Here is a 115,343-nt window from a genome sequence, read left to right on the forward strand (position 1 = left end):
GTGTAAAAGGTACCCGGGTTGTTTTGCTTGTGGATGGCAGGCCAATGATGATCGTTTGCATGACCTTCTCTGAGGTTGTTTGGGTGTTTAACGCACTCAAGTAGCCGAAGGCGATAGTGCAAATAAAGATCATCTTTTTTGCGCCTTTGGCGCGAAAAAAGATGAGCATTGATAATGAGAGTGATCAAGTGTCTTAAGGGCATTCGGTGGATGCCTTGGCGACAAGAGGCGATGAAGGACGTGATACGCTGCGATAAGTCATGGGGAGCTGCGAATAAGCTTTGATCCGTGAATTTCCGAATGGGGGAACCCACTCCGTATGGAGTACCCGAAAGGGAGCAAACCCGGGGAACTGAAACATCTAAGTACCCGGAGGAAAGGACATCAACCGAGACTCCGCTAGTAGTGGCGAGCGAACGCGGACCAGGCCAGTGGCTATATTTTAAGAACCGGAACCGTCTGGAAAGTCGGGCCTTAGTGGGTGACAGCCCCTTACGGGTAGAAAGAGATATAGTCCTTGAGTAGGGCGGGACACGTGAAATCCTGTCTGAACGTGGGGGGACCACCCTCCAAGCCTAAGTACTCCTTGTCGACCGATAGCGAACAAGTACCGTGAGGGAAAGGTGAAAAGCACCCCGACGAGGGGAGTGAAACAGACCCTGAAACCGGATGCCTACAAACAGTTGGAGGGCTTTGTGCCTGACAGCGTACCTTTTGTATAATGGGTCAGCGACTTAATTTAACGAGCAAGCTTAAGCCGATAGGTGTAGGCGCAGCGAAAGCGAGTCTGAACAGGGCGTTCAGTTCGTTGGATTAGACCCGAAACCGAGTGATCTAGCCATGGCCAGGTTGAAGGTGCGGTAACACGCACTGGAGGACCGAACCCACGCCTGTTGAAAAAGTCGGGGATGAGCTGTGGCTAGGGGTGAAAGGCCAATCAAACTCGGAAATAGCTGGTTCTCCGCGAAATCTATTTAGGTAGAGCGTCGGATGAATACTCTCGGGGGTAGAGCACTGGATGGGCTATGGGGGCTTACCGCCTTACTGATCCTAACCAAACTCCGAATACCGAGAAGTACTATCCGGCAGACACACAGTGGGTGCTAACGTCCATTGTGGAGAGGGAAACAACCCTGACCGCCAGTTAAGGTCCCTAAGTTATGGCTAAGTGGGAAAGGATGTAGGACTCCCAAAACAACCAGGATGTTGGCTTAGAAGCAGCCATCATTTAAAGAAAGCGTAACAGCTCACTGGTCTAAATAAGGGGTCCCGCGCCGAAAATGTACCGGGGCTCAAGCCATACACCGAAACTGCGGGTGCATCTTTGATGCGCGGTAGCGGAGCGTTCTGTAAGTCTGCGAAGGGATACCTGTGAGGGGTCCTGGAGATATCAGAAGTGCGAATGCTGACATGAGTAACGATAAAGCGGGTGAGAGACCCGCTCGCCGAAAGTCCAAGGGTTCCTGCGCAACGCTAATCGGCGCAGGGTTAGCCGGCCCCTAAGGCGAGGCCGAAAGGCGTAGTCGATGGGAATGCAGTTAATATTCTGCAGCTTGGTGGTAGTGACGGATGCAGTGTGTTGTATCTCCTTATTGGATTGGGGGTGCAGCGAATGTGTTCCAGGAAATAGCTCCACCTTATAAACCGTACCCGAAACCGACACAGGTGGACTGGTAGAGCATACCAAGGCGCTTGAGAGAACTATGCTGAAGGAACTCGGCAAAATGCTCCCGTAAGTTCGCGAGAAGGGAGACCTCAGTTCGGGCAACCGGATTGGGGTGGCACAGACCAGGGGGTGGCGACTGTTTATCAAAAACACAGGGCTCTGCGAAGCCGCAAGGCGACGTATAGGGTCTGACGCCTGCCCGGTGCTGGAAGGTTAAGAGGAGGTGTGCAAGCACCGAATTGAAGCCCCAGTAAACGGCGGCCGTAACTATAACGGTCCTAAGGTAGCGAAATTCCTTGTCGGGTAAGTTCCGACCTGCACGAATGGCGTAACGACTTCCCCGCTGTCTCCAGCATAGACTCAGTGAAATTGAATTCCCCGTGAAGATGCGGGGTTCCTGCGGTCAGACGGAAAGACCCCGTGCACCTTTACTACAGCTTCACACTGGTATTCGTCACGACATGTGTAGGATAGGTGGTAGACGTTGAAGCCTTGGCGCCAGCTGAGGTGGAGTCACCCTTGAAATACCACCCTTGTCGTCATGGATATCTAACCGCGGTACAACAATATCCGGGACCGTGTGTGGCGGGTAGTTTGACTGGGGCGGTCGCCTCCCAAATGGTAACGGAGGCGCGCGAAGGTGGGCTCAGAGCGGTCGGAAATCGCTCGTTGAGTGCAATGGCATAAGCCTGCCTGACTGCGAGACTGACAAGTCGAGCAGAGACGAAAGTCGGCCATAGTGATCCGGTGGTCCCTCGTGGAAGGGCCATCGCTCAACGGATAAAAGGTACGCCGGGGATAACAGGCTGATGATGCCCAAGAGTCCATATCGACGGCATTGTTTGGCACCTCGATGTCGACTCATCACATCCTGGGGCTGGAGCAGGTCCCAAGGGTTTGGCTGTTCGCCAATTAAAGTGGTACGTGAGTTGGGTTCAGAACGTCGCGAGACAGTTCGGTCCCTATCTGCCGTGGGTGTAGGAGAATTGAGAGGATCTGTCCCTAGTACGAGAGGACCGGGATGGACGTACCTCTGGTGGACCTGTTGTGGCGCCAGCCGCATTGCAGGGTAGCTATGTACGGAAGGGATAACCGCTGAAAGCATCTAAGCGGGAAACCCACCTCAAAACCAGTTCTCCCTGAAGAGCCGTGGAAGACCACCACGTCGATAGGAAGCGTGTGGAAGTGTGGCAACACATGAAGCTTAGCTTTACTAATAGCTCGTTCGGCTTGATCGCTCTCATTAATCAATGCTTATCTGAAATAGACCAGTTCACGACAAACTGCGCTTCGCCGGCCTGGTGGCCTCAGCGGGGAGCCCCCACCCGATCCCATCCCGAACTCGGCCGTGAAACTCCCCAGCGCCAATGGTACTGCATCTTAAGGTGTGGGAGAGTAGGTCGCCGCCAGGCCTGCTAAACGCAGTTTGAAACTCAACGATGAAACCCTTCGGGCAACGCCCAAACCAGCACCCAACAAAAAAACGCGAAGGTGCCGGCACCAGGAGCAGCCCCGCGACGCCCGCAGATCCGCCAGGATCAAGGACGCGCAAAACTAAAATCACCGGGCAAGCACAAGCCCGCGCCGGAAACCCAGGTTCCCGTGCACCAAAAAACAACGCGGGATGGAGCAGCCCGGTAGCTCGTCAGGCTCATAACCTGAAGGTCGCAGGTTCAAATCCTGCTCCCGCAACCAACAAAACAGCCGCCCAACAGGGCGGCTTTTTTGTTGGTTTGGGGTCGTCGATTTTGACCTGACGGGGCCCCCTCAAGGAGGACAAAGTCCGACGCAGAAGGGCAAAAAACTCCAAATCCTGCCAACAAAACCAACAAAACAGCCCGCATGGCAATCGCATGTGGGCTTTTTTCATGTTTGCACCCGACAAACTCCAGCGTAAAACGGGCTGACCGGTTCAAAGGCGGGTGGAGCAACCAACCCCGCCAGGAACCGGTCCCTGCGCCAATTGTGGCGCGCGCTACCCTAAGGCAACCGCCTCGTGCCGAAACGCAACATTAGAGGCTCCGAGAGTACCGGAGCATACGCCCTTCTGGACGTCCCGAGTCGCCCAGGGCGGATCTGATGGGCGCTTTTCAAGCTGTATGGGCGTGTCATCATCCGGCAATCGGTTGGTCCGGGCAGGCTCAAACCACCCGCGCCGGACCCGCTCCCTGCTTCAGACGACCTTGACGGACAGTGTGCCGACGGATTCGATGCTTGCTTCCATGGTATCGCCTGGCTTGACGGCATTTACACCCGACGGGGTCCCCGCCATGATCACATCTCCCGCCGCGAGTTCGAAATATTCGGAGAGATAGGAGATCATTTCCGGTACTTTCCAGATCATCTGGTTCAAATCACCTTCTTGCCGCAGGTCGCCATTGACCGTCAGTGCAATCCGACCCTGGTCTGGGTGACCGACATCGGACACCGGATGCAACGGGCCCACCGGCCCGGACCGCTCGAAGGCTTTGCCTATTTCCCATGGGCGTCCCATCTTCTTCATCTCGCCCTGAAGGTCTCGCCGTGTCATGTCCAGCGACACCCCGTAGCCCCAGACATGGTCAAGCGCATCGGACAGGGCGATGTTCGTGCCGCCGCTCTTCAGGCCGACGAGGAGTTCGACCTCGTGGTGCACGTCGGAGGTGTGAGGGGGGTAGGGAAATTCGCCCGAAGCATCGAGATTGTTGGGATTCTTCTGAAAAAAGAAAGGCGGTTCGCGGTTTGGATCGTGTCCCATTTCAACAGCATGCGCTGCAAAGTTCCTGCCGATGCAGTAAACACGGCGAACCGGAAAAGCCCCCCCGTCGCTCGTGGGAATGGTGTGCACCCTTGGTGTCTCGATAACATGCTCAGACATCGTTTTCCTCGCTTGCGGTCTGTTGTGTTTGGGCCCGCAGACTTGCGATACCGATTTGGGACCGCTCGCTTTATGACTTGGACCGAATGCGCAAAAAATAAACGTGTTGGCAACGCGTTTGGGTCAACCATTTCTCAGATTGGTTGGGTTCCCATCTCGCCCAAAACGACTTCCGGCATCATCCGTGAATACACCGAGCGCAGGTGCTGCTGCATCATCTGCATGGCCAGCTCGCCATTTCCGGCGGTGATCGCGCGCACGATCGCATCGTGTTCTATGAAGCTGGTATAGCCGGGCACGGGCTTGCGCGTATCGCGCGGTTGACCCCAGACAATTGAGCGGCGCACCGAGTTCAGAGTTTCGAAGAAATACAGGTAAAGCTGATTGCGCGTGCTGCGCGCGATGACGTGGTGCAACTTGTTGTCCCACGCTTCATAAGCGCGCCAGTCTTTTGCTTCGCGGCACTTCTCAGCGCAAATTTTCATTTGTTTACAATCAGATTTGCTCGCATTCATTGCCGCGAGCCGTGCGAGCTCGGGCTCGATATTGTAGCGGACCGTAACCACCTGTTCCGGCTTAATCTGGTCGCGAAGGTAGGTGACATCCTGAAGGTTCAAGACGGGCCTTGAGCCGACAAATGTGCCGCGTCCGACGTGCCGCCAGATCAGTCCCTGCGCCTCCAGATCGGCCAGCGCCTTGCGCAATTGGTTGCGCGTCGTGTCCAGACGTTTGCACAGCTCGCGCTCGGGCAGGATGCGGTCGTTCAACCGATATCCGGCGCTGTCGATCAAGTCACGCAGTCTTTGTGATAGTTCGGCTGTCTCGTTCATATCGCCACCCAATTTGCTGATTGGTTGATTGAATTAGAGCGAGAGTCATTCAACTCTTGTCAGCAAGGTTAGCAAGAGATCGCAGAAAATTGCGACACTCTGCTGCGAAAAAAACCAGTGTCGGGAGGAGACGATCGTGCGTCTAGCCACAGTGTCAGCCGGTGGGGAGAATATCTGTGCGGCCGTCCTGAATGACGACCGTCTTTTGAACCTGTCCAAGGCTGCGCACCACCTGACGGACCCTGCTGCGGAGGCATTGAAGGCGAATTCAATGCTCAATCTGATTGCAGGACCGCCGGAGACGCTCGATGTCGTACGCAGCCTCGTGGTCGACGCTGAAACCGGTGTCCTTGACGCGGCAATTCTGCCGGAAGGCGCGGAGCTGCTGGCACCGATCCCCAACATCCGCAAGAACGTTCTATGTGTCGGGCGCAACTATGCCGAACACATCACCGAAGGGGACCGGGCGCAAAAGCAACAGGTCGGGGTAACCGAGTACCCGGTTTTCTTCACCAAACCGCCGACGTCCATCGTCGGCCCCGGTGGTGATGTGCTGACCTTTCCGAGCGTTTCGAAGCAGACCGACTACGAAGTCGAGCTGGCCGTGATCATCGGCACGCCCGGGCGCAATATCGCCAAGGCGGACGCAATGAAACATGTCTTCGGCTACACCATTTTGAATGACATTTCCGCCCGGGACGTGCAGCGCCGCCATGGCGGGCAGAATTTCAAGGGAAAGGCCTTTGACGGGTCCTGCCCCATGGGTCCGTGGATCGTGACCGCGGACGCCATTGATGATCCGCATGCATTGCCGATTTCGCTGACCGTGAATGGTGAGATCCGGCAGAACGGCAACACCGCGGACATGATTTTCGATATCGAGACACTCATCGCCTCGTTGTCGGAAGGCATGACGCTGGAGCCAGGCGACATCATCGCCACCGGGACGCCGGCGGGGGTGGGATACGCCATGGACCCGCCGAGTTTTCTAAAGGATGGCGACACCGTCACTTGCAATATCTCAGGGATCGGCACGCTCACGAATCCGGTGCGCGCCGTATAAGCGATCTTCCGAAGACGCCGGTTGGACGAGGGGGATTGGAAAGAACGCGAAGGGAGGAATTAGCGTATGATGAACCGTAGAACATTCACATCGTTGCTGGCGGCGGTGCCCGTCGCCGGATTGGCTGCAAAGGGTGCCTTTGCACAAGGCCTGCGCGATATCACTTTTGTGCAGCCGAGCCCGTCTGCCATCAACTCGTTTCCGGTTTTTGTCGCCATCGGCGAAGGTTTCTTCGAAGACGAGGGCTTGAACGTGACTGTCGAAGCCATCAACGGTTCAGGCGCGGTGCTGCAGGCGTTGTCGGCAGGACAAGCGCATTTCGGCCGCCCGGGCCCCGGTCCGCTCATCGCGGCGCGCTCGCGCGGCGTGGATGCGGTGCACATCTATAACGTCGCCGCACGGAGCAACTTTGGCATCGCAGTCCAGGAAGGCTCCGACTATCAGTCTGTCGAGGACCTGCGCGGCAAGGTTATCGGGACCGGTACGGCAGACGGCGCGGAAGTCGGCTTTGCCCGCAACGTGCTGACAGGTGCCGGAATGGTCGAAGGCACTGACTTTGAGTTCCTCACCGTTGGTGACGGCGGTCCGGCAACCGCGGCGTTTCTGAACGGCGAGATTGACGCCTACTCTGCGTCTACCGCGGATACGGCCATTCTCAATCAGCGCGGCATGAAGGTGCGTGACATAACGCCCGCCGAGTTCGGCCGGTTCTTCGGCAACGGCATCGCCACAATGGCCGATACGATCGCAAACGACCGGGACCTTGTCGAAGCCTGGAGCCGTGCCTTTGCCAAGGGCCATGCCTTTGCGCTCGACGACGCCAATCGCGATGCCGTCCTTGCCCACCTTGCCGCAGGCAATCCGCAGGAAGGCGAAGACAAGGAGTTCCAGTCGGCACTGTTCGACGCGGTTCGTTCCAAGACGATCGCGGCCGGCGACACGCCGCATCTCGGCTGGTATCCGGAGGAAGTCTGGGGCGAGTGGCAGGACGCTCTTGTCGCCGGCGGAGAGATCTCCGGGCCTCTCGACGATCTGAATGCGATCTGGACCAATGAGTTCGCTGAACTCGGAAGTGCGGCCGTCGACAAATGAACGCCTCGTTGGCACATGAAAACTCCGGCGCTTCATCTGACGCGCCGGTTTACGAACTGACCAATGTCAGCAAGACCTACGCGCGCAACGCGGTGGTCGCGCTGGAGAACGTGGACCTCACCCTCCGTCACGGGAGCTTCACGTCGGTCATCGGATCAAGCGGCTGCGGGAAATCGACCCTGCTAAAGATCATGGCAGGGCTCATTCCGCCCACGAAAGGCCGCGTGATCCTTCAGGACAAGCCTGTTACAGGCCCGCGTCGGGACATCGGAATGATGTTCCAGCAGGCCACGCTCTTCCCCTGGAAGACTGCCGTCGAGAACATCGTGCTGCCGATCGAGATCCGTGACGGCAAGGCGGCCGCCAAGCAGGCGAGAGCAAAGGCGCATGATCTTCTCGACATTGTCGGGTTGAAAGGGTTCGAAAACGTTTATCCCAATGAACTGTCCGGCGGCATGGCGCAACGCGCGTCGATCTGCCGGATGCTGATTACCGAACCGGCGGTTCTGCTTTTGGACGAGCCGTTCAGTGCACTCGACGAGTTGTCGCGCGACATGATGAATATGGAATTGCAGAGAATTTGCCGTGAGCAGGACGCAACGGCCTTTCTTGTCACGCATTCCATCCAGGAAGCTGTGATACTGTCGGATGAGATTGTCGTGATGAAACCCCGCCCAGGCCGAATTGCGGAGATCGTCCACGTCGATCTGCCCCGGCCGCGCACGCTCGATATGATGACGACACCCAGATTTGGCGAAATCGTGGATCACATTCGCAGCATGTTGGACAAGGGAGAAAACATGTGACTGATGCGCCCACCAATCAACGGCTGGAGACCGGGGCAGCGGACGATACCGTCTGGACACAGGAAGTCGCCTTCATCGATTCCGTGCCCCGTTCGATCGCCATGACATTCGTGTTCGTGGTTTTCATCGGCACGTGGGATCTGGTGACGCGCCTGGGGCTCGTTTCGCCGATCATTCTGCCCACGCCGTGGGAGACATTCAGCGACATGATTTTTGTCGGGAGCAATCTCCTGAGCGGTGGCTACATGCTTGGGGCGCTTTGGATCACGGTCAAGGAAGTGATCTACGGCTTCGCGCTTGCCATCGCCATCGGCTTCTCGCTCGGCGTCCTCGTCGGCGAAACGGCGTTCGGGGAAAAGGCTGTCATGCCCTACCTGGTCGCGATCGACACCATGCCGAAAGTCGCCTTTGCGCCCCTGTTTGTTGCCTGGCTGGGCTTCGGCATCGAATCCAAGGTGGCTCTGGCAGCGTTTATCGCCACCTTCCCGATCGTGGTCGGGACGGCGGCGGGCCTGCACTCGGCAGACGAGAATGCCCGCATGCTCTTCAAGACCATGGGCGCAAGCCGGATGCAGACATTGATCAAGATGAAGCTTCCCACCGGGCTGCCGCAGATCTTCACGGGCCTCAAGATCGGCGCCGTCGGCGTCATGGCCGGTGCGATTACCGGCGAATTCCTGGGCGGCGGCAAGGGCTTTGGTGAACTGATCAGGGTCGCGGCCTCCCAGCTCAACACACCTCGGGTGTTCTCGCTGATCCTGTATCTGAGCCTCGTCGGGTTGGCGCTGTACCTTATCGTGCAATGGACGCAGCGCAGGATCGTCTTCTGGCAGAAGGAATCCGTAGGTGCACACGATCACTGACCCATCCACCATACCGGTGCAGCGCCTGCGCGATTTCGTTTCGGCGGCGCTGCAGTCGAAGGGCGTCCCGCGTGATGATGCCGTCAAGGTCGCCACGCTCATGGTGGAAGCGGACATCTTCGGCTATGGCACACACGGTGTTTTCCGCCTGCGGCAGTACCTGGCACGTTTGGACGGCGGCGGCTGCAACCCGACCCCGTCGGTGACCGTGGCACATGAAACGATTGCCACGGGCGTGATCGACGGGGACGACGGGCTCGGTCATCTTGCAATGTCCGCGGCGCGTGATCTTGCCATCGAAAAGGCACGTGCGGCCGGGATCGGCTGGGTTGGCGTCCGCCGCGGCAATCATGCCGGCCCCCTGGCGCTCTACGTGAGGCCACAGGCCGAAGCTGGTCTGCTTGGCATGGCGGCGGCAGTCGGAAGCGCAAACCACGTTCCTCCATACGGAGGAACCGACCTTCTTCTGGGGACCAACCCGATTGCGTTCTCCGCGCCCGCGGCCGGTGCCGATCCTTTCGTATTCGACATGGCCACCACCGTTGCAGCGATGGGAAAGATAAAAACGCTTCTGCAACAGGGCAAGGAGATGCCGGAAGGCTGGATGGTTGGACGGGACGGTAAACCGCTCACCGATCCGACCCGGAAATCAGAGGGCTTCCTCCTGCCGATTGGCGGCCCGAAGGGATTTGGTTTGTCGGTTGCTATCGGCCTTATGGCAGGTGTCCTCAATGGGGCAGCCTTCGGGTCAGACGTCGTCGACTTCACGAACGACACGACGTCTTCCACCAACACCGGGCTGTTTGTCATGGCACTTGACCCCGCAGCCTTCGGAATTGGGGACGGTTTTGCGAGTGCCTCCAGCCGGGTCTTTGACGAGATGCGGGCCTCGGAACCCCTGCCGGGTCATGACCCTGTGCGTTTGCCGGGTGATGGAAAGACGGCGTCGGCCGATGCACGCCGATCCAGCGGCCTTGCCCTGAACCCCGCTCTGCGGCGCGACCTGAATGTGCTTGCTGCTGATTGCGGACTAGAAGCACCGTTTCCGGATGAACCCGCAAAAGGCTGACAACGCGACTGGGTGAGGCCCGTCCGCGTGAGAAGCGATGCGAGGGGTGTTCCTCCGACAGCGGCAAGTTGAACGCGCACTCAGACCAGTGTGCCTCAGACGCCCTTATCGTCGGGTGCGTTCTGGAGCCAGCGCATCACCGAGCTTTGCTTGTTTTTCATGTGAACAATCAGGATTGCCGCAAGCTTCTTGCCATCGCGCGCTTCCAGCGCCCGAATAATTTCATTGTGTTCGTCCACGGCTTCGCCCCAGCGCTCGTCAGACATGTTGGCCGCATATCGTGCGCGCAGCATGCGTGCTGACAATGCCATGCTGGAGTTGGCCAGCGTCTCGTTTCTTGCCGCGGAAAGTATGCCGAGATGGATTTCCTGGTTGAATTTGAAATACGCGGCCAGGTCCCTGTCACGATAGCTTTGTATCATCGCGTCGTGAAGCGAGCGGATCCTGGCAATTTCCTCATCAGAAATCTTTTCGCAGGCCAGCTCCCCCGACAGGCCCTCAAGAACGGCGAGCACCGGAAAGACCTCTTCGACCTCTTCGATCGTGATCGCGGTGACCCACGCTCCGCGATTTGGTTCCAAGCGCACCAAACCCTCTGCGGCCAAGACCTTCAGCGCTTCGCGCAAGGGGGTCCGTGAGACACTGAACTGTTCGCAAAGGGCCTTTTCAGGGACTTTTTTGTCCGGGGCCATTTGGCCTTCAATGATCAAAGGACGCAGACGCTCCACCAATTCAAGATGAAGCGACCTTCGTTCGATTATCATGTTCGCGGATAGATCAGTCATTTGCAGCGTTTACACTCGTTTCAGTGCCAAGTCGAGAAGTTGGGCTACGTGCATCGGATTGCGATCGGTGTTGTCTGCGATCTGGTGGCGACAGGACGTGCCATCGGCCACGATAACGGCATCGCCGGACGCGGCGCGCGCAGCGGGAAGAACGTCCAGTTCGGCCATCTTTATCGACGTGTCATAGGTGTCCGCACCGTAGCCGAATGCGCCTGCCATGCCACAGCAGCTGCTCTCGATCTTGGTAACTTTGGTGTCCGGCAAGAGTGCCAGCGTTCGTTCGATTGCCGGCATGACCCCCATTGCCTTCTGGTGGCAATGCCCGTGCAAAGTGACCTCGGCCGCCGGAGATCGAAGGTGCGACGTGAACTGCGGATTGTCCTTTTGATCGGCAATGAACTCCTCGAGCATCAGTGCCAGCTTGGCGATCCTTGCGCTGTCTTCTCCGGGCAACAGAACCGGTATCTCGTCGCGAAGGGTCAAGAGGCAGCTTGGTTCCAGGCCGATGATGGGAACGCCACGTTCTGCATATGGCATAAGCGCATCGACAAGCCGTTTGGCCTCCTGCCGCGCCTGATCAACCAATCCGACCGACAGAAACGTACGGCCACAACACAACGGACGGCCATTGCCGGAAGGTTTTACCACATCAACCGAACTGCCCGTGGCGTTCAGAACCCGGACTGCCGCGCGCAGGTTTTCAGGCTCGAAATAGCGGTTGAAACTGTCGGCAAACAAGACCACGTCCGGTGCGGATGTCGCGCTGACCTCGGTGTCCTTGAACGGTTTGCCGTCCCATCTGGGCAAGGGGCGTTTCGCTGTGAAACCCGTCAATCGTTCGGTGGCTTTGGCCAATCCGGGCACCTTGTCCCGCAGGTTCATGAGAAAGGGCAACTTCGCTGCCCAGGGAGCGTATCTCGGCATGTAGCCAACAAGCCGATCATGAAGGCTCAGGCCATGCGTCTTGGTGCGGGCGGAAAGCACCTCGATCTTCATCCGCGCCATGTCCACACCTGTCGGACACTCGCGCTTGCAGCCCTTGCAGGACACGCAAAGCTTCATTGCATCTGCCATCTCGTCGGATGCCAGTGCGTCCGGCCCCAGCTGCCCGGAGATCGCAAGACGGAGGGTATTGGCGCGGCCGCGGGTCAGGTCCTTTTCCTTGCGCGTCACCCGAAATGATGGGCACATGACGCCCCCCTTCAGTTTGCGGCAGGCTCCATTGTTGTTGCACATTTCAACCGCGCCCTGAAATCCGCCGTCTTTCCCCGGCCACTCGGACCAATCCAGTTCGGTGGTCAGGGATGAGGTCCGGTAGTCCGGTCCATAGCGAAACAGCCTGCGGTCATCCATCTTCGGCGGATTGACGATTTTGCCGGGATTGAACACGCCGATCGGGTCGAAGCGGTTCTTCACCTCCTCAAAGGTCGCAACCATCCGAGAGCCAAACATCTTTTCATGAAATTCCGAGCGGACGATGCCGTCACCATGCTCACCTGAATGCGACCCCTTGTAGCGGGCGACAAGATCAAAGCACTCTTCGGCAATCGCGCGCATCGTGGCGACGTCATTGTCCAGCTTCAAATTCAGCACCGGGCGCACGTGCAGACACCCGACGGACGCATGTGCGTACCATGTACCTGTGGTGCCGTGACGTTCAAAAATCTCCGTGAGCCCGGCCGTGTAAGCGGCAAGGTCAGGCAGTTCGACCGCACAATCCTCGACAAACGATACGGGCTTCCCGGCGGTCTTCATGGACATCATTATGTTGAGGCCGGATTTGCGCAGTTCAGCGATCTGTCCCTGCAGGCCTGCATCCGTCACCGCGGTGACGCCGCCCCAGGCCTTGCCGGTCCCGGTCCAGGAGTACCCGAGGTCGCCCATCATCTGGTCGAGGTCTCTTAACTTTTGCTCCCCGTTGGTTCGCGTGAATTCCACCAGAAGCAAAGCCTCCGGCGTGCCGGTTACAAAATTCTCGATTGTCCTGGCAAAAAGCGGAATGTCGCGGGCCAGCGCGATCATCGTGTGATCGACCAACTCAACGCCCTCGGGATCAAGCGTCACCAGATGCTGTGCGGCATCCATTGCCTGATGGAAGGTCGGGAAGTGACACACACCCAGGGCCTTGCCGTCCTGAAGCGGGGAGAGCTTCAGCTCGATCGCGGTGGTGTAGGCAAGCGTGCCTTCCGAGCCGACAAGAAGATGCGCGAGGTTCTGGGTGTCGGGTCCGGAAGTCAGTGCGTCGATGTTATAGCCACCCACGCGGCGCATGACATTGGGGAACCGGGCAGCAATTTCCGCCGCTTCCCTCTGGCCGATCGCCGCAAGATCATGGGAAAGCGCCTGATAGACCGCATTCTGCTCGGCTAGACCCGTCCCGAACCTGTGTTTGCTGCCATCAGCCAGGATCGCGTCGATCGACAGGACATTGTCCCGCATCATGCCGTATCGGATGGATTTCCCGCCGCAGGAGTTGTTCCCCGCCATCCCGCCAATGGTCGCGCGCGACGCGGTAGAGACATCGACCGGGAACCAAAGCCCATGCGGTTTGAGCACCCGGTTCAGTTCATCGAGCACGATGCCCGGGCGCACGACACAACGCCTGTTGGCGATGTCGAGTTCGAGAATGTCGTTGAAATATTCGGTGTTGTCCAGAACCAGAGCTTCGTTGACGGTCTGCCCGCACTGGGACGTGCCGCTGCCGCGGGCCAGGATCGGGATGCCTTGATCGCGCGCGCAGTCAATCGCCGCCAGGATGTCGTTTTCGGATCTCGGCGCCAGCACGCCCACCGGCATCATCTGATAGATCGATGCGTCCGTCGCGTAGCGGCCGCGCGAGAACGGATCGAACATCAGATCGCCCGACACCCTTTTTGAAAGTTCACGCGCAATGTCGTTCAACGGCGGGATCCTCGGCTTGCCAACTCAGAAAATGAATTATGAATTAAAAATTGCATATTCACAACTTCAATGTCATTCTGTGGCGCACGTTCAAACGCAGGTCCCACAAGGTTCGATTTATGAGACAAGCTGGTCGTCATTTTCTGCAAATTCCCGGCCCCAGTTCGGTTCCGGACCGCATATTGCGCGCAATCTCCGGTCAGGTGATTGACCACAGGGGACCGGCGTTCGCCAAGGTCGGTGCGCAGGCCCTGGAAGGGATCAAGACCATCTTCAAGACCGAGCAGAACGTGGTGATCTATCCATCCTCGGGCACGGGCGGTTGGGAGGCGGCCCTGGTCAATGTCTTGTCGCCGGGCGACCGGGTGCTGATGTTCGAGACCGGGCATTTTGCGACATTGTGGAAAAAGATCGCCGAAAAACTCGATTTGAAGCCCGAGTTCATCGAAGGCGACTGGCGCGGCGGAGCCGACCCGGACCAGATCGAGGCCTATCTGGCTGAGGACACAAATCACGAGATCAAGGCCGTCTGCGTTGTTCACAACGAGACGTCGACCGGGTCCGTTTCGCCGATTGCCGCCATCCGCAAGGCCATCGACAATGCGGGACATCCGGCCTTGTTCATGGTGGATACGATCTCGGGTCTCGCGTCGCTCGACTATCAGCACGACGAATGGGGTGTTGATGTGACCGTTTCCGGATCGCAAAAGGGATTGATGTTGCCGCCGGGACTGTCGTTCAACGCGATAAGTGCAAAGGCCATGTCGGCGAACGGTTCGGCCATGCTGAAGCGGTCCTACTGGGACTGGGCGGATATGGTCGGTCCGAACAAGACGGGATATTTCCCGTACACGCCCGCCACGAACCTTCTCTACGGGCTGAATGTCGCCATTGAGATGCTGCACGAGGAAGGGTTGGAAAACGTCTTCGCCCGGCACGCGCGTCACGGGGCAGCTGCACGTACTGCCGTCCGCACCTGGGGACTGGAAGTTCTTTGCAACAAGCAGGGGCAGGAAAGCGGTGTGCTGACGGCTGTCATGGTCCCGGAAGGCCACAGCGCCGATGCGTTCAGAGCAACGACTTTGGAGCACTACGATATTTCTCTGGGCAACGGCCTGTCGAAGGTCGCCGACAAGGTGTTCCGCATTGGCCATCTCGGTGACTTCAACGATCTCATGCTGGTCGCAACACTGGCAGGCGTCGAAATGGGTCTGACAAAGGCCGGAATTCCCCACAATGCAGGGGGAGTCGGAGCTGCGATGGCGATGCTGGAGAACACGCAAATCGCGGCAGAGTGACGAAAACAGTCACATTTCCAAGGGAGGAAACACACATGACCATCAAGGCAATTCTCATTGCAACAGCCGCTGCGATTGGCGGAACAAGCGGTGCCTTTGCCGCCGACATCACCCTGAAGTTTGGCCATGTCGGCAATCCTGGTTCACTGTTCGAGGCAAGCGTCGACAATTTCGCAGAATGTGTGAATTCGTCGATGGGCGGCAAAGTCGAGGTGCAGACGTTCGGCTCTTCTCAGTTGGGCAAGGACAAGGAACTTCTGCAAAAGCTGAAGCTGGGTCAGGTCGACTTCGCGCTTCCCTCGTCCGTCATGTCTTCGGTCGATGACACGTTCGGCATTTTCGAGATGCCCTACATCATCCGCGACCGCGATCACATGCGCCGTGTCCAGGACGCGATGATGGACAAGTTTCAGGCAGCCGCGAACGGTGGCGGATATCACATTGTCGGCCTGGCCGAGAACGGCTTCCGCCACATCACCAACAACACGCGGCCGATCAATGAGCCGGGTGACCTTGAAGGCATCAAGCTTCGCACGCCCAATGGTGTGTGGCGTGTCAAGATGTTCACGGAATACGGTGCAAACCCGACGCCAATGGCGTTTTCGGACGTGTTCACCGCGTTGCAGACCGGCGTGATGGATGGCCAGGAAAATCCCTATGCACAGATCGCATCCGCAAAGTTCCAGGAGGTCCAGAAGTACCTGTCAATTACCGGGCATGTCTACACACCTGCCTATATCCTCGCGTCGCAGAAGGGTTTTGCGAAACTGCCGGAAGATGTGCAGGCCGGGCTGACCGAATGTGCGGCGTCCACGCAGGACTTCACCTACGAAAAGGCGGCCCAGCTGGAAACCGAATTGCTGGACGTCATCAAGGCCGCCGGTGTCGAGGTCAATGAGGCGAACAAGGATGCGTTCGTCGAGGCATCCGCGCCGATCTACAAGGCGTTCGCCGATGAGGTCGAAGGCGGGCAGGACATGATTGACCAGGTTCTGGGCCTGGCAAATACCAACTGACGCTTGTAACGGGCAGCGGGCAATCCGCTGCCCTTTCATTCTTGTGGCCATTAAGATCCGCGTGAGCCTCCCTTCGGCTCCTGCAAGAAGACAAGGCGCAACGTGAACCAGCTCTCGAACTCACTCCTACCTCGGATTGTCACGATCCTCGGCAAAGTGCTTGAATGGATCACGATCTCGCTGATGGTGCTTCTGACCATCGTGGTGATTTCTGCGGTGATTGCACGTCTCTCGGGCCAGAGTTTTTCGTGGTATGACGAAGTCGCCGCAATCATGCTCGCCTGGATAACCTACTACGGCTCGGCGCTCGCAGCGCTTCACCGCCGTCACATCGGGTTTGACACGGTGCTTCTGGCGATGCCGGTCAAGGCCCGTCTGGCGGCCCTGCTGGCGGCCGAGGCGATCGTGTTGATCTTCTTCGTGCTGATGGCGCGAGCCGGCCTTCAGGTTCTTGAAGTTCTCGAAGGCGATACGCTGATCTCGCTCACCTGGGTTCCCGTTCAATTCACCCAGTCGATTATCCCGATTGGCGCGATCCTGTTCATCCTGTGCCAGCTTCTCAGCCTGCCGAACTACTGGCAAGTCACCGCCGACGGCATTTCGCTGGAACACGCGGAGATCGAGGAAGAGGTCGAGGCCGAGATGATCAAGAACAAGGATCGTACCTGATGCTGATGGCGGCGATCTTCTGCGCCCTGCTGGCGATGATCTGCATCAATGTGCCAATTGCGGTTGCGCTGGCCATGTGCGGCGTGATCGGGCTCCTGGCGGTCGAGGGTACAGGCAGTCTGGTCACGATTGCCCTGGACATGTATGACGGATCCACCAAGTTTTCGTTGATCGCGATTCCGATGTTCGTGCTGGCCGGTGCCATCATGAACGCGGGCGGGATCACCGATCGGCTGATCAATTTCGTGTCCGCCATCATCGGCTTCATCCGTGGCGGCCTGGCGATGGTCAACATTGGCGTGTCGCTGTTCTTCGCGGAGATTTCGGGATCGGCAGTCGCGGACGTCGCTGCGATGGGCTCGATTCTGATCCCGCAAATGAAAAAGCGTGGCTACTCGAAGGAGTTCTCCGCCGCGGTCACGTCGTCTTCTGCCTCGCTGGCGATTATCATCCCGCCATCGATCCCCATGATCCTCTATGCAGCCTCGGCCAACACGTCGGTCGAGCAGTTGTTTGTGGCCGGCGTTGTGCCCGGCCTCCTGGGGGCCGCCGGGTTGATGGGCGTCGCTTATGCTTTCGCGAAGCGCTATGACTATCCGGTCGAAGAGGCCTTCAACCTGCCGCGCGTACGCGAGACGTTCAAGGACGCGCTGCCCGCTTTTGCGCTGCCGGTGATCATCCTGGGCGGGATATTCGGCGGGTTTGTCACCGCAACCGAAGCCGCAGGCTTGGCCGTGCTTGCCGCGCTTGTTGTCTCTGCCTGGTATCGCAACCTGAACCTGGCACATTTGCGCCGGGCGATGCTCGATGGTGGCATACAAACCGCCGTGGTCATGCTTCTGGTCGCCGCATCGGTTCTGATGGGCGGCTTTCTGACCCGTGCGCAGATCCCTCAGCAACTGGCGGAAGCGATCTTGTCCGTCACCGCTCAGCAATGGGCGATCTTGCTGATCCTGAACTTCTTTTTCCTGATCATCGGGTTCTTTCTGCATTCGGCGGCCGCGATCATACTGGTTGTCCCGATTGTGATCCCGCTGATCTCCGCCGCGGGCATCGACCCGGTACATTTTGGTCTTGTCGTGACACTGAACCTGGCGATCGGCCAGCAGACACCGCCGGTGGCATCCGTCCTGATCACGTCCTGTTCGGTCGCGCGGGCGAATATCTGGGCCGTGTCGAAAGTGAATATCTTCTTTGTCGCGGTCCTGTTGGCGGTGCTGATGCTCTGCACGTACGTGCCGGCGGTGCCGATGTTCCTTGTTGAGTACTTCTACCGATGACCGAAGAACTGACGCAGCACCTGGAAGACGGTGTCTTGTGGGTGGCATTCAACCGGCCGCAAGCGCGCAACGCGCTGACATTTGCAATGTATGAGGGGCTCGCAAATCTCTGCACGTCGCTGCCGACCGACGGATCGGTTCGGGCTGTCATCATTTCCGGCAATGGCGGAAAGGCATTCGCGGCCGGCACCGACATGAGCCAGTTCCGCGATTTCAGGACGGCGCAGGATGCGCTCGACTACGAAGCCCGTATCGCGCAGGCGCTGGACGACCTGGAGCGGTGTCCGGTACCGACGATCGCGGCGATCAATGGCGCTTGCACGGGTGGCGGGGCCGCGATTGCGGCGGCATGCGATCTGCGGCTCACCTCTGCCAGCCTCAAGTTCGGGTTTCCGATCGCACGCACCTTGGGAAACTGCCTTGCCAGCGACAACCTTGCCCGCCTGTCGGATCTGATGGGAGCCGGCCGCGTCCGCGAAATCATCTTCACCGCGCGGCTGATCCTGGCGGAAGAAGCCCAGGCGATTGGCCTGGTGAGCGAGGTTCTGCCGGATGAGGCGTCCCTTATGGCGCGGGCCGGGGAACTGGCGCAACTGGTCGGCACCATGGCGCCCCTGACCTTGCGCGCGACAAAAGAGGCGATGCGCCGGCGCCGTGCCGCGATTGCGGTGGAAGACGACGACCTGATCGCGATGTGCTACACCAGCGACGATTTCCACATCGGGATCAATGCATTCCTGAGCAAATCCAGACCGGAGTGGACCGGAAAATGACGGCCGCCGCGGGCCCCTTGACCGGAATGAAGGTCATCGAACTGGCGCACATAATGGCAGGTCCGGTGTGCGGCCTGATGCTGGCGGACATGGGCGCGGATGTCATCAAGGTGGAAAAGCCGCAAGGCGATGATTCCCGCCGGTTCGTTCCCCCCCAGATTGAAGGCGAATCCGCAGCCTACATGATGATGAACCGCAACAAGCGGGGAATAGCGCTGAACCTCAAGGACCCGTCGGCGCGAGACGTATTGCACAAGCTCCTGTCAGACGCGGATGTCGTGATAGAGAACTATCGCCTGGGCACGATGGAACGGCTGGGTCTTGGCTATGACGATCTGGCGGCAATCAACCCGCGCCTGATCTATTGCGAAATCTCCGGATTTGGCCGAACCGGCCCCTACGCGGAGCGCGGCGGTTTCGACTTGATTGCCCAGGGCATGGCCGGCCTGATGTCGATCACCGGCGAGGGGCCGGGGCGTCCGCCGGTCAAGGTGGCCGCACCGATCTCGGACATCAATGCCGGCATTCTGGCGGCCATGGGTGTGAGCGCGGCTTACGCACATGCGTTGAAGACCGGCCGGGGTCAAAAAGTTGACACGTCGCTGTTCGAGGCCGCGATCGTGCAAACATACTGGCAATCGGCAATCGCTTTTTCCACGGGTGAAAACCCGAAGCCGCTCGGCTCCGCGCATCCGCTCAATGCGCCTTATCAGGCGTTCGCGACCAGCGACGGCTGGATCAACGTCGGTGCAGCAAACCAGCGCAACTGGCTCCGTTTGCTGGATGTCATCGAGACGCCTGAGCTTGATGCCGACCCGCGGTTTTCATCGAACCTGGCGCGGATGCAGAACCTGCCGTCGCTTGTCGAAATCCTGAATGAAAAGCTGCAGCAGGACACGACCGCCAACTGGTTGGCCAAGATGGAAGCGGCAGCGCTTCCGGCCGGCCCGGTCCTGGGCATTCGGGAGATGCACGAGGACCCCCAGGCCGTCGCACGTGACATGATCGTGGAGACAAGACACGCCGTCGCGGGCGATGTCAAAACCATTGGACACCCGGTCAAGTTCAGCAAAACGCCCGCGAAGGTCGCCAAAGCCGCGCCGGTGTTGGGACAGCACAGCCGGGAGGTGTTGGAACAGCTGGGCTATGATCGGGAAACGGTCGCGCGCCTGATAGAAAGCGGTGCGGTCATCGCGGCGGTGTCCGCCAATCCGTCAAGGTGAAGATGCAGATCGGGGGATGGAGTGAAACTTGATTTGGATACAGCGCAGAAAATTGTATCGGCCGCACTGGACTGGCGGCGCGACCATGGGATGAAGCCGATAACGATCGCGGTTCTTGACAGCGGTGGCTTCCTGATTGCGCTGGCCCGCGAAGACGGCACCAGCAATCTGCGTCCGGACATTGCGCAGGGCAAGGCGCGGGGGGCGATCGGAATGGGGCTCGGCTCGCGTGCCCTGTTTGAGCGGGCACAGTCACAGCCCTATTTTATCCAAGCAATGAACACCATTGCCGAAGGATCGCTGGTGCCGGTTCCCGGCGGTGTTCTGATCAAAGCGGACGGCCAGGTGCTGGGAGCGGTCGGAATAACGGGTGACTCGTCCGACAATGACGAAACCTGCGCAATCGCGGCAATTGAGGCCGCCGGATTTACCGCAGACGGAGGCTAGTCGACGTCCAGGCCGGCGCAATCAGTTGGGCCGCTCCAACGCCAAGCCCTCCAGTCAGGATTGCTCTGCAAGCACATGTCTAGATGTGATCAAGTTCACCCAACCAACAAAACAACCCGGCCAAAAGGGCGGCCTTTGGCGTTTAAGACACCAAATCAAACCAGTGAAGTCACGTCCACGCAGCGCATGCCGGCAGCCCTTGCGGCTTCGATGCCCTGGGGGCTGTCTTCGAAGACGAGGCAGGATGAGGGGGCAGCTTTCAACCGGTTTGCGGCTTCCAGAAAGAGATCGGGGGCCGGTTTTGCCTTCGCAACGTCGTCGATCGTGACAACTGTTTCGAACAGAGGCAGGAGGCCGGAGGCCTGAAGCGTGGCATGCACGATTTCGTGCGAGCCTCCGGATGCGACCGCCATCGGCTTGTGGCCGAAGCTGGCGCGGGCGATCGCGGCGATCGTGGGAATTTCCTCGACAGAACCCACATGCGCCAGAATGAAGTGACGTAGATCCCTCACAGCGCGGACCCGGTCAAGGGTGATACCCTTTTCCGCTTCAAAGGCGTCCAGCAGCACGTGTTCCGACATGCCTGCCCGCTGATGGTACCAGTCCAGGTCCATTTCGTGGCCCGCCTTTGCGAAGGCGGATTGCCACGCGGCAGCGTAGAGATCCGGTGTTTTCAGAAGCGTGCCGTCGCAATCGAAAATCAGCGCGGTGGCCCCGCGAACGATCGTCTCGACGTTTCCATCCATCTCACGACCTGAAGCGAGATCAACGCGGCTATTGTCATGTTGCGGTTGCAGAATGTCCGCCATCAATTCAAACCGATGCTCGACTGGCGTTCGATCAGCCTGACGTCATAGTGCCTGACATCGGGGGGGCGATTGCCGTCCACGATCCAGGCCAGCATCGCTTGCGCGGAACTCTGGCCGAAGTGTTTCGTGTCGCATCTGATCGAACTCAGGCGCGGATAGACAAGCGAGCTTTCTTCAATGTCGTCGAAGCCAATCAGGCGGATGTCCTCGCCGACTTCCACCCCTGCTTCTGCAAATCCCGCAATCATTCCGAGCGCAACCAGATCGCTGAAACAGATCGCGGCCTCGATGCCGGGGTGTTTCGCGGCGATCTCAAGCGCCAGATCCCGTCCGAAGGCGCGGGAGGGCCGCCCGTGAAAGGTTCGTGGCGGCAAGCCCTGCGCCTGCATGAAACATCTGTAGCCCGACATGCGTTCCTCGGTGATGGGACGGTCCTCCAGACCGCCGACAAAGGCGATGTTCCGGCATCCAAGATCGAACAGGTGCCGTGTCGCCAATTCTCCTCCGGCGGAATAATTGTGCGAGGCAAAGGGAAAGATGTCGGTGCGATCGTCGATCTGGCGGAGCACCTGCATGGTGGGAATACCCGCACGTTCGATACGGGCGAAGGCATCTTCGTCGCCGCCATAGGCAGGTGAGATCACGAATGCGGACACGTCATGTTCGATCATGGACGCAATCACCTGGTCCTGGATCGCCGGGTCCTCGTCGGTGTTGGCGACAACCGTCGAGTAGCCCTTCCGGGCAAACTCCATCTGGGCGCTTGCGGCGAACTCGGTGAAGAACGGGTTGCGCAGATCATTGATGATCAGACCGATCAGACCGGAGGCAGCCCCCCTGAGGCCCGCGGCTGACCTGTTGTAGACATATCCGAGCTTCTTGATGGCGCTATCGACCGCTGTGCGCGTTGCCGGCTTGACGAGGGATGAGTTCTGCAGAACCAGCGAAACGGTAGATTTCGATACCCCGGCTTCCTGCGCGACATCCAGGATTGTCGGTCTTTTTTTCATGCGCGCCCCGGCCTCTCGTCCTTAGTCGATGCCGTGAAGCCTCAACAGGAGCTTCATGCGGTCGACCGCCTTGTCAGGCTTTGACAGCAAACGGGCCTGATCCGCAAGCCTGAAGACTTCCGCGTAGTGGGTAATCTCGCGCGAGGACTGGAAGCCGCCGGGCATGATGAAGTGGCTCTGGGCATCATTCAGCCAGGCGAGGAAAGCGATCCCGGCCTTGTAGAACTGTGTCGGCGCCTTGAAGATCTCGCGGCTGAGCGGGACCGTCGGTTCCAGCAGACGGTGATAGGTTTCATTGTCATTCCCGGCCAGGGCTTCCAGAGCCTGGCTCGCCGCCGGGGCGATCGCCGCGAATGCACCGAGCAGGGCATGGGAATAGCGCGTTCCGTCTCCCTCGATCAGTTCCGCATAGTTGAAATCATCACCGGTATAAAGATGCACGCCTTCCGGAAGACGGGCTCTGAGATCCTCTTCATAGGATTTTTCAAGCAGCGAAATCTTGATGCCGTCGACCTTGTCCTCGTGGGCGTTGATGATGTCCAGAACGGTCCGCATCGCCGTTGCCACGTCGCTCGAGCCCCAATAGCCCGTCAGCTTCGGATCGAACATGTCGCCGAGCCAGTGGAGCACGACGGGCGATGCGGCCTGGCGCAGCAGTGTCCCGTAGACGGTCTTGTAGTCATCGGCCGTTGCCCCGATTGCCGGCAGGGCCTGCGACGCCATCAGGATGACCTGTCCGCCGGCGGCCTCGATCGCCTCCATCTGCTCCGTATAGGCTGCAACGATGTCGTCCGTCGAGCGATAGTCCTCGCGTGGTTTCTGATCCGTGCCGGCACCGCAGGCGACCCGCGGCTTCATGGGGTGCGCTTTTGCGTCCCGCATCGTTCTTTCGATGAGTTCCTTCGCCGTCGGCCAGTCGACACCCATGCCGCGTTGTGCGGTGTCCATCGCCTCGGCAAGGCCAAGCCCCTGGTCCCAGAGCCAGTGCCGGAACCTGAGCGTGTTGTCCCAGTCGACGGCGGGCGATCCGATCCATGGATCGCGTTCGGCAAGAGGTGAGGAGACGACGTGGGCAGCCGCGAACGCAATCCGGGTCAGCGGCACGCCGGGAGCGCGCGGGACCAGCGGATCGCCCTTGAGCGCATAGTCTTCCAGACGGTTGTCGAGCGTGGGGAGGGTCAGCATCGGCTACTCCTGAAACGTTGATCGCCGCTGGTCAGGCCGCAGTGGGGATATCGAGAACGAGGATGCCGTCCAGCCCGCCGATCGCATTCGCAACCAGCTTTGCGCCGAGCGCCTTGTGATCGGGATGGGTCTGATAGCGCTCCAGCGCGTCCCAATCCTCGAAATCGACGACAAACCCGTGCATGTAGCCGCGCTCGATCTTTTCCGGGCTTTCGCTCCGGCCCGAGGTGATGTCGAGAATTCCGGACACCTGGTCGCGGATCGCGCGGAGCTCCTGAAAGAGGTCGCGAACCGTTTCTTCGCTCACACCCGGTTGAAACTTGATAAGGACGATATGTCTGATCATGAAAGGTCACCCGTGGTCCTGCTTGATCATGTCGGCTCCCTTTTCGCCGATCATGATGGCCGCAGCGTTGGTATTGGAGGAAACAACGGTGGGCATCACGGAGGCGTCGATGACGCGCAACCGGCCGATCCCGTTGAAGCGGAGTCTTGGATCGAGCACGGCCTTTTCGTCCGACCCCATCCGGCAGGTTCCCGCGGGGTGATGGGAAGTCTTGGAGTGCTCGCAGATGAAATTGAAGTAGTCGCCGTCGGTCCTGACGCCGGGGCCGGGCAGGCGTTCCGCCTTGATATATTTCTTCAGCGGTCCCTGGGCGAGGATCTCCTGGGTCAGTTTCAGGCCGCGGATGGACATTTCCCGGTCCTGCGGATCTTCCAGGTAGTTCGGATCGATCAGCGGCGCATCGCCCGGATTGTCGCTCTGAAGGCGCACGCTGCCGCGTGAACGGGGCCTGAGGTAACACGAATTCAGCGTGACGCCACCGTCCGGCATGGCCGCGACGCCGGATTCGATGCCGGTGCCGAGACCGAGATGAAACTGCAGGTCGGGTGACCTGGCTTCCGGGTCGGCATACCAGAACCCGCCGGTTTCAAACAGGCTGGAGGAGACGGGTCCGCGCCGGGTGAAGAGATATTGCAGACCGGCAATCGCGGACCAGTGCAGCTTGGCATACCGGTCATATGTGTGCGGACCGCTTACCTCACAGATGCAATAGAGATCGAGGTGGTCCTGGAGATTGGCGCCGACTTCGGGCTGATCGCAGACGACCTCGATGCCGAGGCTGTTCAGATGGTCGGCGGGTCCGATCCCGGACAGTTGCAGCAGCCTTGGTGATCCGATCGATCCTGAGGACAGGATCACCTCGCTGTCTGCCTTCAAGACCGTTCCGTCGATCAGTTCCACGCCGGTCGCAACCCCGTTGTCAACGACAATGCGGCGCACCTGGGTGTCCGTCCTGATGTGAAGGTTCGGGCGATTGCGGTTGGGCGCGAGATAGGCCATGGCCGCCGAGGACCGCCGCGCGTTCTTCTGGGTCAGCTGGTAATAGGCGGCGCCGTCCTGTCTCTCGCCGGTGACGTCCTCGTTGCGCGGGATGCCGAGCTCGGCGGCCGCTTCGAAATAGGCTTCGCAGATCGGCAGCGGCGCACAGGGCTTTGACACGCCCAGGGGTCCGCCCTTGCCGTGATAGCGGTTGTCGTAGGTGTCGTTGTCCTCGGCCTTCCTGTAATAAGGCAGGACATCCTCGTAGCCCCATCCCTCGCAACCCATCTGGCGCCACTCGTCATAATCGAGGGCGTTGCCGCGCGTATAGATCTGGGCGTTGATCGCGGACCCGCCCCCGATCACCTTGGCCTGGGTGTAGCGAAAGACCCGATCCTGCATATGCCGCTGCGGGACGGTGTGCCAGCCCCAGGATCCGATCCCCTTGGTCATTTTCGCAAAACCGGCAGGCACGTGGAAGAACGGGTGCCAGTCGCGGCCACCGGCCTCCAGCAGCAGAACGTTGACGTCCGGGTTCTCCGTCAGCCGCGCGGCCAGGACAGAGCCTGCGCTGCCACCGCCGATGATGATGAAATCGTAGCCCTTTTCCATGATGGTCTCTCAAAGGCGTGGAATGGAGAGCCCGCCATCCACATTGATGACGGAGCCCGTGGCAAAGGCCATCCGGCCTTCCACAAGCGGAAGAATGGCCGACGCGATGTCGGCGGGATAACCCCAGCGGGCCGAGGGGACGAGCCCGTCCTCGATGCGGGCCGTGTACGTGTCCTTGACGCCTGCGGTGAGCGCGGTCTCGATCACGCCGGGCCGGATCTCGAAGACACCGATATCATGCGGCGCCATGCGAACGGCGAAGAGTTGCGCCATCATCGAAGCGCCCGCCTTGGAGACGCAGTATTCCGCACGTTCGATGGAGATCATCTCGGCACTGACCGACGTGACGAAGGACATCGACCGGTAGCCGTCGGCCGGCCGGTCCAGCATGCGCCGGCCAATCTCCTGGGCAAGGAAGAACGCGCCTTTCAGATTGACGCCCATGACGAAGTCGAAGCTGTCCGGTGTGATGTCCAGCATGTCGCCGCGGACCTTCGCAGGCACGCCCGCGTTGGAGACGAATGTGGTGATCGGGCCCAGGTCGGCTTCCACGTTGCTGACGACGCTGCCATGCTTCCCGACATTCAGCAGGTCGTGGGAATAGAACGCCGCGTTCGATCCGAGCTGTTCCAGGGCGGCCCCGACTTCGCTGTCGCCGGCATCGCATTGGGCCAGCAGGGCCACCTTGTAGCCTGCTTCAACGAGTGTGGCGGAGATCGCGAGGCCGATGCCGCGCTGTCCGCCGGTGACAAGGGCGACCTTGCTCATGCTGCCAGCTCCTGCCGGATGGTTTCGGCGGTCCTGAGCGCAAGGGCGGCGACCGTGAGCGCAGGATTGACGGCCGCGGATGTCGGCAGTGCCGCAGCGTCGGTCACGAAGAGGTTCGGATGGTCCCAGGACCGGCAGTCCGGATCAAGGACACTGGTGTTCGGATCATCGCCCAGGTGCACCGTGCCGCATTGATGCGACGGCACGCGTCCGTCGAACAGGCGGGACAGCACAAGAGGATACCCCGCCTTGCGCAGCGTGGCCCTGGTACGTTTCACCAGTTCCTGGTGCGCCTTCATGTTGGACCGGCGCCAGATCAGCTGGATCTTGCCGTCTTTCAGAACAACCCGGCTTTCGGGATCAGGAAGGTCCTCGGAGATCAGGTAAAGATCGAGTGCGTGACCGGAGATCCACCTGGCGGCAAATCCGGGCAGCTGCGGGACCTGGATTTTCAGGATGTCGGGCGTCACCCGCCCGAGCAGTTGCACGTTGCCGAGCGGCTTGCCGCTGTCTCCGCCGGGCAGGTACCAGTCGTTGATGCCGAAAGTCTTCTGATAGACGGCATCGTTGCGGAACCGCGGATCAATGGCGATCATCGCCGTTGCGTTGTGGTTCATGAAACAGCGGCCGACACGATCGGAGCTGTTGGCAACACCGGACCTGAGCAACAGGGCGGCCGTCTGCACAGCACCGGCACAAACGGCGACGATTGCCGGTGTCAAAGAGGTTTCCTCACCGTCTTTCCGGTAGGTGACGGAGCTGATTTTTCCCGTTTCCGGATCGGCCTGAAGGCTCGTGACGTCCGCGCCGGTGACAAGCTCGACATTGTCGTGCGCAAGGGCTTCGGCAAGCCCGCAGGTTTCGGCGTCCATCTTGCCGCATCTGAGATCCGGATATCCGTCCCAGCCGGTTTTCCCGGCGGCGAGCCATTGCTCGATATCGACGCCGAGCGGCAGCGAAAACGGCCTGACCCCGGCTTTCACAAGTCTTTCGCGGGCGACCCGGATTGCGGTCTCGTCGGCGACGGGCGGAAACGGGTACGGTCCTGCGTGGTCCGGTTCCGTGGCGTCGCCGGAAACATCGCCGCGAACCTGATAGAGCTTCTCGGCGGCGTCGTACCACGGGGCAAGCTCTTCGTAGCGAAACGGCCAGGCCGGGGACACGCCCTCGTAGTGTTCCATTTCGTCGAAGTCTTGCGCGCGATAGCGGATCAGGACCGCACCGTAAAGCTTGGAGTTTCCTCCGACGTTGTAATAGTTTCCCGGTTCGAAGGGATTGTCTTTCTCGTCAAGCCAGGTCTCTGGCGAGCGGAAGGCGCTGTTGGTGTAGATGCGCCAGGGATCCCGCGCCGGTGCATCGTCGGGAATGCGGTCGCCGCGTTCCAGGATCGTGATCCTGGCACCGGACGGTGCAAGACCGGCGGCAAGGGTTGCTCCGCCCATGCCGCTGCCGACGATGACAATGTCCGGCGCGTCACTCATCCTGTCAGGCGATCCTGTTTTCGCTCTGCGGATCGAAGGCGACGGCCTTTTCCATGTTGAAGGCAAACGGGAAGGTTTCCCCGGCATTGACGGCGACGTCCGCACGGAACCGGCCGGTGACGTCCTTGCCGCCGATCTGACTGACCACGAACGTGTCCGAACCGGCGGGCTCGGTGACTTCCACCGGCGCGTCGACGATGTGAACCGCCTGCGAGTTCCTGTCGGCCCCGTCCCTGTCGGTGATGGCCTCCGGGCGGATGCCGAGAATGATGTCCCGTCCGACGTCCGAAGCGAGCCTGTCCGTGGCAAAGGGAATGGACGCCTTGCTACCATCCGCCAGCGAGACCTCGGCGGCCGGCTGACCGTTCTCCGAAATCACCTTGGCGGGGAACAGGTTCATGGACGGCGAGCCCATGAAACCGGCAACGAACATGTTGGCCGGATTGTCGTAGATTTCCTTGGGCGTTCCGAGTTGCTGCACGTACCCGCCGAACATCACCGCGATGCGCGTCGACAGTGTCAGCGCCTCGATCTGGTCGTGGGTCACGTAGACGATGGTTGTCCCCAGCTTCTGGTGCAGTTTCTTGATTTCCGTGCGCATGTCGACGCGCAGCTTTGCATCCAGGTTGGAAAGCGGTTCGTCGAACAGGAACACGTCCGGTTCACGCACAAGGGCGCGGCCCATCGCGACACGCTGGCGCTGGCCGCCGGACAGCTGGCCGGGCTTGCGGTCGAGCAGATGCTTGATCTGCAACAGATCAGAAACCTGCGCGATGCGTTTCTCGCGTTCGGATTTCTCGATGCCGTGCATCTCCATGCCGAAGGAGATATTGCCGCTCACCGTCATGTTCGGGTAGAGGGCGTAGGACTGGAACACCATCGCAATGTTGCGGTCGGCCGGTTTCACGCCGTTCATGCTCTTGTTGCGAATGGCAATTTCGCCGGACGTGATGTCCTCAAGACCCGCGATCATGTTCAGCAAGGTGGACTTGCCGCAGCCGGACGGCCCGACCAGGACAAGAAACTCGCCCTCTTCGATCGAGATGTCGGTTTCGTGCAGAACCTGCACGGCTCCGTAAGACTTGGTCGCCTGTTTGATGTCGAGAAAGCCCATTGTCTTATCCTTTAACTGAGCCGGCCATCAGGCCACGGACGAAGTACCGGCCCGCGACGATGTAGACGAAGAGAGTTGGCAGCGCGGCCATGATCGCGCCCGCGAAATGGACGTTGTATTCCTTCACCCCGGTGGAAGACTGCACCAGGTTGTTCAGCGCAACGGTCATCGGCTGGCTGTCGAAGTCGGAGAAAGACGCCCCGAACAGGAAGTCGTTCCAGATGTTGGTGAACTGCCAGATGATGCAGACCACCGCGATCGGTCCCGATGACGGCAGCAGGATGCGCCAGAAGATGCGGAAGAACCCGGCGCCGTCGATCTGTGCCGCCCGCACCAGTTCGGTCGGGAAGGCGGCGTAGTAGTTCCGGAAATAGAGTGTCGAAAAGCCGATACCGTAGACGAAGTGCACGAAGATCAGGCCCGGCACGGAGCCGGCGAGGCCCATCAGGCCCAGCATGCGCGCCATCGGGATAAGCACCATCTGGAACGGAATGAAACATCCGAAGAGCAGAAGGCCGAACAGGATGGTTGCACCGGGGAAGGTCCACTTGGTCAGGACGTAGCCGTTGAGCGCGCCGACGATGGTCGACAGGGCAACGGCCGGAACGACCATGATGATGGAGTTGAGGAAATAGGGCCGCAGGCCCGTTGCCTCGACGCCGACCTGGGCGCTCGACCAGGCGCTGAGCCAGGGCGCGACCGTCCATTCCTGCGGCAGCGCCATCATGCCGCCCGCCGTGATCTCGGACAGGGGTTTCAGCGAATTCACCACCATCACGTAGAGCGGCAGCAGGTAGTAGATGCAGAAGACCGCCAGCAGTGTGTAAAGAACGAAGCGGGCAAGGTTGAAGGAGCTTTTCGCGGAAGCAGAGGCCATCACTTCTTCTCCCTCAGTTCGGACCAAAGATAGGGCACGATGATCGCGGCGATCGTCATGAGCATGATCACGGCAGAGGCCGCACCGATCCCCATCTGGTTCCGGGTGAAAGTGTAGGAATACATGAAGGTTGCCGGCAGTTCAGTCGCGGTTCCGGGGCCGCCGCCAGTCAGGGCGATCACGAGGTCATAGGACTTGATCGCCATGTGGGCGAGCACCACGAAGGCTGACATGAAGGCCGGGCGCAGCTGCGGGATCACGATGCGGCGGTAAAGGGCGAAGGTGGACGCACCGTCGATCTGGGCCGCCTTCATCATCTCGCTGTCGATGCCGCGCAGGCCCGCGAGAAACATGGCCATGACGAAGCCGGATGTCTGCCAGACGGCGGCTATGACAATCGTATAGATCGCCATGTCGCTGTCCTTGATCCAGTTGAACTCGAACGTTGTCCAGCCCCAGCCGCGCACCACGGCCTCTACCCCGATTCCAGGGTCGAGGAACCATTTCCAGGCGACACCGGTGACGATGAAGCTGAGCGCCATCGGATAGAGATAGACCGTGCGGATAAAGCCTTCCGCGCGGATGCGCTGGTCGAGCAGGATGGCCAGCAGCAATCCGAGCGCGCAGCAGATGATGATGTAGAGGAGACCGAAAATGACCAGATTCTCGACGGCCGTGTCCCACGCCCTGATACGGAACAGGTTCTCGTAGTTCTTCCAGCCGACCCATCCGAAGGTCGGCAGGATCCGGCTGTCGGTAAAGGACAGGTAGAGCGTGAACAGGATGAAGCCGTAAACGAAGATCGCGACAATGGCGACGGTCGGGCTCAACACGATTTTAGGTAAAGCGTCACGCAGTCTGTCAACAACGGAACCGCGTGGGTTCGCCGCTTCAGAAATAGACATCTCAGGCCCCCGGTTGCAGGAAAGCGGTGCGGAGGCACCGCTTTCCGTAGGGTATTTACTTGTTGATTTGAACGGCGGTCACGAGTTCATCGACAGCGGTCGCGCTGTCATACTCGCCGTTGAAATGCGCCGTGATCACATCATACATGGCGTTCTTGACGGCAGCCGGGTTGGCGTGGCCGTGAGCCATGGAGCCGTAAAGATTGCCGCTGTCGGCAGCCTTTTTGAGATCGGCCATACCCTTCTTGCCGCAGGCGTCGAAGGCTTCGTTGGAAACGTCCGTACGGGCCGGGACGGATCCCTTGACCACGTTGAACGCGGACTGGAAGCTCGGCGACAGGATCGCGGTTGCGAGCGCAGCCTGCTCCTTGCCGACTTCGGACCCCTGGGCAAACATGGCGAACTGGTCGGCGTTGAAGGTGACCTGGTCCTGCGTGCCCGGGAAGCGGAAGCACAGGAAGTCCGCGTCAGGCTGCTTGCCGGCGTTGAGGAATTCACCCTTGGCCCAGTCGCCCATCATCTGGAAGGCTGCATCGCCGTTGATGACCATGGCGGTCGCCAGGTTCCAGTCGCGGCCGGAGAAGTTGTCGTCGACATAGGACCGGATCACGGCCATGCGGTCGAAGGTTTCCTTCATCGTGTCGGAGCCGAGGGTTTCCTCGTCAAGGTCGATGAACGCTTTCTTGTAGAAGTCCGGACCGCCGGTCGACATGGCCACGGCGTCAAAAACGGTCGCGTCCTGCCACGGCTGTCCGCCATGTGCGATCGCGGTCTTGCCGGAGGCTTTCACCTTCTCCAGGGCCGCCACGAACTCGTCCCAGGTGGTCGGAACCGCAATGCCGAGTTCATCAAGAACGGCCTTGTTCGCCCAGACCCAGTTGGTGGAGTGAACGTTCACCGGCGCAGACACCCACTTGCCGTCGTGCTTGGCAAACTGCTGCAGTGCTTCCGGAACGACATCATCCCAGCCTTCAAGGCCGGCCTGGATGTTCAGGTCGGCAAGCGCACCTTCGTTGGCCCAGTCCAGAATGTCGAAGCCGAGCATCTGCACCGCGGTGGGCGGGTTGCCGGATGTCACGCGGGCGCGCAGCACGGTCATGGCCTGCGAGCCGCCGCCGCCGGCGACCGGCATGTCCTGCCAGCCGATGCCCTGGCCTTCCAGGTCCTGCTTCAAAACGTTCAGCGCGGCGGCTTCACCACCGGATGTCCACCAGTGCAGAACTTCAACGTCTTCTGCCTTAACGGCCGTGCTTGCTGCCATAAGAGCGGCTGCCGCCGTCATCATCGTCAATTTACGCATGGATTTCCTCCCTTTACGTGCCTGTCGTCGTCTAGAGCGCCGAACATTCGCGCTCGCTCGTCACGCAACGCCTATTGTAACGTTGCAAACCCGGTGCATGTCAATCTTTTAATAGTTTCTCTTTGAGAATAAATTATTTGTTTTTTTACATGCGGTTAATTTGAAATCTGCGATTTTGCACTGCAGCATCTTTCTTTGTTGCAACGTTTTAAATTCCCTGATTAGACTTGTCGGGCCGTATGAGCTACAAGCCTCTGGTTGAGGGGAGCGGGCATGTCGCAGAAAAACGCTGGAACGTCGATGGAAGGGGCTGCCGAAGGGCACGCGCGCCCGACATTGCGTACGGTTGCAGCCGAAGCGGGCGTCGCCGTGACGACGGTTTCGCGCGCGCTCGCGGACGACCCCAGGATCGCCGAGACCACCCGAAAGCGGATCTCCGCGATCGCCGACAAGCTCGGCTATGTTCCCAACCGCGCCGCCCAGAGACTGCGCACCGGACGCACCAAGGTCATCAGTCTTCTGATCAATCCGAGGCACGAGTTCCTGAGCTTCACGTCCGAGTTTCTCGGCGGCATGTATGAAGGGCTCAGCGGGACCGGCTATTCCATCAACATCACGGCGGACAGTCTGGGCGATGACCGGCTTGAAACCATCCGCAACATCCGCCGGCACTCCCTGGCCGATGCGATCGTGTTTACCAGAACCGAGTGTTTCGACGACCGGGCGCGTTACCTGCTTGAACACGACTTTCCGTTCGTGACGCATGGGCGCACCGATTTCATGACGCCGCATCCCTTCGTCGATTTCGACAATGAAGCCTTCGTGCGCATGGCGATTGCGCGTCTCGTGGAGAAGGGACGCAAGCATATCTGCATCGTCATGCCGAACGAGAAATACACGTTCGGGCAGCATCTGCGCTTCGGTGCGCGGCAGGCCGCGACCGATCACGGCATGAAGCTGACGATTCCGACAGAGGTCGACCTGGACAGCGAGCCCGACGACATTGCGGCAACCCTGCGCATGTTGCACACGGGACCGGACGCGCCGGACGGTTATGTCTGCGTCGGTGAGGTCAGTGCCCTGATCACGCTCGCGTTTCTCAACGACATGGGATTGGCGGAGGGGCAGGATGTCGACGTTGTCGCCAAGCGGGCGTCGCCGATTTCCAACCACTTCCGGCCACGTATCGAAACGATCGACGAGGATCTGCGCGCGACGGGCCGGGCGATGGCCAAGGTTCTCCTTGACCGCATTTCCGGCGCGCCTGTCGAAGACCTGCAGGTTCTCCTGCAGCCCGAGGGACCTTTCTCGATTTCGAGATAAAGCCGTCATGCAGGCACCCACGGATCGCGCGATTTGCCGATTTTCATGGTGACCGTTTTTGCTTCCAGGAACTCGTCGAGACCGTATTTGCCGAGCTCACGTCCCTGTCCGCTTTCCTTGTAGCCGCCAAAGGGCAGCTCCGCGAAACCGTCCATCCAGGTGTTGGTCCAGACGGTCCCGGCGTTGGCACGGCGGGCGAATTCCAGGCAGGTATGCACGTTTTCGCTCCACACACCGGCAGACAGACCGTAGTCGGCATCGTTGACCAGGTCGATGGCTTCATCGAGCGTCCTGAAGGTCAGAACCGAGAGCACGGGGCCGAACACTTCCTCGCGCGCGATGGCCATGGAACCGGCCACATTGGTGACGACCGTCGGCTGATAGAACTGGCCGTTCAGCCCCGGAACTTCCAGGGCACTGCCGCCGAGCGGCACGTCGGCGCCAGCCGCCTTCGCGTCCTGAACATAGCTGTCGATCTTCTTCTGATGCTCGGGCGTGATGATCGCGCCGACCTTGGTCGACGGATCCAGCGGGTCGCCGAACGGAACCTTGCGGGACAGGGCGATTGTCCGCGCAACGAATTCGTCCGCGATGTCCTCGTGCACAATGATGCGGGAACCGGAATTGCAGCACTCGCCGGCATTGAAATAGACGCCGAACGCGACCGCGTCGGCGGCATTTTCCAGGTCGGCATCGGGAAAGATCACCTGCGGGTTCTTGCCGCCCAGTTCAAGGGATACCTTCTTCAAGGTTCCGCTTGCCGCCTTGACGATGGCCTTGCCGACGCCTGTCGAGCCGGTGAAGGTCACCATGTCGACGCGCCTGTCCTGGGTCATCGCCGTTCCAACCGGATCGCCAAAGCCCAGAACGATGTTCACCACACCGGCGGGAAGACCGGCTTCAAGCAGAAGCTCTCCCATGATCACCGTTGTCGCGGGTGTCATCTCGGAAGGCTTGATCACTGCCGTGCAGCCTGCCGCGAGCGCGAAGGGAAGCTTCTGGGAGACGATCAGGAAGGGGAAATTCCACGGCGTGATGATGGACACGACACCGATGGGTTCCTTCAGAACCAGGCCGAGAAAGTCGCTCCCGAGCGAGTTGTGGCTTTCCCCATGCATGGTGCGCGCGAGCGAGGCGGCGAAGCGCCAGATATCGGCGGCCCCCTCGATCTCCGCCTTTGCCTGGCTGATCGGCTTGCCGGATTCGAGCGTTTCCATGAGCGCGATCCGCTCCCGGTCCCGGTCGATCAGGTCCGCAACTTTCAGCAAAAGCGTGGCGCGGTCCTTGCCGCTCGTGCGTGACCAGCGGCCCTTGTCAAAGGCCAGCCTGGCGGCGGCGATTGCGGCGTCCGCGTCAGCCTTGCCGCCCTTGCTGGCGATCGTCACCACGGACCCGTGCGAAGGCGATGTCCTTTCGAAGGTCGCTGCATCCGCACTGACGCGCCAGGCACCGTCGATCAAGTGACGGGCGACGAAAGGCTCGGCTGGAATCTTAGCTTCACTAATGGAGATGACGTTGAGATCACTCATCATTGATTCCCAGGAAATTCCGGTTTGCGTTTTTCGCGGAAGGCGGCGACGCCTTCCGTTCGGTCTGCCGTCTGGCCGATCATGCCTGCGCCGAGCGCCTCGACCATGGCGCTGCGGTCTTCGCCGGCAGCCGCGTGGATCATGTATTTGGCAACTTCGATGGCACACGGGGACTTGCCCACGAGAGCCTCCGCCAGTTCAAAGGCCCTGGCGCGCGGGTCGTCGGCCAGCTCGGCGGCAAAGCCCAGGGCATGCGCGCGCTCGGCGGAGATCCTGCGGCCGAAGAGCGCCATCTCCTTCACGACCGGTTCGCCTAGAAGGCGGATGAGGCGTTGCGTGCCGGACCAGCCGGGTACAATGCCGACGGAGGCTTCGGGAAGCGCCAGGGTCGCGCTCGGGGCCATCACGCGGATGTCCGCGGTCGCGGCGAATTCCAGCCCGCCACCGAAGGCGTGGCCACCCATGGCGGCGACGGTCGGCTTGGAGAGGCGGGCGACGCGATCGAACAACCGGTGGCCCTCCCGCACCCAGTGCCGGGCGAAGTCCCAGGGGCCAAGTTCCGACCAGGCGATGATATCCGCGCCTGCGCAAAAGGCCTTGGCATCTTCGGCGCTGATGACGACTGCCCGAATGGCGGGATCTTTTTCGATGGCCGCGCAATGGGGCTCGATCGCCGCCAGCATATCGGTGGTGAAGGCGTTGAGCTTCGCCGGGTTGTCGAGCCGGAGTTCGGCGACCGGGCCGTCAGTGATGAGATGAAGCGCGCTCACAGGTGCAGCTCCATCGCTTCACGCCGCAAAAGCGCTTTCGGCATTTCCTTCAGATCATTGGCAAGCCGGACACGGCCCGCGGAGGCATCGACGATATCACGCTGCGCGTCGATGCCCGGCATGATTTCGGTTGCAAGCAGGCCGCTGTCGGTCAGCTGGATGACGCAGCGCTCGGTGACATAGAGGACTTCCTGTCCGAGTTCCCGTGCACGGCGGCCGGAGAAGGTAACGTGCTCGACCTCGTCCACCATCTTGGTGAACTTGCCCGGAGACTTTACGGTCAGCCCCTCGTCAGAGAGATCGAGGTCGGCGCCGGCTTCGAAAAGGCCCGAGAAGACGATCTTGCCGGCATTCGCGGTGATGTCGACGAACCCGCCGCAGCCGGCCGTCAGGTAGGGCTTCTTGCCGAGTTTCGAGACGTTGACGTTGCCTTCAAGGTCGATTTCAAGGAAGGACAGGAACGAGACGTCGAAACCGCCGCCCTGGAAATAGGTGAATTGCTGCGGCGACGGCATGTAGGCATCGGCGTTGGAGGCACAGCCGAAGGCGAAGCCCGTCAGCGGCATGCCGCCGGTGGCGCCTTGCTCGATCGCCCAGGTGACCGCCTGTTCCTGTCCGGCCTCCAGGAGGACGCGTGGCACCATGGCGGAAATCCCGAAACCGAGATTGGCGGTCTGCCCCCTGCTCAGTTCCATCGCGGCGCGCCGGGCAACGACTTTCTCGATACCGTGTTCTGCAAGCGAAAAACTCGACCAGGGGCGCATGATCTCGCCGGAGATCGCCGGGTCGTAGTCGGTTTCCGTTGTCTGACGCTGGTCCGGATCCACGACCACGAGATCGACGAGATGTCCCGGTACGCGAACGTCATGGGGCCGCAGGGAGCCGGACGCGGTCACGCGCTTTACCTGGGCAATGACGAGGCCGCCGTGGTTGCGCACGGCAATTGCCTGCTCCAGCCCGCCCAGATACGCGCCTTCATGTTCGTAGGTGAGGTTGCCGCGCTCGTCCGATGTGGTTGCCCGGATGATGGCAACATCGGGAACGATATTCGGAAAGTGCAGCCAGGTTTCGCCGCCGAGTTCAATCCGGGAAACGATCGGCTTTCCGGCGGCAGCGTCGTTCATGGCGCAGCCCTGGCGGATGGGATCGACAAATGTGTCCAGGCCGACCTTGGTCATCACGCCCGGGCGGCGTGCGGCGACGTCGCGGTGCATGTCGAACAGGATGCCGGAGGGAACGTTGTAGGCGGCGACGCGGTTGTCGACCAGCATCTGCCAGATGTCCGGCATCGGCAGCGAAGACGGGCCGGAGGGGTAGGAGCCCGCGATGATCGTCGACAGGAGCCCGTCCTTCGCAATGTGGTCGATCCCCTTGATCCCGTACATGTCACCGGCGGCAATCGGGTGGATTGTCGTCAGGTTCCTCGGGTGCCCTTCCTTGTCGAACCTCTCGCCGATGGCTTGAAGAATTTTGTCGGGGCACCCGAGGCCGGAGGAAGAGGAAACCGTGACGACAGCATCGTCCGCGATTTTCGCGACAGCTGCTTCGACGGTGACAATCTTGGAAGACATGGGTCAGAACCCTCCGTAGTCGACGCGTTCGGTCTTGCCGCTCTGCGCGGCCAGGCGAACGGCATGGGCAACGGCCAGGGACTTGATGCCGTCGACACCGTCGGCAGAGGGCGTGCCGTTTACGCGGACGGCATCGGTGAACAGGCTGAGAGCGCGGTGATAGAGGTTGTGGGTCTCGAACGGGACATCGCTTTCGCCGCCGGCGTCGACGAGCCTGATTTCACCGACCGGCTGCTGGGTCATGACGTTGCGGGCGAATATCGATCCTTCCGTCCCGTGAAACTCGATGCCGGTGCCGGCAAACCCGTGGGTAAAGCTTTCGTGGGTCTGCACCATGGTGCCGGACGGCATGGACCAGACAGACATGACGCTGTCCTCGACACCTTCGCCCATCCCGGAGGTTCCGGCTTTTGCCACCACATCAACCGGGTCTTCGGAAAGGTGAAAGCGGATGGTGTCGGCATCGTGGACAACGATATCGGGGATGACGCCGCCGCCGGCAGACGCATCGTTGATCCGCCAGCCGCGCAGGTGCTCCGGCAGGTTGACCGCGTGAAACACGCGGGCGCTCAAGACGCTGCCGATCCGTCCGGAAGAGATCAGGTCTCTTATGGCCAGATGCGAGCCGGCGTTGCGCAGGTGATGGTTGGTCGCAAAAACAACACCCTTTTCACGCGCCGCGCGAACCATCTCGACGGCATCTTCAAGCGTCATCGCCAGCGGTTTTTCGCACAGGACATGCTTGCCGGCGGCGATTGCCGCCATCGCCTGAGGATGGTGTTTTTCGTTCGTGGTGGAAATGTAGACGGCGTCCACGGTGTCGTCTGCCAGCTGGGCGTCCAGATCGGTGAAACTCTCCGGTATGGCATTTTCCTGAGCGAAGGCCGCGCCTCTTTCCGCATTCGAGCTCAGAACAGAGCAAACCTCGGCCCCGTCCTGAGTACGGATCGCATCGATCACATATCCGGATGCAATTCGGCTCGCACCGATCAGGGCCCAACGCATGCATACCTCCCGAGGATTTTTGGAACGTTCCAATTTGTTGATCGCATAAAACTTGGAACGTTCCAAGTTGTCAATAGAGGGAATGAGAAAAATCGCTGCTTTTGTTTTTCAAGCAGCCCGGGACTGTTGCATCACGCGCCGATCGGGTGTCCGGTCCGGCGCTTCAGATGGAGACGACGGCCTTGAGGGGAAGTTTCTGTGTCCGTGCGAGACCCTGCGCAGACCTGTCCGGCAGGAGCCCTCTGGAAACAACGATCGCGATCGCGTGTTCCCGAGTCTTCGCACCCAGCTTGCGCCGCGCGTTCCGGATATGAAATTCAACCGTGATGGGCGCAATTCCGAGGATTGCCGCAATCCTTTGTGGCCGTTCACCTACGGCAAGCTGTTGCAGGCACTGAATTTCGCGGTGCGTCAGGTGTTCCGGTTCAAAGTCATCCGTTTCAACGTCGGTCAATCTATGTCCTCCGCACCGCCGAATTTGCACATCTCATATTCGCTAACAGAGGGCTTCCCCAAAGGCATGACCAAATTTGGGTATGCCGTTGATTGCACCGGAGCTGGCGCTACATTCGTCTGGACCATTGAAAAAATTTTCATCGTCAATTTCTGAAGACGGGGGCGTGGACGCAGTTTGAGCGACTCAGGAAAAGGACCCGATCCGGCGCGGCTCGACGACATGATTGCGCACGCTTACAGCGCCATTCTCGATCAGGACAAGTTCGACGAGTTGATCCATCTGGCGGAGGGCAGCCTCTCGGATCCGAGCGCGCGCAAGGAACTTCTCCGCCGCAAGCGCGACATCGAAACGCATTTCGAGACGGCGGAACAGTTGCTGTCGAACCTGCCGAAACCGGTCCTGGAGGACGATCGCCCGGAATTGACCATCGGGACGGACCTGAAGGTCACGAAAGTCAACGACCTTGCAGAAACACTGCTGGGCGCAATGTCCGGTACATGGCTTGAAGACCTGCCGATCGATGACGACGGTCTGCAGCTTGTCCGTGACGCCGTGTCCGGAAAATTGAGCGACTGGCCCGTTGTCCGCATACCGACGCGGGGAACCGGCAAGCAGGTACTGCTGGCGCTGACAAAGACCGAGACAACGTCTTCCATCCCGGAGTGGCGCCTGTGCGGGGTTGAAAGCCTCTGGCGGCCTGGTGCAAGTCTTGCCATGCAGAGCCTTTACGGTCTGACACCGTCGGAGACCGATGTCCTGTCGCTTCTCGTCGGCGGGCACGCGCCGTCGGAAATTGCCGAGGCACGAAACAGGTCGGTCGAGACGGTGCGGCAGCAGATCAAGTCGATGATCATGAAGACGCGGTCGCGCGGGACCGGGGAACTGACCGATCTTGCCAAGGCGGTTGCGGCATCATCAAGCAGACGGTCCCCGGGCGCGCACAAAGCTGCGAACTCGACTCGGTTCCAACTGGAACTCGCGGACGGGCGCAAGCTGGACTATCTCGAACAGGGGGCGCCCGAGGGCAGGACCGTCCTGTTCCTGCACGGTTGTCTTTGCGGCAATCGCATGCCGAATGCCGCCGCCCGCCACTTTGCACAGTCCGGCATCCGCTTTCTGTCTCCGGCACGTCCCTGGCACGGGCAGAGCGACGGGCATGACATTTTGCTCCTGGACCCGAAGCGTTACGCCCGTGACCTGCGCCAGATGCTCGATCAGCTTGAGGTGGACAGGGTGTCGCTGGTCGCCTTTGACGTGGGCAGCATTTTCGCGCTTCTGTGTCTGCCCCAACTGCAGGACCGCGTGTCCGAGCTTCTTTGCGTTTCAGCGCAGCCACCGATGCGCTCTTTCCAGGATTTCGCCAGCGCGCCACCGCAACAGAAGCTATTCGCAATCCTGCCGCGCGTTTCCGTGTCCCTGCTGAGCTATATGGCGAAGATCGGCGACAAACGGCTCAAACGCGATGGCCCTGGCGGCTTTGCGCAAACGGTTTTCGGGGGCGCACCTGCAGATCTGGATGCCTGTCAGGACCCGCATCTTCTGGATCTTTTCTGGCAGGGCCACCTGTTCCATGTGGAAGCCGGGTCCGACAGCTTCATCAACGATTGCCGGTTCGTGGCCTCCGATTGGGAACGCAGTTTGCAGCCGGCAAATGTTCCCGTCCATTTCGTGCATGGAACCCAGAACCGGTCGATCCGTCCGGAGCGCATCCTGGCCTTTGCCGAGCGGCTGGAGGCGCGGGTGTCGCTGGTGGAAAACGCCGGGCACAGCCTGCCGTTCAGTCACTGGAAGGACTGGGTCAGGTTCCTGGACGCTACCGACTGACAGTGACCTAAGGGAATCGATAGCTGTCTTTGCAGCGGACCGCATGTTTTCCTAACGGCGTTAGCCGATCCAAGGACGATTGCGGATGCATGCGCTTTTTTCCAAACTGTTTTTTCTATGTTTTTTAATATCTTGCGCCCTGTCGCCTCTGACCGCGCAGGAGCTTTCGCCCGGACGCGCGATGTTCGTGTTCGACGGCTCGGGGTCGATGTGGGGACAGATCGACGGGCAGGCGAAGATCGTCACGGCGCGCGAGACGCTTGCCCGCGTGGCGACGCAATTGCCGCCGGACCTGGAAGTTGGTCTGGTCGCCTATGGCCATAACCGCAAGGGAGACTGCAACGACATCGAGACGCTTGTGCCGATTGGGCCCGCCGCGACCCAATCAGGCGCGCTGGTTTCGTCGGTGCAATCGCTCAACCCGAAAGGCAAGACCCCGCTTACAAGAGCCGTCAGGCGCGCAGCTGACGCACTGCGCTATCAGGAAGACAAGGCGACGGTGATCCTGATCACGGACGGTATCGAAACCTGTGAGGCTGATCCCTGTGCCGTTGCATCGGAGCTGGAAGCGCTGGGCATCGATTTCACCGCGCATGTGATCGGGTTCGGCCTCACCGCGGAAGAAAGCGGTCAGGTCGCCTGTCTTGCCGAAAACACCGGGGGACTGTTCCTGAATGCCGACGATGCGGCCAGTCTTGGCGAAGCGCTTCAGCAGACCGTTGCCCTGGCTCCGACCCCTGTTCCGGCCCCCGCTCCCGCCCCGGCGCCACCCGCGGCGTCACTTTCCAAGAACATCTCCGTTTCGGTCAGCCTGGAAGAAGGGGCGCAGGCACTGACCGACGCTGACGGTGTCCGGGTTTTCTGGAGTGCCGCACCTGAGAGCGGCGGCGAGGAAATCACGCTGCTGGCCCTGCCGCGTTTCAGCGCAAGACTGGAGCCGGGTTCCTATCTGCTGACAGCCCGGACGGACAGGGGCAGTTCGGCTTCCGAACGCATCACCGTTTCCGATACCGAGCTGACGGAAGTCAATCTTGTCCTGGGAGCCGGACAGCTCGACCTCGCTGCTATCATGGCAAACCAGGACATCAAGCTGTCAGACGTGGACTTCCGCTGGGACATTGAAAACCGGGTCACGGGCGAGACGTTTTCCGCCTATACGCAAAACCTCGTCGCGGTCGTTCCCAGCGGCCAGTACCGGGCAAACCTTGTCATCACGCGGCTCGACAAGATGTCGCCCGGCAGTGTCGACATCGACGTTCCGACCGGGAAAACGGTGCAGGCCGAGATCATTGCGGCGACCTCGAAAGTTCTGTTCCGCGCCTTCAACCGGGACGGCAGCGAGCTGACGACATTCGATGTCAGGTTCCAGATCTACGAAGGCGAAAGCACCGAAAACAACGACGAATTTCTCGCCATGCGGATCGGCGGCGATCCGATCCTGCTCTTGCCGGGCCGATATGCCATACGCGCGGAAGCCTGGGACAAGAGCAAGCGGGATCCCGTGGTCGAGGTGGTCGACATTGCGCCGGCAGCGGACCAGACGATCGATCTCGTGTTCCCATGAGCGCGCAGACTACATACTGGGATCCGTTCGAAGCACGCATTCAGCCGGCTGTCGAGGCACGGCTGGAACGCGCCAAGCCTCTCCTGCCTGCGTCGTTCAAGAAGCTGGAAGTGCCGCTCTTCCTGCTGTCGGTTCCAGGTTTCCTGCTTGCCATGTTCAGCGACAGCCTGAGGCCCCTCGGATTTGTCCTGGTTACGGTCGGAATGGCCGGTGGTTTTGCCATCGATCACCTGACGGGTGCATCAAAGGACAGGCTGAACCGTCTCCGCTCGGCCGCAGAGACGCTCGGGTTTCGGTTCCGGGCGAAGATCCCGGACATCCGCCTGCAGAAGATCCGGCAGCAGGTCCCCGAAGTGTTCAAGTTGCGGGTCGGCGGGTCAATCCCCCTCGTGGTCGAAAGCGAAATGTGGGGCGTGGCGGAGAACGGAACCCCCTTGTGGGTCGGCCTCGGAGCGCATTCCTCGACCGCGCTGTTCGGCGGGCCGAAGCAGAACACCGTGTCGCCGGGTGCGGGTGCCCAGGGCAATGTCCTGATGATGGTCGCCGCTTACCGGCTGGATCGCGACGCCTCGGTCCGGCTCGTGCTGATGCCTGAAAATCTGAGTGCTGTCGGACCGCTCGACAGGGATCTGAAAACCGAGAGCATCGCGTTCAACAACGCCTTTAACATCCGCGTGACCGAACGGAAAGACCAGGGCCGGCTCGACCGGCTCTCGGTCGAAACGCTGCAGGTCCTCACACCCGCCCTCCAAGCCAGGCTCCTGGACCTCGCGGACAGGTATGCGGCGCGGGTCATCATCGACAGGGACAGCGTCTACTTCGCCGGCTTCCGAAACCTGCAAAGCATGGACGATGCGACACTGCACGCCTTCGTCCAGGAGGCCGTCGGCGATTTTGCCGAAGCGTCCGTTTCCTTCAAACACTACGCGGAGTGAACTCGCCATGACGGTTGTGCTGATATTGATGCTTCTGGTGGCCGTTGTCGCCGGGACCTATGTGCTCTGCTACAACTCGCTGATGGCCGCGAGTTTCCGCGTGGACGAAGCCTGGTCGGGCATTACCGTCCAGCTCAAGCGGCGCCATGCGCTTGTGCCCAATCTGGTTCAGGCTGCGCGAACGGCCCTTGGCCACGAACAGGCAATTCTCGACAAGATCGTATCGGCGCGGAGCGCCGCCCTGGAAGCGATGGCCACCGACCGTCACGCCGACATCGCCCTGGCCGAAGCAGGATTGAGCCAGGCGCTCGGACAGCTGTTTGCCTATACCGAAGACAATCCGGAAATCACCGCAAACGAGAACCTCGCCCTTCTGCAAAAGCAGCTGGAGGAAACCGAGGATCAGGTGGCCGCCGCGCGCAGGATCTACAACGGAAACGTCCAGGCCTACAACACGCGGTCCGCCTCCATTCCGTGGAACTTCGTCGCGGGTCTCAACGGGCTCAAACCTTCGGAAATGTTCCGCCTGGATGACGCGGAGATGAAGCTTGTGTCGCAGGATCCTTCCGTCGAAGACCTGCAGCTCGCCGTTCCGCCCCAAAGCGAGAGGACGTGAACTGATGAAGCGGATTTTTCTTTGCGCCGCGTTCCTGCTGCTGGCTCTTTCTCCGGCGGCAGCGTCGCCGGAGACCTGTGTCGCCTCGGCTCCGAGCGGGAACTCGCTGCGGGTCTATGATGCGCCGTCGACGAATGGTCCGGTGCTCGGCGGCATCGGCGTCGGAACCTGTGGCATCAACGTGACGAACCAGTGCGAAGGCACGATGTGCGTCATTGCGTTTCCCGGTCTCAACGGCTGGGTCGACATGCGGCACATCTCCAACAGCCCGGTTCAGGCACCCGGTCTGATGACCTCGGCAGACGTTCTCGGGACCTATATTTACGGTGTCACCGGAGGCAGCGGCAAGGTAACGGCCGCCGGAGTGACGCAGCCGACGCCCGTTGACGCGACCGGGACGGTCCGGATCGAAAAATCCTCGCCAACCGCCGCCACTCTCGTCCTGCCGCGCGAAGTGACCGATGCGCCGATTCGCCTTTCGGGAAGCGGCGCGGGTCCCTGGACAGGCGGGTTCGGCAGCTGGGGCGGTATGCCGATGAATGTTTCGGTGCGTTTCGACGGACTGGGCAATGCGTCGGCGAGCCTCGTTCTGGTCGGGCAAAACCAGATTGCCTCCATGGAGATCAGCCTGAACCTCGCGGTTCAGACCCTGCCGTCCGGATCGCAGCCGGCAGCGTCTGCTCCGGCGCCCGGAAGCGGGCCGGTCCCCAATCCTCAGCCCCCTGTTGCCGGCGGCGGCAATCCATGCGTGGAGTTGGCACGCATTACCGCCATCATCAACCGGCAGGCGGGAACCCGGCAGGTGCAGGATCTTCGCGGCATTTATGTCATTGCGGGTGTGAAGAGCACCGATGCGACGGGAGATCCCGGCGCGTGCCGGAGAGCGCTCGACCTGATCGCACAGAATGAAGGTCTCTGGAAACTTGCCGAAAATGGCGGCGTCGGCAGTACCGCGGCCGCTCCCGGCGGAGCCGTTCCAGCGCCCCGGCCAAGCCCGAAGGAGACGCCGTCACCGTCCGGTTCCCAGTCCGCTCAAACGATCGCACCGCCGGCGGGTACAGCAGTCGGTGACCCGGGCATCGGCGCTGCAGGGCAGGGTGCCCTGCTCGTGGAGGCCTGCGTGATCCTGCAGCCTGCCGTCAGTCCCCTTTTGCGCGGGACGTCTCGCGAAACGCGGTCTGCAGCTTTGAAGATCCTGGCGGTCCAGGGCATCGTCAGCGTCGCGTCGGCGCAACCGAGGCAATGTGCCTTCGTCATGGCGGAGCTGATCGCCGCCGGACTGATTGCAAACGACAACCGGCCCTGGGCAATGCTGGCGCAGTCAGGCGGCGCGGCGCTTGTGCAACAAGGCGAGGACCCGGCGACGATGATTGCAGGCGGTGTCGAAATCGGCATCGATCAGAGCGATTTCATTCCGGAATTCAACCCGGAAGGGCAGGACGGTCGAACCGCCCCGCCCGGAGTTGCCGAGAGCACCGGCCCGGCTGCCGGCAATTCGTGCATTGAACTTGGAAACGCGATGATCGTCACGATCCGGCTGGGTTTTTCCGCCGATATCGACGGCTTCGCCGCCATCTTGAAGAAACACCGCGTCGAAACGCTGGATCCCAGCGGCGCCCGGATCTGCCGGAATGCACTGGCGGAGGCCAGGCAGGCCGGGCTTGTCCGATAACCCACTTGCCCGGAGCAGAGCGATGCCTCCCGTGTTTTCAAAGCTGCCCCTTGTTCTCGCCTGCCTGTTTCTTGCGGGCATGGACACAAGGACTGCTCCTGCTCAGACCGCCGCATCCGATCCGGCCGAAACCGCCGATCTGCCCGGTTTCGGTGTCTGGGGACCTGCCTACAGGCTTCGGAATGTCCCGGACGGCATGCGTCTTGTCGTGCGGGCGTCAGGAGATCGCGGGGCGGCAACCGTCGGCAGTCTCACAAGGTCGGCCAGCGAAATCCTCGTCCTGAACTGTTTCCCCGAGATCGTGCCGCTCGATTTTGAAGACGCAAGTCCCGAGGCCAAACGTGAAATGCTCGGGGGCGTTTGGTGCCGGATCGACCACTATGGCATGACCGGTTTCGTTCCCGGCATCTATCTCGACCCGATCCTCGGCCGCTAATTCCAACGAGTGGCGGGACAAGGAGGCCGCCCTGTGCGTCAGCCGCGTTCCGTCGGCCAGCTTGCGTGCAGGGCATCGATGACAAAGGCATGTGCGTGACGCTTCCCGGCGGCGTCCCGCAGATGCGGATGATCTGCCGGCAGCTCGGGGTGTTCGTGTGCCAGTATCCTGCTGTCTGCCGGTGGCCAAAGTTTCATCGCGGCCAGCGTTCCGGCGATCGCAAGACCGGCGTGTGCGAGCATTGTTGTCTGAAGGCCCGCGCTCGAACCCAGCCAGCCGGCGAGCGGATAGGCGATCAGCCAGCAGCCATGCGAAAGCGCGAACTGGGCGGCGAAGACCATCGGTCTGTCTTCGGCATGCGCCGAGTTTCGCAGCAATCGGCCCGAAGGCACCATGATTGCTGAACTTGCCGTTCCCATCACGAACCATACACCGAGCAGGAGCGGCCAAAGGTCCTGCGCTTGCAATCTTGTCGCGACAACTGCAAACGCGAGCAGAACGCAGGGCAGGACACATGCACCCGACAGCATCACACTTCGGTCGCTCACCGTCCGCAGCAGGCGGGGAAGGGCGAGCGCGGCCACCATCGAGCCGCCGCCATAGGCTGCCATGGCAAGGGCAAGATCCGTGTCGCTGCCGCCGAGCAGGCTCTTGACCACCACCACGGAATTCACGATCACGATAGCGCCCGCGGCGGCAACGGTGAGGTTGAGGGCGAGCAGGCCCTGCAGCCTCGGTGTCTGCAGATAGATGCGCATGCCCTGCGAGATCCGCTGCCAGGGCGAGACGCCGCTTGTGGCGGCAATGGCGGGAATCGTAACTGTTAGAACAAGACCCGCGGAGACCAGAAAGCCGACGACGGTGCCGCTGAAAAGCCAGTGATAACCGACAAGGCCGATCAGGACAGCCGCGACGACCGGGCTGAGAAGGTTCTCAAGATCATAGGCCATGCGCGACAGGGACAAGGCGTTGGTATAGTCCTGCTCGTCCTTGAGGATATCCGGGATCGTCGCCTGAAATGCCGGGGTGAAAGCGGCCGACGCGGACTGAAGGACAGCGATCAGGACGTAGATCTGCCAGACGGCATCCACGAAAGGCAGTGCAACAGCCGTTGCCGCGCGCACAAGGTCAAGGCCAACCAGCCATGCCCTGCGCGGAAAACGGGATGCGAACCCGGCGGCGAGCGGGGACAGGGTCACGTAGACGATCATCTTGATCGCCAGCGCTGTGCCCAGCACCGCACCTGCATTTGCTCCTGCGAGGTCATAGGCGAGAAGCGCGAGCGCGACCGTCATCAAGCCGGTGCCGAACAGGGCGATGACCTGGGCGGCGAAAAGATGGCGGTATGTGTGATTGGCCAGAACGGTGAACATCTTTGACGCGCGGTGCCGGTTCGAGCAGGTTCCGATTGATGGATAGCACGCATCGCCGCGCATCGCCAAACCGTGGAGCCTGACCCTCCTTTCGATCGATTGCCAAGATCGGTCAGGCGCGCGAACCAGCCTCGGCAGAGGTTATTGGAGCGCGACCCCGAAAGGGGCTTTCTCGCGTGCAGCGCGGTACCAGTCGACGATCTTGCGACGCTCGTCTTCTTCCATGTAGGAGACATTGGCCGGCGGCATGGCGTTGGTGACGCCCGATTGCAGATAGATTTCGCGCGCCGCCCGCACGATATCGGCATCCGTTTCAAGGACCACGCCCTTCGGCGCCCAGTGGATACCCTCGTAGACGGGCTCGCGTGCGTGGCACATGGCGCAGCGGCCCGGGACGATGGATCTGATCTCGTCAAATCCGGACGCGCTCGCGAATACCTGTTCGGTGGGTGTCAGGGGACGGGTCTCCGAAGCTTCGTAGCTGCCGTCCTTCCACATGGGCAACATGCTCAGGTGAATGATGAAGATGAACAGGATGGCAGTCGCGAGCCAGGTCCACATGGGAGCCTTTCCGCCGGCGTGCTTGGTGTTGAAGTAGTGTCGGATGGTGACGCCCATCAGAAAGACAAGCGCGGCGATCACCCAGTTGTATTCGGACGCGAATGCGAGCGGATAGTGGTTGCTCAGCATGAGGAAGACGACCGGCAGCGTCAGGTAGTTGTTGTGCATGGACCGCAGCTTGGCGATCTTGCCGTATTTGGCGTCCGGCGTGCGCCCGGCCTTCAGGTCGGCCACCACGATCTTCTGGTTAGGGATGATGATGAAGAACACGTTTGCGGTCATGATCGTCGCCGTGAAAGCGCCGAGATGCAGCAGGGTGGCGCGGCCGGTGAAGATCTGGTCATAGCCCCAGCCCATCGCCACCAACAGAATGAAGAGCAGGATCATCAGGACGGTCGGGTGGTCCCCAAGCGGCGACTTGCACAGAAAATCATAGACGAGCCAGCCGATCGAAAGCGATGCGGCGGAGATCAGGATCCCCTGCCACAGGGCGAGATCCGCCTTTTCAGGGTCGATCAGATAGAGTTCGCCGCCGACCCAGTAGACGATCATCAGGAGGGCCGCACCCGACAGCCAGGTGGCGTAGCTCTCCCATTTGAACCAGGTGAGATGCTCCGGCATGTGTTCCGGCGCGACGAGATACTTCTGGATGTGGTAGAAGCCGCCGCCATGGACCTGCCATTCCTCGCCGAAGGCACCCACGGGCAGGTGTGGCGACTTGCGCAGGCCCAGGTCCAGGGCAATGAAATAGAAGGACGAGCCGATCCAGGCGATGGCTGTCACGACGTGCAGCCACCTGACGGCGAATGCGAGCCATTCCCAGATGATGGCGATATCCAGCATGGTGTCCCTCCAGCCCTATGCAGGCACCCTAGTGCGGTGAATTTGAAGTTCGCATCATTGCTGCAGCAGTCTCCGAAGCGAACTTAAAATTCGTAAACCGCACTAGGAATATAAACTTGCTCGTCACCTTCTTGAATCTGAAGTTCGTTCGAAGCCCGCTGCAAATGAGTCGAACTTCAGATTCGGGTGACGACGTTACGGGCCGACTTGTGAGTCCGTAACCTACTCTACCTTGATATTTTCTGGTATCTCGACATAATTCCGATCAGTTTCAAAAAAAACGGATAAATAGGGGCGTGGCCTACCTGGAGAATATTCGCACTTTCCTGCGTGTCTACGAGCTTGGCAACATGTCCGCCGCCGCGCGCGATCTCAGGATATCCTCCGCCGTTGCGTCCTCCCGGGTTTCGCAGCTCGAAGATCATCTGAATGTCCGGCTGTTCCAGCGCACGACCCGCGCGCTCAGTCCCACGGAACACGGCAACCTGTTCTACCGCGGCGCCACCAAGATCGTCGAAGCGGTCGAGGAAGCCGAGGCGGAAATCAGCAACGTGACGCGCTCGCCCCGGGGCACGCTCTTCATCGCGGCCCCGATCGGCATGGGGCAGCGGCTGATTGCACCGTCCATCCCCGCCTTCAAGGCGGCCAATCCGCTGATCGACATCCGCCTGCGGCTGTCGGACCGGAAAGTGGACCTGACCGGAGAAGGCCTCGATGCGGCCTTTTTCCTTGGCGTGCCGGAGGATTCGACGCTGAAAATCCGGAAGATCGCGGACTGCGCGCGGGTCCTGTGCGCATCACCGGACTACATTGCCCGCAAAGGTGCGCCTGAAAGTCATGAGGACCTTGCGTCCGGCGCGCATGACTGTCTCAACATGCGATATCCGGGAGCCCCGGAATTCCAGTGGCCGCTTCAGACCGGCGGCGGGCTGAAGAAGGTCGCCGTCAGGGGACCGTTCGAGTCCGACCATGGCGATGTCCTGACCGAATGGGCCCTGGCCGGCCATGGCATCATATTGAAACCCGTCTTCGAGATCGCCGACCATCTGTCATCAGGAAAACTGGTTCCGGTCCTGGAAACCGAACCGCCGTTGCCGGTGCAGATGGCTTGCCTGTTTACGCATCGCAAGCGGCAGGACCCGAAGGTCCGGCTCTTTCTCGACTTCATGGTTGCCCGTATCCATGCGGCGCTGGACGGGAAGGCTGCGCAGGGTTTTGCGCAAGGGTGAACGGGTTTGACCGGCACGAGCGCGGCTTAACAATCCGGTAAGCAAATACAGCCTTTTGAGTGGTGTTTCCTATTTCTTCTATTAGAAATTGAAGGCCGCGAGTCCCGTTGGACTTCTCATTGCGTTACACAAGTCATTTGAGGCTGAACGTGAACAATGTTCTGAAATTTCTGTCTTTCTTTGCGATTTTGGCGGCTTCGAGCGCGACTGCAAAAGCCTGCATGACCTATGCACAAAGGGACATCAACGATGTTCGCCTTGCAGATGCCGTCGTGGTCGGGGAGATCCGGAAATACGAAATCGTGGAGAGTGTCGAAGCACGCAAAAGGCGGGCGGAGATGCGGGCGCGCAATCCGGAACTCTGGAAAGACATCAGCGAAGACGCCGGCTACCTGTCCGACTATGCCCGTTTTGAAATTGCCGTGACAGACGTGCTCAAGGGCGAGGCTTCCGGCGTTGTCACGGTGACATGGGACAATTCGACATTCGGCGAGCCGAAGACTATCGCGACGGGCACGTATCTGGTTGCCTTGCGCCGGGCGGACAGCCCGCGGCCGCCACTCCGAGGGCCGAGCGCGACCATACTTGCCCAGCCCGAACCCGGCCTGATGACCGTGTTGCAGGCTCCGTGCTCGGGGGCATTCATCTTTGCCGCCAAGCCTGACACCATCCAGACGATCCGGGACATTCTTCTGAACGGCGACAACTGATCGCGTGGAGAAGATCGCCGACGCTGTTGCAAGGTGCGGCGGGTCGGAAGCTCTTTCAAGAATTTCCGGAAAGCCTTCACCTCTTTTTTGCGCTAGACATGCCTGATCAGCAGGAGGTGTGTCTTGAATCGCTATGCGCGCAATCTTCGGGGCTATGGCCCTTTTCCGCCCGATCCCAAATGGCCGGGAGACGCCAGGGTCGCCGTTCAGTTCGTCCTGAACTATGAGGAAGGCGGCGAGAACAACGTGCTGCACGGTGATGCCGCCTCCGAGGCGTTCCTGTCCGACATACCCGGAGCGGCGCAGTGGACCGGTCAGCGGCACTGGAACATGGAGTCCATTTATGAATATGGCGCGCGGGCCGGGTTCTGGCGCCTGCACCGCCTGTTCACCCGTGCCGGAATTCCGCTCACGATCTACGGCGTGGCGTCCGCGCTGGCGCGCAATCCGGAACAGGTCGAGGCGATGAAGGAAGCCGGTTGGGAAATCGCCAGTCACGGCCTGAAGTGGGTCGAGCACAAGGACATGCCGGATCAGGAGGAACGCGCCGCGATCGCCGAGGCCATCCGGCTGCACACGGAAGTGGTGGGGGACCGCCCGCGTGGCTGGTATACGGGGCGCTGTTCGGAGAACACCGTGCGGCTTGTCGCGGAAGAGGGCGGCTTCGACTACATCTCCGATACCTATGACGACGATCTGCCTTACTGGCTGGAAATTGGCGGGCGCGAGCAGCTGATCATTCCCTATACGCTCGAGGCCAACGACATGCGGTTTGCCGTGTCGCCCGGCTGGAGCGACGGCGAGGACTTCTTCAACTATCTGAAAAACGCGTTTGACGCGCTTTACGAGGAAGGCGGGACCGACACGCCGAAGATGATGTCGATCGGTCTGCACTGCCGCCTGGTGGGACGACCGGGGAAGATCATGGCGCTCCGGAAATTCATCGACCATATCCAGTCGCACGAAGGTGTCTGGTGCCCGCGCCGGATCGAGATTGCCGAGCACTGGGCCAGACATCACCCGCCGCAAGGCGGCCTGCAGCCAAGCCGCATGACACGAAGCGAATTCGCTGACCGGTTCGGCGGCATTTTCGAGCACTCCCCCTGGATCGCGGAGCGCGCGTTCGATCTGGAACTCGGACCGGCGCATGACTGCGCCGCCGGTGTTCACAACGCGCTCTGCCGCATGTTCCGTTCCGCCAGCAGGGAAGAACGTCTCGGCGTCCTGAAAGCGCATCCGGATCTCGCCGGCAAGCTGGCGCAGGCCGGGCGTCTCACGGCGGAAAGCACATCGGAACAGGCAAGCGCGGGACTGGACCTCCTGACCGACGAGGAGCGGGTGACCTTCACGGGCCTGAACGCCGCCTATGTCGGGAAACACGGGTTTCCCTTCATCATCGCGGTCCGTGATCACGACAAGGCGTCGATCCTGTCCGCATTCCAGCGGCGGATCGAGAATGACGGCGAGACGGAGTTTGCCGAGGCCTGCCGGCAGGTCGAACGCATTGCCCGCCACCGCTTGACGGACCTGCTGCCGTGAGCGCGAAGACGATCACCGCGCGGGTTCTGACCGCGGAGGCATTCGCGCCGTTCGGGGACGTGATCGAGCCTGACGGTTCACCCGACAAGATCATCAACCAGGGCATGTGCGGCCGGTTCCACGATCTCGCCTGCCTGGACTTCGGGTCAGGCCGCGCCGGCATCAGCCTGTTCGACGCCAAAGCCAGGACATTGCCCCATACCGTGGACATGGTCGAGCGGCATCCGGAAGGCAGCCAGGCTTTCATGCCCGTGGACGGGGTGCCTATGCTGGTTGTCGTGGCAGAGGACGAGGCCGGACGGCCGGTCAACCTGAAGGCCTTCGCCAGCCAGCCCGGGCAGTCGATCAATCTTCACCGGGGAACCTGGCATGGCGTGCTAGCGCCGCTCGGACAACCCGGACGGTTCGTGGTGGTCGACCGGATCGGCGACGGCGACAATCTGGAGGAGTTCTGGTTCCCGGCCCCCTTTGTCGTGGACGCCATCGAGGGCTGAGACGCACGCGCCTCGGCGCTGCGGAAGCGGCGTCCTACCGCGCCGACATCAGCCGCGCCATGTCGATCATCCGGCGCGAGAAGCCCCATTCATTGTCGTACCAGCCGAAAATGCGTGCCTGCCGGTCACTGGCTGACAGGGTTTCGGGCAGGGCAATCACGAGCGATTCCGGACGCGTGCGCATGTCGGTGGAGACGACGCGGTCGCCTGTGAAACCGATCACAGGACTGCCGGCAAAGACCCGTTGCAGCATCTCGTTGACGGGTTCGCCGAGCGGCCGTTCCCAGGTCACGGTCAGGTCGACGGCGGACACGCTGATGGCCGGCACCCTTACGGCGGCGCCGGTGATCCGGCCGCTCATCCGCGGCACGACCTTGCCCACGAGTTTCGTTGCACTTGTCGTCGTCGGAACCATCGAGACCCCGCCGGCCCGGCTGCGTTCCAGCGGCCCGCGCGGCGCATCCACCATCGGCTGGCTGCCGGTGTAGCAGTGGATCGTGGTCATGTGCCCGGTGCCGATGCCGATGGCGTCGTCCAGGCCGCGCAGCAGCGGTGCCAGCGCGTTGGTCGTGCAGGAGCCGTTGGAGACGATCCGGTGCTTGCCGAGTTGCTCTTCGTTGGCACCCAGGACAATCGTTTTTTCGGCCGCGCGCGAGGGACCGGAAATCAGGATGTTTGCCGCCCCGGCGTCCAGGCCGCGCCGGGCAATCTCGCCGGTGTCAGCCTTGCCGGTGCATTCCATCACGACGTCGACGCCCTCCAGATCGAGCGCGGAAAGATCCGCTTCCCGCGAGAACGGGATTTCCAGATCGCCGATTATCAGGGACGCGTCGCCGGCGTCGACCGGGCCCGGATAGGGACCGAAGACACTGTCATATTTGAAAAGGTAGGCGCATGTCTCCAGCGGCGCGATGTCGTTGATGGCCGCGATGGTGACGCCCTGGCCGTCAGGCAAGGTCAAAATCTGGCGCAGGACAGTCCGGCCGATCCGGCCGAACCCGTTGATGACAATCCGCATGACGACGACCTGTCTTTCGGTTCTCCATAGACGGAATGCCATCGGAAATCCAGCATTCCGAAAGACTGCCTATCATGCTTTAAGCTATTGATCTCATTTATATTGTCCCTAGGGACAATCGTGCTTTCTCATCGGCCGGGATCAAAGCGGGCGGCAGGACGGAGCGGCATGTGCCGGTTGACGTCCTTGTAGAGAAGATATCGGAAGAGACCCGGTCCGCCCGCGTAGCAGGCCTGTGGGCAAAAGGCGCGCAACCACATGTAGTCGCCCGCTTCCACCTCGACCCAGTCCTGATTGAGACGGTAGACCGCCTTGCCCTGAAGCACATAAAGGCCATGCTCCATGACATGGGTTTCGGCAAATGGAATGACGGCTCCGGGCTCAAAGGTCACGATGTTGACATGCATGTCATGGCGAAGATCGGTCGGTTCCACAAAGCGGGTGGTCGCCCATTTTCCCTCCGTTCCGGGCATCGCCACGGGAGCGTTGTCGCTCTCATGCGTTACGAAAAATCCGGGCGCGTCGAGACCGTCGACAGCTTCATATGCCTTGCGGATCCAGTGAAAGCACACATTTGCGGAGCTGTTGTTGCGGAATGTCCAGTCCGTTGCCGGGGGCAGGAAAACGTAACTTCCTTCGCGCAGCTCGAATGTCTGACCGTTCACGGTCAGGGTGGCTTCGCCGTCAACGACAAACAGGACGCCTTCCGCCGCGCTGTCAGTTTCCGGTTTCTCCGATCCGCCGCCCGGGGCGACTTCCATGATGTACTGGGAGAAGGTTTCGGCGAAACCCGACAGCGGTCTGGACAGCACCCAGAGCCGGGTGTCGTCCCAGAACGGAAGGTAGCTGGTGACGATGTCGCGCATCGTTCCCTTCGGAATGACCGCGTAGGCATCGGTGAAAACGGCACGGTCGGTCAGAAGGGTTTCCTGTCCGGGGTGACCGCCTTTCGGCGCAAAAAGAGTTTCTGACACGGCTTGATTGTCCCGTTGTTTGTTGCCCTCAGACTATGCCGCCCCGGCACCACAAGCGCCAGCTGGCTTGCGCCATGAATAGCTGATGGAAATCCAAGAAAGTGATCCGGGTGCCGGGGCACCCGGCACGGCTGTTCCGCGAAGCGCGCGGTCAGCTGCTTTTCTTGACCATGGCCGTGCGCATCCTGGACATTTCCGTGCTCAGGAAGTCGCAGAAATCCTTGGCGACGATGGAAATCGGCCTGTGTGTCGGGGTCAGGATCGACAGGCCGTTCTGAATGCGCGGGCGGAACGGCCGGAACACGATCATCGGCGGCCCCAAACCCAACCGTCCGTCTTCCTGCGCCTTGTAGGCGGTGAGCATGTCGCAAATGAGCGCGCAAAGACCCGCTTCCACGAACCGCAGTCCGGGCAGGGCTGTCTGCAATTCGAAGCGCTGGTTGAAGCGGACACCGGCATCCCTGAACCTTGCAAGCGTCTGTTTGTGGCTCCTGTGCTCGGAGTGAAGTAGCGCCAAGGGATATCCGTCGAGTTCTTCCGGCGTGATCACTTCCTTCGCCGCAAGAGGGTCCGTCGCCGGAACAGCGCACATGCATTCAAGGTCGAAATCGATCTGGTCGAAGGAGTTTCGCGCCCTGGGCGTTTCGGAAAAGCCGATGTCGAATTGCTGCGCGGCGATGAGTTCCTCGATCTCGGAGGACGACCGGCTTGCCAGGGCAACCTTCACACTGGGCTTGTCGGCAACGAACTTCGACAGGCTGTTGGGGAGAAAGTCTGCAACCGCTTCGGGTATGCCGGCGATCCGCAGCTGGCCATGTTCCTTGTTGGCGAGGCCGCGCAGCGTCCTCTTGGAGGTTTCGAGCCGTTTCAGGATGGCTTCGGCTTCCTCAAGGAAAAATTCCGCCTCTGGTGTCGGCACGAGGCGGCCTTGCTCGCGCATGAAAAGCTTCAGTTCAAGCTCTGTCTCCAGACCTGCGATCGTCGAACTGACAGCGGGCTGTGTCCGGCCAAGGGTGCGGGCCGCTTCCGAAATGGACCCACTCCGCATGACCTCTCTAAAGGTCGCCAATTGCCGGATCGACAGGTTCATTGATACTCGAAAAACGCCCCTATTGTGGTCATCTGAATAATGTGTCGCCCGAGGCGAGAAGGTCAACTGCCGCCGCCGGACACCTGCCAAATTGACATGTATAACCCCGTTTGTTCAGGACGATTTTCCTGAAAAACTTTGTTCCACGGCGGTTCAACTTTTAAGTGTTTTAAGGTTGTTGTGGCTGTTCTGGTCTTGTCTTGCCGGATGAAGCAAGACGGACGTAGCGTCAGTTTTCGCTGTTCCAGAGCCTTGCGAGATCGAAGGCATTGACGTCCTGCAGCAATTCGACGAAGCCCCTTGCCGCGTGATCAAGCGCCTGCCGCCCCTTTTCGGCTGACGCCGCACGTGCGTTGCCAAGCGCGCCGAGCGGATTGAGATCCTGGGCCTTCCAGCCGTACTGCGCCTTGCCGTGGCCGCGAAGATGTTTGAACTCGTTCAGATAAGACTGTTGCTGCGATGTGAAGTCCTGTGCCTTTTCCATGCGCACGAGGCCGGGATGCAAATGCAGCATCAGGGATGTTTCGATGTCGCCGCCATGGATCCCGTAGGTGAACTCCGCCTCCGGAAACAGGCCCTCCGGCTGGCCGAAGCGCAACCAGTTGGTCGCGGTGACGAACATGTCGTGCTTCACGCGCAGTTCACGGGAAACGATATCCATGATCGGCACGTTGCCGCCATGCGAATTGATCAGGACCAGTTTGCGCACACCTGCCCGGGCAACGCTTTCGCCGATTTCCATCCAGCATCTGGTCACCGTCTCCCAGGAAAGGGTCAGCGTGCCCGGCGATGAAATATGCTCATCGGATTTGCCGATGGTCTGCAGCGGAAGGAAGGTGGCCGGCAGATCGTCAGGAAGGAGTTCGAGGACGCGTTTGACCTGCCCTTCCGCGATTGCCGTGTCGGTGACAAGCGGCAAATGCGGGCCATGCTGCTCAATCGCCGCAATTGGCAGGACAGCGATCCAGGACCCGCGGGAGGGAGAGTTGAAATCCTCCGTTGTCATGTCGTGCCAGAAGCGCCGGGGCTGCATGTCGATGTCCTGCCTTGGGAATGTCAGAATGTCTCATTTGCACAGCGGGCCGCGCCAGGCAAGTGCGTCGCGACAGGGACAACAGTCCGTTAAGTGTTCACGAACAAATGATCGATGCGGCTTAACCTCCATTTAGAATTTGCTGACTCCTCTTTGAGACAATTACGCGCATGATCGGCGCCCTGTTGTCCAACACGCCGGCGAACCTTTTGAGAGGCAATGGTGTCGCAGGCGAACCTGAGCCTGGTCCGGGAACGGGTGGTTCCGGCCGGGAGCGGGAAAGTGCGCGCGACAGCCTGGCAAGTGCGCCCGCCCAGTCCGCGCGGCGCAGTTCCGGACCGGTCCTGTCCTCGCAGGCGGTTCTTGCACTGCAGAGCACGGAGCAGACCGGAGCCCGGAGCCGCGGTTCGTCTCCGCAGGACACGCAAAATGCCGGAGACGAACCCGACAGCGCGCCGGCTCAGCAGACGGCGGCCGCAGGTGCGGGCGTTGCCGCCGCAGCACAAGGCGGCGCAAATCCGGCACAGGGCCAGGCCGGGGCCGGCGAGAAGGACGATCCGGACGGAGACGGGCTGAACGAGGCCGAAGAAAAGCAGGTTCAGGAGCTTGCCAAGCGGGACCGCGAGGTGCGGGCGCATGAGCAGGCGCATGCCCGTGTCGGCGGACCCTATGCCGGTGCCCCCAGTTACACGTTCCAGCAGGGACCGGACGGCAAGCGGTATGCGATCGGCGGCGAGGTGCAGATCGATACCAGCAAGGAAAAGACACCCCAGGAGACGATCCGCAAGATGCAGATCGTGATCCGGGCAGCCCTTGCGCCCGCGGAACCGTCCTCACAGGATCTGAAGGTCGCGCAGCTGGCACGGTCACAACTGTCGGAAGCCCAGGCGGAAGCCCGCCAGGCGAAAGCGGACGAACTTCAGGGCTCTGATGAAGGCGGAGAGGCAGCCCCTGCAGGCGGACCGGATGCAGCGCCCGGAGGTGAAGAGGCGTCTTCCGGCGGATCCGGCGGCGATCCGTCCGCTGCGGAAACGCGCGGCCGCGAAGCTGCTTCGGCCTATCAGTCCGCACTTCAAAGAGCGCGCGATGCCGACGCCCTGCTGGCGTCCCTCGTGGCCTGATCCGTCCCGCCACCGCAATTTGCGTTGAAAGGTCTGCCGGGACAGGATAGAGCCGGAGGAAGGCATTTTCTTTTCGGGGCATTCCCGGTCCCGGGTATCAGGTCACATCATGCAGGCGATCGCAGCGCGCCGGGTTGTCTCGGCGGTGTTTTTCATGTGTGGGACCTTCATCGGTCTTTGGGCATCCCGTATCCCCGATGTCAAGGCGGCGACGGGCTTGAGCGAAGGCTGGTTCGGTGTCCTTTTGCTGGTTCTGGCGCTCGGGGCGTTTGCCGCTTTTCCGATCGCCGGTGCATTCATCGACAAAAAGGGTCCGGCGACGGTCACAAAGGCGTCGGCTGCCGCAACGGTCGTCACGTTCACGTTTGTCGGGGTGTCACCCTCCGTCGCGTCGCTGGCAGTTGCACTCTTTCTTGCCGGTTTCGCCTTCGGCTCGCTGGATGTGTCCATGAACGGGTGGGGTGCGGAAGTCGAAACCGTGCTCGGGCGGCCCGTGATGTCGTCGTTTCACGGCCTGTTCAGTCTCGGCGCCGGTGCCGCCGCGGCGGCAGGCGGACTTGCCATCCAGCTGGAGCTGAGCGTTGCGCTGCATTTCTGTCTCTGGGCGGTGCTTTCACTTCCCGTGCTGTTCTGGAGCCTGCGTCAGGGCTGGCCGCTGCAAACCGGCCCGGATGAAGAGCGGGGCAAGGCGCCGCTGTTTGCAATCCCCAGGGGCGCGCTGCTTCTTGCCGGGCTGATTGCGCTGATCGCCGCGCTGGGCGAGGCGGCCGTGACCGACTGGGCGGCACTCTACCAGATTACCGATCTCGGATACTCCGAGGCGATTGCGCCGACGGCTTTCACCGTTTTCTCGATCGCGATGGTGATCATGCGGTTTGCCGGAGACCGGGTCATCGCCCGATACGGGCCCGTGCCGGTGGCGCGTGTCAGCGGATTTGTTGCCTTTGCCGGCGGTCTCCTGCTGGTCTCCGGATGGAACATCGGTGTCGTCTGGGCCGGATGCTTCATAATGGGCATCGGTTACGCTGTGCTGTTTCCACTCGCCATGTCGCGCGCCGCCGCGGACCGGCATATCTCGAAAGGGCAGGCACTGGCCTCCGTTGCAACACTCGGATACGGCGCGTTTCTGTTCGGTCCTCCGATCCTCGGGTTCATCGGACAGGTGTTTACGTTGGGGGCCTCTTTCGCCGTTGTCGCGTTTCTGACGCTCGTGATCCCTTTCCTTGCGGGCTCGCTGAAGGTGGATCCTTGATTTTCTTAGCCGGCGATGGATCATCCAATGGCGTGGCTTTGCAAAAATTTTACGCATCTTGATAATGTCATTTGACGGTTAAATTCTCCGGCTAGGTTTCCGCCACGTTGCAAAGCCGATTGATTCGGGCTGATCTTGGAATGGGGACAGGCAATGGCCTTCAACTACAAAAAGAGCATCACATTCCGGCTGGTCCAGGCGGCGAAAGCCCAGAGAGCCAGATCCGGAGCACATCTCATGCGGATCGGACTGCATCCGGGGCAGGAACTTGTGCTGAAAGTTCTGGCCGATTCCGACGGCCGCACCATGAGCCAGCTGGCACTGGCGCTGGGCGTCCAGCCGCCGACCGTCACCAAGATGGTGACCCGCCTGTCCACGCAAGGGTATGTGCGCCGGCAGGTGTCCGATACCGACGGCCGTCTGGCGCGGGTGTTTCTGACCGACGAGGGCGGGGAGCTGGTCGCGTCTGTCGACAAGGCCTGGAAGCGCCTGGAGCGCGAGGCGATGTCGGGTCTGGACGACAAGGACCGGAAGAAGCTGCGGAAACTGCTTCGCCAGGTGGAGAAAAATCTGTCGCTCGCCGTCGACGACGATCCGGAACACGAGAACGACTTCGACACGGATGGCGACGACACCCCGGAGACCGACAAGAAAACGGGCTCCGGGAAGGGCAAGGAACTGACAGCCGCCTGAGGTCAGGAGCCTGGTCATGGTGTTCGGTGCCTCGCGCCGGCGATGCCGGATTGGCGTTCCGGACGTTTCGTCAGACCAGGATAAGTCTTGCCAACAGCCCCAGCAGGGCGGTCACGGCCAGAACCGTGGCGATGCCCCTCTTCAGGACAAAGACGAAACACGCGGCCACCAGAGCAATTCCCGCAAGAACCGGGTCAAGAGATCCGGGCGCGGGCCAGGTAATCTCGAAGGGGCCAAAAGCCCGGGTCCCGGTTTCGGTAAACAGGACATTGAGGGCGAACCAGACCGCGAGGTTGAGGATCGTGCCCGCAACGGCTGCGGTTATTGCCGACAAGGCCCGCGCAAGTTTCCTGTTGCCGCGCAGCCTTTCCATCCAGGGCGCCCCTGCGAGGACAAACAGAAAACTCGGCACAAAGGTGACCCAGGTCGTCATCGCCGCGGCCATCAAGGCACCGCCAAGCGGTGAAAACGGAGCGGGGTCGCGCCAGCCGCCAAGAAAGCCGACGAATTGCGTGACCAGAATAAGCGGACCGGGTGTCGTTTCGGCCAGGCCGAGCCCGTCGAGCATTTCGCCTGCGGTGATCCATGACTTCGTTTCCACTGCGACCTGCGCCATGTAGCTCAACAGCGCGTAGGCACCTCCGAAACTGACCACCGCGAGAAGCGAGAAAAACTCGGCGATCTCCACGAAAACGTTTCCAGGGGAAAGGAACAGCATCGCGGCAAATGGCGGGGCGACCCAGAGGAGGATGCCGATCAGAACCGTCCACACCGTCTTGGCGAGTGTTGTCGGAGCCCCGTCAGGGTCGCCCACAAGCAGCGGCCCGGAACCGTGGCCCGCCAGCAGGCCGATGGCCGCGGCACCGAGGATCACGACCGGGAAGGGAATGGAGGCGAAGAAGAGCGCGCAGAAGGACGTGGCGCAAAGGACCCAGGACAGGCGCGTCTTCAACGCCTTGCTGCCGATTTTCATCAGAGCCTGAAGCACGATGGCAAGCACGCCCGCCTTGACCCCGTAAAAGAGCGCCGAAACGAACGAGGTCTCGCCGTATGCGGCATAGATGTAACTGACGATCGCCATGGCTATGGCACCGGGAAGAATGAACAGCAATCCAGAGACAAGCCCGCCAAGAGTGCGTCCGCTCAGCCAGCCGCAATAGGTCGCGAGCTGCTGGGCTTCCGGTCCGGGCAGCAGCATGCAGTAGTTGAGCGCATGCAGGAAGCGTTCCTCGGACAGCCATTTGCGGTTCTCGACGAATTCCTGATGCATGACGGAGATCTGTGCCGCAGGGCCGCCGAACGAGAGCAGGCCGACCTTCAGCGACACCGAACTGATGTCCGAAAGCGTCGGACCTGAAGACGCATTCGCGGCGCTGACATCGCCGGAGGAAGGTTCGGAGGAGGGGTCTTGGCGCATACTGCAATCGTCTTGGTGAAGGCTTCCCGTTCCTAAGATGTCTTTGTGACAGCCGCAAGTACACGGGTGTTCACCGGAAGATTACAAAACGCTCATTTGCAATGATCCGGCCTTCAACCCATGTCATTGGGCATGCAGAGATGGTCTTGAAGGAGATCGGAGTGACCATGACCTACCAGACGATCAACGAGGAAAGGGGGGCCCGGAAGGCGGCGGAGTTGCGCCGCCGGTTTCAAAAGGCCTCGGTGAACCCGGGCCGGGCGTCCGGATTCGGACCAGCGAAATTTGATGCTCTGAGGACCGGCTTCGGTTCGCGCAAGGAGTATTTCAATGCGTTCCTGATCTGGATGACGATGGCTGCCGTGATCGTCTTCTTCGGGTTCATGCTGTTCTGAACCGCATAAAGCGGCGGCAGGGTGCTGTCAGGCCGCATTGCCGTTTTCAAAGAGCCCCTGCCTGAGCGCGGTGACGATTGCACCGGTGATCTCGGCGGGAGCATCCGGCGAGACCATGATCGACTGGGTCATCGCCGGCAGTTTCGGGAGGCCCCGTTCTGGCCGTGCGATACGCATGCCCGATTGAACGGCGCGCGCGGGCAGCACACCGATGGCAAGGCCTGCGCGGATGGCACAGCGCAGGTTCGAAAAGCTCTCGCTCCTGAACTTGACGTTGAAAGCGCGCTCCTGTTTCGACAGGAGAACGACCGGCAGCCTGCTCCACCAGCATCCCCTGTCGAGAACCGCAAGCGGGACCGGCTCGCCCGGATCGCGGTCGAAGGTGTCGCTTTCCACCCAGTGATTTGCCTCGATCTCGAGAAGATCGTGCGCACCCGGTTCGGGTGTCGCAACGACGGCGACATCAAGCCGGCCGTCCTCGATGGCGGCAGGGAAGCCGGCGGAACAGCCGGATTTAACGAAGATATCCAGAAGCGGGTAGGACTTGCCGAAATCCGAAAGAACGGTTTCAAAAATCATGTCATCATAATGGTCGGGAATGCCGACACGAACCTTGCCGCGCAAGGGATGCTCGAAAAGCGACTGTGCCCGGTAGAGATCCGCCAGGATGCCTTGCGCGATCGGCAGGAGTTTCTCGCCATCGGGCGTCAGTTTCATACCCTTGGGATGACGCTCGAACAGCTTCGCGCTGAGGCCGGTTTCAAGTTTCCTGAGCTGCACGCTCAATGCGGATTGCGTCCGGTTCAGTCGTTCGGAGGCCAGGGTCAGATGGCCCTGTTCGGCGATCGTCACGAAGGCACGCAGCAGGTCGCTGTTCAGGGAAATCTGTTCGATTTTTTTCATCAAGATCTTCAAATCAATTCATTTTATTAATGATGATACCTCGCCTAGCCTCTCCGTCAACTGATGGGGCCGGGACATGGATTACACGAATCTTGCAATATTGCTCGGTGTCGGGCTGGTCGGCGGGGCCTGGAACGCGATCGCGGGCGGTGCCACGCTGTTCACGTTTCCGGCTCTGATGGCCGCCGGGCTGCCGCCGGTGGTTGCCAATGCCACGAACTTTCTCGGACTGCTGCCGTCCAATGCAGCCGCGCTGATGGCCTACCGGGAGGAGCTGCGCAATGGTGGCGTCCTGCTCGTCAAACTGAGCGTTGTCTCCGGTGCGGGCGCAGCTGTCGGCTCGGTCCTGCTGCTTGTCTCCGACCCTCAGACCTTTCTGTTTCTCGTCCCGTTCCTGCTTCTGGCGGCGACCTTGCTGTTCGCGCTCGGAGAGCCGATGCGCCGGGCATTCGTCAGGCTTGCGGGAGCTTCGCAAACCTCTCCTGCCGTTTATGGCGTGTTGTTTCTGGTTTCGATCTATGGCGGCTATTTCGGAGCTGGCCTCGGGATCATCCTGCTCGCCATCGCACAGATCATCGGCCATTCCGACTTTCATGCTGCGAACAGCATGAAAAATCTGCTCGCAACGAACTTCACGATCATCAGCATCGTGATATTCGGGATCGGCGGGCTCATCGACTGGACCGCGGCAATCGTGATGATGGCCGGCAGCACTGTCGGCGGCTATGCCGGAGGATACTGGGCGCGGTCCGTGAACCAGCGCCTGCTGCGCACCCTGGTGGTCGGTTTCGGCGGACTGCTGTCGCTTGTCTATTTCTGGCGTATCTTCGGCCCTCATGTATTTTGACAGGCTTCCGCTGCAAGGCGAACCGAACGGATGGACAGATGGAACCGACTTTCTGGGAGAACCGCTGGCGCGAGGGCAAGACCGCCTTTCACGAAGGCGCCGTCAATCTGCATCTGGAGCGGCATTTTCCGGTCCTGAAACTCGGGCGGGGTGCGCATGTGTTTGTGCCCCTCTGCGGCAAGAGTGTGGACATCGACTGGCTGCTCGCGCAGGGCTGCCGAGTGAGTGGCAGTGAGCTGAGCGCGGAGGCGGTTGAAGCCGTGTTCGCGCGGCTGGATGTCACGCCCGAGATCCGGGATGTGCAGGGCCTTCGGCGCTATTCCAGTTCCGGGCTCGACCTGTGGCAGGGCGATTTCTTCGCGCTCCAGAGCGCCGATCTCGGTCCCGCCGACGCTGTCTACGATCGTGCGGCTCTTGTTGCCATGCTGCCCAGCATGCGCAGCGGTTATGCCGACCACCTGCGCCGGCTCTGCAACGGCCTGCCGCAATTGCTTGTCACCTATGACTACGACCAGGCGCTCATGGAAGGGCCTCCGTTCGCCGTTCCGGAAGCGGATATTCGTGCGCTCTACGAAGACGCATACAAGATCACTCCGCTCTCGAGCGTCGACATATACGGATCGCTGGCGGACCGGTGTTCCGGCAAGGAACAATCGTGGTTTTTGCGGCCTGCCAACACCTAACGGCCAGGTTTGAACGGCTGTCGCGGTTTGGTGCCGCAATCAGTGTTCGCCTGCTTCCTCCGGCTTTTTCCGGAACATGTTCCACACCGGCAGAATGATCTTCGCCACGATCGGGATCAGGATCAGTCCGAGGATCAGGCCCAGGACACCGTCGAGAGAGGCCGTCATCGCCCAGGCGACGAAGCCCTCGAACTGACCGACCGAATGGGCAACGGAATGAGCGATGTCATGGATCGTGTTGTAGATGCCCTTGACGCCGAGTTCCTTCAGGCCGTGGATCACGATGGAGCCACCGACCCAGAGCATGGCCGCGGTGCCGACCACCATCAGGATCTTCAGGAACCCGGGCATTGCCTTGACGATGCCCCGGCCCATCGCGCGTATGACGGACAAGCGTCCCTTGTTCGACATCATCAGGCCGACATCATCCGCCTTGACGATCAGCGCGACGGATCCGTAGACCATCACCGTGATGCCGATGGCGACAACCGCGAGCGTCGCGGCCTCCATCCAGATATTGCTTTCCGGGATTTCCGACAGGGCGATCGTCATGATTTCGGCCGAGAGGATGAAATCGGTCTTGATCGCGCCGGAAACCTTCTGCTCTTCCAGATGCACCGCGTCCACCGCCTCCTCCAGAGGCAGATCCGCAGGGCTGTCCTTGTGGGCGAACAGATGATGGATCTTTTCCGCTCCCTCGAAGCACAAATAGGCGCCGCCGAGCATGAGCAGCGGCGTGATTGTCCATGGCGCGAACTCGTTCAGCGCCAAGCCGACCGGCAACAGGAAGAGCAGCTTGTTCTTGAGCGACCCCTTGGCAATGCGCCAGACGATCGGCAGTTCACGGGCGGGTTTGAAGCCGGTCACGTATTTCGGCGTCACAGCCGCATCGTCGATGACCGCTCCTGCGGCCTTGGAACCCGCCTTGGCGGCCTGGCCGATGACGTCATCGAGCGAGGCGGCGGCAACTTTCGCAATCGCCGCGACATCATCGAGTAAGGCAAGTAGTCCGCTCATGGCTGCTCCCGGGCCGGTATGATTTGCTCGACGCGACGATAGTCTGACTGTGCGACAGCAAGAATGCGTTTCAGGGCGGCTGCTTTCCGCCGGAAATTCAATCGCCGTATAGTCTCAGGCATTGGGACTATTCTCAACACGGTCCCGAAAAACGTCCACAAGGTGCGCAGTGACGCTCGAGCCGGGCAAGGAGGAACGCGTGCGAGGTCAGACAAGGAACGGATACCCGCCCTCGAGCTTCAGCAATGCGATCTTGGTGTCGAGCCCGCCTGCGCCCGAATATCCGCCGAGGCCGTTGGCGGACAGGATGCGGTGGCAGGGGATGATGATCGGTATCGGGTTGGCTCCGCAGGCCTGGCCGACCGGCTGACCGTAGGTGCCGAGTTCCTTCGCGACATCGCCGTAGGTGCGGGTCCGGCCGTAGGGGATGGCCAGCATTGCCTGGAAAACCGACTGGTGCAGGTCACCGCCTTTCGGCGAGAGCGGCAGGTCGAATGTCTCGAGTTTGCCGTCGAGATAGGCGTTTACCTGTGCGGCGGCTTCCCGAAGCAGGGGCGTTTCATCCCGGCCCGCGGGGCCATTCCAGTGCACTTCGGTAATGGCCTCTTCGGCTTCGCAGATGGACAATCGTCCAAGCCAGGTCTCAATTTCCGTTACCGGCATCGCGTTTTCCGTTTTCCGTCACATACATGCATTCCCAGGGTCAGGACCCTAGGATACGGACACATAAATGAAGTCAATTTGGTTTGGATCGTTTTGACCGACTGCGAGGAGCGAAAGCGCAGGAAATGTGGTTCATTTTCAAGCCTTTCGCGACGATGCAGGTGGCCGAAACGACCAAATCCGAAGGACGGCAAAATGGCTTTGCCTCGCGGCGTCACCGCGCTTGACCGGGCATAAAGCCCGCTCTGCACACGCTTCCTCGCGAGATTTTGCCATTTCTGCCGCCAAATCGGCTTCATTTATGCGTCCGTACCCTAGCCCTACGTTCTCACAAAACCGGCGTGAAAAGCGACAGGCATCGGGACGATTTCCCGCATTCCCGGTTTGTAAGACACAGATTGGACACGGCGGAGGTTCTTGCGCTGTTCGTCCAAACGAAGCTCGTCTGGATGGTGGGCGTGGCGTCAGGGCTCTGGATTCGTTGCCGGTGTACGTGTTTCTCTCTCCGACTGCAGGTGGAAAAAGCGCTAGACGGTTGACGGGTCGCGTGAGTTTCCCTCTTAATGGCCGCTGGCGTGGACCCCGGGTGACAACTGGTCACCAACCTGTCTAGGAGGAATGGGATGGCAATGGATCGCCGAACTTTTCTGGGAGGAGCCGCAGCTGTCGCGGGCACCTTCGCAATGCCGCAGCTGGCCCAGGCCAATGCTGCAGCCAATGCTTATTTCAACGGGTACGAGCAGGATAACGGCTTTCAGTACCGTCGAACGAACCTGAACCGCATCGACCCCGTCTGGCGCCGCCAGATGGTCAAGTATTTCAGCGACGAACCTCCGGGGACGGTCGTGGTCGATACCCAGAATCACTTTCTCTACTGGGTCTGGGAGAACAACACGGCGCTGAGATACGGCGTTGGAGTTGGACGGGAAGGATTCAAATGGTACGGTCGCGCGCGGATCGACCGCAAAGCGCTCTGGCCGCGCTGGGTGCCGCCACCCGAAATGCTCAAGCGTCAGCCGGATCTGCCGCGCAGGGTGGAGGGCGGTGCGCCGAACAACCCGCTCGGGCCGCGGGCGCTCTATCTCTACAACAACGGCAGCGATACCGGATACCGGCTGCATGGGACCCTGGAACCCTGGAGTATCGGTCATGATGTCTCCAGCGGTTGCATCCGCATGCTGCCGGAGGACATCATCGATCTTTACCAGAGATGCCCGAAAGGAACCGGCGTTCTGGTTCTGGAACATCTTGGCGCAAGTGCCGGCTGAGGCCGGCACGCTTGGGGAATAGCTTAGTCTTGGGGGGCGTTCTTGTTTAATCGGATTGGCCATTGGGGCCGGAATTTCATGATCATCGCCTTCTGCGGAGCCGGGCTCGCCGCCTGTAACTCCGCAGGGGGAATTTCGTCGCCGAATGTCACCAATGCGCCGGCCGCCGGGTTCGGCCAGATTTCGAACGGTTCCGAAGAAGAATTCATCATCAATGTCGGTCGCCGGGTGTATTTCGACCGGGGCTCCGCGGTGGTGACCGAAGAAGCCAAGATGACGATCAAGAACCAGGCCGACTGGCTGAAACAGAACAAGAAGTGGCTCGTCAAGGTGCAGGGGCACGCGGATGATCCGGGCAGCGAAGCGGCCCAGAAAACACTGTCCAGCCAGAGAGCCGATGCCGTCATGGCGGAACTGGTCAGTCTCGGCGTGAGCCCGAAACGCGTGTGGTCCAAGGGCTATGGTGTCGAGCGGCCCGTGACGGATTGCTCCTCGATCGAGTGTCAGTCTCAAAACAGGCGCGTTGTCGTCAATCTCAGGGAAGAGTACGACGAATCCGCGCCGCAGGCGCGCTAGTGCGGTGAATCTGAAGTTCGTTCGAAGCCCGCTGCAAAATCTGTCGAACTTCAGATTCAGGTGACTGGCACCATGGTGCTGAAGTCCGTTCCAGGTCTGCCGAAGTCGGCACGAACTTCAGCGTCCGGTCACTCGTCGCCATCATTTTTCTGTTTACCGCAGCGGCCGGGAGCATTATCGCTCGATAAAGCCGCCGCTGCGGGAATAGAGACCACTGAATGTCCGAAGACAAAGACTCCACGCCCTCTTCCGGGGATTTACCGCCCAAACCAGGCAAGCGACTTACACTCGGTCATATCGCCGATCAGCTCGGCATTTCGACCGCAACCGTGTCGCTCGCCCTGCGGGACAGTCCACTCGTGGCCGAAGAAACCCGCGAGAAGGTCAAGCAGACCGCGGAAGAAATCGGCTATATCTACAACCGTTCCGCCGCGTCGCTGCGCACCTCGCGCAGCCAGATTGTCGGCGTTGCGGTGCATGACATCCTGAACCCCTATTTCGCAGAGGTTTTTTCTGCGCTTGAGGATGTCCTGGAAGAGCAGGGGCAGATGATATTCATCTGCAATCACCGCGATGACGCCAAACGCCAGCGCGGTTTTGTCAACACGCTGCTGCAGCACCGGGCGGACGGGCTGATCCTGTGCCCCTCGGTCGGGACGACGGCGGAAGAAATCAACAGGCTCGTCGATCAGGGCATTCCGGTCACGCTGGTTGCGCGCGAAGTGCCCGGCGTGTGGGCGCCATGCGTGCGCGGTGACGATGTAGCGGGTACCTACCAGATCACGAAGCATCTGCTGGCGCAGGGACACAGCAGGATCGGCATGGTCGGCGGACGCAGGGAGAGTTCCACCGGCAAGCTCCGTCACGAGGGCTGGAAAAAGGCCCTGGAGGAGGCAGGGATCGACCCGGCCGGCCAGGTCGACCTGCCGGAACTGATGACGCAGGCGGACGGACGGGCCGCCGTGCCGGACATTCTGGAAGCGGAGGAAAGGCCGACAGCCATTGTCGGCTTCAACGACCTTGTCGCCTTCGGCATGATGACAACGCTCCGGCGCGCCGGCATCGAACCGGGACCCGACATGGCCATTACCGGCTACGACGATATCGACGGTGCCGATGCACGAACGCCGGCGCTCACGACGGTTGCAAATCAGCCGGAGAAGATCGGCCGCCTCGCCGCGCTGACCCTCTTGCGCCAGATCGCCGGCGACCGGGTCCCCAACAAGCCGATCGTGATAGAGCCGGAGCTCCGCATTCGCGAGAGTTCGCCCCCGCCCGGGGTGCGCCTGGCGCAGCGGCTCGCGGATTAGCTCAAAGCTTCGGAGAGTCCTAGACGGCGATCGAATCGGGCGAGGCGTCATGCATGACGCACTTGTTTCGTCCGGATGATTTTGCCTGGTAGAGCGCCGTGTCGGCCTTCTGCATCAGTGTTGAAAACTCGACATCCTCGCGGCTGGAGACCGCCAGCCCCATGCTGCAGGTCACGACCAGGGACAGCCTCGGATCCTGACAGGATCGGACGATCTTCTTGCGCAATCGCTCGCAAACGGTGAACGCGTCCTCCAGGCCCGTGCCACTCAGTATCAGGCAAAATTCTTCGCCGCCGACCCGTCCGAAAATGTCGACGGAGCGCAATTCCCTGCTGATGGTGCGTGTAAACAGCTTCAGAATATCGTCGCCGGCAGCATGACCATGCTGGTCGTTGATGCTCTTGAAGTGATCGATATCCATCATGACGGCCGTGAACACCTGATTGGTCCGGCGGAACCGCTGAATCTCGGTGTTTGCCTTTTCGAGAAAGGCGCGCCGGTTCAGGATCTGCGTCAGATCGTCGATGCTCGCAATGCGTTCCATGCGGATCTTCGCATCCATCAGCGCCTGGTGGTCGCGCTGGCGTGCGATTTCGTGGCCGATCCAGTCGGCGAACTGACGGATGATCTGAACATCCGCGGACGTGAAGGGCCGCTTGCGGATCTCCCGGCCGGTGAAGTTGATCGTGCCGTGCACGATCCCGTCCACGAGCAGGGGCGCGCCGATATAGGTTTCGATGTCGAACAGCTTGTAACAGGGGTGACCGGCGAATTCCGACTGGCCGGCATGGCCCGTCGCGACGGGTTCGTCCGCCTGCAGCGTCAGGGTGCAGTAGGTGTCCTTCAATTCAAACGACTGGCCGGGCTGGACCGTGTCGCCCGGGCTCTGGGCGTGCGTGATCGTGTAGTTCTCGCCGATCACGTGACTGATGATACCGACCGGCAGATCGAAATGGTCGCAGCCGAGCCGCAGGATTTCGGCGATCTTGTCCTCGTGCCCGAGCTCCCTCGTCGAGGTGATGGCGTAGAGTTCCGCAAGCGTTCGTTCCGTGTTCTTGCGGTCGGTGATATCGGAAATCACCACCACGAGACCGTCCACCTCCCCATCGTCGTTGAAGCGCGGATTGCAGTCCATCAGGCATTCGCGGGTGACGCCATCGGGAAAGTGCATTCCGATTTCGCCCGAGGCTTTCTCACCGCTCATTGCTTCCATGAACAGAGACCGGACGCTGTCGCGTTCCTTCCAGGGCAGCTTTTCCCTGAGGCGGGTTCCCAAAAGCTCCTCGGGCGTTCCATTGAACCAGGCGTAGCCGGTCTTGTTCAGGAACAGGCACTTGCCTTCGAGATCGACTTCGCCGACGCAGGCGGACATGCTGTCCGCCATGAGATGAAGGTTGCGGTAGGCTTTCTCTGCCAGTGCTTTGGCGTCCTTCAGTTCCGTGATATCCGCCCGGATGCCGACAATGCCGCCTGTGCTCGTCCGGGTCTCGGAAATCCGGAGCCAGCGGCCGGTTTCCAGCTGCTGCTCGATCACGGCTCCATCGGCCGCCTGATGCTGCTTCAGTCTGGTTTCGAGCCAGGCTTCATCGTCCAGACCGCCGGTGTTGTACTGAGCCTTGCGCAGTCCGAAGCGAAGGATGTCTTCGAAGCGGTTTCCGGGGAACATCGCCGGAGCCGATTCAGCGTAGATTTCGCGGTACATGTCGTTGCAGATGATCAGCCTGTCGTCGGCATCGTAGATCGCGAAACCTTCAAGGATTGCGTCGAGGGCATCCTCCAGGGTGAGTGCCAGATCGCTCAGCTGGGTTTCGAGCTGCTTGCGATCGCTGACATCTCGCGAAATGAACAGGAGACCTGCCAGGGTCTGGGAGGTGTCGAACAGCGGCGCACTGACCACTTCGAGCTGTTTGCGGGTTCCGTCGCCCAGCACAGCCTCGATGGCATACATCCTGCGGTTTTTCTGGTCTGCCGGTCTTTGGTACAGCTCCGCCATCCGGTCGAACTGCGCCGGGTCGGCGAAAAAAGGCTTCGTCGTGTTGCCGATCAGATCGTGTTGACTGACGCGCAGGAGCTTTTCCATGGCAGCGTTTGCAAACACGATGATCCTGTCCGGATTCGTGACCAGAACAGCCTCGTTCAATCCGCCGAAAGACTGCTGCAGATCGAGTGTGACAGACTCCACCGACTTCCTCCCGTCATTCAGGCACCGCTTGATGCCCTTACGTAAATTCTGACAAGGAAAGAATTAAAAAATTGATACATCAGCATGTTATTTCACTCATGGCAGAGTGTTTTTAATAGTAAAAAACCGTGATTTTTTCCTATATGGCAGTAATCACTGGCATTTTTTCTATTGATCCAGAAATGTTCCGATCCGTTCAAGGGCGCGGAGGATGTTTTCTGTGGAGTTCGCGTAAGAAAGGCGGATGTATCCCTCTCCTAGAATTCCGAAGTCAGGCCCTCCAATAGTTGCAACGCCGGTTTCCTCCAGCAGGGCCGATGCAAGTTCCTTGGCCTTCCAGCCGGTGTCCTTGATGTTCGGAAACGCGTAGAAGGCGCCGAGCGGCGTGCGGCAGGACACGCCGGAGAGCGCGTTGAGGCCGTCGACAATCACACGTCTGCGCGCGTCGAATTCCGACACCATCGCCTCGACAGCCGTCTGGGGGCCGGTCAAGGCGGCGAGGCCGGCGAACTGCGCCGGCGCGTTGACGCAGGACCAGGCGTTCACGGCGAGTTTGCGCGCCTTGTCCGCAAGGCTGTCCGGCCAGACGGAAAAACCCATGCGCCAGCCCGTCATGGCATAGGTCTTGGACCAGCCGTCGAGAAGGATCAGGCGATCCCGGATCGACTCGAAACCGAGCAGCGAGACATGCTCCATGCCGTCATAGGTCATCTGCGAGTAGATCTCGTCCGACATCACCGCGACATCAGGATGGTTCTCCAGGCCCTTGACCAGGGCTTCGATCTCCGACCTCGGTGTCACGCCGCCGGTCGGGTTGGCGGGTGAATTGAGAATCAGCAGGCGCGTCCTGTCCGTGATCAGGGACAGCGTTTCCTCGGCGGAAAACGCAAAGTCGTTCTCCTCGCGTATCGGAACGGGGACCGGTCGTGCCCCGGTAAACTCGATCATCGACCGGTAGATCGGAAAGCCCGGGTCCGGATAGAGAATTTCGGTTCCCGGCTCGCCGAACATCAGGATCGCCATGAACATGGTGACCTTGCCGCCGGGCACGATGAGCACATTTCCGGGGTTGGTTTCAACGCCGTGCCGCTTGAGCAGATCTGCCGAAACGGCTTCCCTCAAGGGCGCAATTCCGGTCGCCGGGGTATAGCCATGCTGCCCGTCCCTCAGCGCCTTGATCGCCGCTTCGACAATGTGATCCGGTGTCCGGAAATCGGGCTGGCCGATACCGAGATTGATGATGTCCCGGCCCTGGCCGGCAAGTTCGGTCGCCCGTGCGAGAACAGCGAACGCATTTTCCTCGCCAATGTGGTCAAATCCGCTGATTGTTTTCAACATCCGCTGCTCGCTTTCTTTCGCCGTCCTGACCGTTGATTTTGGGCCGTAACCTAGGGTACGGACCTATAAATGAAGTCAATTTGGTTTGGATCGTTTTGACCAGCTGCGAGGAGCGAAAGCGCAGGAAATGTGGTTCATTTTCAAGCCTTTCGCGACGATGCAGATGGCCGAAACGGCCAAATCCGGAGGACGGCAAAATGGCTTTACCTCGCAGTGTCACCGCGCTTGACCGGGCAAGAGCCCGCTCTGCGCACGCTTCCTCGCGAGATTTTGCCATTTCTGCCGCCAAATCGGCTTCATTTATGGGTCCGTAACCTAACGCCCGACCCTGTCCGTGAAAAGACCGGAAGGCGGCTGAGGCGTTCGCCCTTCCCGAGCCTGCCGGCGGCCAGCACAGGAATTTTTGCGTGCTCTCTCCAAATTGCCGCGCGATGTGCTTATATTCGCGGCCAACGCACCTGTTTCCCGACAGGCTGAGCACATCCAACAAGGCCAGGAACCCTCGCAATGACCGCGACCCAGGACGCCCAGGCACAGATTCCGGTCACGGTTCTGACCGGATATCTCGGTGCCGGAAAGACCACGCTCCTCAACCGCATCCTCACCGAAAACCATGGACAGCGGTACGCCGTGATCGTCAATGAATTCGGCGAGGTGGGGATCGACAACGACCTGCTCGTTGAATCCGACGAAGAAATCTTCGAGATGAACAATGGATGCATCTGCTGCACCGTCCGCGGCGACCTGATCCGGACCGTTCAGAACCTGATGAAACGGAAGGGCGCTTTCGACGCCATCATTGTGGAGACCACAGGCGTGGCCGATCCGGCGCCCGTCGCCCAGACCTTCTTCATGGACGATGATGTGCGCGCTTCCGCCAGGCTCGATGCCGTGATCGCTGTCGTTGACGCGCGCCATGTGCTGCAGCGCCTGGAAGATACCGAGGAGGCCGAGGACCAGATCGCCTTCGCCGACGTGATCCTGATCAACAAGACCGACCTCGTCACGCCCGAGGAACTGGCAACGGTGGAGGCACGCATCCGCTCGATCAATCCCTACGCCGTTCTGCACCGGAGCGAGCGCTGCGGAATCGAGATTGCCAAGGTGCTGGACCGGGGTGCCTTCGATCTTGACCGGATCCTGTCGCTGGATCCGCATTTCCTGGAGCACGGCCATGCCGCCCATGAATGCGGCCCGGACTGCGATCACGATCACGACCATGATCACCATCATCACCATGGCCACGGGCATGACCATCACCACCACGATGACGCCCCGCATTCCGTGAAGAGCATTTCGCTCACGGCAGGGGATCTCAATCCGGACATGTTCTTTCCCTGGATCAGCCAGGTCACGCAGGTGCAGGGCCCGAACATCCTGCGTCTCAAGGGCATCCTGTCCTTCAAGGACGATCCCCAGCGCTATGTCATCCAGGGCGTTCACATGATCGTCGAGGGCGATCACCAGCGAGACTGGAAAGAAGGCGAGGCGCGCGAAAGCCGGCTTGTCTTCATCGGGCGGGACCTCAACTGGGATGTCCTGAAGCAGAGTTTCCAAGCCTGCGCGGCATAACAGGGAAGAACGCGTGCCGACAATAGCACCAGTGGACGTGGACGGTTTCGTGGTCCGCGCCGGTTTCCTGAAGGCGTCCGCCTTCTTCGCGTCCGGAGAGGGCGACGTCACCTTTTCCGGAACAGGCGAGAAAAAGATACGGCCGCACAAGGCCGGTCTGCTCGCCGCCGAACCGCTCAAGGACGGAACCGGTCTTGTCACGTCCGGCGATGACGGCTGCATTTACCGATGCGGTGCCGATGCCTCCGCCGAACTTGTTGCGGAGCGGCCGCGCAAATGGATCGATTTGATTGCCACGGGTCCGTCCGGGGCAATCGCCTTTGCCAGCGGCCGGGTTGCCTGGGCCCTTCTCAATGACGGCCGGGAAAGGGAATTCGGTCACGACCGCGCGGTGGGCGGACTTGCGTTCGCGCCGAAGGGCACGCGCCTGGCGGTTTCCCGGTATGACGGCGCAACGCTCTGGTGGGCCGGAACCGACGGTCAGCCGACCGAGTTTTCCTGGAAAGGTGCCCATCTGGGGATCAGTTTTTCGCCCGACGGAAAATTCCTTGTCACGGCGATGCAGGAAAACGCCCTGCATGGCTGGCGGCTGTCGGATGCCCAGGACATGCGCATGTCCGGCTATCCGGCCAAGGTCAAATCGTTCAGCTGGTCCTTCAAGGGCAGATACCTGGCCACGTCGGGTGCCAATGCCGCGATCCTGTGGCCATTCCAGGGGAAAACCGGTCCGATGGGACAAACACCGCTTCAGCTCGGTTCCAGAACGGACCTGCTGGTCTCAGCGGTGGCCTGTCATCCGAAGGAGGATGTCGTTGCCATCGGGTATCAGGACGGGTCGGTAACGATGTGCCGGTTCGAGGACAAGGCGGAGGTGCAATTGCGCCGGCCCGGAAATAGCCCTGTTTCTGCGATGGACTGGGACGCGGACGGCCTGCGGCTGGCCTTCGGAACCGAAGCCGGTGACGCGGGTATCATAAGCTTGCAGGACTGACAGCCGTCCGGCAATCCGTGACCGGAGACATTCATGTTCAGAACCCTGATCATACTCGTCATGCTCGTGAGCGGTACGGCAACGTCACAGTTTCCCGAATTTTCGCAACAATACCGGCAGCGGCTCGGCGGGGCGATCGATGCCCTTGAGGGCATCCTCGCCGATTTCAGACGCGATGCATCGGCTTTCGGCCTGACCGTTGCCGAAGCGATTGATCGCCAGAGGTCTTCCGATGACCCCTTCATCCGGGCACGGGGTGACAGCATGGCGGTTGCCGGTGTGCGCCTTGAGGCCCTCAAGCGGCAGCGCCAGGCGCTCGAGGCGGCGGGACCCGTCGCGCGCATGTTCGTGGTTGCGCGCGGATTTGATCCCCAGCTTGCGCAGGCAACGGCGGAAGATTACGAGCCGGCCATTCCGGTGACGATAGCCGGGTTTGTCAGCGCCGCCATCGGCGCGCTGGCGGGGTTCGCGCTGGTGCGGCTGTTTGCCGGTCTCGTGCGCCTTGGCCGCCGGAAAACCACCTCTCATCGATAGTCGGATCTGTTGACCGTTGTCCTTCAGCGTAACCTGTTTTGACCGTTGCGGGACAAATCGGGTAATCACGTCTCAATGCGTTGCCCAAGCTGGAAGGATGCCGAATGGACGCAATCACGCGGATGCGCTGCTTCATTCAAGTGGTCGACTCGAATGGTTTTTCCGCCGCTGCCCGGGAAATGGGGCGGTCCAAGGCCCTCGTCTCGAAATATGTCGGCGAACTTGAAGATGAACTCGGCGTCCGGTTGCTGAACCGCACCACCCGGCAGGTCTCCCTGACGGAAGTGGGCGAGGCATATTACAAGGAAGCGGCGGAAATCCTGCAACGGATCGACGATCTCCAGGCTTCCGTGCAGTCCTCGCACCAGGAAGTCCGCGGCCGCTTGCGCGTGTCGGCGCCCAGATCAATGGGTGATGACATGCTCAACAAACCGATGATGCAGTTTCTGGCCCAGTATCCGGACATCAGGCTGGACCTGCGCCTGGAAGACCGGTTCGTGGATCTTGTCGAAGAAGGCTTCGATGTCGCGATCCGCGTCACGCAGCTGGAAGACTCAAGCCTGATCGCCCGGAAAATCGCACCTTTCCGCACCGTTGTCTGCGCTACGGCCGCTGTTGTGAAGACCCATGGTGCGCCAGGGGTTCCGGCGGATCTCACGACCCGGCCCTGCATCATCGACACCAATTACCGCTACAAGCAGAACTGGGCGTTCCAGTCCGACGGCGAACGATTGTCCGTCACCGTGAACGGCCCTCTTGAAGTCAACAGTGCCACGGCCGCCCGCGAAGCCGCACTGGCTGACCTGGGCTTTCTGCGAACGCCGCTGTTTTTCGTCGCCAAGGATGTGCGAGATGGTGATCTCGTTGTTGTTCTGGAAGAGTATGAAGAACCGCAGCGTGGTATCTACGCGGTCTATCCGCATCGACGCCATCTCAGTGCGAAGGTGCGGGCGTTCGTGGATTTCCTGGTGGACTGGTCCTCGAAGAACCCGGGCTGCTAACGGCCGGAGCCTTCAAGGCGCGTTTTGTCCGGCAGGATCGATAGCGGCGGGTGAGTCGCGAACCTGCTGCTCGGCAACGGGTAAAACGTGATCCTGTCAGCGGACAGTTTCTTGTTGCAAATGCAACGTATACGTTTCAGTCTGATCAGATGAACGACGCGCAAAAACAGATTGCTGCCGGCCTGGAACGGGTTTTCTGGAGCCGCGGGTTTGCCGAACCCAGCGTCCCGGAGCTGCGTGCGGGCGTCGGTGTCAGCATGCGCACGCTCTACCGGTATTTCCCTTCGCGGGAAGCCATGATCCTGGGCGCGCTGGAGTTTCGTCACCAAAGGTATCTCGCCTATGTGCGCGAGGGGGTGAGTGAACCCGGACTGGCCGCGGCAGAACAGTTGTTCGACAAGCTGGGCGGGTGGATGCGCGTGACCCAGGGCAAGGAGTGTTTTTTCCGTCAGGCCCTCGCAGCGAACCCGGACAGCTCCCAGATCAAGGACACGGTTACCCGGCACAAGGGCGAACTGCTCGCATTTTTTGGCGTGCTGAGCGGAGACGAAGGCTTTGCAACGACGCTCTATCTGCTGCATGAAGGCGTTACTGCCTGTTATGCGGAAATGGGAGAACGGGCTGTCGAAGACGCCAAGAGCCAGGTGCGGCTGATGTTCAGGGCGGCCTCCGAAAAACGCTACTCCTGAGGCCTGGCCCGGAGCATTCCCCGTTCTGAAACCGGCCCACCGGTCGCGGTCCGCCGGTCTGTCTCAGGCGGACACCCTGTCAGTTTCCTGATTGTGCCAGCCTTTCCTCGGCCATCTTGTCCGCAACCCTTTCAGGGGTCGTGTCTTCGCGTGCGGCACGTTCGAAGATGCGCGTCAACGTGTCTCCGATCGCAAGTGTCTTCTCCCGGACGCGTCCATCGTCTTCGCCCGGTTTGGCCAAGGCAATCGAGATGACACCACCGGCGTTGATCGCGTAGTCGGGCGCGTAGTGAATGCCGCGCCGCTTGAGCGCGATGCCGTCGGCAGGCGTCTGCAGCTGGTTGTTCGCCGCACCTGCAACGACCCGCGCCCGGATCTGGGGGATCGTGCGGGCGTTCAAACCGGCTCCCAGCGCACAGGGAACGAAGATATCGGCATCCACGCAATGCGCTTGATCGGCGGCAACTGCGGTTGCGCCGAATGCATCGAGCGCCCGCTCGACGGCTGGGGCATGAATGTCGGAGACAACCAGTTTTGCACCGGCATCGGCCAGCTGGCGCGCAACGTCGAAACCGACATGCCCGAGCCCCTGCACCGACACCGTCCTGCCGTCCAGCTCCGCGCTTCCGAATACATGCCGGGCCGAGGCCCTGATCCCCTCGAAGACCCCGAGCGCCGTATAGGGAGACGGATCGCCAAGTCCGGTTGCGCTGGTGCCGCGCACGTGATCGGTGCGGCGGGCAACGGCTTCCATGTCTTCAGGCGAGACACCGACGTCTTCGGCGGTGATATAGGTGCCCGACAGCCGGTCGACATGGCTGCCGAAGGCCTCCATCATGTCCTGCGACTTGTCCTTGCGCGGACACGCGATGATGACGGCCTTGCCACCACCCAGATTCAGTCCCGCAAGAGCGTTCTTATAGGTCATGCCGCGGGAAAGGCGCAGCGCATCCGTGAGCGCATCGGCCGGTTTTTCGTATGGCCAGACACGGCAACCACCCAGCGCGGGGCCGAGCGTTGTGTCGTGGACCGCGATGATCGCGTTCAGTCCGCTGTCACGGTCCTTGACGAAAACGATGTTCTCGTGTTCGCCCATTTCGGGATGGTCGAAGACGGCGCTGTGCAGGGCGGAAGGGTTCAAGGCATTCATGATTGGCTCTAAAGGTCGTTATCTCTATAAATAATTTAGTCGGAGGTTGGAGAATTTTGTCTCTTTTCTCCCAATGAAAACGCGCCAAGAGGAACAAGCATTCTCTCATTCGGCGCAAAGTGTGAAAATATTTTCATCTTGATTTTGCGCTGCGGCAACGTGTTCAGTCATTTTGCTGCCGTGTTCTGTGTTCACAGAGGACAAATCGTGTCATGTGGACCCATTCGTCCGACGAAGAAGGTGAATCCGTTGCGCCGTTTTTCCAAACGCTTGCGAGAAGCCGCCGCTCAGGTTTCCAGCCGGCTTGCAGCAGTCCTGGTTCTGCTGATCGCCAGCGTGGCAAGCGCTGCGGCCCATCCGCATGTGTTCGTCGAGGCGAGATCCAAACTGATCTTCGACGATGACGGCAAGGCGGTTGCCGTCAAGCATGTCTTTCGTTTCGACGACGCTTTTTCCGCGTTCGCGATCCAGGGTTTCGACACAAACCAGGACGGCGTCTATTCGCGCGAAGAGCTTGGCGAACTCGCCAAGGTCAATGTCGAGAGCATGGCCGATTTCGGCTACTTCACGTTCGGCGACAACACGCGCGTCGAACTCGATTTTTCCACACCGACGGATTACTGGCTCGAAGTGACAACGCTTCCCGTTGGCGACTACTGGATGATGAAGCCGGAAGACTTCGAAGCGATCGAGGAAGACATCCGGCTGAACGGCGGCACGGCAATCGAGGAAGTGGATCTCCTTGAGCTTCATTTCGTGCTTCCGCTCAAGGATCCCAGCGATGCGACGGCGCCGATAACGCTCGATGTCTATGATCCGACCTACTACGTGGATTTCAGGTTCGGTCAGGAGGCGGATGCGGTCGGAACGGAGAATGCGCCGGGCACCTGCCAGGTAACGCGCAAGGAGCCGCCACCGCTCGACGCCGCAACGGCCTATGCGCTGGCACAGATCGGACCCGAGCAGCGGGATCTGCCGCCCGAACTGCAGTCGGCCGCCGCCACGCAGATCAACCAGATGATCGTCAACTGTGCGGGCGTGGCAGCGGGTGCAGCCGCGTCCGGCACCCCCGCGCAGGCCGAGACGCAGATCGCGTCTGCCGACGCCGAAACCGGCGCGGACACCGAAACGCTCACCGAAAGCAGTTCTTCTGCACTTCCCTCCGCGCGCTCGGACGAGGTTGCCGCCGCGACACAGGTTGCCGTCATCAACAGCCCGGAAGCGGCCGCCGTTGGCGTCGGTGTTCTCGACCGCTTCTTCGGCACGATCGCGATCAAGCAGAAAGAGTTCTATCAGAGGCTGGTCGCCAGTCTGCGCGCTTTCCGCAACAATCCGAGCGCCGGCTGGCTGCTGATCGGTCTGTCCTTTGCCTATGGCGTTTTTCATGCCGCTGGGCCGGGACACGGAAAAGCAATCATCACGTCCTATGTCGTTGCCAACAACGAAACCCTCAAGAAAGGTATTGTGCTGTCATTCGCGTCCGCGTTCGCGCAGGCCGTCACGGCCATCGTTCTTGTCGGAGGGCTCGCCGTTGTCTTCAATCTGACGAGCCTCGCGATCCAGGACACGGCGCGCTGGTTCGAGATCGGCTCCTATGTCCTGATCACAGGGCTTGGCGGTTGGCTGCTCTGGCAAAAGGCCGGAAAGCCGCTTGCGATGAGCATCGCCAACCGTCTTTCCGGAAACCGCCTCGCGCTGGCCGGCGTGCATGGGCACGATCACGACCACGCGCATCACGACCATGGACATCACCATCACGGGCACGGTCACGGGCACCACCATGATCATCATGGGCACGGCCACCATCATCACGAAATTGGTGCGGATGGCGTGTGTACCACCTGCGGTCACGCGCATGCGCCGACGCCCGACATGGTTCAGGGCGAGATCACCTTCGGCCGGGCCATTTCCATTGTTCTGGCCGTCGGTCTGCGCCCCTGCACGGGAGCCCTGGTGGTTCTGGTATTCGCCCTGTCCCAGGGTATGATTGTGGCGGGCGTTGCGTCAACGCTGGCAATGGCGGTCGGGACCGGCATCACGGTTTCGCTGCTGGCCGCACTGGCTGTCGGCGCGAAGGACCTTGCCGTGCGTCTCTTCGGCGAAGGCAGCCCGATGGCGATCCGGGTGCACCGGTCGATCGAGATTTTCGGCGCCGCCATCGTGTTCCTGCTCGGACTGACGCTTCTCGTCGCCGCGCTCGGCTGGGGCTGATTGTTCCGGGCAAGGCAGGCGCATTGCCGCTTGAAAGTCAGAGCCCGAGCCGTTTGACCCGGTAAGCGCGGACCGCGTCCCCGAATGCGGAAAAGAGCTTTTGCGAGGGCCCGTCCGTGGATACCCAGTATTCTGGGTGCCATTGCGTCGCGAGCACGTATCCGGCGCTGTCCCTGACGGACATTGCCTCGATCGTTCCGTCCTCGGCACGTGCTTCCATTATCAGACCGCTGCCGAGATCGCCGACGGCCTGCCGGTGCAGCGAATTGACATCGAACGGTTCCGAACCGATCACGTCTTCAAGCCTGCCACCTTCGGCAACGTCGACCGGGTGCGCGATCCGGAACCGCTCGTCCTGCTGTTCGGAAACCGGCGCCCTGTGATCCTTGCGGCCGCTCAGTTCCTGGACTTCGGTCAGAAGCGTGCCGCCCATGGCGACGTTCAGCTCCTGCATGCCGCGGCAGATGGCGAAAACGGGAATGCCGCGTTCCACGGCCCTTTTCAGCAGGGGCAGTGTGGTCGCATCCCGGTCCGGGTCGTAGGGGCCGTTTGCCTCCGTCGGTTCCTGTCCGTAAAGGGCCGGGTTCACGTTGGAGCGCGATCCGGTGGCAACCACTCCGTCGACCTGATCGAGCGCCGCATCCAGATCCAGCTCCGGGCCGAGTGAGGGCAGGATCATCGGGATGGCGTCCGAGCCTTTCAGGACGGCATGCAGGTATGTTGCGTTGACGGCATGCCAGTTGAACCCGTCGATGGGTTTGACGTCGGCTGTTACCAGGACAAGCGGTTTTGTCATTTTGGACCTTGCGAGGAAGTGGTAGGCACGGGGCGCGGGTCCCCGCCCGCAGATGTACCTGAAAGACGCCTAGTCCAGCAATCCCAATTCCTGCGCGACCTTGTAAAGCTGGGCCGCGTTGCGCGTGCCGACCTTTTCGCGAAGGTTGAGGCGGTGCGATTCCACCGTGCGGACGCTGATCCCCAGCGCCTTGGCGACTTCCTTGTTCGGCTGCCCCTTTGCGATCGCGGTCAGGACCTGGCGCTCGCGTTCGGTCAGACCATAGGGGTCTTCCACGGGCGCGGACGCGCTTGCGCCGACAAGGGTCGGTCCGATGGCGGACGAGAAGAAATAGCCGCCGGACGCAACGCTGGTGATGGCGGTGATCATCTCCTGTGCGGAGATGTCCTTCAGGATGTAACCGCGCGCGCCTGCCTGGACCACGCCGCGCACATATTCCGGATTGTCGTAGACCGACAGGATCAGGACACCGACTCCGGGTTGGGTCTTGCGGATTTCCATGGCCGCCTCGAGTCCGTTCATGACCGGCATGGACACGTCCATCAGGAGCACATCCGGCTTCAGGTCGCGGGTCATCCGGACAGCCTCGCGGCCGTTGGTCGCCTCGCCGACGACTTCAAGCTCCGGCACTTTTTGCAGGCGTGCCCGGATGCCGTCGCGGACGAGTTCGTGGTCGTCGGCAAGCAGGACGCGAATGGGTTTTTCAAGCGAAGTAGAAGCCGAGGAATCCGATGTCATGGTCAAATCAAGCAGCCTTTGCCGACGTGTTGTCGAGCGGCATCTGTACCTTGATCCTTGTACCTCCCGATGACCGCCGGCTCAAAATCAACTTGCCGCCATAGGTCTCGATGCGCTCGCGCATGTTTCGGAATCCCAGGCCGCCGGTCTTGGGCAATGGTCTCGGCAGGCCGACACCATTGTCTTCGACACACAGGGTCAGATCATGGATGCCGACCTTCAGGTCGATGTTGACCCTGTTGGCGCGCGAATGCCGGGCAACATTGGTCATGCACTCCTGGACCACCCGGTAAAGCGCCGTCTTGGCGCCGTCGGACAAGCGGCTGTGGCACTGCTGCGCATCCACGTTCACCTCGATGCCCGACTGGCTCTGGATCTCCTTGCCGAGACTGCCCAGTGCGGCCGCCAGTCCCATGTCATCGAGCACGCTCGGTCTCAGGTCCCGGGAAATGCGCCGGACCTCGGCAATCGTGCCATCAAGGGTCTTGAGGCACTTCGCCGCCTGGACCTGAAGATCCGGATCGCGGGTGGCTTCGCTGTGGATCATCTCGATGCCATAGCGAACGGAGACCAGCAGCTGCGAAATGCTATCGTGCAGCTCAGTGGAGACGCGTTTGCGTTCCTGTTCCTGGACCTGGAAGATGCGGTTCGTCAGTTCCTTCAGCTTGCTGTCGGCAAATCGCTGTTCGGAGAAGCGGACACCCGCGATCAGCGTTCCGGCAACGGCAATTCCGGCAAGCGTGATCAGAAAGGTCACGAGCAGCGTCTGGCGGATGTTCTGCGCGAACTCGGCCCTGATCGTGGCGACTTCCTTCTGAATGTCGTCGGTGTAAAGGCCGGTGCCGAGCATCCAGCCCCACTTGTTCAGCAAAATCGCGTAACCCAGTTTTTCCTCGACCGATCCGGTGGAGGGCTTGTGCCAGACATATTGGTGGAAACCGCCGCCCGACCTCGCCTGCGTGATCAGGTTCCGGATGACATAGTCGCCGTTGTCGTCCTGCAGGTCCCACCAGTTTTCGCCGACAAGATGCGGCAATTTGGGGTGAACGACATTGGTGCCGTCAAGCGTGTAGACGAAGAAGTAGCCGTCGTGGTCGAAGGTGAGGTTGGTGAGGATTTCCTTCACCTCTTCCTGGGCGGCCTGCCGTCCGCCCGGCTCTCTCTTGTAGATCTGTTCGATCGATGTCAGCGCCAGGCTCACGTAGTTGCGGATCTCCTGCCGCTTCGCCGCAAGGATCCGCTGCTCGACGGATTGCGTCTCGGCGTCAATGAGCTTTCGCGACTGGTAGTAGGTCGTGCCGCCGATCAGAACGGATACCGCGATGAGCGGCAGGATCGTGATGAGTAGCAATTTTGTCTTGAAGGTCACGAAAGTTGCTTTCCCGTTGCGCAGGTGTCCATTAAGCCATCATCTATTGCGAAATTCTCGGTAGTACTACTGAGAAAGTGCGCAGAACCACGAATAGCTTTCCGTCCGTCACGTCAACTAGACATACGGCGAGATCGGTGCAAGGTTGCAGACCGGTCCGGAAATATTGGGTCCGATTAGGGAGGAAACTAATGGATCGTCGTTCGTTTATCAAAAAAGCTGGTCTTGGCGCCGGTGGTATCGCCGCAGGTTCCGCACTCGCCGCTCCGGCGATCGCGCAGGGCACCACGGATCTCGTGATCGTGTCCACGTGGCCGCGTGACTTCCCGGGCCTCGGGATTTCGGCTCAGCGCCTGGCAGCCCGTATCGGCGAATTGACCGATGGCCGCATCAATGTTCAGTACTTCGCGGCCGGCGAACGCGTCGGCGCCTTCGACTCCTTCGACGAAGTCGCATCCGGCAACGCGCAGGCCTACATCGCGGCCGACTACTACTGGAAGGGCAAGCACCCGGCCTGGGCTTACTTCACGGCTGTTCCGTTCGGCCTGACCTATGCCGAGATCGATGCCTGGATCAAGTATGGCGGCGGCCAGGAGCTCTGGGACGAAGTTGCTGACGAGTTCGGCCTGAAAAACTTCGCATGCGGCAACACCGGCGTTCAGATGGGCGGCTGGTTCAACAAGGAAATCGAAACCGCGGACGACCTGAAGGGTCTGAAGATGCGTATTCCGGGCCTCGGCGGCGACGTCATGGCGAAACTCGGCGCATCTCCGGTGTCCCTGCCGGGCGGCCAGATCTACGAGAACCTTGTTTCCGGCGCTGTCGACGCTACCGAGTGGGTTGGTCCGTACAACGACTACTTCATGAAGTTCTACGAAGCAGCCAAGTACTACTACTATCCGGGCATGCACGAGCCGGGTTCCCAGCTCGCCTTCGGCATGAACAAGTCCTGGTGGAGCCAGCTGTCGCCGACAGACCAGGCCATCATCCAGGCTGCTTGTAACGAAGAAAACGCCCGCCAGATGGCTGAGACCAACGCCAACAACGGTGTCTATCTCGACCGCCTCATCAACGAGCACGGTGTTGAACTGAAACAGTTCAACGACGAGGTCTACGACGCGTTCGGTGAAGCTGCCGAAGAGGTCTTCGAAGAGACGATTTCTCACTCCGACCTTGCAGCGCGTACGCACGAAAGCTTCGCGAAGGCCCGCTCGGAGATCGGCCGCTGGATGCTGCTCGCCGATACCGGCTACACGCAGCAGCGCAACCGCGTGCTCGGCATCGAAGTCTAAGCCCTTCCGGCAAAGCTAAGGTGGGGGCGGGAGAAGTCCCGCCCCCGTTTTCTTGTTTGACAAAAAAATAGGGCACATTCGCCATGGCGGCTGTAGGCGGGGTTGGAGACGACGTCTCGGCAGGTGGGGACATTCCTGCAGGGCAACACCAAAGCGCGGTATCGTACCGGACATTCGGCTGGCTGATCCTCATGATCATGGCAGCGTTTCTGATCAACAATTATCTGACCTTCTGGCAGGACCTGCCCGGCATCGCTCCGATTTTCGGCGGGCCGGCGAACGGGTCGATGCCGATTGTCTGGTCCTGGGTCCAACTCGCAATTTACGGTGGGGCGATCGTGTGGGCCGTGCTGCTGGTTCAGCGCAGCAAGGACAGATCGCTGCGCGAAGACAGCAAAAAAATCAGCGATATCAACGCCTACCTGATCAGGGCGATGTTTTTCGCCGTTCTGATCGTTGGCCTCGTCGATGCCGTGATTTCATTCCTGCGCGTCGAAGGTCTGCTTGAGGCCGTGGTCGGTGCGGACATGGCCGCCAATCTCGGCCGGTCCCAGTTCCGCGGCGGGTATGTGCACATGCCGCTCATCGGACTGTCCTTCGTGATCGCCGCCTTCACGCGAACGCTCGGCTTCATCTGGCTGGCGCTGCTGGTGGTCGTGGCCGAATTGCTGATCGTGGTCGGCCGGTTCATCCTCTCCTACGAACAGGCCTTCATGGCCGATCTCGTCCGGTTCTGGTACGCGGCGCTGTTCCTGTTCGCAAGTGCCTATACCCTGCTTGAGGAAGGGCACGTGCGGGTCGACGTCTTCTATGCCGGAATGTCCGCAAGGACCAAGGGCTACGTGAACGCCATCGGCTCCGTCGTGCTGGGCATGTCCCTGTGCGCCGTGATCATCCTGATCGGCATGGCCGGAAAGCAGAACGTGATCAACGCGCCGATCCTGTCCTACGAGACCACGCAGGCCGGGTTCGGGCTCTATGTCAAATACCTCATGGCAGGATTCCTGGGCGTGTTCGCCGTCACCATGATGATCCAGTTCGTGTCCTATTTCCTGGACGCGATCGCGGACATTCGGGGTGAGCCGGGTGGCCGGGACCATGAAAACCATCCAGTCAACTAACGCCTGACGAGATCTTCTGACATGGAACTTTTCTTTCTAGCTCTTCTCGTTGTCCTGATGGCGTTTGCACTGGGATCCGGTTTCCCGGTCGCGTTCGCCCTTCCCGGGGCGGCGATCCTGACAATCGGACTTGCAGCCGGGGCAGGCTACCTGTTTTCAACCGGCACCGATGCCTTCTTCGATTCCGGCGGGCCCGGGCAATGGCTGAGCGCCGGCGTCACCAACTTCCGCGGCATTTACTGGGAAGCCGAACGCGACACGCTGATCGCCATTCCCCTGTTCGTCTTCATGGGGATCATGCTGCAGCGTTCGAAGATCGCCGAAGATCTTCTGGTGACCATGGCCCGTCTTTTCGGTCCGGTCCCCGGCGGCCTCGGCATATCGGTCGTGTTCGTGGGCGCGCTCCTGGCCGCGACCACCGGCATCGTCGGTGCAACGGTCGTGGCAATGGGTCTGATCTCGCTGCCCGCGATGCTTCGCAACAACTATTCGGTTCCGCTGGCAACGGGCACGATTGCCGCGTCCGGCACGCTTGGCCAGATCATTCCGCCGTCCATCGTTCTCATCATTCTGGCCGACCAGCTCGCAAGTGCCGTCGACCAGGCGGGATCACTCCGCCAGACGCTGTTCAAGGACAGCACCGGTGAACTCTCCATGCCGTCGGACTTTTCGGTTGTCTCGACCAGCGCCGGCGAAATGTTCCTGGGCGCCTTCCTGCCGGGCCTTGTTCTGGTCGGTCTCTACATGCTGTTCATTCTCGGGTTCGCGCTGATGAACCCGAAGGCCGCGCCTGCCGTGCACGAAGAAGGCACCTTCACCCGCAAGTTCGCGGTCAAGGTCGTGATCACTCTGGTGCCGCCGCTGGCCCTGATCTTCCTCGTGCTCGGATCGATCATCGGGGGCATCGCAACGGTCAACCAGGCTGGTGCAATCGGTGCCGTCGGCGCGATGGTGATGGCGGGCTACCGCCTCAAGGAAGGTGAAAAGGGCGCCTATTCGCCTGCAATTCTCGCAATCCTCGCGCTTCTCGGCCTCGCCGTCGTCATCAGTTTCTTCGGTGAAGTCAACATCAAGCGCATCGAGAATTCGCAGGATGTCCTGAGCCTGATCCTGGCGCTGATCGCGGTGTCGCTCGTGCTGCTGGCGATCTTCTGGTCCGGCTGGCGCACGCTGAAACTGGATGACACGCTGCGCGGCGTCATGGTCGAGACGGCCAAGACCACGTCGCTCGTCTTCATCATTCTCCTGGGTGCAGCGATGCTCACCTCGGCCTTCCGCGCATTCGGCGGCGAGCATCTCGTCAAGGAATTCCTGCAAGGGTTGCCCGGCGGGTTCTGGGCCCAGTTCCTGATCGTGATGCTGGTGATCTTCATCCTCGGCTTCTTCCTCGACTTCATCGAGATTGCCGTGGTTGTGGTGCCGATCGTTGCGCCGATCCTGCTGTCCGATCCCGGGGCGAACGTCACTGCCGTGTGGCTCGGTGTCATGATCGGCCTCAACATCCAGACGTCGTTCCTGACGCCGCCATTCGGGTTCGCGCTGTTCTATCTTCGCGGGGTGGCACCGGCGGTGGTCAAGACCATCGACATGTACAAGGGCGTGATCGCGTTCATTGCGCTGCAGCTGTTTGCACTCGGTATCGTCGGGTTCTATCCGCAGCTGGTGAACTACCTGCCGAACCGGTCCTCGCTCTTGTCGGAGACCGCCCCGCCGCCGAAGAACCCGCGCCTGCAATACTGCATGGAAACGCTGGTCTACGAGGATTTCCGTCAAAATGGTGACAGTATCCTGGCGGCGATCGACAAGGTCGAGGGCGTCGACATGAGCTACCTGCCGGAAGACCTGCAGGATGATCTTGCCGAAGGCTTCGAAACGGCGAAGGAAGCGCTGCCGCTGATGATGGCGATCCGGGATGCCGAAGATGCGGTCGCGGAGGCTTCGGGTTCCTTCAAGCCGATCCATACGGAAGTCCGGGCTCTGGAGCGTGATGCGCGCCGGATCGATGCGCGTATCGAAGAACTGAAGGTGATTGTCAGCCGGTCCGGCGACGGTGCGGTCTACTCTGCGGCGCAGGGTGAGCGTGCGCAGGCACAGATCGATGCGCTCCAACAGGAACACGATGCGATCCTCGCCAAGATCCCGGACAACTGGGACGAGGTCTACGGGGAGTTTTCGAAGATCCAGAAAGCGGAGACCACCGCGCGGCAAAAGTACCGCCGCACGGTCGACCAGGCCTACGAGCCGATCCTGGAGGTCAAGGCCATTCTCGCGGATGCGGATACGGTTGCGGCCTTCGGTCCGGAACTGGAAGAGCTCAAGGCCCAGGTGCCGCAGCTCGAGCCGGAAGCGGCTGTCGAGGCGATCGCAGCCATGCGTTCGAAAGTGGGTGAAGCCGAGGGCACAAGCGATATCCGCAAGGGCCTGACCGAAGCCCGCAAGATCATGCGCAGCCGCGAGCCGAATGCAGAGGCGGCGGTTGCGGAGATCGACAAGTCGATCGCCGCGCTCCAGGCCGATCTCGCGTGGCGCGAACGCGCTGCAAAGGAACTGCTGCCGGCGCTGCAGGAATACGACGCGGCAGTCGTCAACAATATCGGTCTGAGGCAGCAGGACAGACTGCCGACCGACATGGCCCTTGACGTTGCCGCTTGCCTCTCCAGTCACAGGGATGTCTCCCTGAGCTTCTAAGACGGGCAAGGCTTTACTTGAAGACGGCGGGAGGAGCGATCCTCCCGCCTTTTTTTGATTTCACCGTTCAGAGGATCTACCGTTCGGGCCCGGCCGCCATCCCCGGCCGGCAAGAGCGAAAGGTTGAAGACATGATCCTGACCGGCAGCTGTTTATGCAAGAGCGTGACCCTTTCGGCCGAGGCCCTGCCGCGCCTGCAGGCGTGCCACTGTTCGATGTGCCGGAAATGGGTGGGCGGACCCTTCATGGCGGTGCCCTGCACCGGTGCGGTCTTTGAAGGTCCGGTCAAACGCTACCAGTCGTCCGACGAGTTCGAGCGCGGCTTTTGCGCCGAATGCGGCTCCAGTCTCTACTTTCATCCGCAAGGCAGCGATCTTCACGGCATTCCGTACGGTCTGTTCGACGACCAGCCTGACCTTCCGTTCAAGGCTGAATTCTTCATTGAACAGAAACCGGCCTGTTACGCGTTTGCGGATGAAACGCGGAAAATGACAGGTGAGGAGTTCGCAACGAAGTTCCGGTCAGGCTGAGCCGGGCGCCACCTCAACACCATGTCACCGCTGTCGCGAACATGTAACCGGAGCCGTAGATCGTCCTGATATGCGCGGCTTCGTTCTTGCGGTTGAGCTTCTTGCGGAGCCGCGAAATCCGGACATCGATCGACCGGTCGAGGCTTTCGTCCCGGCCTCCGTGTTCGAGCAGGTAGTCCCGGGTCAGGACCCGCTTGGGCGCGCGCAGCAAGGCTTCAAGCAAGGTGGCTTCCCCGGTCGACAGGAAGGTTTCCTCCCCCTCCGGCGAGGTCAGGCAATGGGAGGAGGGACGGTACGACCAGTCCTCGAACCTTGCCAGGTCCACTTCACCGCGCGCCGGTGTCCGGTCCGAGGACCGTCGCAGGATCGAGCGGATGCGCGCGACGACTTCGCGCGGATCAAACGGTTTGACGACATAGTCGTCCGCGCCCAGTTCCAGACCCATGACCCGGTCGGTCGAATGGCCCCGGGCAGACAGAACAATGATCGGCACTGAAGATATCCTGCGGATCTCGTTGATCAGGGCCATGCCTTCCATGTCGGGTAGACCGAGATCGACGATGCAGGCGTCGGGACTTTCATTGGTGAGCGCCGCCAGCATGGAGCTGCCGGTGGAAAAGGTTTCGCCGGTCATGTCGAAATGCGACATGGCTTCGCGCAGGAGCTGACCGATCTCAGGCTCGTCGTCAACGATGAAGACGGTCAGTTTCGCCGATGGTGCGAAGCTCTTCTGCAAGGCAATCACTCACTCATGGAACCGGATCGGATCCGATCAACGTCCGTTGAACTGTGGAGGATCTCCTGGAGCGTCTGCGCCAGTTGATCATCGGTGAAGGGTTTCGCCAGAACGGGGAACTGACAGTCCCGCTCGTTGCCGGCAAGATCGGACCAGTCTGCATAGCCTGACATAAGCGCTATTCCCAGATCCTTGCGCTGCCGCCGGATTTCTCTTGCGAGCACGAGACCGTTCATCTGGCCGGGCATGACGATATCGCTGAGAACGGCCTTGAGCTCCGGCAGGTCAAGCGCAAGGGCGCGAGCGTCGTCCGCACTTTCGGCCCTGAGAACAGAATATCCCAGGCCCTGCAGCTGGTCCGTCACGGCGTTGGCAACATCAGGGTCGTCCTCGACAAGCAGCAAAAGCTCGCCGTCGCCGCGTTTCAGATCGGTGTCGCGGATTGCCCCGTCGTGCGGACCGCCGGACAAGGCAATCCGGCGATAGGGCAGATAAAGCGTCAGGCACGTTCCGCTGCCCGGCTTGCTGTTCACGGTGACAGCGCCTCCGGACTGGCGGATGAAGCCGTAGACCATCGAGAGCCCGAGGCCGCTGCCGGTGCCGAAGGTCTTGGTCGTGAAAAAGGGCTCGAACACCTTGAGGCGGGTTTCCTCGTCCATGCCGTTGCCGGTGTCGGTTACGGTGACCCTCGAATAGCGGCCCTCGGGAACGCCAAGTTCGTCTGCTTCCCGCTTTTCGATGCTGGTCTCGCTCAGGGCGATCCGCAATATGCCGCCGTCCGGCATGGCGTCGCGGGCATTGAACGCCAGATTGATCAGGGCGGTCTCCATCTGCGTCGGGTCGATGCACGCCCCGATGCCGGGGTCGGCCACCTCCGTCTCGAGCCGGATGGACGACGGCAGGGATCCTTCGAGGAGGCTTTCGGCATTGCACACGAGCCTGGCCAGGGCGACGGCCTGCGGATCGATCGCCTTGCCGCGGCTGAAGGCGAGCAGTCTCTGGATCAGATCCGATCCCCGCTTGGTGGCTTCGAGCACCGGTTCCAGCTTCCGGTCCAGATGTTCCTTTTTCAACGGAGCTTCCATGCGGCTGATGGAGAGCAGGTTGCCCATCAGGATCGCCAGCAGGTTGTTGAAGTCGTGGGCGAGGCCACCCGTCAGCTTGCCGACCGCATCCATGCGCTGGGATTGCACCAGGGTGGCTTCCGCCTGCTTCTGATCCGTCGCATCCAGCGACAGGACGAAAATTCCGAGCGTGCGTCCGTCCGCGGTCATGTCGGGAATGAGCGTGGACCGCATATAGGCCCTGGTTCCGTCGGGCCGCTTGCGCTCATACTCGTAGCTGACGGCGTTTCCCTTGAACGCGTGGTCGATATGCGGTTCGAGTTCGGCAAATAGCTCGGCACCCACGACATCTGCCGCAGCGCGGCCGGCGATCGAGGCGACGGAATGTCCGAACCAGTCCGCGTAGCGGCGGTTTGCGAAGCGGAACACCGGACCGGGAGACAGATAGGCGATCAGGGCCGGAATGTTGTCGGTCACCAGACGCAGCCAGTCTTCACTCTGCTGCAGCGCGCGCGTGCGTTCCTCGACTGTCCGCTCCAGCTTTTCCTGTCTTCGCCGTTCTTCGGTCACGTCGGAATAGATCGTGACGAAACCGCCCTGGGGAAGCGGGGTGCCGGATACAGCAATGATCTGGCCATTCGGACGCACGCGCTCGAAAAAGTGCGGTTCGAACAATTTTGCGCGTTCGATCCGGCGCGCGATCTTGCCCTCAATGTCGCCGGGGCCGTATTCGCCGCGTTCGGCATTCACCCGGATGAAGGCTTCCAGATGCGAGCCGCGCTGGATGATCTCCTCCGGCATGTCGAGCATGTCGGACAGGCCGCGGTTCCAGGCGACCAGCCGGAGATCGCTGTCGAACACGGTGAAGCCCTGATTGATGTGGTCGAGCGCCGCCTGCATCAGATCAAGCTGCACCTTCAAATGCCGAGTCTCCTCCATGAGGCGAGAGTATACCAACCGCCACGATTTAGAACCTGCCTTATCGGATTACCGGTCCCGGTGGCTGCGCACCGGTTGGTTCGGACGCGCTTGGCCATGACCCGGACCATGTCCACGGACCCGGTTGCGGACATGAAGCCGTGCCGCATGGGGACCACGTGTGCTATCTCGTGAATGGCCGTCTGCACCACCCCCATGATGGTCATTGCGACGATCACGGACCGGTCGAGATCGTCTGAAACCCTGCTCTCGAGCTGCGGAGGCCGGTTTTCAGTGAGGCGGCAGGGATAAGGACACACGTTTGTTGAACGCGTGTCCGTATCCCGCTGGTGCAGTCGTCACAATTGGGTCGGGTTCGGTGCGTCGCCGTAGACCTCGACCGGGTCAAAGGCCTTCTCGGTTTCGGTAAAGCTGAGCTCGATCCGGCCAACCTTCTCACCGGTCGGGACAGCGCGATAAAAGCAGGAGCGGTAGCCGACATGGCAACTTGCGCCGCCATCGATGGCAACCCGCAGCCAGACCGCGTCCTGATCGTCATCGATCCGCATCTCCACCACTTTCTGGATGAGCCCGCTGGTCGCGCCCTTGTGCCAAAGGCACTTGCGGCTCCGGCTCCAGTAATGTGCCTCGCCGGTCTCGATCGTCCGCAGCAAGGCCTCCTCGTTCATCACGCCCATCATGAGGACGTCCCCGGTGCCCGCGTCCGTCGTCACCACCGGAAGGAGGCCATTTGCGTCAAATTTCGGCGCAAGGAGAGTGCCTTCTTCAACCTGTTCTACCGTTCTGCGGGGGGCGAAGGGAGTAGGGGCCGACATTATCCAAGTCCTCCGTTCGAGACCGCGATGGACGACAGGAAATCTCTTCGGAGTTCCGGATCGGTCTGAAACTCGCCGAGAAGTTTCCGCGTCAGCATGGAGACACCCGGTTTCCGGACGCCCCTTGTGGTCATGCACATGTGGGCAGCCTCGACAACGACCGCGACGCCACGCGGCTGCAGCACCTCGTGGATCGTGTCCGCGACCTGGGACGTCAGGGTTTCCTGGATCTGCAGACGTTTGGCGTAGACCTCCACAACCCGCGCCAGCTTGCTGATGCCGACGACCCGGTCTGCGGGAAGGTAGGCGACGTGCACCTTGCCGATGATCGGAACGATGTGATGTTCGCAATGTGATTCCAGCCGCATGTTCCGAAGTACGATCAGATCGTCATAGTCATTGGTCTCTTCGAATGTGCGGGCAAGCAGCTCTGCCGGATCAACCCTGTATCCTTCGAAGAACTCTTCGTAAGCGCGCACGACGCGGGCCGGTGTTTCGATCAGTCCCTCGCGATCAGGGTCATCGCCGCTCCATTCCAGAAGAACACGAACGGCCGCTTCAGCGTCCTCGCGTGACGGGCGTAGTCCGTGTTCCTTGCGATACTCTGCCATGGCCGCAACACTCGCAGCATAAGTCATTGTTTTCGAAACCTCTGTGGTTGATCTAAAAACGGTAAGTCAAGGTTGCCGCCAGAGCTCCGGCCAGTGCGTTTGCGACCCATTCGAACACGTCAGCCCGATCTGCCCGGCAAGTTCCCGCTCCATGTGGTGACGGCTGTCCATTCGATCTGAAAAACAAATCTCAGGCGTCCTTGATTTGGACATGATACGATATAACATAACAAATCAAGATGGAAATGAGGCTGGCGCGCGATTGGCGCCAATCGCAATACCGGGAGAACGTTGAGCAGCCGGCTTGAGCCTTGTCGAGCCGAGCAGCAATCGTGATCAGGGGTGGAACTTGGAACACAGTCTTGCGAATAATGTGGACGGGGACGACATGTGGCTGATCGACGGCGCGCGTACGACGTTGACCCGTTGGACAGAGGCCGTCACGGCAGGACAGATTGATGCGATCCTGCCACTCTATGCGCCTGACGCGATCCTTGTGCCCACCTTGTCAAACGAGATCGTTGTTACGGAGCATGGCCGCCGCAAATATTTCGAATTCTTCCTGTCCGACGGCGGCCCGGATTGCGTGGTGGATCGTCTCGTCAGCCGCACAGATCGAAAGCTTGGAACGGCCACGATCGCAGGCATCTATTCGTTTCGTTTCCACCGATCGTCGGGCGAGGAAATCGTGCCGGCCCGGTTTCTGTTCACCTTTGAGGAAGTGAATACGCGCTGGCTGATCACCGGACATCATTCTTCGCGTTGCGTCTGATGCCCTTGAACGAACAGCAATCACCATCCGGACTTTCAAGAGTGAGCCAATCAGACGTCATGGACCTGGCCGACCGCATACCCGTCTTCCTGCTGAGTGGCTTTCTGGGCGCTGGAAAGTCGACGCTCTTGAATGCATTCCTGAACGATCCCGGCGTTCAGGACACGGCAGTGATCATCAACGAATTCGGCGATGTGCCCGTCGATCACCTGCTCGTTCGCCGCGGCGAAACGACGGTGAGCCAGGTTTCCACCGGATGCCTGTGCTGCTCCGACACGACCGATATCAAAAGGACGCTCGACGACCTCCGGAGCGCCGCACAGGACGGCCTGACCGGAAAGTTCACGCGCGTGATCGTCGAGATGAGCGGACTTGGTGATCCGGCGCCGCTGGTCAATGCGCTGGCCGTGGACGAGGCCGGCGCGGATCACCAGCCTTCCAGCGGTGAAGGTCCGGTTTTCTACCTCGCAGGCGTGGTGACCCTGTTCGATGCGATTGCGGGCGCAAGCTCCATCGACAACCATTTCGAGGCAATGAAACAGATTGCCTTCGCGGATCGCATCGTTCTGACAAAAACGGACGTTGAACGGAGCGCGGACACCATGCGGGACGTCAATCGGTTGTCAGATGAGCTGCGGAACCTCAACTCAAGCGCCGACATTTTCGATCGACACGCGGTCGATTTCGCATCCTTGTTTTCACCGCAGCCTTACACGGTTGTCGATCGCGGAGAAGATGTTGCCGGCTGGCTGGCACTCGAAAACGCGCTGGCGCTGGAAAGCGGTCACGCATCCCAATCGGCCGGCAGCGGCGGGCCGCTCAGGCATGCTGCCGGTATTCGTACGTTCAGCATCGTGCATGACAGGCCGTTGTCTGAAGAGCGGTTCCACCGGTTCGTGGATCTTCTGCAAAACTCCGCAGGGCAACGTCTGCTGCGGGTCAAGGGGATTGTCGCGACGGACGAGCGCCCCAACGAACCGTTGATCGTGCATGCGGTGCAACACCGTGTTTCCGATCCCGTCCGGCTTTCCGCCTGGCCTGACGACGACCGGCGGACGCGGCTGGTATTCATCACAAACGATGTCGATCCCGAACCGGTGCGCGCACTGTTTACTGCCATGATCAACGCCGCGCCGTTTTCACTCAAAGGGACACTCAGAACCGCGGGAGAGGCTCTCGCCGGGTCAGTCTTCCGCCAGCTATCAAACCTCACCCGATCGTCTCGGAGGTCACAATGAATGATTTACACAGGACACCGGTCACCGTGCTTACCGGTTATCTAGGCGCTGGAAAAACCACGCTGCTCAACCGCATTCTGTCGGAAAACCACGGCAAGCGATACGCAGTCATTGTCAATGAATTCGGAGATGTCGGGATCGACAATGATCTCGTCGTGGACGCCGACGAAGAAGTCTTCGAAATGAACAACGGGTGCATCTGCTGCACGGTGCGCGGCGATCTCATCCGGATCATCGAGGGATTGATGAAACGGAGACATCATTTCGATGCGATCCTGATCGAAACGACGGGTCTTGCCGATCCGGCTCCGGTCGCCCAGACCTTTTTCGTTGATGAAGACGTGCAGGCGAAGACCAAACTCGACGCAATCGTGACCGTTGTCGATGCCAAGCACCTGCTTGAAGAGATCGACAAGGCGCATGAAGCCCAGGAGCAGCTGGCCTTTGCAGACATCGTTCTGTTGAACAAGGTCGACCTTGTCAGTGAACCGGAATGCGCCGAGGTCGAAAAGCGCATACGGCGGATCAACCCGACAGCCGTGATCCACCACAGCGAACGCTGCCGGATCGATCTTGAGAACATTCTCGGCTGCAACGCGTTCGACCTGGACCGCGTGCTTGAGATCGAACCGGAGTTCCTGGAACACTTCCATGACCACGATCATGATGACCATGTCACGAGTTTCTCGCTCTTGAGCGATGCACCACTCGATCCGCAAAAATTCTTTCCCTGGATGCAGATGATCGCGCAGGACTATGGTCCGGACATGTTACGGATGAAAGGGATCATCGCGTTTGCGGACGATGACGACCGTTTTGTCATGCAAGGTGTCCACATGCTGCTGGAAGGCGACCACCAGCGGCCCTGGAAACCGAACGAGCAGCGGATGACCCGTGTTGTCTTTATCGGGCGCGACCTGCCACGCGACACGTTCGAAGCCGGTTTCAGGAACTGCGTCTATCAGGAGGGCGTTGCTGCGGAATGACCAAGTTCACCAATCCGCTCGCGCCAAGGTTCGGCAGACTGAAGGCCAAGTCTTCGCAGATAAAGGCCTGGACCCGGGATTTGATGAATCTGCCCGAGGATACCCCGGTGACCGTTGCCGAACTGGCCTGCCGGGACGAGGGCTGCCCGGACATCGAAACGGTGATCGGCGTGCTTGAGCCAGAGAAATCCATCGTGACGCTGCGGGTCCACGCGGCCATGGTCGACGTGACCCGGGCAAGTGTCGCGGAAGCCGCGGGCGTGACGCCGTAGGTTGGCAGACCCGGGCAGCGGGCGGTGACAGGCACCAGGCTCGCTGCCCCTGGATAGCTCCGATCGTCGGACGCAATTGGCCGGCGTCACCCGGTGACGATTTTTCCCGGAAGCGAATTGACCGTAAGGGTCTCGCTTGGGCGGAAGTGAATGACCGAGCGGATCGACTCGCCTGCTTTCAGAAGATCGAACGCGGTGTTGATCTGCTCATGGTTCATGTGGTGCGTGATGTAGGGATCGACGCTGAAATCACCACGCAGCCATTCATCGACCATTCCCGGCAGCTGGCTGCGGCCCAGGACGCCGCCGAACGCAGTTCCGCGCCAGACCCGTCCGGTGACGAGCTGGAACGGCCGCGTTGCGATTTCCTGCCCGGCGCCGGCGACACCGATCACCGTGCATTCACCCCAGCCCTTGTGGCAGGCCTCGAGTGCCGAGCGCATCAGGTCCACGTTGCCAACCGCTTCGAACGTGTAGTCCAGTCCGCCATTGGTCATCTCGACAAGAACGTCCTGAATGGGGCCGTCAAAGTCTTTCGGGTTGATGCATTCCGTGGCACCGAGCGCCTTGGCGAGGGGGAATTTCGCGGTGTTGATGTCGATCCCGATGATCCGGGAAGCACCCTGCAGAACCGCGCCCTGGATCACCGCCATGCCAACCGCGCCGAGACCGAACACGCCGACCGTCGCCCCGGCCTCGACCTTTGCGGTGTTGCGCACGGCGCCGATGCCGGTCGGAACCGCACACCCCATGACCGAGGCCTTGGAGAGCGGCGCTTCCCTGCTGATCTTGGCTACGGAGATTTCGGGCAACACGGTGTATTCGCTGAACGTGCTTGTGCCCATGTAATGCAGGATCTGCTTGCCCTTGTAGGAAAAGCGTGAAGTGCCGTCAGGCATGAGACCGGCACCCTGGGTCTTGCGGATGGTCTGGCAGAGATTGGTCTTGCCGGACTTGATATACGGGCAGTCGGGATCTTCCGGGATATAGAGCGGGATGACATGGTCTCCCGGAGCAACAGAAGTAACACCTTTGCCGACTTCCTCGACGATACCGCAGCCCTCATGGCCGAGTATGCAGGGAAACAGGCCTTCCGGGTCTTCTCCGGACAGAGTGAAGACATCTGTGTGACAAAGGCTCGTGGTGACGATCCGGACGAGGACTTCGCCCTCTTTCGGGCCTTCCAGATCAACCTCCTCTATCTCGAGGGGCTGGTTCGGTGCCCATGCGATGGCGGCACGTGTTTTCATTCAGGTCTCCCATTTGTCATTGCGTCGAACTCATTTCCTGTGCGGTTTCCAGGTGTTGCCTGAAGCCCGAGAACTGATTCCAATTGCGTCGTCGCGCTTCGCGTCCCTCAAGAGTTCAGGGATACGGAAATCCAATAATTAGTAACTGTATAACATAACGTTTCAAGCAAGCGAAAAGTATGCGTTTTGAACCTTTTCGCCGGTCTCCGGATGCGGCGTTCGCTGTCGCGGATAAACCACAACGCATTGCGTCCTGCATCTTCAAGGGTTCGGCCAAAGACAGCGTGACTGCCCGAGTGCCTTGACCGGAATGCGCCTAGGTCGGCAAAAGTATCAAGCACGGAGTGATTGCCGATATTTATAGCGTTGCCCTGAAGTAGAAAATATTGATGAATTACAGGCCAGTCTTGCCTCAAGTGTTGTTTCTTGTCCGAATGTTTCTTGTGAAATTTCCCCTACGTCATATTGTTGTCTGATCAAGAACAAACAAAGGAGGAAGCACCATGGCCGTCTACCGGATTACGGAATTCACATCGCCGGACATGTCTGCAGCGATGGTCGCCGCGGAAGACCTGCGGGCCGACCTGGCCGAGGCCGGGGCGATCTTCATCGACATCGTGGATCTTGGTGACGGGACCGGTCTTGTCGTTGCGAAATACGGGGATGCGGCCGCCATGGACGCGTCCGCAGGGCTTGCGAAAGCGTCCTTCGGCAAGATGGTGCAGGCCGGTGTGATCAACGGCGCTTCGATCAAGCCCAGATCAGGTTCGGTCGCGATCTCCTACTAGGCTCAGGACCCATTCATTTGGATGAATTGGGCCGGGATCGGTGTTCGGTATTTGACGGACCGGCCGTCTACGCGGCAGCCGGTCCGCTGTGTGCACCGTAGTGCGACAGGAACATCGCGACGCAGTCTTTCATGATACCGTCCGTTTCCGGATTTTCGCCCATCAGGAATTCCGGCCAGAAGAAGAAGTTCTTCACCAGGGCAAGAAGCTGGCTGGCGGCGAAAGCCGGATCGGCCTTTCTCAGCGCACCTGCTTCCATCGCATCTTCGATCAGCTTGGTGACCGGATAATCATGCGCGGCTGCCTCCGCCAGGAACGCGCGCGACCGGTCGAGGTCGCGCAGGAACTCTGAAATGATCATGCGGTTCACCCCGATCGCCTCCTTGTCCGTGATCACGGCCACATAGCGCTCGAGCGCCTCTGTCAGCTGGTCGGCCAACGGGCGGTCCGGATCGTAGTCGACCGGTGCCATGGCGCAGTTGCGGGCAAGCATGATGTTCGTGATCGCATCGAAAAGCTCTTCCTTGCTCTCGAAATGATTGTAGAGCGTGCGGCTCGAAACGCCGGCCCGTTTCGCGATCCGCGTCGTGTTCGCCCCGAGAAACCCCTGTTCACGAAACTCTTCGATCGCTGCTTCGATAATATTTTCTCTTTTCTTTTCAGTCAGTTTCACGATTTTTCATCACTTTCGCCAAGAAAAGTAAAATTTTTTGTTTACATTTTTTGATGCGCATCCTAAATGTAAACACACGATTTTACTTTTGCAACTTCAGACCAGGAGAAATTCATGTCTGGCAAGACCCCTTTCGGTCCGGAAGGCTGGACGCCCGCGCGCATCGGCGACCTGACGGGCAAGACCTATGTCATCACGGGCGCCAATGGAGGCGCCGGTTTCGAGGCGACGCGAATCCTGCTTTCCAAGGGTGCCCGTGTGGTGATGATGAACCGGAGCGCCGAGCGATCATCGGCCGCCATTGACACCCTGAAGCAGGAATTCGGGCCCGATGCCGGGGTGAGCTTCGTGCGCATGGATCTTGCCGCGCTGTCCAGTGTCCGTGAGGCAGCGGCCGGACTTCTGGAAGCCGAGCCCCGGATCGATGCCCTCATCTGCAATGCGGCGATCGCACAGGTTGCCACGCAGCAGCTCACCGTGGACGGTTTTGAAAGCCAGCTCGGCGTCAACCATTTCGGCCACTTTCTGCTGTGCGCCCTGCTCTTTGAGCGGATCGAGGCGTCTTCAGGCCGGATCGTCATGGTCGGCAGCAACGGCTACAAGATGGGCGACAACCGGATCCGGTTCGAAGACCTGAACTACGATCAGACCTATTCCGCTTGGAATGCCTACGCCCAGAGCAAGCTTGCACAGATGGTGTTTGGCTACGAATTGCAGCGCCGGGTGCAGGCGGCGGGCAAGAACGTGGAGGTCCATGTCTGTCATCCGGGCGCGTCGCGAACCGGTCTCATCCGGGACACGGCGGGAACCGTCACGCGGGTGCTGGCGGTTCTTCTCTCACCCCTGGCGCAATCCGCCGAGCGCGGGTCCTGGCCCGAGGTCATGTGCGCCACCGAGGAGGGGCTGGAACCTGCGACCTATTATGGCCCGACCCGGTTCGAGATGGTCGGTCCCGTCGGCGCGTGCCCGCTGAAGCCGTTCGTCCTTGACCCGCAACAAGCCAGGGACCTTTGGGCGCTGTCGGAAACCAAGACCGGTGTTCAGCTGACCGTCTAGACGACTGTCCGGCCGATCCGGTCCGGTCCGCGGGCGGGCGGCCGGTTCACATTGCTGCCCCCCTGTGACCTGCCTTGCCGGAGCGTGTTTCAGATCGAGCCGGCCTCGACCATGTAGTTGTTGGCCGAGCACATGGCGGCATCGTCGGAGGCCAGAAACAGAACCATGCGCGCGACATAGACCGGATCGATGAGGTCGGGAAGGCATTGACGCCTGCGGTGCGCCTCAAGGGCCTCGGGTGTCGCCCAGAGCTCTTTCTGCCGCTCCGTCATGATCCAGCCGGGGACCACCGTGTTCACCCGGATGCGGTGGTCTCCGAGATCCCGCGCCATGGTGCGGGTCAGTCCGTGAACGGCGGCCTTGGCCGTCGTATAGGCCGGGAAGCCGCCTCCGGCCTCCCACCATGAATTCGATCCCATGTTGATGATCGAACCGCCGCCATTCGCGATCATGTCAGGCGCGACGGCCTGGATCGCGAAAAACATGTGGCGGATGTTGGTGGCCTGGCGCTCGTCCCAGTATTCGGGCGTTACGTCCTTCCAGTCATGGCGGTCGTCGCGGGCGGCGTTGTTGACCAGAACCTGGCAGGGGCCCGTGCGGCCGGTCAGTCTTGCAAGGGCAGCCCGCATTGCGGAGATGTCCCGGAGGTCGCAGATCTCGTAGTCGATGTTTTCCGCCGTGCCGGCGAGGGCGGCGCTTGCCGTCTCGTCGAGATCGAGAAACCCGACCCGCGCGCCCTGTCCGGCGAAGGCCTTGACCATTTCGGCCCCGATCCCCTGCGCCCCGCCCGAAACGATCACTCTCTTGTCTTTCAGGCTCGGGTATATGGCAAAATCGGGCATCGTGTTTCCTGTCCGGGTCTGCAAGTGGTCGGCTGGTTGCGACCAAAGACCACGATCAACACATGCCTTGCAAGTTCAACTGCCCGGAAACAACGACGATTTGATCTGTTCGAACGATATGCCGTCGCCAGGAGTGACGTCCGGGCCGTCACGGGCGGCCGGCCGGGTCATGATAACCGCGGCCGGTGTCTCGTCGTCAGCCTGACGTGCGGGATCGAAACATCCGGCCCCGCAGTCTATTGCATGACATAGGACACGCCGTTCTGGCCGTGCCTGTTGGTCCAGGTAAAGGACCGGGGGCCGGTTATGAAGATCTGGTGGCCGGACGGCGTGTTGTAGGTGTTCTGGCCGCTCCGGATGAAGACCGCCGTCTTTCCCTGTACATCACCACCGGCCACTCGGGTCATGTAGATCTGGTTGCCGCTGACCTGGACACGATCCATCATGGCACGCCCGTCCTTCCAATAGCCGAGATACATCCCGCTTTGGAGCGGCTGAAAGAATCCCTGCTGGGCATCCGCCCCCTGGGGCGCCAGAACGGCCCCGACGGCCAGGCCGCCAAGCAGGGCGAGAAACTGCCGCCTTTTCCGGCAAGGTTCCGCGTTGGAATTGTCATGCGTCCGGGAAGTCTGAATAGCCTGGTTCTGCATCGTTCGTCCTCAAGATGTCACGGGCTCGGGGATCAAGCCCGTTTTCCGTTGACCGGTATGAGGAAGAGATAAGCAGCTCCGTGCGATCGCCCCATGGGGTCATTCCCCCATTCGCCCCGGCGCGAAGGCAGCCCCGCGCGCACGGCAGGATCCGGACAAATCACATTGGCGGTTTGCCGGTCGCATGTTCGTAGGAGCGCGCGACGATCTTCTTCACGACCTCGAGCTCTTCGTCATCGCGGGGCGAAAAAACCATGATCAGGCCTGGCGGGTATCGCCCCATCGTGACCAGGAAGTGGTCTTCTCCCCAGCCTGCCTCGACGATGCTCCGTGCGTCTTCGGCCGCGAGCTTCACATGCATGCTGCCGCTGTCCGGATGCGGGTGGATATGGGCGAATTCGCGACCGACCATGAAGGCGTCCGGATTGCAGCTGCAGCCTTCGTGGAGGACCAGGGCACGCGCGCCCGGAACGGAGATGCCGCTGTGCTCATTGTTGACGCCGGGCAGGGCAAAACACCAGTCACGCAGCCTGGCGACGACCGCATCCGGCCCATGCTGGGTGAGTTGGGAATGTGGAATCCGGCGTGTCGTCTCCGGACGCGGCCCCTTTCGAACGGGCCAGGTGGCTTCGGTGTTCATGATCACCCCATTGCTTGTTCCCGCTTAATATGTCTGTCTGTTGACGCAAAGAAAATGGTCAAAAAAGCAAACGGAACTTGCATGAAAGCACAGAGATCACGTCTGGAGCAAAATCTCGAGTGGTCGGACATTCCATACATCCTGACCGTTTGCGAAGCCGGAAGCCTGGCTGGAGCGGCGCGGCTCCTGGGTGTCAACCATTCCACGGTCTTTCGCAGGGTCGAAAGCGTCGAGACGAAACTGGGTGTGCGTCTGTTCGAGCGCCGCCGCCGCGGCTATGTCATGACGCCCGCAGGTGAACTGTTTTATGAACGCGCCCTTGTGCTGTGCGAGGGCATGGACGGGATCGAGCGGGAACTGAGCGGCAAGGACCTGAGACTTGAAGGACCGCTGACGATTACCACGACGGATTCCCTGCTGCACTGCCTGGCGCCGGCCTTTGCGGCTTTCCAGGCCAGGCATCCGGACATCGAGCTTCGGCTCCTGTCGGACGTGCGCGCGCTCGATCTGATGCAACGCGATGCCGACATCGCCCTGCGGCCGACACCCGAACCTCCGGAGCACTGGGTCGGACGCAGACTGGCGCCACTTTCATTTGCGGCCTACGCACACCGTGACTATTGGCGGGAGGCCTGCGGCGCGCCTCCGGATAGCCTGAGATGGGTGATGCTCGGCGATGATCTTCAACCATCGCCGATGAGCAGGCTCGCATCCCGTTACCGGTCCGAAAAGGCAAAAGTGCTCATCGTCAACACCATGATGAGCGTGTTTGACATGGTGGGGACCGGTGCAGGCGTCGCGGTCATGCCCTGTTATCTGGGCGAAAGGCATCCCGAACTGATCCGCATTCACGAGCCCGATGCGAGCGCCGACTGGCACCTGTGGCTGCTCGCCCATCCGGACGTGCGCCGCAGTGCGCGCGTGAACGCATTTTACGAGTTTGCAGCGACGCGGATAACGGACAGCTTCGCAACTATCGCTTAGGAGGTTTTCGTTGCCGCCTGCGGCGTTTCATGTTCAGGATCCGTAGCGAGGCGCTCGGAACTTTCCGTGCCGGTTGCCTGCACCACCTTGTTGCGGCCGGATTTCTTGGCCTGGTACAATGCCCTGTCGGACGCTTCCAGGGCATCATCCAGCCGCGTTTGCGGGTCAAGGGCGCTCAACCCGATGGAAATCGTGCAGTGAATGCGTTTGTCTTCAAAGACGGTCACATGCGCGGCCACCGCCGACCGGATCGCTTCTGCACAGCCGCGCGCTGCCTCAGCGGGTTTCGCGGGATGAAAGACCACGAATTCCTCGCCGCCGAACCTGGCCGCAATCCCGTCAGGGCCCGCCTGCTTTTGCAGAATGTCGGCGATCTGGCGCAGGACGGCGTCACCGGCCCGGTGTCCGCATGTATCGTTGATCGTCTTGAAGTGATCGAGGTCGCAGATCAGGATCGATCCCGTGTGCCGGGAGATTTCGAAACGGTCGAAGAAGGACGCCCGGTTCAGCAACCCGGTCATCGGATCGAATTGCACGAGGTACTCGAGACGCTGGTTGAGGGCATTCAGCCTGAGCATCATGTTCGCGACGACGTAGGAAACGCTCGGCGCAACCACCAGCGGAACGATCGTTGCCGGGACGAGAGCCTCCTTCGTGAGACCGAGGGGTGACAGCAGATATGTGAACAGCAACGACAGAAAGAGCGAAGCAATCGAGACGAGTACAACAAGTCTCCATGCTTCAAATCTCGACGTTACTTTCATGACTGAAACCCTTCGGCCCCCCTTCCGATACCAGCATAGATCCGATGCGTTGTGCGATTGTTAAGTCTGACAGGGTGCTGGTGCGGCCGCCGACGCGGAGAGACGTTCCGGACACTGACGGGCGTGAGCGACGGAGACCGTTTTGCTATGTTTGCGCAGAATGTATCAGTATAAATGGCAGTTTTTATTTCGCCCTTGCGCCAAAAATTTTTTGAAATCTCAATTGACTCAACATTGTAACGTATAGTCAAGTTAAAATACATGAATTCAATCTAATCTTAAAATATTCACTCCATTCTTGTTCAAAAATGGAGGTGAAGAACTTGTCCAGCTCAAACATACCCCTTTCCGGAGTTCGCCTGTGCGAAGCGGCGCTCCCGGAGACCTTGTTCCGGAAATTCGATGATGCCGTCCGGTCCGCCTTCAGGGAGAAGCAGCGTGGCAAGTCGAGCTATTCGACGACCTTCTGGTATCCGCGCGGCGCTGCGCCGGCGAATGTCGCGGAAGAGGCGATATCCGTTCTGATGCAAAAGGTTTCCCTTCCGCAGGACTGTATCGGAATGGAATGGTGGCTGGGACGTCTCGGTTATCGCAAGAAACTGAATTTTCACTTCGACCGCGACCTGGTGCTCAGCCGGGAAACGGGCGAGAGCATCTTTCCGCTGCTCGGAAGCGTCTTCTACCTGAACGACTTTCCCTCAAGCCCGACGGTGCTGACCGATCAGGTGCCGGGTCCGGACGGCAGGTCAAAAGTCCCTGCCGAACCAAACCTGACGCTTGCCGTCGCCGCGATCCGGAACAATTACGTGATCTTTCCGGGGAACCTCTATCACGGTGTGCTGCCGGACAGTTCGATCCCGCACGCGGGTGCCGATCCGGGCGAGGAGCCGGAAGAGAAACGGCTGACGCTGCTGATCAATTACTGGCACCGCCGGCCGTCGGCACCGATTTGCAATGACTATGACGGTTCCGTCTATCCTTCGCTCGCGGCATGAGAACCGACAGGAAAGAGCAACCGGTCGTACAGGTGTCCGGAGACTGACATGCAGTATCGTCAGCTGGGCACCAGCTCGCTTCAGGTTTCGGAAATCTCGCTCGGCTCATGGCGCACGTTCGGCACGGCAGTGGACGCCGGGACCGCGGCACAATGCGTGCGCACCGCGTTCGACTGCGGCATCAATTTCTTCGACACGGCGAACATGTACGGCAAGGGCGCGGCGGAACACCTGCTTGGCAGTCTGCTAGGTGCCTATCGGCGGGACGACTACGTGCTTGCGACAAAGCTCTACTACCCGATGTCCGACACTGACCGGGGGCTGTCCCGCGCCCAGGTGTTCAAGCAGATCGACGCGTCTCTCCGCCGGTTGGGGGTCGATCATGTCGATCTCTATCAATGTCATCGCTACGACGTGGAAACGCCTCTGGAGGAAACGATGGAGGCGCTTACGGACATCGTTCGCTCGGGCAAGGCGCGCTACGTCGGTTTCAGCGAATGGCCCGCCTCCGAGATCAAACGCGCGCGTGCGATCGACGGCGCGGTTGCCTTCGTTTCAAGCCAGCCCCGCTATTCCATGCTCTACCGCAAGAACGAAAGGCGGATATTTCCGCTCTGCCGGGAACTGGGTATCGGACAGATCGTGTGGTCGCCGCTCGCACAGGGCATCCTGACCGGGAAATACAAACCCCACGAAGCGCCTCCGCCCGGATCGCGGGGCGAGCGAAAAGGTCTGGGCCGATTTTTCAAACCGGACGTCCTCAAGGCCGTCGGAAAGCTGCAGGAGATCGCCGCCGATTTGTCGCTGACGCTGCCGCAGCTTGCCCTGGCCTGGGTACTCAGGGGTGACCTTGTCAGCTCCGCGATCATCGGTGCAAGCCGTCCGGACCAGATCGTGATGAACTGCGGCGCTTCGGGTGTCGAGCTCGAAGCAAAGGTGCTTCAGCGGATCGACGCGGCGCTGGATCGGGTCATGCGGCGATGAGCGGCCCAAACGCGAAGGACACAGACAGGGGAGCGGATATGCCATGACGGTCGAAATCATCCAGGATCCGGACGGCTTCGCGGCATTGCGCGATGACTGGGAGCGTGTTCACCGACTTGATCCGGACGCGGGGTACTTCCTGTCCTGGCGCTGGCTCGATCAGGTGTTCCGGTCCGATCCCGGCCGCTGGAAAGTCCTGGCCGTCAGGGGAAGGGGGCCGGGAAAGGGATATGACTGTTTTCTGCCCCTGAGCCACCACACGCATTGGAGCGAGAGCGGTCAGCGTTTCAAAACGGAGATGAAACCGGCAGGAAAGCTGGCATGGGCGCAATATACCGGGTTTGTCTGCGATCCGGCCCGCGAGGTGGAGGCGCTTGCGGAGATTGCCGCGTATCTGGCTGGCGCACCCTGGGCACGGATCAGCTTCAAGCACGATGGCTGCCGGCGGAGGCTGGACCTTCTCCTGGATGCGTTCTCCGATCCGCAATCCTACCGGATCAATTCACGCCCGATGCTTATCAACAATGGTACGGTCGACAACCTCATTTGTCCGCGGCTAAGCCTGCCGGGCGATTTCGATCTTTATGCCCAGTCGCGGCTCAGTTCGAAGACACGGCAAAAGCTGCGGCGGTTCTGGCGCCGGTATGAGCGAAGCGATGCCCTCCGTATCACGGACAGCACGCCCGATCGCTTTTTGTCCGATCTGGACGCGCTTCTCGGCATGTGGCTGGTGCGCTGGGCTCCGGCGCGCGGAGAAAAGTCGGCGCTCCGGGCCGCGGCAAAATACCGGGAATTCCTGGACTTGAGCCACCGGATTGATGCGATCCGGCTCAGTACGCTTTGGCACGGTGACAAACGTCTTGGCGCGATGTGCAGCATTGTCGACCATGACGCGAAATATCTGTATTTCATCGTTTCCGGCCGGGACGAAACGGCGCGTGAACCGAATATCGGCCTGTTGCTTCACACGCACACCATCAAGTGGGCGATCGCCAATGGCGTGAAGACCTACGATTTCTGCCACGGCAACGAAGCTTACAAAATCAGCTACGGCGCCGTCGAACACACTCTGTCGAATGTTGAAATCGTCCGCCGCAGTTCGTGTGACGTGGCACAGCTGAACCCGGATCATCTGGGGGATGCGATGCGGCAGACCATCGAGATGATCGAGAGCGAGCGGACCGATGCGGCTGCCAGCGCCTGCCGACAGCTGCTGCCGCTGATTGCGTGAGGCCTGCCGGGCTCAGACGGCCTTCCGCTGGTGAACAGCGCCGAGATCGGGAAGTTCGAGATCAAGTTTTTCCATCAGGTTTTCGCACCAGGGCGCCAGCGTGTGCAGAGCTGTGACCTGGAGTGACCAGCGGCGTGCGCGGTCGCACATCAGCCCGACTTCCGTCGGCGTTACACCAATCTTGTCATTGTGCAGGCATTTGTCCCGGCACCACCATTTACCGTCCCGATAGCGATAGCGGATCGCGCGGTGCATCCGTGCGAGCATGTGGAAGACGCCGAAAGCCATCAGGTAGTCAAAGGCTTCCGTTTCGGACCGGTTGCGGGCGAACCTGGAAAGATGCCTTTCGATGAGGCGGGTTTCGGTGTCCGGGTCGATTGCGGTCCATTCGTCCGACAGCACGAAGGCCAGGTCATCCAGCGCATGCCGCCGGCCGCAGCCTTCCCAGTCGAACCAGACGGTTCGGTCGCCGCAGACAAGGGCGTTTCCGGGCCGGGCGTCCGCCTTGACGAAATCGCGCGGATCGAGCCTGAAGAGTTTTTCAAGCCGGCCGTAGTCGAGCAATGGCGGCGCGATGCCGACAATCTCGGAAATCTTTCCGGCGCGCATCAGATTGCCGTCCGACCAGTCCCGGTCGGGTCCGACCCGCGGCACCCTGTGGTGCAGGTTCTGCGTATGCGCGTAATCCTGCAGATCTGCCAGTGCCGACAGGGACTGGTCCAGAATTTCCTCCCGTTCGCGGATGTCTGCAAGGCCATCGAGAAAGACCGGTAGCCGGATGCCGTCCACCAATTCCTGCACGACCCATTCGTCGACCACCTTGACCACGCGCGGGACCAGGCCGGTCGGAGACAGGACCTTCATGACGATGCCTTCGATCACGGCGTCGCCCGGGGTGTCACGCTTGGCGAGAACGAACCGCTCATCGCCGATTTCTGCCATGAATGCGGACCTTGACCGCCCGCCGGGAAAGGCGACCCGTTTCGGAATGCGTCCGAACGCCCGCTTGCAAAGGGCCTCGATTTCCTCGCGCCGTGCCGTTTTCAGAAAAGTACTCGCGTCCGAAGACTTGCTTTTGGCCATTGGTATGATTCCGTAAAAAGTGCCAATGTCGTTTTTGTCAGTATTTCTTGTCGAGGTTACCTTTCCGCTACTTGCCTGAGGCATTTGCGGACGGCAGACCGCGACCTATCCTTCTGGTCGCCGGACGTACCCTCACGGCTCGGCAAATGCTGTGTCAAAACCACGGATCAGCGGAGCGAGCAGGTAGACAAGGAACGGTTGCTTGCCGGCATTGATGTGCGCGTTGACAATCATGCCGGGTTTCAGCATGCCGATGATCGCCGTGTTCGAGGCCACGTCTTCCGGCCTTGCGTGGACCAGATAGTAAGGCGCGGCGGTCGGCGTCTGCCGGACCGCATCGGCAGACACATAGGTCAGAACAGCCGTCAGGGGTGCATATTTGCGGCTGTCGAGCGCCGTGATCGCGACTTTTGTCGATTGTCCCTGCCGGACTTCGGCAATGTCCTGCGGTCGCACACGTGCCTGGATCGTCAAGGGGGCGTTGTCCGGCACGATTTCGCCGATCACGTCTCCCGCAAGGACGACGCCGCCGACCGTATTTGCAGAAAACGAGACCAGCGTCCCGCTGACCGGCGCCCTGATCCGGGTGTTGGACAAGGCACGCTCGGCCGAAACCAGACGGTCCCGGATCTCGGCGAGTTCGCCCAGCACCTTCGTCATTTCCCCGGCAACCCGCCGGCGCTGGCCGGATACATAGGCCTCCACCCGGTTGCCGGCTTCGTTTCTGCGTTCGTCGATGCGGGCTATCTCGCTTTTCAGGAACGCGATGTCCGCGACAAGTTCGCTTTCTTCGCGTTCGTTTTTCCAGGCTCGGGACCGGGCGACGTAGCCGTCGCGAACCAGCGGCCGGAGCGCGGCTATTTCCTTTCTCAGGAAACGCAGCTTGTCGGTAAGACCCGCGCGGCGCGCGACAAGTCCGGCCCGTTCATGCGCCAGACCGCTGCTTCGGTTGCGCAGCGCTTCGATTTCCGCATCGACGGCCTGGTCGGCAAATTTCTGCTCGAGTTGCTGGCTGGCGAAAATCGCCCTTATCGGATTGTCTGCCTGGTTCCGGACGGCCGCCGTTGCAACAAGGCCGTCGGAGGTTTCCGTGCCGACATCGAATTTTCGCGTCCGCAGCGTCCATCCGCTTCCGGCCGCGTGGAAGCCGGCACCGGTTCGCAGGGCTTCGAGGTGCGCCTTGGTCGCGAGCAGAACCGCCTGCCGGGCCTGCAGTTCCGACAGCTCGGCCCGTTTCGTCTCCGCGTCGAGAACCATGATCAGATCACCGGCAGCGACCTTGGCGCCCTCGGCGACTTCGATGGACCGAATCCGGCCACCTTCCTCGTGTTGCAGGAGCTTGTTCCTGCCGGCCGCCGCGATGATGCCCTCTGCAACAATCGACGACTGGAGCGGAACAAACAGGCCCCACAGCAGGAATACGCCCAGAAACGTGCAGACGATCTTCTTGCCCCTCAGGACAATCCCGTCGATCTCCGTGCGCGAATTGCGGTCCGGTTTTGTCCGGGGTCGTTCTTTCGTGTCTCTTGCCATCAGTTCATCCGTGATTGCCGCGAGGGGGTCTTGAAGCCTGCATCAAGCCCCGTTCCGAAGTTTTCCGCGTCCTTTCTGAGCCTTCCGCCGAAGTCTCCGCGTCTGATCTTGCGGATCTCGGCCAGAGCCGTTGCCGCGGTGACAGGAACTTCCGGAGGCTCTGCCCGGATCGATCCGGTTTCCGGCAGGTTGTCCGTCGCAGATGTCTTGGGGATCTGTTTGCCGCTGATCTCGCGGAGCCTGCCGGAGGCAAGTTCAAAGACCCTGTCCGCCGCCGCCTGCATGCGCGATCGACGGGACATCACAAGGATTGCCACACCGGTTTCCTTCAGCTTCTTCAGCGTGGCGACAAGCTCCTTCTGCCCGTCCCGGTCGAGTTCGGTGTCCGGTTCGTCAAGAACGAGAACTCGCGGACCGCCGAAACAGGCCCGGGCCAGGGCAAGCTTGATCTTCTGCCTGTCCGTGAGCCTGACGTTTCCGCGTTCCAGAACGGTCGCATAGCCCCGCGGCAGTGCCTGGATCATCCCGTGCGCATTTGAAATTTTCGCGGCGCGCATCAGACGGTCGGAATTGTCGCTCCTCGACAGCCGCGCGATGTTTTCCGAAATCGGTACGGGGAAGAACTTTATGTCCTGGGCAACATAGCCGACGGCACGCCCCCATGCCTCGTCGCTCCAGTTTTGCCGCGGCACATCGTTCAGTTTCAGGAAACCGGCCTGTGGATCGATCGCCCCGGACATGATCCGCGCCAGGGCGGTCTTGCCGCTGCCCGGCTTTCCGGTGACGACGGTCAGCGTGCCCGGGTCGAGTGCCAGCGTAACGCCGTCCAGAACACGGACATGAGGGTGTTGCTGTGTGTCGGCATGGTGAATGTTGTCTGCACTGACGCGGCTGTTTGAGGCGCGGGCAGACTGTTGTCCGGACACCGGATCAGCGGTCTCCAGCAGGTTGCCGAGACTGAGATGGGCGTCATAGCTTTTCGTGATCGTCGACCAACCGCCGATCGTCAAGTCGACGGGAGACAGCATCCTGTTCGTGATCAGGATCGCTGCGAAAATCACGACGCTCGGCATGGATGATGACAGGACCACAAGCGCGCCGACCGAGACGATCATGACCTGAATGAGCTGTTTCAAAAACGTACCGGTGGCTGAATGGCCGACGGCCAGTTGCGAGACATCATCGGCGGCCTCCGAGTTCGAGCGCAGTTTCCTCTTCCAGCGGTCCTGAAGTTTTCCGGTCATTCCCATGGCGCGCACTTCATCGGTGCCGCGCAGTGTCGCGGATGCGAAGTTGAAGGCGTCGGCTTCCCTGTTCTCCGCGGTGGCCTGTGCCGCCGATACGGACCGGTTGCTCACAACCGCCAGGGCGATCATTGCCGCGAGACCGATGGTTGCAACAACGCCAAGCCAGACATTGAGCAGGAAAAGGGCAACGAGAAAAAGCAGCGAAAATGGAAGGTCGTGTAGCCCGATGAACAGCCGGCTGTTCAGGAAACCCGCAACCGTCCTGAGTTTGCTGATTGTCCCGGACGTGCTCCGTGTTTCATCTTCGGTCCGCACCATGCACCGGACGAGCTTTTCATGGTGATCCATGAGGTATCTGTTTGCCAGCCGACGCGCGATCCGGCGGCGCGTATAATCGGCGAAAGCGCTGACGGCCAGCATGGCCATGACAATCAGTGTCAGGAAGACAAGCGTCGAGATGCTGCCTGATTTCAGGACACGGCTGTAGACCTGCAGAATGTGCAGCGGAAGCGCCAGCAGGAGGATATTGGCCGCAACCGAAAATCCGAGCATCCAGCGCATGTACGGCAGGTAGTCTCTGCTTATCTTCAGATCTTTGAACACGAAAACACTTTCCTTGACCGATCGATTGCTTCCAGACGGTGCCCGCCAACGTCCTGGTCCCCGCCGGCATCCGGCGAGGACCGCTTCTTGAACCGTGACTATGCGGTTGGCAGACTAGGAGTAGTCACCGTCGTCGTGGTCGCCATGCCCGCCATGGCCGCCATGCCCGCCGCCATGGTCATAGTGTTTGTGGCTATCGTGATACGAGCCGTGATCATTGGACCCGTCTCCCGAGCCTTTGGAGCCACTGCCGCCCGAGCCAGACCCCTTTGATCCGGAGCCAGAGCCCGAACCCTTCGATCCCGAGCCGGAACCGGAGCCTTTCGAGCCAGAACCTGAGCCGGAGCCCTTCGATCCGGAACCTGAGCCGGAGCCCTTCGATCCGGAACCTGAGCCGGAGCCCTTAGAGCCGGAACCAGAGCCCGAGCCCTTCGTACCTGAACCAGAGCCGGAGCCTTTCGAGCCGGAACCAGAGCCCGAGCCCTTCGATCCGGAACCAGAGCCCGAGCCTTTCGAGCCGGAACCAGAGCCGGAGCCCTTCGTACCTGAACCAGAGCCGGAGCCTTTCGAGCCAGAACCAGAGCCGGAGCCCTTCGACCCTGAACCAGAGCTGGAGCCTTTCGACCCTGAACCGGAGCCGGAGCCTTTCGATCCCGAACCAGAGCCGGAGCCCTTCGATCCGGAACCAGAGCCGGAGCCTTTCGAGCCAGAACCGGAGCCCGAGCCCTTCGATCCGGAACCAGAGCCGGAGCCCTTCGGTCCGGAACCAGAGCCGGAGCCCTTCGATCCGGAACCTGAGCCGGAGCCCTTAGAGCCCGAACCTGAGCCGGAACCCTTCGTACCTGAACCAGAGCCGGAACCCTTCGATCCGGAGCCTGAGCCAGAGCCTTTCGACCCGGAGCCCGAACCCTTGGACCCGGTACCTGAGCCTTTGGAGCCTGAGCCCTTCGACCCGGAGCCCTTCGACCCGGCGCCATGGTTGTCTTCCCGATCGTCATCATCTTGACGGCCCCATGAATACCATTGGTAGTGTTTTGCTTGTGATCTTGGCATCGAATGCTTCCCTTGTTGTTTGAAGCATTCAAATATTTTAAATAAAATTAAGTAAGAGTGTTATTTATTCTATAGTTAAGTTTAAGGTTTTTTTATGTGAATATTAAGTATCGCGCGGATTTGTCTTTCAGGTCTTTCGCATTGATTTCATTCACGCGTTTCATGATCTTAACCAACAGAACCATCAGAAAACCAGTTTTCCGCAATCGGCCCTCGCATACGCCCAATCCAGGCTGATATTCTGTCCGGCAACAGCTGCGTGGGACACGGAGATCGGCATGATCATTTGCATTTTCGGCGTTCGATATCGCGACGATATCGACTGGGAGCTGCACAGGACGTTGAACGAAGACATGGCGCATGCGGTTGCCGGAATGCCGGGTTTCATCTCTCTCAAGTTCTACACGGCGGACGACGGCGACCAGATCGGCATTATCCGGTTCCGGACGCGTGCGGATCTGAAGAACTGGCGTGACGACATCGCCCACCGGGGTGCCTGGGGACATGCGCCGCAGCTCTATCACGAGTTCTGGGTCCAGAACGCGGAAACCTTCGACGACTATGTCTGGATCGATGGTGTGCATCATGACCGTGACCAGACCGACAGGTTCCAGATGACGCCGGACGACGTTCTGAAGGCTCTTGCGACGGATCGCTCCTGACGAAGCCGCATGATCTCTCAACCCGCATTTGCGGGTCGGTGCCTGGAAGAGCCGTTTTGCCGTGCGCCTCAGGACGAGGGTTTTTGCTCTCTTTCAGAAACCAGGCCAGGATACAGAATTGTTTTCCGGACTTGTCGTCCCGGTTTGCCGTGTAAGCGGCAAGACCGGGATCCAGTACGCCCGGTGGCCGGAGATTGAGAGAAGAAAGCGAATTTCGTGATTACTGGGTTCCGGCCTTCCGCTGCGCTTCAGCCGGAATGACAAATTCATTGGCTTGAGATGGTCTCAAACCACTCGGCGCAGATATACCGGACAGCCGCGGGCTCGACCATGGCATCCCTGCCGTTCCCTCTCCAGTTGCACAGCCGCGGATCGCAGAGCGTCAAGGGCATGGCTTGCCGGATCAAGTCCGGCAATGACGACTGATAGGAATGGGATGAATTCACCTTCTCAAGTATCGCAAATTCCCCCTCATCCTGAGGAGGGCCAAAGGCCCGTCTCGCAGGATGGGCGGCGCATCCTTCGAGACAGCGCTCGTGCGCTTCCTCAGGATGAGGCTTTTCGCTTTCGTTCTGACGTCATCCCGGCCAAGCGCAGCGCGCGCCGGGACCGGGGAGGCAATGGCGTGTGGGCTATTGTGATGGCCTTGCAGCCTGCGCTGTCGCGGAGCTGATCCGGGACCTGTGCACGATTTGACAGGAGGCCCCGGCTCAAGGCCGGGGCGGCGCTCATGGCCGTCTAGTTCTTCCCCATTAATGAGGTATTCGTGTCATGCCTATCACCCGCCGCGAACCCGGTCACCTCTCCCGTTGGGAGAGGTCGGCCTGGAAGGCCGGGTGAGGGATCAGCGCCGTCGGCATCCTTCAGGTGTTTGCCCCTCCCGCTTTCCCTCTCCCAGTGGGAGAGGGAAAGCGGGAAGCAATGACGTATCGGCTTTTGCGGTTGCCGTTCTGGGGGGCGGGGCGCCCCGGCCCCGGATCTCACTTCGTTCGCCCGGGGTGACGATGAGGGAAACGGTGCATTTGATGGCAGATCCGGTGCAAAATTCTGTTCCCGGCCCGGAACCGGACGTGCATGTGCCGGGGGTGTTCGCTCGTTTCATAACAGTCTCAGGTCCAATGCGCTTCATTCAGGAACATGAGCCTCCCGTCGGAGGTCACGCTTGCATGCATGATGGTAAATTGTTGACAATCTACAATAGAGCCGCTTTTATGACCTTAGAGGGGCGCTTTCCAAACGGCGCCGATCGAAAAAAGGGGAACCAAGAGATGAAACTGACCCGTCGAACAGTTCTGACCTTCACGGGAGCCACGTTGGCTTCGGCACTGGTCGCAAGCGGAGTGCCGGCGCTCGCCGCCGGATCCCTTGATGACATCAAGGAGCGCGGCAAGCTCCGCGTGGGGGTGACCCAGGCGCCGCCCTGGTATTCGAAGGACCCGGCAACCGGTGAATGGTCATCCGGTGTCGGGGTTTCCGCGGGCAAGGCAATGGCGGAGGCGCTCGGTGTCGACTTCGAACCTGTGGAAGTCACCTGGGGAACGGCGGTTGCCGCGCTGCAGAGCAACAAGATCGACGTCATGTTCGTTCTGGATGCAACGGACGAACGCAAGAAAGCCGCAAGCTTCCCGGACAATCCGCTGCTGTACTATTCGCTCGCCGTTCTCGCCAAGGACGACGTTCCGGTCACCTCCTGGGAAGATCTCAACAAACCGGAGATCAAGATCGCCGTGCCGCAGGCGACCAGCATGGACAAGTTCCTGACCGAAAATGTCGGCAATGCGGACATCCAGCGTTTCCCGGGCAACACGGAGGCGATCGCGGCGTTCCAGTCCGGGCGTGTCGACGCGGTGTGCCTGTTTCACCCGCCGCTGATCGCGGCGCGCCAGAAGCTCGGGCGCGGCAAGATCGTCGTGCCGTCTCCGGTCAAGTCGAACCC

At 60.6% G+C, this 115,343-nt stretch carries 105 protein-coding genes, 1 tRNA gene and 2 rRNA genes (1 of these 108 running past the window's edge); 59 read left to right on the plus strand and 49 right to left on the minus strand.

Going from position 1 to position 115,343, the window contains the following annotated elements:
- Positions 1–182 precede the first annotated feature (182 nt).
- From ACO08A_RS13575 to ACO08A_RS13585, 3 genes are all read left to right on the plus strand, one after another.
- Positions 183–2,904 (plus strand): 23S ribosomal RNA (locus ACO08A_RS13575).
- Positions 2,905–2,963: 59 nt separating this feature from the next.
- Positions 2,964–3,078: ribosomal RNA gene (gene rrf / locus ACO08A_RS13580) — 5S ribosomal RNA — on the plus strand.
- A gap of 206 nt (positions 3,079–3,284) precedes the next feature.
- Positions 3,285–3,361: transfer RNA gene (locus ACO08A_RS13585), tRNA-Met, on the plus strand.
- A gap of 478 nt (positions 3,362–3,839) precedes the next feature.
- Here ACO08A_RS13585 and ACO08A_RS13590 read toward each other — a convergent pair.
- Positions 3,840–4,523: a fumarylacetoacetate hydrolase family protein gene (locus ACO08A_RS13590; RefSeq protein ID WP_422041547.1), complete on the minus strand. Its 684-nt coding sequence runs from the start codon at positions 4,521–4,523 to the stop codon at positions 3,840–3,842.
- A gap of 134 nt (positions 4,524–4,657) precedes the next feature.
- Complete coding sequence (locus tag ACO08A_RS13595) at positions 4,658–5,353, minus strand: FadR/GntR family transcriptional regulator (RefSeq protein WP_422041548.1); 696 nt, start codon at positions 5,351–5,353, stop codon at positions 4,658–4,660.
- 136 nt (positions 5,354–5,489) lie between these two features.
- On the opposite strand from ACO08A_RS13595, the gene ACO08A_RS13600 reads away from it, so the two are divergent.
- The 5 genes from ACO08A_RS13600 to ACO08A_RS13620 all read left to right on the plus strand — a co-directional run bounded on the left by ACO08A_RS13600 (position 5,490) and on the right by ACO08A_RS13620 (position 10,246).
- The gene (locus ACO08A_RS13600) at positions 5,490–6,416 is read left to right on the plus strand and encodes a fumarylacetoacetate hydrolase family protein (protein ID WP_422041549.1); all 927 of its coding nucleotides are present in this window, start codon (positions 5,490–5,492) and stop codon (positions 6,414–6,416) included.
- 66 nt (positions 6,417–6,482) lie between these two features.
- Positions 6,483–7,508 (plus strand): ABC transporter substrate-binding protein, encoded by a 1,026-nt coding sequence (locus ACO08A_RS13605; protein ID WP_420334355.1) that lies wholly within the window; start codon positions 6,483–6,485, stop codon positions 7,506–7,508.
- Between the two features lie 8 nt (positions 7,509–7,516).
- Complete coding sequence (locus tag ACO08A_RS13610; protein ID WP_421980651.1) at positions 7,517–8,314, plus strand: ABC transporter ATP-binding protein; 798 nt, start codon at positions 7,517–7,519, stop codon at positions 8,312–8,314.
- Entirely contained in the window at positions 8,311–9,177 is an 867-nt protein-coding gene (locus tag ACO08A_RS13615) for an ABC transporter permease (RefSeq protein ID WP_422041550.1), read from the plus strand. Before ACO08A_RS13610 ends, ACO08A_RS13615 begins: the two co-directional genes overlap by 4 nt.
- Complete coding sequence (locus ACO08A_RS13620; protein WP_422041551.1) at positions 9,161–10,246, plus strand: Ldh family oxidoreductase; 1,086 nt, start codon at positions 9,161–9,163, stop codon at positions 10,244–10,246. The genes ACO08A_RS13615 and ACO08A_RS13620 overlap by 17 nt, the downstream gene beginning before the upstream one ends.
- Before the next feature lie 95 nt (positions 10,247–10,341).
- Here ACO08A_RS13620 and ACO08A_RS13625 read toward each other — a convergent pair whose 3' ends face one another.
- Both ACO08A_RS13625 and ACO08A_RS13630 read right to left on the minus strand, forming a co-directional pair.
- On the minus strand, positions 10,342–11,031 hold the full coding sequence (locus tag ACO08A_RS13625; protein ID WP_422041552.1) for a GntR family transcriptional regulator: 690 nt from the start codon (positions 11,029–11,031) through the stop codon (positions 10,342–10,344).
- A gap of 9 nt (positions 11,032–11,040) precedes the next feature.
- A complete protein-coding gene (locus ACO08A_RS13630; RefSeq protein ID WP_422041758.1) occupies positions 11,041–13,884 on the minus strand; it encodes an FAD-binding and (Fe-S)-binding domain-containing protein in 2,844 nt (947 codons plus the stop codon).
- 167 nt (positions 13,885–14,051) lie between these two features.
- Between ACO08A_RS13630 and ACO08A_RS13635 the strand changes: the two genes are divergently transcribed.
- The 7 genes from ACO08A_RS13635 to ACO08A_RS13665 all read left to right on the plus strand — a co-directional run bounded on the left by ACO08A_RS13635 (position 14,052) and on the right by ACO08A_RS13665 (position 20,638).
- Positions 14,052–15,230 carry a pyridoxal-phosphate-dependent aminotransferase family protein gene (locus ACO08A_RS13635; RefSeq protein WP_422041553.1) on the plus strand — a complete coding sequence of 393 codons (1,179 nt, stop codon included), beginning with the start codon at positions 14,052–14,054 and terminating at the stop codon, positions 15,228–15,230.
- A gap of 35 nt (positions 15,231–15,265) precedes the next feature.
- A complete protein-coding gene (locus tag ACO08A_RS13640; protein ID WP_422041554.1) occupies positions 15,266–16,246 on the plus strand; it encodes a TRAP transporter substrate-binding protein in 981 nt (326 codons plus the stop codon).
- A gap of 102 nt (positions 16,247–16,348) precedes the next feature.
- On the plus strand, positions 16,349–16,915 hold the full coding sequence (locus ACO08A_RS13645) for a TRAP transporter small permease (RefSeq protein ID WP_422041555.1): 567 nt from the start codon (positions 16,349–16,351) through the stop codon (positions 16,913–16,915).
- The gene (locus ACO08A_RS13650; RefSeq protein ID WP_197000742.1) at positions 16,915–18,195 is read left to right on the plus strand and encodes a TRAP transporter large permease; all 1,281 of its coding nucleotides are present in this window, start codon (positions 16,915–16,917) and stop codon (positions 18,193–18,195) included. Before ACO08A_RS13645 ends, ACO08A_RS13650 begins: the two co-directional genes overlap by 1 nt.
- Positions 18,192–18,968 carry an enoyl-CoA hydratase gene (locus ACO08A_RS13655; RefSeq protein ID WP_422041556.1) on the plus strand — a complete coding sequence of 259 codons (777 nt, stop codon included), beginning with the start codon at positions 18,192–18,194 and terminating at the stop codon, positions 18,966–18,968. Before ACO08A_RS13650 ends, ACO08A_RS13655 begins: the two co-directional genes overlap by 4 nt.
- Positions 18,965–20,191 carry a CaiB/BaiF CoA transferase family protein gene (locus ACO08A_RS13660; protein WP_422041557.1) on the plus strand — a complete coding sequence of 409 codons (1,227 nt, stop codon included), beginning with the start codon at positions 18,965–18,967 and terminating at the stop codon, positions 20,189–20,191. Before ACO08A_RS13655 ends, ACO08A_RS13660 begins: the two co-directional genes overlap by 4 nt.
- Before the next feature lie 21 nt (positions 20,192–20,212).
- On the plus strand, positions 20,213–20,638 hold the full coding sequence (locus tag ACO08A_RS13665; protein ID WP_422041558.1) for a GlcG/HbpS family heme-binding protein: 426 nt from the start codon (positions 20,213–20,215) through the stop codon (positions 20,636–20,638).
- A gap of 155 nt (positions 20,639–20,793) precedes the next feature.
- Here the strand turns inward: ACO08A_RS13665 and ACO08A_RS13670 are convergent, their stop codons facing one another.
- From ACO08A_RS13670 to ACO08A_RS13720, 11 genes are all read right to left on the minus strand, one after another.
- Positions 20,794–21,384: an HAD family hydrolase gene (locus tag ACO08A_RS13670; RefSeq protein ID WP_422041559.1), complete on the minus strand. Its 591-nt coding sequence runs from the start codon at positions 21,382–21,384 to the stop codon at positions 20,794–20,796.
- A 62-nt stretch (positions 21,385–21,446) separates the two neighbouring features.
- Positions 21,447–22,457 (minus strand): LacI family DNA-binding transcriptional regulator, encoded by a 1,011-nt coding sequence (locus ACO08A_RS13675; protein ID WP_422041560.1) that lies wholly within the window; start codon positions 22,455–22,457, stop codon positions 21,447–21,449.
- A gap of 21 nt (positions 22,458–22,478) precedes the next feature.
- Positions 22,479–23,642 carry a dihydrodipicolinate synthase family protein gene (locus ACO08A_RS13680; RefSeq protein ID WP_422041561.1) on the minus strand — a complete coding sequence of 388 codons (1,164 nt, stop codon included), beginning with the start codon at positions 23,640–23,642 and terminating at the stop codon, positions 22,479–22,481.
- A gap of 31 nt (positions 23,643–23,673) precedes the next feature.
- A complete protein-coding gene (locus ACO08A_RS13685; RefSeq protein WP_422041562.1) occupies positions 23,674–23,988 on the minus strand; it encodes a Dabb family protein in 315 nt (104 codons plus the stop codon).
- Positions 23,989–23,994: 6 nt separating this feature from the next.
- Complete coding sequence (locus ACO08A_RS13690; protein WP_422041563.1) at positions 23,995–25,578, minus strand: GMC family oxidoreductase; 1,584 nt, start codon at positions 25,576–25,578, stop codon at positions 23,995–23,997.
- Positions 25,579–25,587: 9 nt separating this feature from the next.
- Entirely contained in the window at positions 25,588–26,346 is a 759-nt protein-coding gene (locus tag ACO08A_RS13695; RefSeq protein ID WP_422041564.1) for a 3-ketoacyl-ACP reductase, read from the minus strand.
- The gene (locus tag ACO08A_RS13700; RefSeq protein WP_422041565.1) at positions 26,343–27,827 is read right to left on the minus strand and encodes a GMC oxidoreductase; all 1,485 of its coding nucleotides are present in this window, start codon (positions 27,825–27,827) and stop codon (positions 26,343–26,345) included. The genes ACO08A_RS13695 and ACO08A_RS13700 overlap by 4 nt, the downstream gene beginning before the upstream one ends.
- A 4-nt stretch (positions 27,828–27,831) precedes the next feature.
- Positions 27,832–28,941, minus strand: a complete 1,110-nt coding sequence (locus ACO08A_RS13705; protein WP_422041566.1) for an ABC transporter ATP-binding protein — start codon at positions 28,939–28,941, stop codon at positions 27,832–27,834.
- 4 nt (positions 28,942–28,945) lie between these two features.
- Complete coding sequence (locus tag ACO08A_RS13710; RefSeq protein WP_422041567.1) at positions 28,946–29,818, minus strand: carbohydrate ABC transporter permease; 873 nt, start codon at positions 29,816–29,818, stop codon at positions 28,946–28,948.
- Positions 29,818–30,723 (minus strand): carbohydrate ABC transporter permease, encoded by a 906-nt coding sequence (locus ACO08A_RS13715; protein WP_421979945.1) that lies wholly within the window; start codon positions 30,721–30,723, stop codon positions 29,818–29,820. Before ACO08A_RS13715 ends, ACO08A_RS13710 begins: the two co-directional genes overlap by 1 nt.
- Before the next feature lie 55 nt (positions 30,724–30,778).
- The gene (locus tag ACO08A_RS13720) at positions 30,779–32,023 is read right to left on the minus strand and encodes an ABC transporter substrate-binding protein (RefSeq protein WP_306144728.1); all 1,245 of its coding nucleotides are present in this window, start codon (positions 32,021–32,023) and stop codon (positions 30,779–30,781) included.
- A 273-nt stretch (positions 32,024–32,296) separates the two neighbouring features.
- On the opposite strand from ACO08A_RS13720, the gene ACO08A_RS13725 reads away from it, so the two are divergent.
- Positions 32,297–33,346 carry a LacI family DNA-binding transcriptional regulator gene (locus ACO08A_RS13725; protein WP_422041568.1) on the plus strand — a complete coding sequence of 350 codons (1,050 nt, stop codon included), beginning with the start codon at positions 32,297–32,299 and terminating at the stop codon, positions 33,344–33,346.
- 5 nt (positions 33,347–33,351) lie between these two features.
- Here the strand turns inward: ACO08A_RS13725 and ACO08A_RS13730 are convergent, their stop codons facing one another.
- The 4 genes from ACO08A_RS13730 to ACO08A_RS13745 are packed head-to-tail and all read right to left on the minus strand — an operon-like array spanning position 33,352 to position 38,221.
- Positions 33,352–34,875 carry an aldehyde dehydrogenase family protein gene (locus ACO08A_RS13730; protein WP_422041569.1) on the minus strand — a complete coding sequence of 508 codons (1,524 nt, stop codon included), beginning with the start codon at positions 34,873–34,875 and terminating at the stop codon, positions 33,352–33,354.
- Entirely contained in the window at positions 34,875–35,645 is a 771-nt protein-coding gene (locus tag ACO08A_RS13735) for an enoyl-CoA hydratase/isomerase family protein (RefSeq protein WP_422041570.1), read from the minus strand. The genes ACO08A_RS13730 and ACO08A_RS13735 overlap by 1 nt, the downstream gene beginning before the upstream one ends.
- Positions 35,642–37,216 (minus strand): acyl CoA:acetate/3-ketoacid CoA transferase, encoded by a 1,575-nt coding sequence (locus ACO08A_RS13740; RefSeq protein WP_422041571.1) that lies wholly within the window; start codon positions 37,214–37,216, stop codon positions 35,642–35,644. Before ACO08A_RS13740 ends, ACO08A_RS13735 begins: the two co-directional genes overlap by 4 nt.
- Positions 37,217–37,219: 3 nt before the next feature.
- Positions 37,220–38,221 carry a Gfo/Idh/MocA family protein gene (locus tag ACO08A_RS13745; protein ID WP_422041572.1) on the minus strand — a complete coding sequence of 334 codons (1,002 nt, stop codon included), beginning with the start codon at positions 38,219–38,221 and terminating at the stop codon, positions 37,220–37,222.
- 82 nt (positions 38,222–38,303) lie between these two features.
- Here ACO08A_RS13745 and ACO08A_RS13750 point away from each other — a divergent pair, with 82 nt between their 5' ends.
- From ACO08A_RS13750 to ACO08A_RS13780, 7 genes are all read left to right on the plus strand, one after another.
- Positions 38,304–38,831 (plus strand): hypothetical protein, encoded by a 528-nt coding sequence (locus ACO08A_RS13750; RefSeq protein WP_422041573.1) that lies wholly within the window; start codon positions 38,304–38,306, stop codon positions 38,829–38,831.
- A gap of 21 nt (positions 38,832–38,852) precedes the next feature.
- Positions 38,853–40,502 carry a serine aminopeptidase domain-containing protein gene (locus ACO08A_RS13755; protein ID WP_422041574.1) on the plus strand — a complete coding sequence of 550 codons (1,650 nt, stop codon included), beginning with the start codon at positions 38,853–38,855 and terminating at the stop codon, positions 40,500–40,502.
- A 181-nt stretch (positions 40,503–40,683) separates the two neighbouring features.
- Positions 40,684–42,066, plus strand: coding sequence for a vWA domain-containing protein (locus tag ACO08A_RS13760; RefSeq protein WP_422041575.1), 1,383 nt, complete (start codon positions 40,684–40,686; stop codon positions 42,064–42,066).
- Positions 42,063–43,001 (plus strand): hypothetical protein, encoded by a 939-nt coding sequence (locus ACO08A_RS13765; RefSeq protein ID WP_422041576.1) that lies wholly within the window; start codon positions 42,063–42,065, stop codon positions 42,999–43,001. Before ACO08A_RS13760 ends, ACO08A_RS13765 begins: the two co-directional genes overlap by 4 nt.
- Positions 43,002–43,008: 7 nt before the next feature.
- Entirely contained in the window at positions 43,009–43,617 is a 609-nt protein-coding gene (locus tag ACO08A_RS13770) for a LemA family protein (protein ID WP_422041577.1), read from the plus strand.
- 4 nt (positions 43,618–43,621) lie between these two features.
- Positions 43,622–45,289: a hypothetical protein gene (locus tag ACO08A_RS13775; RefSeq protein ID WP_422041578.1), complete on the plus strand. Its 1,668-nt coding sequence runs from the start codon at positions 43,622–43,624 to the stop codon at positions 45,287–45,289.
- A 22-nt stretch (positions 45,290–45,311) separates the two neighbouring features.
- Positions 45,312–45,725: a hypothetical protein gene (locus ACO08A_RS13780; RefSeq protein ID WP_422041579.1), complete on the plus strand. Its 414-nt coding sequence runs from the start codon at positions 45,312–45,314 to the stop codon at positions 45,723–45,725.
- A 38-nt stretch (positions 45,726–45,763) separates the two neighbouring features.
- On the opposite strand, the gene ACO08A_RS13785 is transcribed toward ACO08A_RS13780, so the two are convergent.
- Positions 45,764–47,098, minus strand: coding sequence for an MFS transporter (locus tag ACO08A_RS13785; protein ID WP_422041580.1), 1,335 nt, complete (start codon positions 47,096–47,098; stop codon positions 45,764–45,766).
- Positions 47,099–47,239: 141 nt separating this feature from the next.
- Positions 47,240–48,502, minus strand: coding sequence for a urate hydroxylase PuuD (locus ACO08A_RS13790; RefSeq protein WP_422041581.1), 1,263 nt, complete (start codon positions 48,500–48,502; stop codon positions 47,240–47,242).
- Positions 48,503–48,798: 296 nt separating this feature from the next.
- On the opposite strand from ACO08A_RS13790, the gene ACO08A_RS13795 reads away from it, so the two are divergent.
- The 4 genes from ACO08A_RS13795 to ACO08A_RS13810 all read left to right on the plus strand — a co-directional run bounded on the left by ACO08A_RS13795 (position 48,799) and on the right by ACO08A_RS13810 (position 52,474).
- Positions 48,799–49,731 (plus strand): LysR family transcriptional regulator, encoded by a 933-nt coding sequence (locus tag ACO08A_RS13795; protein WP_422041582.1) that lies wholly within the window; start codon positions 48,799–48,801, stop codon positions 49,729–49,731.
- A gap of 221 nt (positions 49,732–49,952) precedes the next feature.
- Complete coding sequence (locus ACO08A_RS13800; protein WP_422041583.1) at positions 49,953–50,441, plus strand: hypothetical protein; 489 nt, start codon at positions 49,953–49,955, stop codon at positions 50,439–50,441.
- 123 nt (positions 50,442–50,564) lie between these two features.
- Entirely contained in the window at positions 50,565–51,980 is a 1,416-nt protein-coding gene (puuE, locus tag ACO08A_RS13805; protein WP_422041584.1) for an allantoinase PuuE, read from the plus strand.
- A complete protein-coding gene (locus ACO08A_RS13810) occupies positions 51,977–52,474 on the plus strand; it encodes an ureidoglycolate lyase (RefSeq protein WP_422041585.1) in 498 nt (165 codons plus the stop codon). Before puuE ends, ACO08A_RS13810 begins: the two co-directional genes overlap by 4 nt.
- 34 nt (positions 52,475–52,508) lie before the next feature.
- On the opposite strand, the gene ACO08A_RS13815 is transcribed toward ACO08A_RS13810, so the two are convergent.
- From ACO08A_RS13815 to ACO08A_RS13830, 4 genes are all read right to left on the minus strand, one after another.
- Positions 52,509–53,534: a type I glyceraldehyde-3-phosphate dehydrogenase gene (locus ACO08A_RS13815; protein ID WP_422041586.1), complete on the minus strand. Its 1,026-nt coding sequence runs from the start codon at positions 53,532–53,534 to the stop codon at positions 52,509–52,511.
- A gap of 86 nt (positions 53,535–53,620) precedes the next feature.
- On the minus strand, positions 53,621–54,466 hold the full coding sequence (locus ACO08A_RS13820) for a bifunctional allantoicase/(S)-ureidoglycine aminohydrolase (protein WP_422041587.1): 846 nt from the start codon (positions 54,464–54,466) through the stop codon (positions 53,621–53,623).
- 151 nt (positions 54,467–54,617) lie between these two features.
- A complete protein-coding gene (locus ACO08A_RS13825) occupies positions 54,618–55,514 on the minus strand; it encodes a LysR family transcriptional regulator (RefSeq protein WP_422041588.1) in 897 nt (298 codons plus the stop codon).
- A 271-nt stretch (positions 55,515–55,785) separates the two neighbouring features.
- The gene (locus tag ACO08A_RS13830; RefSeq protein ID WP_422041589.1) at positions 55,786–56,589 is read right to left on the minus strand and encodes a creatininase family protein; all 804 of its coding nucleotides are present in this window, start codon (positions 56,587–56,589) and stop codon (positions 55,786–55,788) included.
- 170 nt (positions 56,590–56,759) lie between these two features.
- Between ACO08A_RS13830 and ACO08A_RS13835 the strand changes: the two genes are divergently transcribed.
- From ACO08A_RS13835 to ACO08A_RS13845, 3 genes are all read left to right on the plus strand, one after another.
- The gene (locus tag ACO08A_RS13835; RefSeq protein ID WP_422041590.1) at positions 56,760–57,710 is read left to right on the plus strand and encodes a putative metalloprotease CJM1_0395 family protein; all 951 of its coding nucleotides are present in this window, start codon (positions 56,760–56,762) and stop codon (positions 57,708–57,710) included.
- A gap of 109 nt (positions 57,711–57,819) precedes the next feature.
- Complete coding sequence (locus tag ACO08A_RS13840; protein ID WP_422041591.1) at positions 57,820–58,962, plus strand: MFS transporter; 1,143 nt, start codon at positions 57,820–57,822, stop codon at positions 58,960–58,962.
- 153 nt (positions 58,963–59,115) lie between these two features.
- Positions 59,116–59,655 carry a MarR family winged helix-turn-helix transcriptional regulator gene (locus tag ACO08A_RS13845; RefSeq protein WP_422041592.1) on the plus strand — a complete coding sequence of 180 codons (540 nt, stop codon included), beginning with the start codon at positions 59,116–59,118 and terminating at the stop codon, positions 59,653–59,655.
- Positions 59,656–59,725: 70 nt separating this feature from the next.
- On the opposite strand, the gene chrA is transcribed toward ACO08A_RS13845, so the two are convergent.
- Positions 59,726–61,072, minus strand: a complete 1,347-nt coding sequence (chrA, locus tag ACO08A_RS13850; RefSeq protein WP_422041593.1) for a chromate efflux transporter — start codon at positions 61,070–61,072, stop codon at positions 59,726–59,728.
- Between the two features lie 146 nt (positions 61,073–61,218).
- Between chrA and ACO08A_RS13855 the strand changes: the two genes are divergently transcribed.
- The gene (locus tag ACO08A_RS13855) at positions 61,219–61,467 is read left to right on the plus strand and encodes a hypothetical protein (RefSeq protein WP_422041594.1); all 249 of its coding nucleotides are present in this window, start codon (positions 61,219–61,221) and stop codon (positions 61,465–61,467) included.
- Positions 61,468–61,494: 27 nt separating this feature from the next.
- Here ACO08A_RS13855 and ACO08A_RS13860 read toward each other — a convergent pair whose 3' ends face one another.
- Positions 61,495–62,370, minus strand: a complete 876-nt coding sequence (locus tag ACO08A_RS13860; protein ID WP_422041595.1) for a LysR family transcriptional regulator — start codon at positions 62,368–62,370, stop codon at positions 61,495–61,497.
- A gap of 76 nt (positions 62,371–62,446) precedes the next feature.
- On the opposite strand from ACO08A_RS13860, the gene ACO08A_RS13865 reads away from it, so the two are divergent.
- Positions 62,447–63,217: a sulfite exporter TauE/SafE family protein gene (locus ACO08A_RS13865; RefSeq protein WP_422041596.1), complete on the plus strand. Its 771-nt coding sequence runs from the start codon at positions 62,447–62,449 to the stop codon at positions 63,215–63,217.
- A 38-nt stretch (positions 63,218–63,255) separates the two neighbouring features.
- Entirely contained in the window at positions 63,256–63,900 is a 645-nt protein-coding gene (gene tmpT, locus ACO08A_RS13870) for a thiopurine S-methyltransferase (protein ID WP_422041597.1), read from the plus strand.
- Between the two features lie 39 nt (positions 63,901–63,939).
- Here tmpT and ACO08A_RS13875 read toward each other — a convergent pair whose 3' ends face one another.
- Together ACO08A_RS13875 and ACO08A_RS13880 are read right to left on the minus strand one after the other, a co-directional pair.
- Complete coding sequence (locus ACO08A_RS13875; protein WP_422041598.1) at positions 63,940–64,917, minus strand: DUF808 domain-containing protein; 978 nt, start codon at positions 64,915–64,917, stop codon at positions 63,940–63,942.
- 207 nt (positions 64,918–65,124) lie between these two features.
- The gene (locus tag ACO08A_RS13880; RefSeq protein ID WP_422041599.1) at positions 65,125–65,580 is read right to left on the minus strand and encodes a methylated-DNA--[protein]-cysteine S-methyltransferase; all 456 of its coding nucleotides are present in this window, start codon (positions 65,578–65,580) and stop codon (positions 65,125–65,127) included.
- 623 nt (positions 65,581–66,203) lie between these two features.
- Here ACO08A_RS13880 and ACO08A_RS13885 point away from each other — a divergent pair.
- From ACO08A_RS13885 to ACO08A_RS13895, 3 genes are all read left to right on the plus strand, one after another.
- Positions 66,204–66,848, plus strand: a complete 645-nt coding sequence (locus ACO08A_RS13885) for a L,D-transpeptidase (RefSeq protein WP_421979913.1) — start codon at positions 66,204–66,206, stop codon at positions 66,846–66,848.
- Between the two features lie 42 nt (positions 66,849–66,890).
- Complete coding sequence (locus ACO08A_RS13890) at positions 66,891–67,424, plus strand: OmpA family protein (protein ID WP_421979912.1); 534 nt, start codon at positions 66,891–66,893, stop codon at positions 67,422–67,424.
- A gap of 218 nt (positions 67,425–67,642) precedes the next feature.
- Positions 67,643–68,734, plus strand: a complete 1,092-nt coding sequence (locus ACO08A_RS13895) for a LacI family DNA-binding transcriptional regulator (RefSeq protein WP_422041600.1) — start codon at positions 67,643–67,645, stop codon at positions 68,732–68,734.
- A gap of 19 nt (positions 68,735–68,753) precedes the next feature.
- Here the strand turns inward: ACO08A_RS13895 and ACO08A_RS13900 are convergent, their stop codons facing one another.
- From ACO08A_RS13900 to ACO08A_RS13910, 3 genes are all read right to left on the minus strand, one after another.
- Complete coding sequence (locus ACO08A_RS13900; protein WP_422041601.1) at positions 68,754–70,916, minus strand: diguanylate cyclase; 2,163 nt, start codon at positions 70,914–70,916, stop codon at positions 68,754–68,756.
- Between the two features lie 168 nt (positions 70,917–71,084).
- On the minus strand, positions 71,085–72,254 hold the full coding sequence (locus ACO08A_RS13905; RefSeq protein WP_422041602.1) for a pyridoxal phosphate-dependent aminotransferase: 1,170 nt from the start codon (positions 72,252–72,254) through the stop codon (positions 71,085–71,087).
- A complete protein-coding gene (locus tag ACO08A_RS13910; protein WP_422041603.1) occupies positions 72,229–72,744 on the minus strand; it encodes a hypothetical protein in 516 nt (171 codons plus the stop codon). Before ACO08A_RS13910 ends, ACO08A_RS13905 begins: the two co-directional genes overlap by 26 nt.
- Before the next feature lie 17 nt (positions 72,745–72,761).
- On the opposite strand from ACO08A_RS13910, the gene ACO08A_RS13915 reads away from it, so the two are divergent.
- The 5 genes from ACO08A_RS13915 (at position 72,762) to ACO08A_RS13935 (ending at position 77,041) form a co-directional block, all read left to right on the plus strand.
- A complete protein-coding gene (locus tag ACO08A_RS13915; protein WP_422041604.1) occupies positions 72,762–73,826 on the plus strand; it encodes a CobW family GTP-binding protein in 1,065 nt (354 codons plus the stop codon).
- Between the two features lie 13 nt (positions 73,827–73,839).
- Positions 73,840–74,817 (plus strand): WD40 repeat domain-containing protein, encoded by a 978-nt coding sequence (locus tag ACO08A_RS13920; protein WP_422041605.1) that lies wholly within the window; start codon positions 73,840–73,842, stop codon positions 74,815–74,817.
- A 33-nt stretch (positions 74,818–74,850) separates the two neighbouring features.
- Positions 74,851–75,351: a DUF2937 family protein gene (locus ACO08A_RS13925; protein ID WP_422041606.1), complete on the plus strand. Its 501-nt coding sequence runs from the start codon at positions 74,851–74,853 to the stop codon at positions 75,349–75,351.
- Positions 75,352–75,455: 104 nt separating this feature from the next.
- A complete protein-coding gene (locus ACO08A_RS13930) occupies positions 75,456–76,352 on the plus strand; it encodes a LysR family transcriptional regulator (RefSeq protein ID WP_422041607.1) in 897 nt (298 codons plus the stop codon).
- 149 nt (positions 76,353–76,501) lie between these two features.
- Positions 76,502–77,041: a TetR/AcrR family transcriptional regulator gene (locus tag ACO08A_RS13935; protein WP_422041608.1), complete on the plus strand. Its 540-nt coding sequence runs from the start codon at positions 76,502–76,504 to the stop codon at positions 77,039–77,041.
- 79 nt (positions 77,042–77,120) lie between these two features.
- Here the strand turns inward: ACO08A_RS13935 and ACO08A_RS13940 are convergent, their stop codons facing one another.
- The gene (locus tag ACO08A_RS13940) at positions 77,121–78,191 is read right to left on the minus strand and encodes a Glu/Leu/Phe/Val dehydrogenase dimerization domain-containing protein (protein WP_422041609.1); all 1,071 of its coding nucleotides are present in this window, start codon (positions 78,189–78,191) and stop codon (positions 77,121–77,123) included.
- A gap of 240 nt (positions 78,192–78,431) precedes the next feature.
- Here ACO08A_RS13940 and ACO08A_RS13945 point away from each other — a divergent pair, with 240 nt between their 5' ends.
- Positions 78,432–80,402 carry a DUF1007 family protein gene (locus ACO08A_RS13945; RefSeq protein ID WP_422041759.1) on the plus strand — a complete coding sequence of 657 codons (1,971 nt, stop codon included), beginning with the start codon at positions 78,432–78,434 and terminating at the stop codon, positions 80,400–80,402.
- Positions 80,403–80,439: 37 nt separating this feature from the next.
- Here ACO08A_RS13945 and ACO08A_RS13950 read toward each other — a convergent pair whose 3' ends face one another.
- The 3 genes from ACO08A_RS13950 to ACO08A_RS13960 all read right to left on the minus strand — a co-directional run bounded on the left by ACO08A_RS13950 (position 80,440) and on the right by ACO08A_RS13960 (position 83,305).
- The gene (locus ACO08A_RS13950; protein WP_422041610.1) at positions 80,440–81,198 is read right to left on the minus strand and encodes a gamma-glutamyl-gamma-aminobutyrate hydrolase family protein; all 759 of its coding nucleotides are present in this window, start codon (positions 81,196–81,198) and stop codon (positions 80,440–80,442) included.
- Positions 81,199–81,267: 69 nt separating this feature from the next.
- Positions 81,268–81,936, minus strand: coding sequence for a response regulator (locus ACO08A_RS13955; protein ID WP_422041611.1), 669 nt, complete (start codon positions 81,934–81,936; stop codon positions 81,268–81,270).
- Positions 81,937–81,943: 7 nt separating this feature from the next.
- Complete coding sequence (locus tag ACO08A_RS13960) at positions 81,944–83,305, minus strand: cache domain-containing protein (protein ID WP_422041612.1); 1,362 nt, start codon at positions 83,303–83,305, stop codon at positions 81,944–81,946.
- Positions 83,306–83,496: 191 nt separating this feature from the next.
- Here ACO08A_RS13960 and ACO08A_RS13965 point away from each other — a divergent pair, with 191 nt between their 5' ends.
- The 4 genes from ACO08A_RS13965 to ACO08A_RS13980 all read left to right on the plus strand — a co-directional run bounded on the left by ACO08A_RS13965 (position 83,497) and on the right by ACO08A_RS13980 (position 88,936).
- Positions 83,497–84,597, plus strand: coding sequence for a TRAP transporter substrate-binding protein (locus ACO08A_RS13965; protein WP_422041613.1), 1,101 nt, complete (start codon positions 83,497–83,499; stop codon positions 84,595–84,597).
- Positions 84,598–84,680: 83 nt separating this feature from the next.
- Positions 84,681–85,718 (plus strand): TRAP transporter small permease subunit, encoded by a 1,038-nt coding sequence (locus ACO08A_RS13970; RefSeq protein ID WP_422041614.1) that lies wholly within the window; start codon positions 84,681–84,683, stop codon positions 85,716–85,718.
- A gap of 21 nt (positions 85,719–85,739) precedes the next feature.
- Positions 85,740–88,406, plus strand: coding sequence for a TRAP transporter large permease subunit (locus ACO08A_RS13975; protein ID WP_422041615.1), 2,667 nt, complete (start codon positions 85,740–85,742; stop codon positions 88,404–88,406).
- A gap of 131 nt (positions 88,407–88,537) precedes the next feature.
- Positions 88,538–88,936 (plus strand): GFA family protein, encoded by a 399-nt coding sequence (locus tag ACO08A_RS13980; RefSeq protein WP_422041616.1) that lies wholly within the window; start codon positions 88,538–88,540, stop codon positions 88,934–88,936.
- Positions 88,937–88,949: 13 nt separating this feature from the next.
- Here the strand turns inward: ACO08A_RS13980 and ACO08A_RS13985 are convergent, their stop codons facing one another.
- From ACO08A_RS13985 to folE, 4 genes are all read right to left on the minus strand, one after another.
- Positions 88,950–89,672: a response regulator transcription factor gene (locus tag ACO08A_RS13985; RefSeq protein ID WP_422041617.1), complete on the minus strand. Its 723-nt coding sequence runs from the start codon at positions 89,670–89,672 to the stop codon at positions 88,950–88,952.
- A gap of 5 nt (positions 89,673–89,677) precedes the next feature.
- The gene (locus tag ACO08A_RS13990) at positions 89,678–91,651 is read right to left on the minus strand and encodes a PAS-domain containing protein (protein ID WP_422041618.1); all 1,974 of its coding nucleotides are present in this window, start codon (positions 91,649–91,651) and stop codon (positions 89,678–89,680) included.
- 362 nt (positions 91,652–92,013) lie between these two features.
- Positions 92,014–92,490, minus strand: coding sequence for a phosphoribosyl-AMP cyclohydrolase (gene hisI / locus ACO08A_RS13995; protein WP_422041619.1), 477 nt, complete (start codon positions 92,488–92,490; stop codon positions 92,014–92,016).
- Entirely contained in the window at positions 92,490–93,128 is a 639-nt protein-coding gene (gene folE / locus ACO08A_RS14000; protein ID WP_422041620.1) for a GTP cyclohydrolase I FolE, read from the minus strand. Before folE ends, hisI begins: the two co-directional genes overlap by 1 nt.
- 322 nt (positions 93,129–93,450) lie before the next feature.
- Between folE and ACO08A_RS14005 the strand changes: the two genes are divergently transcribed.
- Genes ACO08A_RS14005 through ACO08A_RS14020 form a run of 4 tightly spaced genes read left to right on the plus strand, consistent with a single transcriptional unit; the run spans position 93,451 to position 96,369 of the window.
- Positions 93,451–93,873 (plus strand): nuclear transport factor 2 family protein, encoded by a 423-nt coding sequence (locus ACO08A_RS14005; RefSeq protein ID WP_422041621.1) that lies wholly within the window; start codon positions 93,451–93,453, stop codon positions 93,871–93,873.
- 41 nt (positions 93,874–93,914) lie between these two features.
- A complete protein-coding gene (locus ACO08A_RS14010; protein WP_422041622.1) occupies positions 93,915–95,111 on the plus strand; it encodes a CobW family GTP-binding protein in 1,197 nt (398 codons plus the stop codon).
- Positions 95,108–96,097, plus strand: a complete 990-nt coding sequence (locus ACO08A_RS14015; protein ID WP_422041623.1) for a CobW family GTP-binding protein — start codon at positions 95,108–95,110, stop codon at positions 96,095–96,097. Before ACO08A_RS14010 ends, ACO08A_RS14015 begins: the two co-directional genes overlap by 4 nt.
- Positions 96,094–96,369: a nitrate reductase gene (locus ACO08A_RS14020; RefSeq protein ID WP_422041624.1), complete on the plus strand. Its 276-nt coding sequence runs from the start codon at positions 96,094–96,096 to the stop codon at positions 96,367–96,369. The genes ACO08A_RS14015 and ACO08A_RS14020 overlap by 4 nt, the downstream gene beginning before the upstream one ends.
- A gap of 86 nt (positions 96,370–96,455) precedes the next feature.
- Here ACO08A_RS14020 and ACO08A_RS14025 read toward each other — a convergent pair whose 3' ends face one another.
- Complete coding sequence (locus ACO08A_RS14025; RefSeq protein WP_422041625.1) at positions 96,456–97,619, minus strand: S-(hydroxymethyl)glutathione dehydrogenase/class III alcohol dehydrogenase; 1,164 nt, start codon at positions 97,617–97,619, stop codon at positions 96,456–96,458.
- A gap of 503 nt (positions 97,620–98,122) precedes the next feature.
- Between ACO08A_RS14025 and ACO08A_RS14030 the strand changes: the two genes are divergently transcribed.
- Positions 98,123–98,407, plus strand: coding sequence for a hypothetical protein (locus ACO08A_RS14030; RefSeq protein ID WP_422041626.1), 285 nt, complete (start codon positions 98,123–98,125; stop codon positions 98,405–98,407).
- A 67-nt stretch (positions 98,408–98,474) separates the two neighbouring features.
- Here the strand turns inward: ACO08A_RS14030 and ACO08A_RS14035 are convergent, their stop codons facing one another.
- Positions 98,475–99,080 (minus strand): TetR/AcrR family transcriptional regulator, encoded by a 606-nt coding sequence (locus ACO08A_RS14035; RefSeq protein WP_422041627.1) that lies wholly within the window; start codon positions 99,078–99,080, stop codon positions 98,475–98,477.
- Between the two features lie 114 nt (positions 99,081–99,194).
- On the opposite strand from ACO08A_RS14035, the gene ACO08A_RS14040 reads away from it, so the two are divergent.
- On the plus strand, positions 99,195–100,136 hold the full coding sequence (locus ACO08A_RS14040; RefSeq protein WP_422041628.1) for an SDR family oxidoreductase: 942 nt from the start codon (positions 99,195–99,197) through the stop codon (positions 100,134–100,136).
- Positions 100,137–100,225: 89 nt separating this feature from the next.
- Here ACO08A_RS14040 and ACO08A_RS14045 read toward each other — a convergent pair whose 3' ends face one another.
- The 3 genes from ACO08A_RS14045 to ACO08A_RS14055 all read right to left on the minus strand — a co-directional run bounded on the left by ACO08A_RS14045 (position 100,226) and on the right by ACO08A_RS14055 (position 102,268).
- Positions 100,226–100,978: an SDR family NAD(P)-dependent oxidoreductase gene (locus tag ACO08A_RS14045; protein WP_422041629.1), complete on the minus strand. Its 753-nt coding sequence runs from the start codon at positions 100,976–100,978 to the stop codon at positions 100,226–100,228.
- Between the two features lie 236 nt (positions 100,979–101,214).
- Complete coding sequence (locus ACO08A_RS14050; protein ID WP_422041630.1) at positions 101,215–101,628, minus strand: hypothetical protein; 414 nt, start codon at positions 101,626–101,628, stop codon at positions 101,215–101,217.
- Between the two features lie 160 nt (positions 101,629–101,788).
- Positions 101,789–102,268, minus strand: coding sequence for a phospholipase (locus ACO08A_RS14055; RefSeq protein ID WP_422041631.1), 480 nt, complete (start codon positions 102,266–102,268; stop codon positions 101,789–101,791).
- A gap of 81 nt (positions 102,269–102,349) precedes the next feature.
- On the opposite strand from ACO08A_RS14055, the gene ACO08A_RS14060 reads away from it, so the two are divergent.
- Entirely contained in the window at positions 102,350–103,252 is a 903-nt protein-coding gene (locus ACO08A_RS14060) for a LysR family transcriptional regulator (protein ID WP_422041632.1), read from the plus strand.
- Here the strand turns inward: ACO08A_RS14060 and ACO08A_RS14065 are convergent.
- Complete coding sequence (locus ACO08A_RS14065; RefSeq protein ID WP_422041633.1) at positions 103,249–104,016, minus strand: GGDEF domain-containing protein; 768 nt, start codon at positions 104,014–104,016, stop codon at positions 103,249–103,251. The genes ACO08A_RS14060 and ACO08A_RS14065 overlap by 4 nt on opposite strands.
- Positions 104,017–104,339: 323 nt before the next feature.
- On the opposite strand from ACO08A_RS14065, the gene ACO08A_RS14070 reads away from it, so the two are divergent.
- Genes ACO08A_RS14070 through ACO08A_RS14080 form a run of 3 tightly spaced genes read left to right on the plus strand, consistent with a single transcriptional unit; the run spans position 104,340 to position 107,226 of the window.
- Positions 104,340–105,011, plus strand: a complete 672-nt coding sequence (locus ACO08A_RS14070; protein ID WP_422041634.1) for a hypothetical protein — start codon at positions 104,340–104,342, stop codon at positions 105,009–105,011.
- 48 nt (positions 105,012–105,059) lie between these two features.
- On the plus strand, positions 105,060–105,995 hold the full coding sequence (locus tag ACO08A_RS14075; protein ID WP_422041635.1) for an aldo/keto reductase family protein: 936 nt from the start codon (positions 105,060–105,062) through the stop codon (positions 105,993–105,995).
- A gap of 43 nt (positions 105,996–106,038) precedes the next feature.
- Positions 106,039–107,226, plus strand: a complete 1,188-nt coding sequence (locus tag ACO08A_RS14080) for a GNAT family N-acetyltransferase (RefSeq protein ID WP_422041636.1) — start codon at positions 106,039–106,041, stop codon at positions 107,224–107,226.
- A gap of 12 nt (positions 107,227–107,238) precedes the next feature.
- Here ACO08A_RS14080 and ACO08A_RS14085 read toward each other — a convergent pair whose 3' ends face one another.
- The 3 genes from ACO08A_RS14085 to ACO08A_RS14095 all read right to left on the minus strand — a co-directional run bounded on the left by ACO08A_RS14085 (position 107,239) and on the right by ACO08A_RS14095 (position 111,692).
- Complete coding sequence (locus ACO08A_RS14085) at positions 107,239–108,309, minus strand: hypothetical protein (protein ID WP_422041637.1); 1,071 nt, start codon at positions 108,307–108,309, stop codon at positions 107,239–107,241.
- A 132-nt stretch (positions 108,310–108,441) separates the two neighbouring features.
- Entirely contained in the window at positions 108,442–109,842 is a 1,401-nt protein-coding gene (locus tag ACO08A_RS14090) for an HlyD family type I secretion periplasmic adaptor subunit (RefSeq protein WP_422041638.1), read from the minus strand.
- Positions 109,842–111,692 (minus strand): ATP-binding cassette domain-containing protein, encoded by a 1,851-nt coding sequence (locus tag ACO08A_RS14095; RefSeq protein WP_422041639.1) that lies wholly within the window; start codon positions 111,690–111,692, stop codon positions 109,842–109,844. Before ACO08A_RS14095 ends, ACO08A_RS14090 begins: the two co-directional genes overlap by 1 nt.
- 217 nt (positions 111,693–111,909) lie before the next feature.
- On the opposite strand from ACO08A_RS14095, the gene ACO08A_RS14100 reads away from it, so the two are divergent.
- The 3 genes from ACO08A_RS14100 to ACO08A_RS14110 all read left to right on the plus strand — a co-directional run.
- Positions 111,910–112,698: a hypothetical protein gene (locus tag ACO08A_RS14100; RefSeq protein ID WP_422041640.1), complete on the plus strand. Its 789-nt coding sequence runs from the start codon at positions 111,910–111,912 to the stop codon at positions 112,696–112,698.
- Positions 112,699–113,023: 325 nt separating this feature from the next.
- Positions 113,024–113,407, plus strand: a complete 384-nt coding sequence (locus ACO08A_RS14105) for an antibiotic biosynthesis monooxygenase family protein (protein ID WP_422041641.1) — start codon at positions 113,024–113,026, stop codon at positions 113,405–113,407.
- A 1,268-nt stretch (positions 113,408–114,675) separates the two neighbouring features.
- Positions 114,676–115,343, plus strand: partial view of a transporter substrate-binding domain-containing protein gene (locus tag ACO08A_RS14110; protein WP_422041642.1) — the 5' portion only. The gene runs 169 nt beyond the window's last position; only the first 668 of its 837 coding nucleotides appear in the window; it begins with the start codon at positions 114,676–114,678; the stop codon falls past the right edge of the window.

This window comes from Roseibium sp., from assembly GCF_965232425.1.
Lineage (GTDB): Bacteria > Pseudomonadota > Alphaproteobacteria > Rhizobiales > Stappiaceae > Roseibium.

Coding starts and splice junctions, on each gene's coding strand:
- ACO08A_RS13975 (WP_422041615.1), top strand. CDS start 85,740: ATGGAACTTTTCTTTCTAGCTCTTCTCGTTGTCCTGATGGCGTTTGCA.
- ACO08A_RS13950 (WP_422041610.1), bottom strand. CDS start 81,198: ATGACAAAACCGCTTGTCCTGGTAACAGCCGACGTCAAACCCATCGAC.
- ACO08A_RS13885 (WP_421979913.1), top strand. CDS start 66,204: ATGGCAATGGATCGCCGAACTTTTCTGGGAGGAGCCGCAGCTGTCGCG.
- ACO08A_RS13800 (WP_422041583.1), top strand. CDS start 49,953: ATGACCTATGCACAAAGGGACATCAACGATGTTCGCCTTGCAGATGCC.
- ACO08A_RS13895 (WP_422041600.1), top strand. CDS start 67,643: ATGTCCGAAGACAAAGACTCCACGCCCTCTTCCGGGGATTTACCGCCC.
- ACO08A_RS13740 (WP_422041571.1), bottom strand. CDS start 37,216: ATGTCTTCCAAGATTGTCACCGTCGAAGCAGCTGTCGCGAAAATCGCG.
- ACO08A_RS14030 (WP_422041626.1), top strand. CDS start 98,123: ATGGCCGTCTACCGGATTACGGAATTCACATCGCCGGACATGTCTGCA.
- ACO08A_RS14060 (WP_422041632.1), top strand. CDS start 102,350: ATGAAAGCACAGAGATCACGTCTGGAGCAAAATCTCGAGTGGTCGGAC.
- ACO08A_RS13750 (WP_422041573.1), top strand. CDS start 38,304: ATGAGAAAAATCGCTGCTTTTGTTTTTCAAGCAGCCCGGGACTGTTGC.
- ACO08A_RS14090 (WP_422041638.1), bottom strand. CDS start 109,842: ATGGCAAGAGACACGAAAGAACGACCCCGGACAAAACCGGACCGCAAT.
- ACO08A_RS14075 (WP_422041635.1), top strand. CDS start 105,060: ATGCAGTATCGTCAGCTGGGCACCAGCTCGCTTCAGGTTTCGGAAATC.
- ACO08A_RS13935 (WP_422041608.1), top strand. CDS start 76,502: ATGAACGACGCGCAAAAACAGATTGCTGCCGGCCTGGAACGGGTTTTC.
- ACO08A_RS13815 (WP_422041586.1), bottom strand. CDS start 53,534: ATGGCATTCCGTCTATGGAGAACCGAAAGACAGGTCGTCGTCATGCGG.
- ACO08A_RS13875 (WP_422041598.1), bottom strand. CDS start 64,917: ATGAGCGGACTACTTGCCTTACTCGATGATGTCGCGGCGATTGCGAAA.
- ACO08A_RS14055 (WP_422041631.1), bottom strand. CDS start 102,268: ATGAACACCGAAGCCACCTGGCCCGTTCGAAAGGGGCCGCGTCCGGAG.
- ACO08A_RS13690 (WP_422041563.1), bottom strand. CDS start 25,578: ATGGAAAAGGGCTACGATTTCATCATCATCGGCGGTGGCAGCGCAGGC.
- ACO08A_RS13705 (WP_422041566.1), bottom strand. CDS start 28,941: ATGGGCTTTCTCGACATCAAACAGGCGACCAAGTCTTACGGAGCCGTG.
- ACO08A_RS13695 (WP_422041564.1), bottom strand. CDS start 26,346: ATGAGCAAGGTCGCCCTTGTCACCGGCGGACAGCGCGGCATCGGCCTC.
- ACO08A_RS13730 (WP_422041569.1), bottom strand. CDS start 34,875: ATGAGTGATCTCAACGTCATCTCCATTAGTGAAGCTAAGATTCCAGCC.
- ACO08A_RS14015 (WP_422041623.1), top strand. CDS start 95,108: ATGAATGATTTACACAGGACACCGGTCACCGTGCTTACCGGTTATCTA.
- ACO08A_RS13845 (WP_422041592.1), top strand. CDS start 59,116: ATGGCCTTCAACTACAAAAAGAGCATCACATTCCGGCTGGTCCAGGCG.
- ACO08A_RS13715 (WP_421979945.1), bottom strand. CDS start 30,723: ATGTCTATTTCTGAAGCGGCGAACCCACGCGGTTCCGTTGTTGACAGA.
- ACO08A_RS14045 (WP_422041629.1), bottom strand. CDS start 100,978: ATGCCCGATTTTGCCATATACCCGAGCCTGAAAGACAAGAGAGTGATC.
- ACO08A_RS13635 (WP_422041553.1), top strand. CDS start 14,052: ATGAGACAAGCTGGTCGTCATTTTCTGCAAATTCCCGGCCCCAGTTCG.
- ACO08A_RS13770 (WP_422041577.1), top strand. CDS start 43,009: ATGACGGTTGTGCTGATATTGATGCTTCTGGTGGCCGTTGTCGCCGGG.
- ACO08A_RS13710 (WP_422041567.1), bottom strand. CDS start 29,818: ATGGCCTCTGCTTCCGCGAAAAGCTCCTTCAACCTTGCCCGCTTCGTT.
- ACO08A_RS13970 (WP_422041614.1), top strand. CDS start 84,681: ATGGCGGCTGTAGGCGGGGTTGGAGACGACGTCTCGGCAGGTGGGGAC.
- ACO08A_RS13640 (WP_422041554.1), top strand. CDS start 15,266: ATGACCATCAAGGCAATTCTCATTGCAACAGCCGCTGCGATTGGCGGA.
- ACO08A_RS13630 (WP_422041758.1), bottom strand. CDS start 13,884: ATGTTCGATCCGTTCTCGCGCGGCCGCTACGCGACGGACGCATCGATC.
- ACO08A_RS13720 (WP_306144728.1), bottom strand. CDS start 32,023: ATGCGTAAATTGACGATGATGACGGCGGCAGCCGCTCTTATGGCAGCA.
- chrA (WP_422041593.1), bottom strand. CDS start 61,072: ATGCGCCAAGACCCCTCCTCCGAACCTTCCTCCGGCGATGTCAGCGCC.
- ACO08A_RS13965 (WP_422041613.1), top strand. CDS start 83,497: ATGGATCGTCGTTCGTTTATCAAAAAAGCTGGTCTTGGCGCCGGTGGT.
- ACO08A_RS13865 (WP_422041596.1), top strand. CDS start 62,447: ATGGATTACACGAATCTTGCAATATTGCTCGGTGTCGGGCTGGTCGGC.
- ACO08A_RS14025 (WP_422041625.1), bottom strand. CDS start 97,619: ATGAAAACACGTGCCGCCATCGCATGGGCACCGAACCAGCCCCTCGAG.
- ACO08A_RS13745 (WP_422041572.1), bottom strand. CDS start 38,221: ATGCGTTGGGCCCTGATCGGTGCGAGCCGAATTGCATCCGGATATGTG.
- ACO08A_RS13905 (WP_422041602.1), bottom strand. CDS start 72,254: ATGTTGAAAACAATCAGCGGATTTGACCACATTGGCGAGGAAAATGCG.
- ACO08A_RS13765 (WP_422041576.1), top strand. CDS start 42,063: ATGAGCGCGCAGACTACATACTGGGATCCGTTCGAAGCACGCATTCAG.
- ACO08A_RS13835 (WP_422041590.1), top strand. CDS start 56,760: ATGATCGGCGCCCTGTTGTCCAACACGCCGGCGAACCTTTTGAGAGGC.
- ACO08A_RS13605 (WP_420334355.1), top strand. CDS start 6,483: ATGATGAACCGTAGAACATTCACATCGTTGCTGGCGGCGGTGCCCGTC.
- ACO08A_RS13925 (WP_422041606.1), top strand. CDS start 74,851: ATGTTCAGAACCCTGATCATACTCGTCATGCTCGTGAGCGGTACGGCA.
- ACO08A_RS13700 (WP_422041565.1), bottom strand. CDS start 27,827: ATGAGTGACGCGCCGGACATTGTCATCGTCGGCAGCGGCATGGGCGGA.
- ACO08A_RS13595 (WP_422041548.1), bottom strand. CDS start 5,353: ATGAACGAGACAGCCGAACTATCACAAAGACTGCGTGACTTGATCGAC.
- hisI (WP_422041619.1), bottom strand. CDS start 92,490: ATGTCGGCCCCTACTCCCTTCGCCCCCCGCAGAACGGTAGAACAGGTT.
- ACO08A_RS13830 (WP_422041589.1), bottom strand. CDS start 56,589: ATGCAGCCCCGGCGCTTCTGGCACGACATGACAACGGAGGATTTCAAC.
- ACO08A_RS13660 (WP_422041557.1), top strand. CDS start 18,965: ATGACGGCCGCCGCGGGCCCCTTGACCGGAATGAAGGTCATCGAACTG.
- ACO08A_RS14050 (WP_422041630.1), bottom strand. CDS start 101,628: ATGCAGAACCAGGCTATTCAGACTTCCCGGACGCATGACAATTCCAAC.
- ACO08A_RS13790 (WP_422041581.1), bottom strand. CDS start 48,502: ATGCTGGATATCGCCATCATCTGGGAATGGCTCGCATTCGCCGTCAGG.
- ACO08A_RS13780 (WP_422041579.1), top strand. CDS start 45,312: ATGCCTCCCGTGTTTTCAAAGCTGCCCCTTGTTCTCGCCTGCCTGTTT.
- ACO08A_RS13825 (WP_422041588.1), bottom strand. CDS start 55,514: ATGCGGAGTGGGTCCATTTCGGAAGCGGCCCGCACCCTTGGCCGGACA.
- ACO08A_RS13860 (WP_422041595.1), bottom strand. CDS start 62,370: ATGAAAAAAATCGAACAGATTTCCCTGAACAGCGACCTGCTGCGTGCC.
- ACO08A_RS13880 (WP_422041599.1), bottom strand. CDS start 65,580: ATGCCGGTAACGGAAATTGAGACCTGGCTTGGACGATTGTCCATCTGC.
- ACO08A_RS13775 (WP_422041578.1), top strand. CDS start 43,622: ATGAAGCGGATTTTTCTTTGCGCCGCGTTCCTGCTGCTGGCTCTTTCT.
- ACO08A_RS13675 (WP_422041560.1), bottom strand. CDS start 22,457: ATGAAAAAAAGACCGACAATCCTGGATGTCGCGCAGGAAGCCGGGGTA.
- ACO08A_RS13590 (WP_422041547.1), bottom strand. CDS start 4,523: ATGTCTGAGCATGTTATCGAGACACCAAGGGTGCACACCATTCCCACG.
- ACO08A_RS13785 (WP_422041580.1), bottom strand. CDS start 47,098: ATGTTCACCGTTCTGGCCAATCACACATACCGCCATCTTTTCGCCGCC.
- ACO08A_RS13680 (WP_422041561.1), bottom strand. CDS start 23,642: ATGCTGACCCTCCCCACGCTCGACAACCGTCTGGAAGACTATGCGCTC.
- tmpT (WP_422041597.1), top strand. CDS start 63,256: ATGGAACCGACTTTCTGGGAGAACCGCTGGCGCGAGGGCAAGACCGCC.
- folE (WP_422041620.1), bottom strand. CDS start 93,128: ATGACTTATGCTGCGAGTGTTGCGGCCATGGCAGAGTATCGCAAGGAA.
- ACO08A_RS13760 (WP_422041575.1), top strand. CDS start 40,684: ATGTTCGTGTTCGACGGCTCGGGGTCGATGTGGGGACAGATCGACGGG.
- ACO08A_RS13840 (WP_422041591.1), top strand. CDS start 57,820: ATGCAGGCGATCGCAGCGCGCCGGGTTGTCTCGGCGGTGTTTTTCATG.
- ACO08A_RS13670 (WP_422041559.1), bottom strand. CDS start 21,384: ATGGATGGAAACGTCGAGACGATCGTTCGCGGGGCCACCGCGCTGATT.
- ACO08A_RS14040 (WP_422041628.1), top strand. CDS start 99,195: ATGTCTGGCAAGACCCCTTTCGGTCCGGAAGGCTGGACGCCCGCGCGC.
- ACO08A_RS13625 (WP_422041552.1), bottom strand. CDS start 11,031: ATGACTGATCTATCCGCGAACATGATAATCGAACGAAGGTCGCTTCAT.
- ACO08A_RS13915 (WP_422041604.1), top strand. CDS start 72,762: ATGACCGCGACCCAGGACGCCCAGGCACAGATTCCGGTCACGGTTCTG.
- ACO08A_RS13655 (WP_422041556.1), top strand. CDS start 18,192: ATGACCGAAGAACTGACGCAGCACCTGGAAGACGGTGTCTTGTGGGTG.
- ACO08A_RS14080 (WP_422041636.1), top strand. CDS start 106,039: ATGACGGTCGAAATCATCCAGGATCCGGACGGCTTCGCGGCATTGCGC.
- ACO08A_RS13930 (WP_422041607.1), top strand. CDS start 75,456: ATGGACGCAATCACGCGGATGCGCTGCTTCATTCAAGTGGTCGACTCG.
- ACO08A_RS14105 (WP_422041641.1), top strand. CDS start 113,024: ATGATCATTTGCATTTTCGGCGTTCGATATCGCGACGATATCGACTGG.
- ACO08A_RS14085 (WP_422041637.1), bottom strand. CDS start 108,309: ATGGCCAAAAGCAAGTCTTCGGACGCGAGTACTTTTCTGAAAACGGCA.
- ACO08A_RS13650 (WP_197000742.1), top strand. CDS start 16,915: ATGCTGATGGCGGCGATCTTCTGCGCCCTGCTGGCGATGATCTGCATC.
- ACO08A_RS13685 (WP_422041562.1), bottom strand. CDS start 23,988: ATGATCAGACATATCGTCCTTATCAAGTTTCAACCGGGTGTGAGCGAA.
- ACO08A_RS14020 (WP_422041624.1), top strand. CDS start 96,094: ATGACCAAGTTCACCAATCCGCTCGCGCCAAGGTTCGGCAGACTGAAG.
- ACO08A_RS13955 (WP_422041611.1), bottom strand. CDS start 81,936: ATGACATCGGATTCCTCGGCTTCTACTTCGCTTGAAAAACCCATTCGC.
- ACO08A_RS14065 (WP_422041633.1), bottom strand. CDS start 104,016: ATGAAAGTAACGTCGAGATTTGAAGCATGGAGACTTGTTGTACTCGTC.
- ACO08A_RS13980 (WP_422041616.1), top strand. CDS start 88,538: ATGATCCTGACCGGCAGCTGTTTATGCAAGAGCGTGACCCTTTCGGCC.
- ACO08A_RS13725 (WP_422041568.1), top strand. CDS start 32,297: ATGTCGCAGAAAAACGCTGGAACGTCGATGGAAGGGGCTGCCGAAGGG.
- ACO08A_RS13940 (WP_422041609.1), bottom strand. CDS start 78,191: ATGAATGCCTTGAACCCTTCCGCCCTGCACAGCGCCGTCTTCGACCAT.